The 113,211-nt window shown below is 65.0% G+C and carries 110 protein-coding genes (2 of these 110 only partly in view); 58 read left to right on the top strand and 52 right to left on the bottom strand.

The features are described 5' to 3' along the window. From HU230_RS34600 to HU230_RS34590, 3 genes are all read right to left on the bottom strand, one after another. Nucleotides 1–706 carry the 5' portion of a F0F1 ATP synthase subunit gamma gene (locus tag HU230_RS34600; protein WP_176534341.1) on the bottom strand. 173 nt of this gene lie to the left of the window's left edge, so 706 of the gene's 879 nt are visible here — the first part of the coding sequence; the start codon lies at nt 704–706; its stop codon lies beyond the left edge, outside the window. A 119-nt stretch (nt 707–825) separates the two neighbouring features. Then, entirely contained in the window at nt 826–2,355 is a 1,530-nt protein-coding gene (gene atpA / locus HU230_RS34595; RefSeq protein WP_092121635.1) for a F0F1 ATP synthase subunit alpha, read from the bottom strand. After that, nucleotides 2,355–2,915: a F0F1 ATP synthase subunit delta gene (locus HU230_RS34590; protein ID WP_176534342.1), complete on the bottom strand. Its 561-nt coding sequence runs from the start codon at nt 2,913–2,915 to the stop codon at nt 2,355–2,357. The genes atpA and HU230_RS34590 overlap by 1 nt, the downstream gene beginning before the upstream one ends. A 630-nt stretch (nt 2,916–3,545) precedes the next feature. On the opposite strand from HU230_RS34590, the gene HU230_RS34585 reads away from it, so the two are divergent. Next, a complete protein-coding gene (locus tag HU230_RS34585) occupies nt 3,546–4,037 on the top strand; it encodes a septal ring lytic transglycosylase RlpA family protein (RefSeq protein ID WP_176534343.1) in 492 nt (163 codons plus the stop codon). Between the two features lie 102 nt (nt 4,038–4,139). Here HU230_RS34585 and HU230_RS34580 read toward each other — a convergent pair whose 3' ends face one another. After that, complete coding sequence (locus HU230_RS34580) at nt 4,140–6,350, bottom strand: primosomal protein N' (protein WP_176534344.1); 2,211 nt, start codon at nt 6,348–6,350, stop codon at nt 4,140–4,142. Nucleotides 6,351–6,475: 125 nt separating this feature from the next. Here HU230_RS34580 and HU230_RS34575 point away from each other — a divergent pair, with 125 nt between their 5' ends. Beyond that, nucleotides 6,476–7,447 (top strand): tyrosine recombinase XerC, encoded by a 972-nt coding sequence (locus HU230_RS34575; RefSeq protein ID WP_176534345.1) that lies wholly within the window; start codon nt 6,476–6,478, stop codon nt 7,445–7,447. A 159-nt stretch (nt 7,448–7,606) separates the two neighbouring features. After that, nucleotides 7,607–8,197 carry a DUF4337 domain-containing protein gene (locus HU230_RS34570; RefSeq protein WP_176534346.1) on the top strand — a complete coding sequence of 197 codons (591 nt, stop codon included), beginning with the start codon at nt 7,607–7,609 and terminating at the stop codon, nt 8,195–8,197. Nucleotides 8,198–8,427: 230 nt separating this feature from the next. Here HU230_RS34570 and HU230_RS34565 read toward each other — a convergent pair whose 3' ends face one another. From HU230_RS34565 to HU230_RS34510, 12 genes are all read right to left on the bottom strand, one after another. Next, nucleotides 8,428–8,967, bottom strand: coding sequence for a hypothetical protein (locus tag HU230_RS34565; protein WP_176534347.1), 540 nt, complete (start codon nt 8,965–8,967; stop codon nt 8,428–8,430). A gap of 38 nt (nt 8,968–9,005) precedes the next feature. Further along, nucleotides 9,006–10,406, bottom strand: a complete 1,401-nt coding sequence (lpdA, locus tag HU230_RS34560; RefSeq protein WP_176534348.1) for a dihydrolipoyl dehydrogenase — start codon at nt 10,404–10,406, stop codon at nt 9,006–9,008. An 84-nt stretch (nt 10,407–10,490) separates the two neighbouring features. Continuing rightward, entirely contained in the window at nt 10,491–11,240 is a 750-nt protein-coding gene (locus tag HU230_RS34555) for an SDR family oxidoreductase (RefSeq protein WP_176534349.1), read from the bottom strand. A gap of 72 nt (nt 11,241–11,312) precedes the next feature. Next, nucleotides 11,313–12,560, bottom strand: a complete 1,248-nt coding sequence (gene odhB, locus HU230_RS34550) for a 2-oxoglutarate dehydrogenase complex dihydrolipoyllysine-residue succinyltransferase (protein WP_176534350.1) — start codon at nt 12,558–12,560, stop codon at nt 11,313–11,315. 173 nt (nt 12,561–12,733) lie between these two features. Beyond that, a complete protein-coding gene (locus HU230_RS34545) occupies nt 12,734–15,694 on the bottom strand; it encodes a 2-oxoglutarate dehydrogenase E1 component (protein ID WP_176534351.1) in 2,961 nt (986 codons plus the stop codon). Nucleotides 15,695–15,951: 257 nt separating this feature from the next. After that, entirely contained in the window at nt 15,952–16,833 is an 882-nt protein-coding gene (sucD, locus tag HU230_RS34540) for a succinate--CoA ligase subunit alpha (protein ID WP_092121610.1), read from the bottom strand. 37 nt (nt 16,834–16,870) lie between these two features. Beyond that, on the bottom strand, nt 16,871–17,347 hold the full coding sequence (locus tag HU230_RS34535; protein WP_176534352.1) for a DUF1579 family protein: 477 nt from the start codon (nt 17,345–17,347) through the stop codon (nt 16,871–16,873). Between the two features lie 2 nt (nt 17,348–17,349). Beyond that, nucleotides 17,350–18,546 (bottom strand): ADP-forming succinate--CoA ligase subunit beta, encoded by a 1,197-nt coding sequence (sucC, locus tag HU230_RS34530; RefSeq protein ID WP_176534353.1) that lies wholly within the window; start codon nt 18,544–18,546, stop codon nt 17,350–17,352. 160 nt (nt 18,547–18,706) lie between these two features. Further along, the gene (gene mdh / locus HU230_RS34525) at nt 18,707–19,675 is read right to left on the bottom strand and encodes a malate dehydrogenase (protein WP_092121604.1); all 969 of its coding nucleotides are present in this window, start codon (nt 19,673–19,675) and stop codon (nt 18,707–18,709) included. A gap of 221 nt (nt 19,676–19,896) precedes the next feature. After that, nucleotides 19,897–21,084, bottom strand: coding sequence for a cell division protein ZapE (gene zapE / locus HU230_RS34520; protein WP_176534354.1), 1,188 nt, complete (start codon nt 21,082–21,084; stop codon nt 19,897–19,899). A 141-nt stretch (nt 21,085–21,225) separates the two neighbouring features. Next, on the bottom strand, nt 21,226–21,762 hold the full coding sequence (gene thpR, locus HU230_RS34515) for an RNA 2',3'-cyclic phosphodiesterase (RefSeq protein ID WP_176534355.1): 537 nt from the start codon (nt 21,760–21,762) through the stop codon (nt 21,226–21,228). Nucleotides 21,763–21,928: 166 nt separating this feature from the next. Next, a complete protein-coding gene (locus tag HU230_RS34510) occupies nt 21,929–22,576 on the bottom strand; it encodes an arylesterase (protein WP_176535289.1) in 648 nt (215 codons plus the stop codon). 55 nt (nt 22,577–22,631) lie between these two features. Between HU230_RS34510 and HU230_RS34505 the strand changes: the two genes are divergently transcribed. The 4 genes from HU230_RS34505 to HU230_RS34490 all read left to right on the top strand — a co-directional run bounded on the left by HU230_RS34505 (nt 22,632) and on the right by HU230_RS34490 (nt 27,580). Continuing rightward, a complete protein-coding gene (locus HU230_RS34505) occupies nt 22,632–23,351 on the top strand; it encodes an ABC transporter ATP-binding protein (protein ID WP_176534356.1) in 720 nt (239 codons plus the stop codon). Further along, the gene (locus tag HU230_RS34500) at nt 23,348–25,918 is read left to right on the top strand and encodes an ABC transporter permease (RefSeq protein WP_176534357.1); all 2,571 of its coding nucleotides are present in this window, start codon (nt 23,348–23,350) and stop codon (nt 25,916–25,918) included. The genes HU230_RS34505 and HU230_RS34500 overlap by 4 nt, the downstream gene beginning before the upstream one ends. Before the next feature lie 234 nt (nt 25,919–26,152). After that, nucleotides 26,153–26,944, top strand: coding sequence for a Bax inhibitor-1/YccA family protein (locus HU230_RS34495; RefSeq protein WP_021078796.1), 792 nt, complete (start codon nt 26,153–26,155; stop codon nt 26,942–26,944). Nucleotides 26,945–27,034: 90 nt separating this feature from the next. Beyond that, nucleotides 27,035–27,580, top strand: coding sequence for a GNAT family N-acetyltransferase (locus HU230_RS34490; RefSeq protein ID WP_176534358.1), 546 nt, complete (start codon nt 27,035–27,037; stop codon nt 27,578–27,580). Nucleotides 27,581–27,699: 119 nt separating this feature from the next. On the opposite strand, the gene HU230_RS34485 is transcribed toward HU230_RS34490, so the two are convergent. The 3 genes from HU230_RS34485 to acnA form a co-directional block, all read right to left on the bottom strand. After that, nucleotides 27,700–28,071, bottom strand: a complete 372-nt coding sequence (locus tag HU230_RS34485) for a DUF2794 domain-containing protein (protein WP_176534359.1) — start codon at nt 28,069–28,071, stop codon at nt 27,700–27,702. Nucleotides 28,072–28,715: 644 nt separating this feature from the next. After that, nucleotides 28,716–29,477: a DUF1223 domain-containing protein gene (locus HU230_RS34480; RefSeq protein WP_176534360.1), complete on the bottom strand. Its 762-nt coding sequence runs from the start codon at nt 29,475–29,477 to the stop codon at nt 28,716–28,718. A gap of 224 nt (nt 29,478–29,701) precedes the next feature. Continuing rightward, nucleotides 29,702–32,422, bottom strand: a complete 2,721-nt coding sequence (gene acnA / locus HU230_RS34475) for an aconitate hydratase AcnA (protein ID WP_176534361.1) — start codon at nt 32,420–32,422, stop codon at nt 29,702–29,704. A gap of 240 nt (nt 32,423–32,662) precedes the next feature. Here acnA and ccmA point away from each other — a divergent pair, with 240 nt between their 5' ends. From ccmA to HU230_RS34445, 6 genes are all read left to right on the top strand, one after another. Continuing rightward, complete coding sequence (gene ccmA, locus HU230_RS34470) at nt 32,663–33,265, top strand: heme ABC exporter ATP-binding protein CcmA (protein ID WP_176534362.1); 603 nt, start codon at nt 32,663–32,665, stop codon at nt 33,263–33,265. Further along, nucleotides 33,262–33,930: a heme exporter protein CcmB gene (gene ccmB / locus HU230_RS34465; RefSeq protein WP_176534363.1), complete on the top strand. Its 669-nt coding sequence runs from the start codon at nt 33,262–33,264 to the stop codon at nt 33,928–33,930. The genes ccmA and ccmB overlap by 4 nt, the downstream gene beginning before the upstream one ends. Before the next feature lie 88 nt (nt 33,931–34,018). After that, the gene (locus HU230_RS34460; protein WP_176534364.1) at nt 34,019–34,810 is read left to right on the top strand and encodes a heme ABC transporter permease; all 792 of its coding nucleotides are present in this window, start codon (nt 34,019–34,021) and stop codon (nt 34,808–34,810) included. Nucleotides 34,811–34,814: 4 nt separating this feature from the next. After that, entirely contained in the window at nt 34,815–34,994 is a 180-nt protein-coding gene (gene ccmD / locus HU230_RS34455) for a heme exporter protein CcmD (protein WP_176534365.1), read from the top strand. After that, a complete protein-coding gene (locus HU230_RS34450) occupies nt 34,991–35,584 on the top strand; it encodes a DsbE family thiol:disulfide interchange protein (RefSeq protein WP_176534366.1) in 594 nt (197 codons plus the stop codon). Before ccmD ends, HU230_RS34450 begins: the two co-directional genes overlap by 4 nt. A gap of 158 nt (nt 35,585–35,742) precedes the next feature. Further along, on the top strand, nt 35,743–36,117 hold the full coding sequence (locus tag HU230_RS34445) for a ComEA family DNA-binding protein (protein ID WP_173639648.1): 375 nt from the start codon (nt 35,743–35,745) through the stop codon (nt 36,115–36,117). A 66-nt stretch (nt 36,118–36,183) separates the two neighbouring features. On the opposite strand, the gene HU230_RS34440 is transcribed toward HU230_RS34445, so the two are convergent. Continuing rightward, nucleotides 36,184–36,783: a septation protein A gene (locus HU230_RS34440; protein WP_176534367.1), complete on the bottom strand. Its 600-nt coding sequence runs from the start codon at nt 36,781–36,783 to the stop codon at nt 36,184–36,186. A 132-nt stretch (nt 36,784–36,915) separates the two neighbouring features. Next, nucleotides 36,916–37,860, bottom strand: a complete 945-nt coding sequence (gene ftsY, locus HU230_RS34435; protein ID WP_176534368.1) for a signal recognition particle-docking protein FtsY — start codon at nt 37,858–37,860, stop codon at nt 36,916–36,918. 49 nt (nt 37,861–37,909) lie between these two features. On the opposite strand from ftsY, the gene HU230_RS34430 reads away from it, so the two are divergent. Both HU230_RS34430 and HU230_RS34425 read left to right on the top strand, forming a co-directional pair. Continuing rightward, on the top strand, nt 37,910–38,611 hold the full coding sequence (locus tag HU230_RS34430; protein WP_176534369.1) for an RluA family pseudouridine synthase: 702 nt from the start codon (nt 37,910–37,912) through the stop codon (nt 38,609–38,611). Nucleotides 38,612–38,777: 166 nt separating this feature from the next. Continuing rightward, the gene (locus tag HU230_RS34425; RefSeq protein WP_176534370.1) at nt 38,778–39,917 is read left to right on the top strand and encodes a DUF2336 domain-containing protein; all 1,140 of its coding nucleotides are present in this window, start codon (nt 38,778–38,780) and stop codon (nt 39,915–39,917) included. Between the two features lie 439 nt (nt 39,918–40,356). On the opposite strand, the gene mtaB is transcribed toward HU230_RS34425, so the two are convergent. Further along, nucleotides 40,357–41,628 (bottom strand): tRNA (N(6)-L-threonylcarbamoyladenosine(37)-C(2))-methylthiotransferase MtaB, encoded by a 1,272-nt coding sequence (mtaB, locus tag HU230_RS34420; RefSeq protein WP_176534371.1) that lies wholly within the window; start codon nt 41,626–41,628, stop codon nt 40,357–40,359. 30 nt (nt 41,629–41,658) lie between these two features. Beyond that, nucleotides 41,659–42,534: a diaminopimelate epimerase gene (dapF, locus tag HU230_RS34415; RefSeq protein WP_176534372.1), complete on the bottom strand. Its 876-nt coding sequence runs from the start codon at nt 42,532–42,534 to the stop codon at nt 41,659–41,661. 186 nt (nt 42,535–42,720) lie between these two features. Here dapF and HU230_RS34410 point away from each other — a divergent pair, with 186 nt between their 5' ends. Next, nucleotides 42,721–43,431 (top strand): GyrI-like domain-containing protein, encoded by a 711-nt coding sequence (locus HU230_RS34410; RefSeq protein WP_173639655.1) that lies wholly within the window; start codon nt 42,721–42,723, stop codon nt 43,429–43,431. A gap of 5 nt (nt 43,432–43,436) precedes the next feature. Then, nucleotides 43,437–44,165, top strand: coding sequence for an SIMPL domain-containing protein (locus tag HU230_RS34405; RefSeq protein ID WP_176534373.1), 729 nt, complete (start codon nt 43,437–43,439; stop codon nt 44,163–44,165). Between the two features lie 39 nt (nt 44,166–44,204). Here the strand turns inward: HU230_RS34405 and HU230_RS34400 are convergent, their stop codons facing one another. After that, complete coding sequence (locus tag HU230_RS34400) at nt 44,205–45,185, bottom strand: MBL fold metallo-hydrolase (protein ID WP_420840909.1); 981 nt, start codon at nt 45,183–45,185, stop codon at nt 44,205–44,207. A 551-nt stretch (nt 45,186–45,736) separates the two neighbouring features. Here HU230_RS34400 and ffh point away from each other — a divergent pair. From ffh to rimM, 3 genes are all read left to right on the top strand, one after another. Further along, nucleotides 45,737–47,284: a signal recognition particle protein gene (gene ffh, locus HU230_RS34395; protein ID WP_176534375.1), complete on the top strand. Its 1,548-nt coding sequence runs from the start codon at nt 45,737–45,739 to the stop codon at nt 47,282–47,284. A gap of 85 nt (nt 47,285–47,369) precedes the next feature. Beyond that, entirely contained in the window at nt 47,370–47,702 is a 333-nt protein-coding gene (rpsP, locus tag HU230_RS34390; protein ID WP_029081296.1) for a 30S ribosomal protein S16, read from the top strand. Between the two features lie 17 nt (nt 47,703–47,719). Beyond that, nucleotides 47,720–48,241 (top strand): ribosome maturation factor RimM, encoded by a 522-nt coding sequence (rimM, locus tag HU230_RS34385; RefSeq protein ID WP_176534376.1) that lies wholly within the window; start codon nt 47,720–47,722, stop codon nt 48,239–48,241. Nucleotides 48,242–48,256: 15 nt separating this feature from the next. Here the strand turns inward: rimM and gcvA are convergent, their stop codons facing one another. Next, the gene (gene gcvA, locus HU230_RS34380) at nt 48,257–49,168 is read right to left on the bottom strand and encodes a transcriptional regulator GcvA (RefSeq protein ID WP_176534377.1); all 912 of its coding nucleotides are present in this window, start codon (nt 49,166–49,168) and stop codon (nt 48,257–48,259) included. Nucleotides 49,169–49,340: 172 nt separating this feature from the next. Between gcvA and HU230_RS34375 the strand changes: the two genes are divergently transcribed. From HU230_RS34375 to rplS, 4 genes are all read left to right on the top strand, one after another. Continuing rightward, nucleotides 49,341–50,546, top strand: a complete 1,206-nt coding sequence (locus HU230_RS34375) for an MFS transporter (RefSeq protein WP_176534378.1) — start codon at nt 49,341–49,343, stop codon at nt 50,544–50,546. A 113-nt stretch (nt 50,547–50,659) separates the two neighbouring features. Continuing rightward, entirely contained in the window at nt 50,660–51,742 is a 1,083-nt protein-coding gene (locus HU230_RS34370) for a quinone oxidoreductase family protein (protein ID WP_176534379.1), read from the top strand. A gap of 9 nt (nt 51,743–51,751) precedes the next feature. Next, the gene (trmD, locus tag HU230_RS34365; RefSeq protein ID WP_176534380.1) at nt 51,752–52,513 is read left to right on the top strand and encodes a tRNA (guanosine(37)-N1)-methyltransferase TrmD; all 762 of its coding nucleotides are present in this window, start codon (nt 51,752–51,754) and stop codon (nt 52,511–52,513) included. Between the two features lie 108 nt (nt 52,514–52,621). Next, the gene (rplS, locus tag HU230_RS34360; protein ID WP_050402537.1) at nt 52,622–53,002 is read left to right on the top strand and encodes a 50S ribosomal protein L19; all 381 of its coding nucleotides are present in this window, start codon (nt 52,622–52,624) and stop codon (nt 53,000–53,002) included. Between the two features lie 145 nt (nt 53,003–53,147). Here rplS and HU230_RS34355 read toward each other — a convergent pair whose 3' ends face one another. Beyond that, nucleotides 53,148–53,318 (bottom strand): hypothetical protein, encoded by a 171-nt coding sequence (locus tag HU230_RS34355; protein WP_176534381.1) that lies wholly within the window; start codon nt 53,316–53,318, stop codon nt 53,148–53,150. A 28-nt stretch (nt 53,319–53,346) separates the two neighbouring features. Here HU230_RS34355 and leuC point away from each other — a divergent pair, with 28 nt between their 5' ends. Further along, complete coding sequence (gene leuC / locus HU230_RS34350; protein ID WP_176534382.1) at nt 53,347–54,753, top strand: 3-isopropylmalate dehydratase large subunit; 1,407 nt, start codon at nt 53,347–53,349, stop codon at nt 54,751–54,753. Between the two features lie 107 nt (nt 54,754–54,860). Next, nucleotides 54,861–55,070: a hypothetical protein gene (locus tag HU230_RS34345; protein WP_092121493.1), complete on the top strand. Its 210-nt coding sequence runs from the start codon at nt 54,861–54,863 to the stop codon at nt 55,068–55,070. 46 nt (nt 55,071–55,116) lie between these two features. On the opposite strand, the gene HU230_RS34340 is transcribed toward HU230_RS34345, so the two are convergent. The 3 genes from HU230_RS34340 to HU230_RS34330 all read right to left on the bottom strand — a co-directional run bounded on the left by HU230_RS34340 (nt 55,117) and on the right by HU230_RS34330 (nt 56,539). Beyond that, on the bottom strand, nt 55,117–55,674 hold the full coding sequence (locus tag HU230_RS34340) for a hypothetical protein (protein ID WP_176534383.1): 558 nt from the start codon (nt 55,672–55,674) through the stop codon (nt 55,117–55,119). Between the two features lie 186 nt (nt 55,675–55,860). Continuing rightward, nucleotides 55,861–56,175, bottom strand: coding sequence for a hypothetical protein (locus HU230_RS34335; RefSeq protein WP_176528451.1), 315 nt, complete (start codon nt 56,173–56,175; stop codon nt 55,861–55,863). A 127-nt stretch (nt 56,176–56,302) separates the two neighbouring features. Then, nucleotides 56,303–56,539, bottom strand: a complete 237-nt coding sequence (locus HU230_RS34330; RefSeq protein WP_176534384.1) for a hypothetical protein — start codon at nt 56,537–56,539, stop codon at nt 56,303–56,305. A 251-nt stretch (nt 56,540–56,790) separates the two neighbouring features. Here HU230_RS34330 and HU230_RS34325 point away from each other — a divergent pair, with 251 nt between their 5' ends. Next, on the top strand, nt 56,791–57,018 hold the full coding sequence (locus tag HU230_RS34325; protein ID WP_176528452.1) for a hypothetical protein: 228 nt from the start codon (nt 56,791–56,793) through the stop codon (nt 57,016–57,018). Nucleotides 57,019–57,115: 97 nt separating this feature from the next. On the opposite strand, the gene HU230_RS34320 is transcribed toward HU230_RS34325, so the two are convergent. After that, nucleotides 57,116–57,442, bottom strand: coding sequence for a hypothetical protein (locus HU230_RS34320; RefSeq protein WP_176534385.1), 327 nt, complete (start codon nt 57,440–57,442; stop codon nt 57,116–57,118). Between the two features lie 114 nt (nt 57,443–57,556). Between HU230_RS34320 and HU230_RS34315 the strand changes: the two genes are divergently transcribed. The 5 genes from HU230_RS34315 (at nt 57,557) to HU230_RS34295 (ending at nt 60,494) form a co-directional block, all read left to right on the top strand. Next, nucleotides 57,557–57,955 (top strand): metallopeptidase family protein, encoded by a 399-nt coding sequence (locus HU230_RS34315; RefSeq protein WP_176534386.1) that lies wholly within the window; start codon nt 57,557–57,559, stop codon nt 57,953–57,955. Between the two features lie 187 nt (nt 57,956–58,142). After that, nucleotides 58,143–58,745, top strand: a complete 603-nt coding sequence (gene leuD / locus HU230_RS34310; RefSeq protein WP_176534387.1) for a 3-isopropylmalate dehydratase small subunit — start codon at nt 58,143–58,145, stop codon at nt 58,743–58,745. A gap of 85 nt (nt 58,746–58,830) precedes the next feature. Continuing rightward, a complete protein-coding gene (locus HU230_RS34305; protein ID WP_176534388.1) occupies nt 58,831–59,622 on the top strand; it encodes a glycosyltransferase family 32 protein in 792 nt (263 codons plus the stop codon). 76 nt (nt 59,623–59,698) lie between these two features. Then, nucleotides 59,699–60,124 carry a hypothetical protein gene (locus tag HU230_RS34300; RefSeq protein WP_176534389.1) on the top strand — a complete coding sequence of 142 codons (426 nt, stop codon included), beginning with the start codon at nt 59,699–59,701 and terminating at the stop codon, nt 60,122–60,124. A gap of 10 nt (nt 60,125–60,134) precedes the next feature. Then, a complete protein-coding gene (locus tag HU230_RS34295; protein WP_176534390.1) occupies nt 60,135–60,494 on the top strand; it encodes a c-type cytochrome in 360 nt (119 codons plus the stop codon). Nucleotides 60,495–60,619: 125 nt separating this feature from the next. Here the strand turns inward: HU230_RS34295 and HU230_RS34290 are convergent, their stop codons facing one another. After that, entirely contained in the window at nt 60,620–61,498 is an 879-nt protein-coding gene (locus tag HU230_RS34290; RefSeq protein ID WP_176534391.1) for an HpcH/HpaI aldolase/citrate lyase family protein, read from the bottom strand. Nucleotides 61,499–61,640: 142 nt separating this feature from the next. On the opposite strand from HU230_RS34290, the gene HU230_RS34285 reads away from it, so the two are divergent. Next, nucleotides 61,641–62,297 carry a carbonic anhydrase gene (locus tag HU230_RS34285; RefSeq protein WP_176534392.1) on the top strand — a complete coding sequence of 219 codons (657 nt, stop codon included), beginning with the start codon at nt 61,641–61,643 and terminating at the stop codon, nt 62,295–62,297. A 6-nt stretch (nt 62,298–62,303) separates the two neighbouring features. Here the strand turns inward: HU230_RS34285 and HU230_RS34280 are convergent, their stop codons facing one another. Continuing rightward, the gene (locus HU230_RS34280; protein WP_176534393.1) at nt 62,304–62,855 is read right to left on the bottom strand and encodes a TIGR00645 family protein; all 552 of its coding nucleotides are present in this window, start codon (nt 62,853–62,855) and stop codon (nt 62,304–62,306) included. 30 nt (nt 62,856–62,885) lie between these two features. Further along, on the bottom strand, nt 62,886–63,920 hold the full coding sequence (locus tag HU230_RS34275; protein WP_092121443.1) for an aspartate-semialdehyde dehydrogenase: 1,035 nt from the start codon (nt 63,918–63,920) through the stop codon (nt 62,886–62,888). A gap of 116 nt (nt 63,921–64,036) precedes the next feature. Between HU230_RS34275 and HU230_RS34270 the strand changes: the two genes are divergently transcribed. Together HU230_RS34270 and HU230_RS34265 are read left to right on the top strand one after the other, a co-directional pair. Continuing rightward, nucleotides 64,037–64,831: a hypothetical protein gene (locus HU230_RS34270; RefSeq protein WP_176535290.1), complete on the top strand. Its 795-nt coding sequence runs from the start codon at nt 64,037–64,039 to the stop codon at nt 64,829–64,831. A 178-nt stretch (nt 64,832–65,009) separates the two neighbouring features. Further along, complete coding sequence (locus HU230_RS34265; protein WP_176534394.1) at nt 65,010–65,417, top strand: hypothetical protein; 408 nt, start codon at nt 65,010–65,012, stop codon at nt 65,415–65,417. A gap of 108 nt (nt 65,418–65,525) precedes the next feature. Here HU230_RS34265 and leuB read toward each other — a convergent pair whose 3' ends face one another. Further along, nucleotides 65,526–66,638 (bottom strand): 3-isopropylmalate dehydrogenase, encoded by a 1,113-nt coding sequence (leuB, locus tag HU230_RS34260; protein WP_176534395.1) that lies wholly within the window; start codon nt 66,636–66,638, stop codon nt 65,526–65,528. A 244-nt stretch (nt 66,639–66,882) separates the two neighbouring features. Between leuB and HU230_RS34255 the strand changes: the two genes are divergently transcribed. Further along, a complete protein-coding gene (locus HU230_RS34255; RefSeq protein WP_176534396.1) occupies nt 66,883–67,746 on the top strand; it encodes an EamA family transporter in 864 nt (287 codons plus the stop codon). A gap of 89 nt (nt 67,747–67,835) precedes the next feature. Further along, nucleotides 67,836–69,014, top strand: coding sequence for a YbfB/YjiJ family MFS transporter (locus tag HU230_RS34250; RefSeq protein ID WP_176534397.1), 1,179 nt, complete (start codon nt 67,836–67,838; stop codon nt 69,012–69,014). An 89-nt stretch (nt 69,015–69,103) separates the two neighbouring features. On the opposite strand, the gene HU230_RS34245 is transcribed toward HU230_RS34250, so the two are convergent. The 3 genes from HU230_RS34245 to HU230_RS34235 form a co-directional block, all read right to left on the bottom strand. After that, a complete protein-coding gene (locus HU230_RS34245; protein WP_176534398.1) occupies nt 69,104–69,889 on the bottom strand; it encodes a molybdopterin-binding protein in 786 nt (261 codons plus the stop codon). Nucleotides 69,890–69,900: 11 nt separating this feature from the next. Then, nucleotides 69,901–70,533: a cytochrome b/b6 domain-containing protein gene (locus tag HU230_RS34240; RefSeq protein WP_176534399.1), complete on the bottom strand. Its 633-nt coding sequence runs from the start codon at nt 70,531–70,533 to the stop codon at nt 69,901–69,903. Nucleotides 70,534–70,713: 180 nt separating this feature from the next. Then, nucleotides 70,714–71,268: a fasciclin domain-containing protein gene (locus HU230_RS34235; protein WP_176534400.1), complete on the bottom strand. Its 555-nt coding sequence runs from the start codon at nt 71,266–71,268 to the stop codon at nt 70,714–70,716. A 327-nt stretch (nt 71,269–71,595) separates the two neighbouring features. On the opposite strand from HU230_RS34235, the gene HU230_RS34230 reads away from it, so the two are divergent. Then, nucleotides 71,596–72,996 (top strand): MFS transporter, encoded by a 1,401-nt coding sequence (locus tag HU230_RS34230; protein ID WP_176534401.1) that lies wholly within the window; start codon nt 71,596–71,598, stop codon nt 72,994–72,996. A gap of 113 nt (nt 72,997–73,109) precedes the next feature. After that, nucleotides 73,110–74,114 (top strand): IS30 family transposase, encoded by a 1,005-nt coding sequence (locus tag HU230_RS34225; RefSeq protein ID WP_176534402.1) that lies wholly within the window; start codon nt 73,110–73,112, stop codon nt 74,112–74,114. A gap of 145 nt (nt 74,115–74,259) precedes the next feature. On the opposite strand, the gene HU230_RS34220 is transcribed toward HU230_RS34225, so the two are convergent. Beyond that, the gene (locus tag HU230_RS34220; RefSeq protein WP_176534403.1) at nt 74,260–75,021 is read right to left on the bottom strand and encodes an SDR family oxidoreductase; all 762 of its coding nucleotides are present in this window, start codon (nt 75,019–75,021) and stop codon (nt 74,260–74,262) included. Nucleotides 75,022–75,108: 87 nt separating this feature from the next. Here HU230_RS34220 and HU230_RS34215 point away from each other — a divergent pair, with 87 nt between their 5' ends. Continuing rightward, nucleotides 75,109–76,638 carry a malonate--CoA ligase gene (locus tag HU230_RS34215; RefSeq protein WP_176534404.1) on the top strand — a complete coding sequence of 510 codons (1,530 nt, stop codon included), beginning with the start codon at nt 75,109–75,111 and terminating at the stop codon, nt 76,636–76,638. Nucleotides 76,639–76,664: 26 nt separating this feature from the next. Then, nucleotides 76,665–77,162: a hypothetical protein gene (locus tag HU230_RS34210; RefSeq protein ID WP_176534405.1), complete on the top strand. Its 498-nt coding sequence runs from the start codon at nt 76,665–76,667 to the stop codon at nt 77,160–77,162. Between the two features lie 7 nt (nt 77,163–77,169). Here the strand turns inward: HU230_RS34210 and HU230_RS34205 are convergent, their stop codons facing one another. Continuing rightward, nucleotides 77,170–78,030, bottom strand: a complete 861-nt coding sequence (locus HU230_RS34205) for a sulfite exporter TauE/SafE family protein (RefSeq protein ID WP_176534406.1) — start codon at nt 78,028–78,030, stop codon at nt 77,170–77,172. A 142-nt stretch (nt 78,031–78,172) separates the two neighbouring features. Here HU230_RS34205 and HU230_RS34200 point away from each other — a divergent pair, with 142 nt between their 5' ends. The 5 genes from HU230_RS34200 to HU230_RS34180 all read left to right on the top strand — a co-directional run bounded on the left by HU230_RS34200 (nt 78,173) and on the right by HU230_RS34180 (nt 82,756). Then, complete coding sequence (locus tag HU230_RS34200) at nt 78,173–79,090, top strand: LysR family transcriptional regulator (RefSeq protein WP_176534407.1); 918 nt, start codon at nt 78,173–78,175, stop codon at nt 79,088–79,090. Nucleotides 79,091–79,319: 229 nt separating this feature from the next. Then, nucleotides 79,320–79,718, top strand: coding sequence for a succinate dehydrogenase, cytochrome b556 subunit (gene sdhC, locus HU230_RS34195; protein ID WP_092121389.1), 399 nt, complete (start codon nt 79,320–79,322; stop codon nt 79,716–79,718). A gap of 14 nt (nt 79,719–79,732) precedes the next feature. Then, entirely contained in the window at nt 79,733–80,107 is a 375-nt protein-coding gene (gene sdhD, locus HU230_RS34190) for a succinate dehydrogenase, hydrophobic membrane anchor protein (RefSeq protein WP_176535291.1), read from the top strand. Between the two features lie 3 nt (nt 80,108–80,110). Beyond that, complete coding sequence (gene sdhA / locus HU230_RS34185) at nt 80,111–81,952, top strand: succinate dehydrogenase flavoprotein subunit (protein WP_173639962.1); 1,842 nt, start codon at nt 80,111–80,113, stop codon at nt 81,950–81,952. Between the two features lie 18 nt (nt 81,953–81,970). Next, nucleotides 81,971–82,756 carry a succinate dehydrogenase iron-sulfur subunit gene (locus HU230_RS34180; RefSeq protein ID WP_176534408.1) on the top strand — a complete coding sequence of 262 codons (786 nt, stop codon included), beginning with the start codon at nt 81,971–81,973 and terminating at the stop codon, nt 82,754–82,756. A 28-nt stretch (nt 82,757–82,784) separates the two neighbouring features. Here HU230_RS34180 and HU230_RS34175 read toward each other — a convergent pair whose 3' ends face one another. The 3 genes from HU230_RS34175 to HU230_RS34165 form a co-directional block, all read right to left on the bottom strand. Continuing rightward, nucleotides 82,785–85,535: a bifunctional acetate--CoA ligase family protein/GNAT family N-acetyltransferase gene (locus tag HU230_RS34175; protein ID WP_176534409.1), complete on the bottom strand. Its 2,751-nt coding sequence runs from the start codon at nt 85,533–85,535 to the stop codon at nt 82,785–82,787. A 113-nt stretch (nt 85,536–85,648) separates the two neighbouring features. Further along, a complete protein-coding gene (gene feoB, locus HU230_RS34170; RefSeq protein WP_176534410.1) occupies nt 85,649–87,523 on the bottom strand; it encodes a ferrous iron transporter B in 1,875 nt (624 codons plus the stop codon). Then, on the bottom strand, nt 87,520–87,807 hold the full coding sequence (locus HU230_RS34165) for a FeoA family protein (protein WP_176534411.1): 288 nt from the start codon (nt 87,805–87,807) through the stop codon (nt 87,520–87,522). Before HU230_RS34165 ends, feoB begins: the two co-directional genes overlap by 4 nt. Before the next feature lie 366 nt (nt 87,808–88,173). Here HU230_RS34165 and HU230_RS34160 point away from each other — a divergent pair, with 366 nt between their 5' ends. From HU230_RS34160 to HU230_RS34135, 6 genes are all read left to right on the top strand, one after another. Continuing rightward, nucleotides 88,174–90,318 (top strand): hybrid sensor histidine kinase/response regulator, encoded by a 2,145-nt coding sequence (locus tag HU230_RS34160; protein WP_176534412.1) that lies wholly within the window; start codon nt 88,174–88,176, stop codon nt 90,316–90,318. A gap of 236 nt (nt 90,319–90,554) precedes the next feature. Then, nucleotides 90,555–92,603 (top strand): ABC transporter ATP-binding protein/permease, encoded by a 2,049-nt coding sequence (locus HU230_RS34155; RefSeq protein WP_176534413.1) that lies wholly within the window; start codon nt 90,555–90,557, stop codon nt 92,601–92,603. Between the two features lie 30 nt (nt 92,604–92,633). Beyond that, on the top strand, nt 92,634–93,491 hold the full coding sequence (locus HU230_RS34150) for an FkbM family methyltransferase (protein WP_176534414.1): 858 nt from the start codon (nt 92,634–92,636) through the stop codon (nt 93,489–93,491). Nucleotides 93,492–93,687: 196 nt separating this feature from the next. Then, nucleotides 93,688–94,074, top strand: coding sequence for a VOC family protein (locus HU230_RS34145; RefSeq protein ID WP_176534415.1), 387 nt, complete (start codon nt 93,688–93,690; stop codon nt 94,072–94,074). Nucleotides 94,075–94,202: 128 nt separating this feature from the next. Beyond that, nucleotides 94,203–94,436 carry a hypothetical protein gene (locus tag HU230_RS34140; RefSeq protein WP_224924749.1) on the top strand — a complete coding sequence of 78 codons (234 nt, stop codon included), beginning with the start codon at nt 94,203–94,205 and terminating at the stop codon, nt 94,434–94,436. A 234-nt stretch (nt 94,437–94,670) separates the two neighbouring features. After that, nucleotides 94,671–97,001, top strand: coding sequence for an OmpA family protein (locus tag HU230_RS34135; protein WP_176534416.1), 2,331 nt, complete (start codon nt 94,671–94,673; stop codon nt 96,999–97,001). A gap of 266 nt (nt 97,002–97,267) precedes the next feature. Here HU230_RS34135 and HU230_RS34130 read toward each other — a convergent pair whose 3' ends face one another. Beyond that, a complete protein-coding gene (locus tag HU230_RS34130; RefSeq protein WP_176534417.1) occupies nt 97,268–97,633 on the bottom strand; it encodes a nuclear transport factor 2 family protein in 366 nt (121 codons plus the stop codon). Nucleotides 97,634–97,729: 96 nt separating this feature from the next. Here HU230_RS34130 and HU230_RS34125 point away from each other — a divergent pair, with 96 nt between their 5' ends. After that, nucleotides 97,730–98,317: a TetR/AcrR family transcriptional regulator gene (locus HU230_RS34125; protein WP_176534418.1), complete on the top strand. Its 588-nt coding sequence runs from the start codon at nt 97,730–97,732 to the stop codon at nt 98,315–98,317. A 190-nt stretch (nt 98,318–98,507) separates the two neighbouring features. Then, entirely contained in the window at nt 98,508–99,536 is a 1,029-nt protein-coding gene (locus HU230_RS34120) for an IS110 family RNA-guided transposase (protein ID WP_176534419.1), read from the top strand. 304 nt (nt 99,537–99,840) lie between these two features. Here HU230_RS34120 and argG read toward each other — a convergent pair whose 3' ends face one another. The 6 genes from argG to HU230_RS34090 all read right to left on the bottom strand — a co-directional run bounded on the left by argG (nt 99,841) and on the right by HU230_RS34090 (nt 105,493). Next, a complete protein-coding gene (argG, locus tag HU230_RS34115) occupies nt 99,841–101,178 on the bottom strand; it encodes an argininosuccinate synthase (protein WP_176534420.1) in 1,338 nt (445 codons plus the stop codon). Between the two features lie 78 nt (nt 101,179–101,256). Continuing rightward, entirely contained in the window at nt 101,257–102,039 is a 783-nt protein-coding gene (locus tag HU230_RS34110) for a phosphatase PAP2 family protein (RefSeq protein WP_176534421.1), read from the bottom strand. Nucleotides 102,040–102,078: 39 nt separating this feature from the next. Beyond that, nucleotides 102,079–102,564, bottom strand: coding sequence for a hypothetical protein (locus tag HU230_RS34105; protein WP_176534422.1), 486 nt, complete (start codon nt 102,562–102,564; stop codon nt 102,079–102,081). A gap of 4 nt (nt 102,565–102,568) precedes the next feature. Next, complete coding sequence (gene rlmN / locus HU230_RS34100) at nt 102,569–103,783, bottom strand: dual-specificity RNA methyltransferase RlmN (protein WP_176534423.1); 1,215 nt, start codon at nt 103,781–103,783, stop codon at nt 102,569–102,571. Between the two features lie 74 nt (nt 103,784–103,857). Then, nucleotides 103,858–104,415 (bottom strand): invasion associated locus B family protein, encoded by a 558-nt coding sequence (locus tag HU230_RS34095; protein WP_420840908.1) that lies wholly within the window; start codon nt 104,413–104,415, stop codon nt 103,858–103,860. A 238-nt stretch (nt 104,416–104,653) separates the two neighbouring features. Further along, the gene (locus tag HU230_RS34090; protein ID WP_176534425.1) at nt 104,654–105,493 is read right to left on the bottom strand and encodes an SDR family oxidoreductase; all 840 of its coding nucleotides are present in this window, start codon (nt 105,491–105,493) and stop codon (nt 104,654–104,656) included. Nucleotides 105,494–105,598: 105 nt separating this feature from the next. Between HU230_RS34090 and HU230_RS34085 the strand changes: the two genes are divergently transcribed. Then, nucleotides 105,599–106,579 (top strand): NADPH:quinone oxidoreductase family protein, encoded by a 981-nt coding sequence (locus tag HU230_RS34085; RefSeq protein WP_176534426.1) that lies wholly within the window; start codon nt 105,599–105,601, stop codon nt 106,577–106,579. A 289-nt stretch (nt 106,580–106,868) separates the two neighbouring features. Here HU230_RS34085 and HU230_RS34080 read toward each other — a convergent pair whose 3' ends face one another. Together HU230_RS34080 and HU230_RS34075 are read right to left on the bottom strand one after the other, a co-directional pair. Continuing rightward, nucleotides 106,869–107,258, bottom strand: coding sequence for a YkvA family protein (locus HU230_RS34080; RefSeq protein ID WP_176535292.1), 390 nt, complete (start codon nt 107,256–107,258; stop codon nt 106,869–106,871). Nucleotides 107,259–107,353: 95 nt separating this feature from the next. Beyond that, a complete protein-coding gene (locus HU230_RS34075) occupies nt 107,354–107,659 on the bottom strand; it encodes a 4a-hydroxytetrahydrobiopterin dehydratase (RefSeq protein ID WP_176534427.1) in 306 nt (101 codons plus the stop codon). Between the two features lie 212 nt (nt 107,660–107,871). Here HU230_RS34075 and HU230_RS34070 point away from each other — a divergent pair, with 212 nt between their 5' ends. The 3 genes from HU230_RS34070 (at nt 107,872) to HU230_RS34060 (ending at nt 112,259) form a co-directional block, all read left to right on the top strand. Then, nucleotides 107,872–109,278 carry a TAXI family TRAP transporter solute-binding subunit gene (locus HU230_RS34070; protein WP_224943875.1) on the top strand — a complete coding sequence of 469 codons (1,407 nt, stop codon included), beginning with the start codon at nt 107,872–107,874 and terminating at the stop codon, nt 109,276–109,278. A gap of 271 nt (nt 109,279–109,549) precedes the next feature. Continuing rightward, nucleotides 109,550–111,112, top strand: a complete 1,563-nt coding sequence (locus HU230_RS34065; RefSeq protein ID WP_176534428.1) for an alkaline phosphatase D family protein — start codon at nt 109,550–109,552, stop codon at nt 111,110–111,112. 148 nt (nt 111,113–111,260) lie between these two features. After that, entirely contained in the window at nt 111,261–112,259 is a 999-nt protein-coding gene (locus HU230_RS34060; protein WP_224943872.1) for an N-acetylmuramoyl-L-alanine amidase family protein, read from the top strand. Between the two features lie 25 nt (nt 112,260–112,284). Here HU230_RS34060 and HU230_RS34055 read toward each other — a convergent pair whose 3' ends face one another. Next, on the bottom strand, nt 112,285–113,211 hold the 3' portion of the coding sequence (locus HU230_RS34055) for a hypothetical protein (RefSeq protein ID WP_176534429.1). The gene runs 234 nt beyond the window's last position; the window shows 927 of its 1,161 coding nt (coding positions 235–1,161); its start codon lies beyond the right edge, outside the window; it ends in the stop codon at nt 112,285–112,287.

The following is a 113,211-nucleotide window of genomic DNA, read 5'->3' as shown; positions in this document are numbered from 1 at the left end:
CACGGAAGACCTGCACCGCAAGGTTGCGCGGCAGCAGGCTGCCGAGAATCTGGTCCTCTTCCGGCTCGTATTCGTACGAGGTCGCGGGAGCCACGCTGGCCGCGGGTGCAGCCACCTCGAGCGGGATGATCTGCTGCGCGGTCGGGATCTGCGCGATCACCGACTGGAAGCGCGAATAGAACAGCGTGCAGACATCGAATTCGCCGGCCTCGAACCGTGCCAACACTTTGTTGGCGATGTCCTCGGCGTTGACGAAGCCGATCTGCCGCACCGAACGCAGGTCGAGGTGCTCGACAATCCGCTTCTCGAACGTCCGCCGCAGCTGTTCGTAGCCCTTGCGGCCGACGCAGAAGAATTTGACTTCCTTGCCTTGCGCGAGCAGCGCGTTCGCCCGCTCGCGCGCCAGACGCACGATGGCGGAGTTGAAAGCGCCGGACAGGCCGCGCTCGCCGGTGCAGACCAGAAGCAGGTGCACCTGGTCATTGCCGGTGCCCGCCAGCAGCGCCGGCGCGCCGGGCGAGCCGTTGGCCGCGGCGGCGATGTTGGAAATCACCGCATCCATCTTGGTGGCATAGGGCCGCGCCGCCTCGGCGGCGTTCTGCGCGCGGCGCAGCTTCGAGGCTGCGACCATCTGCATGGCCTTGGTGATCTTCTGCGTCGCCTTGGTCGAGGCGATGCGGACCCGCATGTCTTTCAGTGACGCCATTCTTCGTCCACCCCGGCAATCCGACCGCAACGGTCAGATCGCAAGCCTCTCTGTTCCTATCGCCCGGCCAACGGCCGGGCGATGCCCTTGTGCGAAGGTCTTCTTACGCAAACGTCTTCTTACGCAAACGTCTTGGCGAAGCCCTCGACTACCGTCTTGAGCTTGGCGGCGGTGTCGTCGGACAGATCGCGGCTGGTGCGGATCGCGTCGAGGATCTCGACGTTCTTGCCGCGCAGCAGCGAGAGCAGGCCGTCCTCGAACGCCTTCACCTTGTTGAGCGGCAGCGGATCGAGGTAGCCATTGGTGCCGGCCCAGATCACGCAAACCTGCTCTTCCATCTTCAGCGGCGAGAACTGCGGCTGCTTCAGGAGTTCGGTCAGGCGCGAGCCGCGGTTGAGCAGGCGCTGGGTCGAGGCGTCGAGGTCGGAGCCGAACTGCGCGAACGCCGCCATTTCGCGGTACTGCGCGAGCTCGCCCTTGATCTTGCCGGCGACCTTCTTGGTTGCCTTGGTCTGCGCCGACGAACCGACGCGCGACACCGACAGACCGACGTTCACCGCGGGACGGATACCCTGGAAGAACAGGTCGGTTTCCAGGAAGATCTGGCCGTCGGTGATCGAGATCACGTTGGTCGGAATGTAGGCCGACACGTCGTTGGCCTGGGTTTCGATGACCGGCAGCGCCGTCAGCGAGCCCAAGCCATGCTCCTTGTTGAGCTTGGCGGCGCGCTCGAGCAGGCGGGAATGCAGGTAAAACACGTCGCCAGGATAGGCCTCGCGGCCCGGTGGGCGGCGCAGCAGCAGCGACATCTGGCGATAGGCGACGGCCTGCTTGGACAAGTCGTCATAGATGATCACGGCGTGCATGCCGTTGTCGCGGAAGTACTCGCCCATGGTGCAGGCGGTGAACGGCGCGATGTACTGCATCGGCGCCGGATCGGACGCGGTGGCCGCGACGATGATCGAGTATTCCAGCGCGCCCTGCTCTTCGAGCACCTTGACGAACTGCGCGACGGTGGAGCGCTTCTGGCCGATCGCGACGTAGACGCAATACAGCTTGAGGTTCTCGTCCGGCTGGGCGTTCAGCGGCTTCTGGTTCAGGATAGTATCGAGCGCGATCGCGGTCTTACCGGTCTGACGGTCACCGATGATCAGCTCGCGCTGGCCGCGACCGATCGGAATCAGCGCATCGATCGCCTTCAGGCCGGTGGCCATCGGCTCGTTCACCGACTTGCGCGGAATGATGCCGGGCGCCTTGACGTCGACGCGCTTGCGTTCGGTGGCCTGGATCGGGCCCTTGCCGTCGATCGGGTTGCCGAGCGCGTCGACGACGCGGCCGAGCAGGCCCTTGCCGATCGGCGCGTCCACGATCGCGCGGGTGCGCTTGACGGTCTGGCCTTCCTTGATCTCGCGGTCGGCGCCGAAAATCACGATACCGACGTTATCGGTTTCAAGGTTGAGCGCCATGCCGCGCGTGCCGTTCTCGAACTCGACCATTTCACCGGCCTGGACGTTGTCGAGCCCGTAGACGCGAGCGATACCGTCACCGACCGACAGCACCTGGCCAACTTCGGTGACTTCGGCTTCCTGGCCGAAATTCTTGATCTGGTCCTTGAGGATCGCAGAAATTTCTGCGGCGCGGATGTCCATCAGCCTGCCTCTTTCATCGCGTTCTTGATCGAATTGAGTTTGGTGCGAAGCGAACTATCCACCATGCGGCTGCCGAGCTTGACCACCAGGCCACCAATAATGGAGGGATCGACCTTCACGTTGAGCGCGACGTCCTTGCCCGTCACTGATTTCAGTGCGGCCTTCAGCCCGTCGAGATTCTTGTCACTGAGCTGCTCGGCGACGGTGACTTCCGCAGTCGCCTCGCCCTTGAACTTCGCCACCAGCGCGCGATAGGCGCGGATCACATCGGCCACGGCAAACAGCCGGCGATTGGCGGTGAGCACCTTGAGGAATTTCGCCGACGTGCCGGCGATACCGGCCTTGTCGAGCACCGCGGTCAGCGCCTTCAGCTGGGCGTCCGCGGCAAATACCGGGCTGCGGACGAGGCGCTTGAGATCGGCGCTCTCGTTGAGCATGGCTTCGAACTTGTCGAGATCGGCCCTGACTTGATCGACGGATTGATCGTCGCGCGCCAACTCGAACAGGGCCGTTGCGTAACGACCGGACACTCCCGAAACGGACGGATCTTCAGCAGCCACGAGCTCGCTCTTTTTTGCTGTCAAATTCGCAAGGGAAAAACCGTCGCCACCAAAGCAGCGCCTAGCGATCCAAGCCCTTGGAATTCAAGCGGGACTTCGATTTTCGACCGGCACAGGACATGCCGGGATCGTTAAAATCGCGGCTTTGCTAACATAGCAATCGCGCAGGTGCAACATGACGGCATCGTGCGAGCCGCCTTGTCGCATGCGGTTTTTGGCGACCGCAGCCGGCGCTCGAATGAGAAAAAATCGGCGCGCGGAAATTCAGCGCGCGGCCCCCGATTCGCACCGCGCGGATTTGTTCCATCGAAATCTGCATGGGGCCCATGGCCGAGTGCGCAGGGAACCCAAAACGGGCCGCCGTTTCATTTGGCGATTACTTACCGAAAACTTACCGCCGGCCCACTAATCAGTATTCGAAAGTATATTATTGATTAAAAATTCGTTAAAGGCCAAGGTTACGGAACCTCGATTGAATACCCCAAAGCGGTAACAAGATATTTCAGCCCGAGACAATCGGGAATTACTGCCCAATTCGTGCCTCATTGCGAAACCAAACGGCTTTGGTCAACGAAGGGACGGGGGTTCCACTTGCCGCGTTAGTGGCAATACTGTCTGAGGGTCTTATCAATGCTGAATATCAAGAAGGCGGCGGGCAATATAACCCGCTCGCGTACGGCGCTCGCGTTTGTCGCCGCAACTATCCTGGTCGGGGGCAGCGTGACGGAGGCGTCCGCGAAGTCCAGGCACCACCATCATCGCCACCACCATCATCACCAGGCCCGCGCTGAAGGTTCGTCCTGGCGCGACGCCAATGCATCGATCCAGCCCTCCGGCGGCCACACGTTCTCGGGGATGGCCTCCTTCTACGGCAATGAGTCGGGCAGCCGCACCGCTTCCGGCCAGCGCTTCAACCAGAACGCCATGACCGCCGCCCACCGCTCGCTGCCGTTCGGCACCAGGCTCCGCGTCACCCACGGGGGCCGCAGCGTCGTCGTCACCGTCAACGATCGTGGCCCGTTCATCCGCGGCCGCGTGCTCGACCTCTCGACCGGCGCAGCCCGCGCCATCGGCCTGACCGGTGCCGGCGTCGGCCGCGTCACCGCCGAGGTCGTCTCGTAAGCGCTTCAGTAAGCGTTGCGTTGCGTAACGGCCGCGAGGCCTGCCTCGCGCCAAAAGGCCTGCCGTCGCGAATGACGGCAGGCTTTTTCTTTACAGGCATCCCTACAAGAAACTCTGCGGATCGACGTCGACCTCGAGCTTCAGATTGCCCTTGGTCTTCGGACCGGCCTCGAGCCATTCGCGCAGATATTGCGACAGGTCGACATTGCGCAGCGACTTCACCAGCAGGCGGAAGCGGTAGCGGCCCTTGATGACGGCAAGCGGGGCCTCGGCGGGGCCGAGCACCTGGATCCGCTCGTCGAGCGGCGCCATCGCGGCGAGCTTGCGGGCAAATCCTTCTGCTGTCGGTCGGTCGCCGGCGGAGACGATCAGGCTCGCCAGCCGGCCGAACGGCGGATAGCCGGTGCGCTCGCGGATATCGATCTCGCTGGCGTAGAACGCCTCGCGATCGTTCGCGATCAAGGCCTTGATGACCGGATGTTCCGGCTGGTGGGTCTGCAGATAGCCGACGCCACGGCCCTGCTCGCGGCCGGCACGGCCGACCACCTGGTTCAGCAACTGGAACGTCCGCTCGGCGGCGCGCGGATCGCCGTTGCTCAAGCCGAGATCGGCATCGATGACCCCGACCAGATTGAGCCGCGGGAAGTTGTGCCCCTTGGCCACCAGCTGGGTGCCGATGATGATGTCGACGCGGCCCTCGGCGATCTCGTTGAGCTCGCTGCGCATGGTCTCGATCGAGGTGATGAGATCGCTCGAAAGCACCATGGTGCGGGCCTCGGGAAAAATGTGAGCGGCCTCCTCCTGCAGGCGCTCGACGCCGGGACCGACGGCGGCCAGCGATTCCTCGGCCGCACAATGCGGGCAGATGTTCGGACGCGGCATCGAGAAGCCGCAGTGATGGCAGACCAGCCGCTGCCGGAAGCGATGATCGACCAGCCATGCGTCGCAGATCGTGCAGGCGAAGCGGTGGCCGCAGGCACGGCAGAGCGTCAGCGGCGCATAGCCACGACGGTTGAGGAACAGCAGCGCCTGCTCGCGGCGCTCGATCGCATGGCGAATTTGCTCGGCCAGAACAGGCGAAATGAAGCGCCCGCGCGGCGGCGGTGCGCGGCGCATGTCGATCGCCTCGATGTGCGGCATGTGCTGGCCGCCGAACCGCGACGGCAACGCGACGCGCTGGTAGCGCCCCTTGCGCGCGTTGACTTCGCTCTCCACCGAGGGCGTCGCCGACGCCAGCAAGATCGGGATCCTGGCGATATGGGCGCGGACCACCGCCATGTCGCGCGCGTGATAATGTGCGCCCTCGTCCTGCTTGTAGGCCTGGTCATGCTCCTCATCGACGATGATGAGACCGAGATCGGCGTAAGGCAGGAACAGCGCGGAGCGGGCGCCGACCACGACCGGCGCCTTGCCCTCGGAGATCGCCGCCCAGTTTCGCGCCCGCGTGCGCGGCGTGAGCTCCGAATGCCATTCCAGCGGCCGCACACCGAAGCGCTGCGCGAAACGGTCGAGGAACTGGCCGGTCAGCGCGATTTCGGGCATCAGGATCAGGGTCTGCTTGCCGCGGCGGATATTCTCCGCGATCGCCTCGAAATAGACCTCGGTCTTGCCGGAACCGGTGACGCCGTCGAGCAGTGCGACGTGAAAGCTGCCGCTCGCCGCCAGCGTCCGCATCACATCGACCGCGCTGCGCTGCTCGCGCGAGAAATCCGGCTGCGCATACGAGGGATCGGGAATGGGTGGCGGTGCAGGCGGCGGCATCGCCTCGACCGTCAGCGTGCCCTCGTCGACCAGGCCGTCGACCACGCCCGAGCTGACGCCGGCCTCCCGCGCCGCCTCGGATTTGCCATGCAGCAAGCCATCCGACAGCACCTCGATCAGCCGCCGGCGCGCCGGTGTCAGGCGCCGTGGCGGCTCGCCCACGAGGCGCACCCCGAGCCGCGTCCGCTCCGGCCCAAGGTTCTCGCCCATCCGCAGCGTCATCCGCAGCACCATGCCGCGCGCCGACAAAGTGTAAGTGGAGACCCAGTCGACGAGCTGGCGCAACTCGGCCCTGAGCGGCGGAACATCAAGCTTCTCGCTGACGTCCTTGAGCCGGTTGTGCAGCCGCGGATCCGGCTTGGCATTCTCGGCCCACACCACCGCGACGACCTCGCGCGGCCCGAGCGGAACACAGATCACATCGCCGGGCGCAAGCTCCATGCCGCGCGGCACGCGGTAGGAATAGGTCTGGTTCAGCGCGACAGGCACCAGCACGTCGACGACGCGGGTCGTCGATGCGGGAGCTGGGCTGGGGCGTGTGGTGTGGTCCATTGAATCAGAGCTTTGAGCCGGGCTAGCACCGCTGCGCGGTCTTAGCGAACGGTAAACGAAGGCAGTGCGATATAATCAGGAGATTAGCAGCGCCAATAGCCCTTAAGGACGTGCCCGCTCAAGACATGGCCCGGACCGATCAGCCCATGCAACCGCTCGAGCTCGACTGCGCCGACGTGTCGGTCACGCAGGAGATGACGCGCTGGCTGTCGCATCTGCGCGCCGAGCGGCGGCTGTCGCCGAAGACGCTCGAGGCCTACGCCCGCGATGTGCGTCAATGCCTGGCCTTCCTGGCCGGGCACTGGGGCGCGCGCGTGACGCTTGCGGCATTTTCCGCGCTCGAGGCCAGCGATGTCCGCGCCTTCATGGCGATGCGCCGTGCCGAGGAGATCGGCGGCCGATCGCTGATGCGGGCGCTGGCGGGCCTGCGCTCGTTCGGACGTTTCCTGGAACGCGAAGGCAAGGGCAAGGTCGGTGCGCTCTCGGCGATCCGCGCCCCCAAGGTGGCGAAGAGCCTGCCGAAGCCGATCCATATGGAAGCGGCGAAACGCTTCGCCGATGCCGACGAGCGCGCCGGCGAAACCCGCGAGACCTGGATCCTGGTGCGTGACGCCGCCGTGATGGCGCTGCTCTATGGCTCCGGTCTGCGCATCTCCGAGGCGCTGGGGCTGAAGCGCCGCGACGTGCCGAAGCCGGGCGAAGGCGACGTGCTGGTCGTCACCGGCAAGGGCAACAAGACCCGCATGGTGCCGGTGCTGCACAACGTGCTGCAATTGATCGCGGACTATGCGGCGATCTGTCCGCATCAGCTCAGCCCGACCGGGCCGATGTTCGTCGGTGCGCGCGGCGGCCCGCTCAGCCCGCGCATCATCCAGCTTACCATGGAGCGGCTGCGCGGCGCGCTCGGCTTGCCCGACAGCGCAACGCCGCATGCGCTGCGGCACTCCTTCGCCACCCATCTGCTCAGCCGCGGCGGCGACCTGCGCGCGATCCAGGAATTGCTCGGCCACGCATCGCTGTCGACCACGCAGATCTACACCGGCATCGACAGCGAGCGCCTGCTGGAAGTCTATCGCTCCGCGCACCCGCGCGGCTGAGCGCCCGGACCTGAGTTCAAAATACGGCGCCGGGCCGGCACCGATGCGCCGTTTCATCTTGCGCCGTTCATATTCATACGGCTGCCACAAATCGCTCGGCACTTGCCTTGTGCGCCGCATTCAGCAATCGTGGCGCGGTCTCATCCGGATGGGGGAATCATGAGCGCACATGAAAGTATGGAGCAAGCGGAGCATGCCGAGCATGCGTCGGGCGAAAACAAGAAGATCGCCCTCCTGATCGCCGTGATCGCGCTCTGCCTGGCGCTGTCGGAAACGCTCGGCAAGGGAGCCCAGACCGAATCGATCAGCAAGAACGTCGAAGCCTCCAACCTCTGGGCCTTCTTCCAGGCCAAGAGCATCCGCCGCACCGCGGTGCAGACCGCGGCCGAACAGGGCAAGCTCAATCTTGCGACCACCGCCGACGAGGCGGCCAAGGCCGCGCTGCAGAAGCAGATCGACGACTGGCAGAAGACCGCGGCACGCTACCGCTCGGAGCCGGAGACCGGCGAGGGGTCAGAGCAACTCTCCGAACGCGCCAAGCACGCCGAGCATGAGCGCGACGAGGCCACCGCGAAATATCATCACTTCGAGCTTGCCTCTGCCGCCTTCCAGATCGCCATCGTGCTGGCGTCCGCGACCATCATCACCGGCATCGCCGCGTTGGCCTGGGTGTCCGGCCTGGTGACGCTCGCCGGCGTCGTGATGACCTTGTTCGGCCTGTTCCAGCCGCATCTGCTGCCCTTGCATTGAAGCGGCGGGGCTCCGCTTCATCTCCGTCACCCTGCCAGGGTCACGGAATTGGCCTGCTCAGCTTGCTCAGTGTCATCACCCGCATGCGGGTGATCCAGTATTCCAGAGGCGGTCGGGCTTGAGCCGACAGGCCGCGGCGTACTGGGTCGCCCGGTCGAGCCGGGCGACGACAACAGTGGAAGAGGACAAAGCTTCACATCCTGTCAGGATGACGGGAGCGACAGCGTTGCCTAGAGCACCTTGCTGGTCTGGTGAACGCTTTTTCGGAAGCGCGCGATCAGGCGCAGCGTGCGCGCGGTCCAGCCGTCACCGTCGCCACTGATCATCTCGAGGATACGCCGCTTGACCGGCTCGACCAGCTCTGTGGCCTTGGCGCGCAGCGCCATCACGAAATTATAGAGCGCCTCGAACCAGGGCATCTCCAGCAGTTTCGATCGCGTCACGTCGAACAGGAAAGCGGTGACGCCGACGCCGACGATCTTGGCGAACAGGATCAGCGAGACCGCGCTGAACCAGTATTGGTTCGCCAGGAGCCAGAGTCCGACCAGCTTGAGCGGAAACAGCGGGATCAGCGGCACGACGAAGACGATCAGCGTCATCGCCGGCGACAGCGAATCGACCCGGTCGGCAAGCCATTGCTTGAGCGCGCGCAGCGGGATCCACGCCACCACCCGGGCCACGATCGGCTCGACGTGATCCCATAGCCAAGCCTCGATCAGGAAGATGATCGCAAGCAGGACCCAGAACGGCTGAAGCAGGCGGCGCAACATCACTATGATCTCTACCCGGCTCGCGCCGGGATGTTCGATCACATATGGATGGCGCGCTTGCCCACCGCAAGCGCGGCTTCCTTGATCGCTTCGGAACGGGTCGGATGTGCGTGGCAGGTGCGCGCCAGATCCTCGGCCGAGCCGCCGAATTCCATCAGGACGCAGGCTTCGTGGATCATTTCGCCGGCTTCCCGGCCGACAATGTGCACGCCGAGCACCCGATCGGTCTTCGCATCTGCGAGAACCTTCACGAAACCGTCGGTGGTCTGGTTGACCTTGGAGCGGCCGTTCGCGGTGAACGGGAATTTGCCGACGGTATAAGCGAAGCCGGCTTGCTTGAGATCTTCCTCGGTCTTGCCGACCGACGACACCTCCGGCGTGGTATACACAACACCTGGAATGACGTCGTAGTTCACATGGCCGGCCTGGCCCGCGATGATCTCCGCGCAGGCAACGCCCTCGTCTTCCGCCTTGTGCGCCAGCATCGGCCCGGCCACGACATCGCCGATCGCGTAGATGCCCTTCACATTGGTCGAGAAGTGCGTGTCGATTTCGACGCGGCCACGATTGTCGAGCGCAACGCCGGCTTCCTTCAGCCCGAGGCCCTCGGTGTAGGGCACGCGGCCGATGCACACCAGCACCACGTCGGCTTCGATGGTTTCCGCAGCACCACCCGCGGCCGGCTCGACCTTGACCTGGAGCGTCTTGCCCGAGGTGTCGACCGCGGTGACCTTGGCGCCGAGCCTGAAGGCAAAGCCCTGCTTTTCCAGGATGCGCTGGAATTGCTTCGCCACCTCGCCATCCATGCCGGGCAGGATGCGGTCGAGGAATTCCACCACGGTGACCTTGGCACCGAGACGATGCCAAACCGAGCCGAGCTCGAGCCCGATCACGCCGGCGCCGACGATCAGCAGGCTTGACGGCACCTTCTCCAGCGACAGCGCGCCGGTCGACGACACGATGCGCTTCTCGTCGATGTCGATGCCCTTCAACCGCGCGATGTCGGAGCCGGTGGCGATCACGATATTCTTGGTCTCGACGGTCTCGGACTTGCCGTCGCCGGAGACCTCGACCTTGCCGGCACTGATGATCTTGCCGGTACCCTTGAGGACATCGATCTTGTTCTTCTTCATCAGGAACTCGACGCCCTTGACGTTGCCGTCGATGCCCTGCTGCTTGAAGTCCATCATCGCGGGCAGATCGAGCTTCGGGGCGGAGACGCTGACGCCCATCTTGGCGAAGGAGTGCGCGGCTTCCTCGAACATCTCGGAGGCGTGCAGCAGCGCCTTCGACGGCATGCAGCCGACATTGAGACAGGTGCCGCCCAGCGTCGCGTTCTTCTCGACGACGGCAACCTTCATGCCGAGCTGCGCCGCGCGGATCGCGCAGACGTAACCGCCGGGGCCAGTGCCGATGACGACGAGATCGTAAGAAGCCATGATTGAGGTCCTGTAGCTAAACTCTGTGACAGTTGGGCGGGCGCGGTCCGATCGGAAGGCCGCTTCCCGCTTCTTGATCGTGTTCTAGCGACCGCCCGACACGTCGAGGATCGCGCTGGTGACGTAGGAGGCTTCGTCCGAGATCAGCCAGACGATGGCGTTGGCGATCTCGTCCGCGGTGCCGACACGCTTCATCGGCACCATGTGGGCAAGCCGATGCGCGCGATCGGGCTCGCCGCCCGCGGCGTGGATGTCGGTGTCGATCAGGCCCGGCCGGATGCCGGCGACGCGGATGCCTTCACCCGCGACTTCGTAACCGAGGCCGACCGTGAAGGAATCGATCGCCCCCTTGGAGGCGGCATAGTCGACATAGGTGTTGGGCGCGCCGAGCCTTGCCGCGACCGAGGAGAGGTTGACGATGACGCCGCCCTGGCCGCCGTGCCTGGTCGACATGCGCTTCACCGCCTCGCGCGCGCACAGGATGCTGCCCGTGACGTTGACCGCCATCATCTGCTGGATGCGCTCGGCCGACATCTCGTCGACGCGCACACCGCTCTTGCCGACGATACCGGCATTGTTGACCAGCGCGCCGAGCGTGCCGAACCCATCGGCCGCCTTGAACAGCGCCAGGATATCCTGCTCGCTGCCGACGTCGCACTTCACCGCGATCGCCTTGCCGTTCTTGGCCTCGATCGCGGCGACGACCTCGTTGGCCGCAGCCTGGTTTGAGGCATACCCAACCACCACGCGATAACCGCGTGCAGCAGCAGCAAGCGCGGTGGCGCGGCCGATGCCGCGGCTGCCGCCGGTGATGACAACGACCTTGTCCGTCACATTGATCCCCAAACGTAAGCACCCAACGAAACGCGACGCCCGAACCGATCGGGCGCCGCGCGCGATACGACCTTAGAGATCCAGCACAAGCCGGGCCGGATCTTCCAGGCTCTCCTTGACACGCACCAGGAAGGTGACCGCTTCCTTGCCGTCGATGACGCGGTGATCGTAGGACAGCGCCAGATACATCATCGGGCGCACCTCGATCTTGCCGCCGACCACCATCGGCCGTTCCTGAATCTTGTGCATGCCGAGGATGCCGGACTGCGGCGCGTTGAGGATCGGCGTCGACATCAGCGAGCCGTAGATGCCGCCATTGGTGATGGTGAAGGTGCCGCCCTGCATCTCGTCGATCTTGAGCTGACCGTCGCGGGCGCGACGGCCGTAATCGGCGATCGACTTCTCGATCTCGGCGATCGACTTGTGGTCGCAGTCGCGCACCACCGGCACCACCAGGCCGCGGTCTGTGCCGACCGCAACGCCGATGTGGTAGTAGTTCTTGTAGATCAGGTCAGAGCCGTCGATCTCGGCGTTGACGGCCGGAATGTCCTTCAGCCCCTGCACCACCGCCTTGGTGAAGAAGCCCATGAAGCCGAGCTTCGAGCCGTGCTTCTTCTCGAACGTATCCTTGTAGAGCGCACGCAGCTTCATCACCTCGGTCATGTCGACCTCGTTGAACGTCGTCAGCATCGCGGCGGTGTTCTGCACGTCCTTGAGGCGGCGCGCGATGGTCTGGCGCAGCCGGGTCATCTTCACGCGCTCCTCGCGCGCGGCATCGTCCGCCGGCGACGGCGCACGGACCTGCACGGCGGCGGCCGGCTGGTTGACCGGGGTCGGCGCCGAGGCGGCCTTCTCGATCGCGGCCAGCATGTCGCCCTTGGTCACGCGGCCATCCTTGCCCGAGCCCGGAACGGTGGAGGCGTCGACGCCGCTTTCGGCGGACAGCCTGCGCACCGAGGGTGCCAGCGGCGCATCCGACGGCGGCGCCTTCTGCGCAGCGGCAGGAGCTGGTGTGGGAGCAGCGGCCGGCGCAGGCGCGGCGGCCTTGGCGGGGGCTGCGGCAGCCGCGGACTTGGCCGGGGCAGCGCCGTCATTGATCTGGCCGAGCAGCGCGCCGACGGCGACGGTCTCGCCATCCTTGGCGATGATCTCGCCGAGCGTGCCGGCGACCGGCGCGGGCACCTCGATGGTGACCTTGTCGGTCTCCAGTTCCACCAACGGCTCGTCCACCGCGACGGCCTCACCGGCCTTCTTGAACCAGCGGCCGATGGTGGCCTCGGTTACGGATTCGCCGAGCGTTGGAACGCGAATTTCAGTCATGATCTTTTCCTCGATAACCTTGCGGTCGAAAAATTGGTCCAGCCACCGTCCGCCAAAGCGGACGACCCGGTGCTCCGTGACGACAGCGGTGAGGCTGGATGACGCGGGATACCGGATGCCCCGCTCCAGTGCGCAATTGCGCACAAGGCGGGACATGGCTTCAGTGAAGGTCGTTAGTTCAGAGCGTCGTCGAGCAGCGCCTTGAGCTGCGCCAGATGTTTCGACATCAAACCGGTGGCGGTCGCCGCCGATGCCGGACGGCCGGCATAGCGCGGACGCTTGTTGGCTGCGTTGGTCTGGTTGAGCACCCATTCCAGATAGGGCTCGATGAAGTGCCAGGAGCCCATGTTGCGGGGCTCTTCCTGGCACCAGACCACCTCGGCGCCCTTGAAGCGGCCGAGCTCCTGCACCAGCGCCTTCAGCGGCACCGGATACAGCTGCTCGATGCGCATCAGATAGATGTCGTCAACGCCGCGCTTCTCGCGCTCCTCGTACAGGTCGTAGTAGACCTTGCCGGAGCACAGCACGACGCGACGGATCTTGTCGTCCGGCACCAGCTTGATCTTCTCGTCCGGCAGCATCTGCGCGTCATCGTACAGGATGCGATGGAATGTGGCGTTCTTGCCGAGCTCGTCGAGCCGCGACACGGCGCGCTTGTGACGCAGCAGCGACTTCGGCGTCATCAGGATCAGCGGCTTGCGGATTTCGCGATGCAGCTGGCGCCGCAGCACGTGGAAGTAGTTTGCCGGCGTGGTCGGATTGACCACCTGCATGTTGTCCTCGGCGCACATCTGCAAATAACGCTCGAGGCGTGCGGAGGAGTGCTCCGGTCCCTGCCCCTCATAGCCATGCGGCAGCAGGCAGACGAGGCCCGACATGCGCAGCCATTTGCGTTCGCCCGAGGAGATGAACTGATCGAACACCACCTGCGCACCATTGGCGAAGTCGCCGAACTGGGCTTCCCAGAGCGCCAGCGCATTCGGCTCGGCCAGCGAGTAGCCGTACTCGAAGCCGAGCACCGCCTCTTCCGACAGCAGCGAGTTGATGACCTCGTAATGGCCGGTATCTTCGCCACCGAGATGGTTGAACGGCGTGTAGCGGCTTTCGTCCTCCTGGTCGATCAGGACCGAATGGCGCTGCGAGAAGGTGCCGCGCTCGGAATCCTGGCCGGACAGGCGCACATGATGGCCCTCCTGCAGCAGCGTGCAGAACGCCAGCGCCTCGCCGGTCGCCCAGTCGATGCCGACACCGGTGTCGATCGCCTTGGCGCGATTGTCGAGGAAGCGCTGAATGGTGCGGTGGGCGCGGAAGCCGTCCGGCACCTTGGTGATCTTGCGGCCGATCTCCTTGAGCACGGCGACATCGACACCGGTGACGCCGCGGCGGGCGTCTTCTTCCTGATCGGCCGACTTGAAGCCGGCCCATTTGCCGTCGAGCCAGTCGGCCTTGTTCGGCTTGTAGCCCGAGCCGGCTTCGAGCTCGGCATCGAGCCGCGCGCGCCAGTCGGCCTTGGCCTTCTCGACCTCGCCCTCGGTCAATACGCCGTCGGCGACCAGCCGCTTGGCGTAGATCTCCAGCGTCGACGGGTGCGAGGCGATCTTCTTGTACATCACCGGCTGGGTGAACGCCGGCTCGTCGCCCTCGTTGTGGCCGTGGCGCCGGTAGCAGAACATGTCGATGACGACCGGCTTGTGGAATTTCTGCCGGAACTCGATCGCGACCTTGGCCGCGAACACCACGGCCTCCGGATCGTCGCCATTGACGTGGAAGATCGGCGCGTCGATCATCTTCGCGACGTCGGACGGATAGGGCGACGAGCGCGAGTAGCGCGGATAGGTGGTGAAGCCGATCTGGTTATTGACGATGAAGTGCAGCGAGCCGCCGGTGCGGTAACCCTTCAGGTCGGACAGGCTGAAGCATTCCGCCACCACGCCCTGGCCCGCGAATGCCGCGTCGCCGTGCATCAGCAGCGGCAGGACCGAGATGCGCATGTCCGGCGGATCGCCGTGCTGATCCTGCTTGGCGCGCACCTTGCCCATCACGACCGGATCGACGATCTCGAGATGCGACGGATTTGCGGTCAGCGACAGATGGATGTTGTTGCCGTCGAACTCGCGGTCCGATGACGCGCCGAGATGATACTTGACGTCGCCGGAGCCTTCGACCGAGTCCGGGTTGGCCGAACCACCCTTGAATTCATGGAACAGCGCGCGGTGCGGCTTGCCCATCACCTGGGTCAGCACGTTGAGGCGGCCGCGATGTGGCATGCCGACCACGATCTCCTTCACGCCGAGATTGCCGCCGCGCTTGATGATCTGTTCGAGCGCCGGGATCAGGGATTCGCCGCCGTCGAGGCCGAAGCGCTTGGTGCCGGTGAACTTGGTGTCGCAGAACTTCTCGAAGCCGTCAGCCTCGATCAGCTTGTTGAGGATCGCGCGGCGTCCCTCGGGCGTGAAGCTGATCTCCTTGTCCGGACCTTCGATGCGCTCCTGGATCCACGCCTTCTGCGCGGCATTGGAGATGTGCATGAACTCGACGCCGAGCGTCTGGCAGTAGGTGCGCTCGCAGATCTGGACGATCTCGCGCAGCGTGCCGTATTCGAGGCCGAGCACGTGGTCGAGGAAGATCTTGCGGTCGAAATCGGCCTCGGTGAAGCCGTAGGAGCGCGGATCGAGCTCCTCGCGGTCGCGCGGCGCCTCGATGCCGAGCGGATCGAGCTTGGCGTGGAAATGGCCGCGCATGCGATAGGCGCGGATCAGCATCAGCGCGCGAACCGAATCGCGGGTGGCCTGATGCACGTCGGCGTCGGACAGCTCGGCGCCCTTGGCCTGGGCCCTGGCGGCGAGCTTGGTGCCGACCGCCTTCTCGACCTGGGCCCAGTTGCCGTCGAGCGCCGAAGTCAGCTCGTCCCGCGGCGTCACCGGCCAGTTGGCCCGGCCCCACGAGGCACCCTCGGCGTTCTTCTGGACGTCGGCCGGGGCGTCCTTCAGGCTCTTGAAGAAATCCTGCCATTCTGCGTCGACCGACGATGGGTCCTGCTCGTAGCGCGCATAGAGATCGTCGATGTAGGTGGCGTTGGTGCCTTGCAGGAATGATGAGAGAGCAAAAGCAGCATTCGCGTCTTGGCGAGACATGGGGCAGTCCTGGTGATTTTTTTCGGTTCGCGCGTAGGAGACGGCGCTGGTGCCGGTCTGGAAGCGCGCCGGCTGGATCGATACCCTTTACCCTATCTAGGACAGATATTCCTGCCTAAAAGAACCAAGAAATGAACTTATTTTCATATTTTATTGATCGGCATTCTACTGGCAAAACGCAATAAAAGGGCGGGTTCTCCAATGAGAACCCGCCCAAAACCACGGCAAAGCTCGAAGGGAACTTGGCCTGACGGAGGTTACTTGAGCATCTCCGCGAGCGTGTGCCCGAGCCGCGCCGGGGACGGCGACACCTTGATGCCGGCGGCTTCCATCGCAGCGGTCTTGGAACCGGCATCGCCCTTGCCGCCGGAGATGATCGCGCCGGCATGACCCATGCGGCGGCCGGGAGGTGCGGTGACACCGGCGATGAAGCCGACCATCGGCTTCTTGCGGCCGCGCTTGGCCTCGTCCTTGAGGAACTGCGCGGCGTCTTCCTCGGCGGAGCCGCCGATTTCGCCGATCATGACGATCGACTTGGTCTTCTCGTCGGCCAGGAACATCTCCAGCACGTCGATGAACTCGGTGCCCTTGACCGGATCGCCGCCGATGCCGACCGCGGTGGTCTGGCCGAGGCCCTCCTGGGTGGTCTGGAACACCGCTTCATAAGTCAGGGTGCCGGAGCGGGAGACGATGCCGACCGAGCCGGGCTTGAAGATGTTGGCCGGCATGATGCCGATCTTGCATTCGCCGGCGGTCATCACACCGGGGCAGTTCGGCCCGATCAGCCGCGACTTCGAACCCGACAGCGAGCGCTTGACGCGCACCATGTCGAGCACCGGAATGCCCTCGGTGATGCAGACGATCAGCGGGATCTCCGCATCGATCGCCTCGCAGATCGCGTCCGCCGCACCCGGCGGCGGGACATAGACCACGCTGGCGTCGGCGCCGGTCTTGGCGCGCGCGTCCGCGACGGTGTCGAACACCGGCAGGTTGAGATGGGTCGAGCCGCCTTTGCCCGGCGCCACGCCGCCGACCATCTTGGTGCCGTAAGCGATCGCCGCTTCCGAATGGAACGTGCCGTTCTTGCCGGTGAAGCCCTGGCAGATGACCTTGGTGTTCTTGTCGATCAGAATGGACATGGTTCGAGATGCTTTCGCGAGACGGTCGGTGAAGGGTTTAGTGGATACGCCGGTACACGCCGGTGAGCACGTCGGCCCACCCTTCCGCGTCAGGCGAGAATTGGATCTTCATGTTGTAGGTGTTGTCGTCGACGACCTCGTAGACGTGACGGGCATTGCCGCGCAGCGAGCCGCGCACCAGGATCAGCGACTTGCCCGCCCAGCCGCCGGACGCCGGCGACGGCGGGTAGTAGCCGAGTGAATCGTGCCAGAACAATCGGTAGGCCCGATCCTCGCGGTCGTAGGTGAAGACGCCGTGGGTGGCGAAGCTCTCCTTGCCGTCACGGGTCTGCACGCAGTCCTGGATCAGGTAGAACCCGTTGAGCGCGATGCGCGCAACGACATGCGAGGTGGCCCGACCGCCTGCGGTCCAGCGCGACGGATAGACCATCTCGTCGCCGCTCCACTCGCCCGCGAAAACCGCGAGCTTGCGGTGTTCGTCCAGCGGGGTCGGAGCGTCGAGATGATCGACCATCGTTAGCCTCCCTTGACGGCTTTCACGATCTTCTGTGCGGCGTCATCGAGATTGTCGGCGGGCACGACGTTGAGGCCGCTGTCGCGGATGATCTTCTTGCCCTGCTCGACATTGGTGCCTTCGAGGCGCACCACGAGCGGCACCTTGAGGCCGACCTGCTTCACCGCGGCGACCACGCCCTCGGCAATCACGTCGCACTTCATGATGCCGCCGAAGATGTTGACCAGGATGCCCCTCACGTTCGGATCAGCGGTGATGATCTTGAAGGCAGCCGCAACCTTCTCCGCGCTGGCGCCGCCGCCGACGTCGAGGAAGTTCGCCGGCTCCATGCCGTAGAGCTTGATGATGTCCATCGTCGCCATGGCGAGGCCGGCGCCGTTGACCATGCACCCGATCGTGCCGTCGAGCGCGACATAGTTGAGGTCATATTTCGACGCCTCGATCTCCTTGGCGTCCTCCTCGGACTCGTCGCGCAGCGCGACCACGTCCGGGTGACGGTAGAGCGCGTTGCTGTCGAACGATACCTTGGCGTCGAGCACGCGAAGCTGGCCCTGCTTGGTGACGACGAGCGGATTGATCTCGAGCATCGCCATGTCCTTGGCGGCGAACGCTGCATAGAGCTGACCGGTCAGCTTCTCGGCCTGCTTGGCGAGATCGCCCTTCAGCTTCAGCGCCTCGGCAACCGTGCGGCCGTGGTGAGGCATGATGCCGGTGGCGGGATCGACCGAGAACGAGACGATCTTTTCCGGCGTCGAATGCGCGACGTCCTCGATGTTGACGCCGCCCTCGGTCGACACCACGAAAGAAATCTCGGAGGTCTCGCGATTGACCAGGATCGAGAGGTAGAACTCCTTGTCGATGTCGGAGCCTTCCTCGATGTAGAGGCGGTTGACCTGCTTGCCGTGCGGGCCGGTCTGCACCGTGACCAGCGTCGCGCCGAGCATCTGCTTGGCGAATTCGTCGACCTCGGCAACCGACTTGGCGATGCGGACACCGCCCTTGTCGCCGGCGGATGCCTCCTTGAACTTGCCCTTGCCGCGGCCGCCGGCATGGATCTGGCTCTTCACCACCCAGATCGGGCCGGGAAGCTGCTTGGCCGCCGCATCGGCATCTTCCGGCTTCAGCACCGGCACGCCGCGCGAGATCGGCACGCCGAATTCGTGCAGCAGAGCCTTGGCCTGGTATTCGTGGATATTCATGGAAAGACGCTCCCAAACCCTCGTGCGGCGAACCTCAAGTCAGCCTTGATGCTGGCATACCATATACCAAAGCTCGCGCAACTACAAAATCCGCCGGAATTTCATCACCTTGTACCCGACAGGCGATTGAAATCGCCTATCGGGCCATTGTCGATCGAGATTACTTGCCGAGCAGATCGGGCGCGATCTTCTTGCAGGCGTCGACGAGGCCCTGCACCGCGCCGACCGACTTGTCGAAGGCCTCACGGTCCTTGCCGGCGAGTTCGATCTCGACGATGCGCTCGACGCCCTTGGAGCCGATCACGGTCGGCACGCCGACATACATGTCCTTCACGCCGTACTCGCCGTTGAGATAGGCGGCGCAAGGCAGCACGCGCTTCTTGTCCCTCAGATAGCTCTCGGCCATCTGGATCGCGGACGCCGCCGGCGCGTAGAAGGCCGAGCCGGTCTTGAGCAGGTTGACGATCTCGGCGCCGCCATTGCGGGTGCGGTCGACGATCTCGTCGATACGGGCCTGCGAGGTCCAGCCCATCTTGACCAGGTCGGGCAGCGGAATGCCGGCAACGGTCGAGTAGCGGGTCAGCGGCACCATGGTGTCGCCGTGGCCACCGAGCACGAAGGCAGTGACGTCTTCGACCGAGACGTTGAACTCGTCGGCCAGGAAATAGCGGAAGCGCGCGGAGTCGAGCACGCCGGCCATGCCGACCACCTTCTTGTGCGGCAGGCCCGAGGCCTTCTGCAGCGCCCAGACCATCGCATCCAGCGGGTTGGTGATGCAGATGACGAAGGCGTCGGGCGCGTACTTCTTGATGCCGGCGCCGACCTGCTCCATGACCTTGAGGTTGATCGACAGCAGATCGTCGCGGCTCATGCCGGGCTTGCGCGGCACGCCCGCGGTGACGATGCAGACCTTGGCGCCGTCGAGCGCTTCATAGGAGTTGGCGCCGACCAGGTTGGAGTCGAAGCCGTCAACCGGCGACGACTGCGCGATGTCGAGCGCTTTGCCCTGCGGCACACCCTCGGCGATATCGAACAGCACGACGTCTCCGAGTTCCTTGAGGCCAACGAGGTGCGCCAGCGTTCCGCCGATCTGTCCGGAGCCAATCAGTGCAATCTTGTCGCGTGCCATGGGAAATCAGTCCTTTGAACTGGTGCAGGAGGGAGGGAAGTCGGTTGCAAGGGTGGTTATCCCTTTCGAATGATCCATTCAAGTCGCGGCCTGTCCGATTGGAGGCCTTGCCTGGAATTCGATCAGGCATGCCAGCAACATCCGCCGGGAGACACGAAAAGTTGCTCCGAACCGGACCGCGCGCAAGACCGAATTTCGAGCCTGAATTTCAAGACTGAGTTTCAGGTCTCGACCAGGCCGGTCGACGAGCCGCTGGCCGCGGAGTCCTTGCGGCCGTGCGGCAGCGCCAGATAGGATTCCGAGCTCATCTCGATCAGGCGCGAGGACGTGCGCTTGAACTCCATCGCCTCGATGCCGTCGGTCGCAAGGTACAGCGACACCGGATCGGCCTCGGCCGAGGCCATCAGCTTCACGGCATTGTCATAGAGCGTGTCGATCAGCGAGATGAAGCGCTTGGCGGCGTTGTGCTCGGCGTAATCCATCACCGGAATATGGTCGATCAGGATCGTGTGGTAGTCGTGCGCGAGCCTGAGGTAATCGGACGCGGCAAGCGGCTTCTCGCAGAGATCGGCGAAGCTGAAGCGCGCGACGCCATGCGACGAGCACGGCACAGTCAGCAAACGCTTTTTGATCTCGATAAGGCGCGCCTTGCACGGCGCGTTGCCAGTCATCTTGCGCCACGCCGCATTGAGCACATCGCGAGCCGCGTCATCCGCGGGCACGAGCCACATCTTCACGCCGACGAGCTTCTCGAGCCGGAAGTCGGTGCGTGCATCGAGCCGCAGCACATCCATGTGGTCGGAAATCTGCGCGATGAACGGCAGGAACAGCGCGCGATTGAGACCGCCCTTGTAGAGATCATCAGGCGCGACGTTCGAGGTCGCGACCACGACAGTGCCGAAATCAAACAGCTTTGCGAACAGCCGCCCGAGGATCATCGCATCCGCGATGTCGGTGACGTGGAATTCGTCGAAGCAGAGCAGCCAGGTCTCGTCGAAGATCGCCTGCGCGGTGAGCGCGATCACGTCGCCGTCCGCGATCTCGCCGCGCGCGATCTGCTGGCGGTAGCCATAGATGCGCTCATGCGCCTCGGCCATGAATTCGTGGAAATGGGCGCGGCGCTTGTGCTCGACCGGGCTCTGCTGGAAGAACAGGTCCATCAGCATGGTCTTGCCGCGGCCGACCTCACCATGGACATAGAGGCCGCGCGGCGGCGTGTCGTCCTTGTCGCCGCCGAACAGCCGTCCGAGCAGGCTCTGCTTGCGCTGCGGCTTGTAGCTCGCGAGCCGCTCCTCCAGCGCGCCGAACGCCTCGGCGGCTTGCGCCTGCGCCGGATCGGCCTCGATCGCGCCGGAGGCGACCAGGGACTTGTAGTGCTCGAGAAAGGAACTGGGCGAGGTGGACAGCATGAGCCCACCTTACGGCCCTAGTGCGCGGAAAATTGCAAGCCGTGAATTGCGCCAATGGGATATGCAAGTGCAAGCCCTTGCATACCACGGCCGACCGCACCGGCCGCTGCCTGACACCTCAAGCCGCGATCCTAAGAAACCTCACGCGCAGAGCGCGTAGGAATCCTCGACCACGTAGGGGCCGCCGCCTGTCGACGCGCGCGACGAGAACAGCACGAAGCGATCCGCCAAGAAGCTGCGGCTCGGGAAGTAGCCGCGCACCGACAGATAATCCGCGACGTCCTGGCTCGAAGCGTCATGCAAACGCGCGAGCGTGACATGGGGCGTGAATTTCCTGCCCTCGGGATCGAACCCCATCCGCTGCATCATCCGCTCGAGTTCGGCCTGCAGTTCGATCAGCGGCCGACTGGGCTCGACGGCGGCAACCACCGCGCGCGGCTTGCGTCCACCGAAGCTCGACAGGCCCTGCAGCTTGACCTCGAACGGTTTTCGATTTACCCGAAACAGCATCGTCGCGATCTCGTTGGCCCAGAGGCCATCGATGTCGCCGATGAAGCGCAGAGTGACGTGATAATTTTCGGGATCGATCCAGCGTGCGCCGGGAAGGCCGCCACGCAAGCTGGAGAGGGTTTGGCCGATATCGGCCGGAATTTCCAGACCAGTGAACAGACGCGGCATCGCAATAATCCTCGATGCTTGGCGCGGGTTTTGGGAGCCCGCCCCTGTAACAAGCCCGGCGACGAATCACCGATGCCTATTTGTACCCGAGATATGTGACTCTGCGAAGCATGACCCGTTAACAGCTCGTAAACCTACGGGCACAACTCGGCGCGCCGCCTGCATTTCAACTGCGTTGCCCTGATAATGCGCCGAGAAATGCCTCCACCGTGGGCAGCATGTTCTTCACGACGATGTCCACACCTTCCGCCGTCGGATGCATGCCGTCAGCCTGATTGAGCTTGGCATCGGCAGCAACGCCGTCAAGGAAGAACGGATAGAGCGGCACGCCCAGCGACTTCGAGAGATCCGGATAGATCGCGTTGAACTTCGCCGCATACTCGCTGCCATAGTTCGGTGGCGCGAGCATGCCGCACAAGAGCACGGCGATCTTGCGCGCCTGCAACTTTGTGATGATGTCGGACAGCGCGGCACGCGTGACCGCGGGATCGATGCCGCGCAGCGCATCATTGGCGCCGAGCTCGACGATCACGGCGTCAGTTCCGTCAGCCACCGACCAGTCGAGCCGCTCGCGCCCCCCTGAGGCGGTGTCGCCGGATACCCCGGCATTGGTCATATTGACCTTTACCCCCTTGGTTTCCAAGGCTTTTTGCAGCCGGACCGGGAATGCCGCCGCGGCCGGAAGGCCGTAACCGGCGCTCAGGGAATCGCCCAGAACCACCATCTTGATCGGTTTCGCCGGGCCATTCTCCGGTCCTGGCGTCTGCGCGCTTGCTGCCGTCATCAAGCCCATAAGCAACACGAGTATGTGCACGAAGATTCTCAACCGGCCCTCGACCGCAGCAGCGGAAGTGCCATATGACCGAACCATGGACAGTCTCATCGAATCCTCTTCACTGACCGACGTCGAGCCGGACACCATTGCCGTCAGGAACGTCAATCTCTCGCTCGGCACCGGCGCGGCACGGGTCCATATCCTCAAGGATATCAGCCTTCGTGTGGCAGCGGGTGAGGCCATCGGCCTGATCGGCCCGTCGGGTTCGGGCAAGTCGACCTTGCTGATGGTGATGGCGGGGCTTGAACGTCCTGACAGCGGAGAAGTGGTCGTCGACGGCACGTCGTTCAATGCCCTCGATGAAGATGCGCTGGCGCGCTTCCGCGGCCGCCAGGTCGGCATCGTCTTCCAGTCGTTCCATCTGATCCCGACCATGACGGCGCTGGAGAACGTCGCCGTGCCGCTCGAGCTCGCCGGTAATCCCGATGCCGCCGCGCGCGCCGCGCAGGAGCTGCAATCGGTCGGACTCGGCGAACGGCTGCACCACTATCCGACGCAGCTGTCCGGCGGCGAGCAGCAGCGCGTCGCGATCGCGCGTGCGCTCGCGCCCGATCCTGCGATCCTGGTCGCCGACGAGCCGACCGGAAATCTCGACGAGACGACGGGAAAGCAGATCATCGACCTGCTCTTCACCAAGCACACCGAGCGCGGCATGACGCTGGTGCTGGTGACGCACGACCTTTCGCTCGCACAGCGCTGCGACCGCGTCGTGCGGCTGCGCTCCGGCCGCATCGACGGACAATCCACCACATGAGCATTGCGTCCGAAGTCGCGGTGCAGGGCCGCGCGTCGTCGCTTGCCTTCCGTTACGCGCTGCGCGAATTGCGCGGCGGCCTGCGCGGCTTCTACGTGTTCATCGCCTGCATCGCGCTCGGCGTGATGGCGATTGCCGGCGTCGGCTCGGTCGCCGCGAGCCTCGGCGACGGCCTGTCGCGCGAGGGCCGCACGCTGCTCGGCGGCGACGTCGCATTCTCGCTGATCTCGCGCGAGGCCAAGCCCGACGAGGTCGCGTATCTGCGCACCCGCGGTGAGGTTTCGGTGGCAGCCACGCTGCGCGCGATGGCCCGCAGCGGCGACGGCAAGCTGGCGCTGGTCGAGCTCAAGGCGGTCGACGACAAATATCCGATGCTCGGCGAGCTGACGCTCGAGCCGAACATGCCGGTCGCCGATCTGCTCGCCGAACGCGACGGCGTCTATGGCGCGGCCGCCGATTCAACGCTGTTGGCGCGGCTCGACCTGAAGCTCGGCGACCGCGTCAGCATCGGCAGCGCGACCTACCAGATCCGCAGCGTGGTGGCGGCCGAGCCCGACAAGCTTGCCGGCGGCGTCGGCCTCGGCCCGCGCTTCCTGATCAGCGAAGCCAGCCTGCGCGCCACAGACCTCTTGCAGCCGGGCAGCCTGGTGCGCTGGATCTACCGGGTGAAGCTACCCGACGGCGCCAATGACGATCGCGCCACCACCGCCTTGATCGACGGCGCACGGGCTGCCGCGCCGGAGGCCGGCTGGGAAGTCCGCAGCCGCAACAACGCCTCGCCGCAGCTTGAACGCACCATCAACCGCTTCACCCAGTTCCTGACCCTGGTCGGCCTCGCCGCACTGCTGGTCGGCGGTGTCGGCGTCGCCAACGCGGTGAAGAGCCATATCGACCGGCGCCGCGACGTCATCGCCTCGTTCAAGGCGCTCGGCGCCACCGGCCGCGACGTCTTCACGATCTACTGCACGCAGGTGGTGGTGCTGGCCGGGATCGGTTCGGTGATCGGGCTGGTGCTCGGTGCCGCGCTGCCCTTCGTCATCGTCGGCCTGTTCGGCAAGCTGCTGCCGCTGCCGGTGGTGCCGGCCCTGCATCCCGACGAGCTCGCGCTCTCCTTCCTCTACGGCCAGCTCACCGCGCTGGCGTTCGGACTGTGGCCGCTCGGCCGGGTCCACGACGTGCCGGTCGCCGCGTTGTTCCGCGAGACCGTCGCCAGCGAATGGCACCGCCCGCGCTGGAGCTATCTCGCGCTGATGGCGGTGGTGGTCGCGCTCCTGATCGGGGTTGCGATCGGGCTTGCCTATGACAAGCGGGTCGCCGCGGTGTTCGTCGCCTCGTCGATCGCGGTGTTCCTGCTGCTGCGCGGGATCGCCGAGATCCTGATGGCGGTGGCGCGGCGGCTGCCGCGCAGCCGCATGACCATGCTGCGGCTGGCAATCGCCAACATCCACCGGCCGGGCGCGCTGACGCCATCGGTCGTGCTGTCGCTGGGCCTTGGCCTCGCGGTGCTCGTCACCATCACCCAGATCGACGGCAATCTGCGCCGGCAATTCCTGGCCGCATTGCCGGAGCGGGCGCCGTCGTTCTTTTTCATCGACATCCCCTCCACCGAAGCCGACCGCTTTGCCGCCTTCCTGGCGCAGATCGCTGCCGGCTCGACCGTCGAGGACGTGCCGATGCTGCGCGGGCGCATCGTCGCCGCCCGCGGCGTCAAGGCCGACCAGCTCAAGCCGTCAGTCGATTCGGAATGGGTGCTGCAAAGCGACCGCGGCCTGACCTACACCGGCGAAGTTCCCAAGGGCTCGAAGATCGTCGAGGGCGAATGGTGGGGACCGGACTACAGCGGACCTCCGCTGGTCTCGATGGAGAAGAAGATCGCCGACGGGCTGTCCTTGAAGATCGGCGACGAGATCGTGGTCAACGTGCTCGGCCGCGACGTGCCGGCCAAGATCGCCAATCTGCGCAACATCGACTGGCAGGGCCTCGGCATCAACTTCGTGTTGGTGTTCTCGCCGAATGCCTTCAAGGGCGCCCCGCATAGCCACGTCGCGACCCTGACGGAACCCCATGCCGGCACCACCGATGATGCGCGCATCATCAAGCAGGTCGCCGACGCGTTCCCGATGGTGACCAGCGTCCGCGTCCGCGAGGCGCTGGAGACGGTCGGCACCGTCGTCAGCAACCTGGTGCTGGCGATCCGCGGCGCCAGCGCCGTGACGCTGATCTCGGCGATCCTGGTGCTGGGCGGCGCGCTCGCCGCCGGGCACCGCCACCGCGTCTATGACGCCGTGATCCTCAAGACGCTCGGCGCCACGCGGGTGCGATTGCTCGGCGCCTACGCGCTGGAGTATCTGATGATCGGCTTTGCAACCGCAATATTCGGGGTGATCGCCGGTTCGGTCGCGGCCTGGCTGATCGTGACGCGGCTGATGACGCTGAGTTTCATCTGGCAGGCCGGCAGCGCCGCGCTGGTCGTCGTCGCCGCACTGGTCGTCACGGTCGGATTGGGGCTGGCCGGAACGCTGCTCGCGCTGAACCAGAAGCCGGCCTCGGTGTTGCGGAATTTGTGACAATTTGTAGCGGCGGCAGCGCCGTTTTGCCTATAAATGCTAGGCTAGAGCGACATTCGGCCGCGCGTGGAAGCTTGCGTCGGATGTGTTAATTTCCCACATACCACTCGGGTCGGATAGTCGGTTTGAATGACACGCAATTAATGTTCCGCAAACCGAGCCATCTGAGATAGATTTAGAACCGGCGCCGCAAATCCCTTGCGCTCCACCGGGACCAACCACGGGAATTCGACCATGTCGGACCTAGACCGCAACTACGCTTCTCCTTTCGGCCGGGCCGCCGGGCGCATTGACGCTGCGGCCGTCGACGCCGGTCTGCGCGCCTACATGCTGCGCATCTACAACTACATGAGCATCGGCCTGGCCATCACCGGCTTGGCCGCGCTCGGTGTCTACATGGGTGCGGTGACCACAGATCAGTCCGCCGCCGTCGCCAAGTTTGGCAACGCCTATCTGACGCAGTTCGGCTACGCGATGTTCGTGAGCCCGCTGAAGTGGCTGTTCATCCTCGCCCCTCTGGCGATGGTGTTCGTCATCTCGGCCGGCATCAACCGCCTGCAGCCCGCGACCGCCCAGTTGCTGTTCTGGGTGTTCTCGGCACTGATGGGCCTGTCGCTGTCGTCGATCTTTCTGGTGTACACGCACACCTCGATCGTGCGCGTGTTCTTCATCACCGCGGCGACGTTCGGTGCGCTGAGCCTCTACGGCTACACCACCAAGCGTGACATGAGCGGCATGGGCTCGTTCCTGTTCATGGGCTTGATCGGCATCATCATCGCGAGCCTGGTCAACCTGTTCCTGGCGAGTTCGGCGCTGCAGTTCATCGTGTCGGTGGTCGGCGTGCTGGTGTTCGCGGGCCTCACCGCCTGGGATACCCAGCGGCTGAAGAACGACTACATCTACGGCTACGCCTCGCAGGGTGGCGTGATGGCAGAGCGTGCGGCAATCACCGGTGCGCTGTCGCTCTACCTGAACTTCATCAACCTGTTCACGCTGCTGCTGCAGCTGCTCGGCCAACGCGACTAAGCGCCTCGAGCGAGACGATCGATCCAATCCAAGTCCCGGCCTTGCGGCCGGGGCTTTTCTTTTGCGCAGGGCAAAAATACTGTCGCGCCCATGTCCAATCCTGCGGGGTCCAATCCGGAAATCAGGCTAACCGTCGAGGCGGACCTGCCCTCGATCACGGCGATCTACGAGCACGCGGTACGCTTCGGCACCGCAACCTTCGAGCTGATCCCGCCCGACCTTGCCGAGATGACCCGCCGCTACAGCGCGCTGATCGATGGCGGCTTCCCTTATTTCGTCGCCGTGCTCGACGGCCACGTCGCCGGCTATGCCTATGCCGGTCCCTACCGGCCGCGGCCGGCCTATCGCTTCACGGTCGAGAACTCGGTCTATCTGGACCCTGCGGTCCATCGCCGCGGCATCGGCCTCCGGCTGATGGAGCGCCTGATCGCCGAATGCGACGGACGTGGCTTCCGGCAGATGATCGCGGTGATCGGGGACTCGGCCAACGCCGGCTCGATCGGGCTGCACCGCCGCTGCGGATTTCAGATGATCGGGACGCACCCGAATGTCGGCCTGAAGTTCGGCCGCTGGCTCGACACCGTGATGATGCAGCGCGCGCTCGGCGAGGGCGCGGCGACGGTGCCAGCGGACTGAGCTACAGTCCGTAGCCCGGATGCGGCGCAGCACAATCCGGGGTCGCCGAAACCGCAGATGAACTTGTGCCGGATTGCGCTTCGCTTCATCCGGGCTACGGTCTGCTGAATTTGCCGCGCCTATACCAGCGACAGCTTGCGATCGATCACGAACAGCACCCGTTCGAGTTCGTGGCCGCGGCGCAGGATCAGGCCGGTCGCCGAAATCACGCTGTACATGCCCTGCTTGCGCGCCAGCCGGGGATCCTTCTCGATCCGGTAGATCGGCATTTCGGATGCGCGCCGGAACACCGAGAACACGGCACGGTCCTTCAGGAAGTCGATCGCATAATCGCGCCACTCGCCATCGGCGACCATGCGGCCGTAGAGATTGAGAATGCGGTTGAGCTCAAGTCGATTGAATGTCACGCGGTTGGGCTGAAGGGTCGCGGCGGCGGGACGCGCCGCGGCACGATTCCCACTCGGATCACTATCCTCCGAGATCAAACTCATCGAGCGCCTCCTGTCATCCCGGTGACGATCGGGATCCGAAGGCCGGTGCCCCCACTTCGGGATCGTCACGAGAGTGACATGATTGCGCTAAGCGACGGAGCCTGCAAGGGGCCATTCACAGTGCAACCAGCCCTTAACCACGGTCAGGCGCGACGGATTGTCCGGAAAACCGAAGAGTCACGGGAACGTTAGAGGAATCATATTGCTGCCCCACTTCCGCCCATCGCCCGCCCCGCTGCCCTGCGAAAAGAAAATTCTGCGTTGGCCCGGTCCTTTCGGTTCCGGATTCCTCAGCCCCCAGCCCCCCGGGGCCGTCGGGATCGGGCCTGTTCGCAGGGGAGTCAAATCCCAACACACTGGGCCAACGAAAGTTGGTCCTTTTTGTTTTTGGGGCCCTGCTCGATGACGCGCGATCAAGACCCGCAAAGCCTCGGCGCTTCCCTCTCAGCAAATCAGTGGATGCACGCTTGCCGGCGCGCGGAGCCGCACGGCAACATGCGTGCGGCCCAACGACGCGACTGGCAGAATCCAGCGCCGCGCAGCGTTAGAGCGTTTTCGAGCGAAGTGGACACCGGTTCGCGCGAAGAAAACGCGTCAAACAAGAATCCAGAGCTTCGGTTCTGATCAATCAGAACCGAAAGGCTCTAGTGAAGCGAGGTGAATGCGGCGCCCAGCATCGGGCCCGGCTTGTCGCGATTGCCGTCCTGGACGTAGACGGCCGCAGCATCGACGCCATCGCGCGTGATGTTCTCGAGCGGCACGGTCCAGCTCCCGGACGAGCCGTTCCAGTCACCGACCTTCAGGAGATTGCGCACCACGTTGTGGTAGGTGATCTCGCGGCCGCGGTTCTCGCCGCGCGCGATCGAGATCGGTACCGACTTCGAGATCGAGCAGATCCAGACTTCGCCGCGCGACACCGCGGGCGATTTCGATGCGGCCACTGAAACGTTGATCTGCTTGCCGGTTAGCGTCATCGTCACCGGCACCGACATCACGCTGCCGCTCTTCTCGGTGTCCTTAATAGCGTCCTCGATGCTGGCGCGGTCGCTGCCGATCACATGGGCGGAGCCGTTGATCACGGCCTGCGGCGTGTAGACGTCGCGGTCGCCGCGCATATACGAATAGGCTTTCTGGCGCGCGCTGAAACGGGAATCGGCCAGCGTGTCCTTCCAGCCGAGATAGTCCCAATAGTCGATCGGCATGCTCAGCGCGATGACGTTGGGGTCCTTCGCGAGGTCTCCGATGATCTTGTCCGCGGGCGGACAGGACGAGCATCCCTGCGAGGTGAAGAGTTCGACGACAGCACGCGGATCGGCGTGAGCGGGGCGGATGATCGCAACGATCGCGCAGAAACCGAGGGCGCTGGACCATCGCGAGATAGAATTATAGGCCATCATCGCTGTCATACTGCGAACCAGTCGTGATGATTTCCATCCGTATTTGTACGGAGCATGAAGTTGTCCCTTGAACTTGCGTGCCCCAGAACGCGAGAAGGCGGCCTTGTCATAGGCCGCCTTCATTTTAGCCGCTACTCACTAAGCAGTGAGGCACCGATCACAAATCCGCGCAAGAGCATGGTCCGGAAAAGTGTGAAGCGGTTTTCCGGGCAGACCATGCTCAAACAAAGGGCCTAGGCCGCGAGCTTGCGCAGCACGTAATGCAGGATGCCGCCGTTGCGATAGTAGTCGAGCTCGTCCAGCGTATCGATGCGGCAGAGCAGCGGGACGTCCCGCTTGCCGCCGTCGGCGGAGACGATTTCGGCCGTCAGCGTCTGGCGCGGCTTCAAATCGCCCTGCAGCCCGCGGATCGTGACCTTCTCGTCGCCCTTGAGGCCGAGCGAGGACCACGACGTGCCGTCCTGGAAGGTGAGCGGAAGCACACCCATGCCGACCAGGTTGGAGCGATGGATGCGCTCGAAGCTCTGGCAGATCACCGCGCGCACGCCGAGCAAGCGGGTGCCCTTCGCGGCCCAGTCGCGCGACGAGCCGTTGCCATATTCGGCGCCGGCGAACACCACCAGCGGCACGTTCGCCTGCTGGTACTTCATCGCCGCGTCGTAGATCGACATCTGCGCGCCGTCGGGCCAGTGCTTGGTCAGACCGCCTTCCGGGATATTGCCGTCGGCGCCCTTGAGCATGAAGTTCTTGATGCGGATGTTGGCGAAGGTGCCGCGCATCATCACTTCATGGTTGCCGCGCCGCGTGCCGTACTGGTTGAAGTCGGCGGGGCGCACCTGGTGCTCGCTGAGGAACTTGCCGGCGGGCGAAGTCAGCTTGATCGAACCGGCCGGCGAGATGTGGTCGGTGGTGATCTTGTCGCCGAACATCGCGAGGATCCGCGCGTCGACCACGTCGACGATCGGCTCCGGCTGCTTCTTCATGCCTTCGAAATAGGGCGGGTTCTGCACATAGGTCGAGCTCATGTTCCAGCGATAGGTCTCGCTTTCCGTGGTCTTGATCTTGCGCCAGTTGGTGTCGCCCTTGAACACGTCGGCGTACTTCTTCTTGAAGATCGTCGCGGTGACGTACTTCTTCATGAAGGCGTTGATCTCCTTGGTGGTCGGCCAGATGTCCTTGAGGAACACCGGCTTGCCGTCCTTGCCGATGCCGATCGGCTCGACAGCGAGATCCTTGGTCACGGTGCCGGCGAGCGCATGCGCGACTACCAGCGGCGGCGAAGCGAGGTAGTTCGCCTGCACGTCCGGCGAGACGCGGCCTTCGAAGTTGCGGTTGCCCGAGAGCACGGCGGCAGCAACGATGCCGTTGTCGTTGATCGACTTCGAGATGTCTTCCGGCAGCGGACCGGAATTGCCGATGCAGGTCGTGCAGCCGAAGCCGACCAGGTTGAAGCCAACCTTGTCGAGATCGGCCTGCAGGCCGGAATTGGCGAGATATTCCGCCACCACCTGGCTGCCCGGCGCGAGCGAGGTCTTCACCCACGGCTTGGCCTTCAGGCCCTTGGCGGCCGCCTTGCGCGCCAACAGGCCGGCGCCGATCAGCACGCTCGGGTTCGAGGTGTTGGTGCAGGAGGTGATCGCGGCAATCACGACGTCGCCATGGCCGAGGTCGAAATTACGGCCCTCGACCGCGAAGCGCTTCTGCTCACCATCGGGCTTCTTGTACTCGTTGACCAGCGCGGTCGCGAAACCGGTCGAGACCGCCGGCAGCGCGATGCGGCCTTCGGGGCGCTTCGGTCCGGCCATCGACGGCACCACGTCGGCGAGGTCGAGCGTCAGCGTGGTGGTGAACACCGGATCGGCCGACTTGGCGGTGCGGAACAGGCCCTGCGCCTTGGCATAGGCCTGCACCAGCTTGACGCGATCGGCCTTGCGGCCCGAGGTCTTCAGGTAATCGATGGTCGCGGCGTCGACCGGGAAGAAGCCGCAGGTCGCGCCGTATTCGGGCGCCATGTTGCCGATGGTCGCCTTGTCCGCGACCGACAGGAAATCGAGACCCGGGCCGAAGAACTCGACGAACTTGCCGACCACGCCGAGCTTGCGCAGCATCTGGGTGACGGTCAGCACCAGGTCGGTCGCGGTGACGCCTTCCTTGAGCTGGCCCTTGAGCTTGAAGCCGACCACTTCCGGCAACAGCATCGACAGCGGCTGGCCGAGCATGCAGGCTTCCGCCTCGATGCCGCCGACGCCCCAGCCAAGCACGGCGAGGCCGTTGACCATCGTGGTGTGCGAGTCGGTGCCGACGAGCGAGTCCGGATAGGCGACCTCGAAGGTGCCGGTCTTCTTGCCGACCGTCATCTTCTCCTTCTTGGTCCACACCGTCTGCGCGAGGTATTCGAGATTGACCTGGTGGCAGATGCCGGTGCCGGGCGGCACCACTGAGAAGTTCGAGAACGCCTTCTGGCCCCACTTCAGGAACTCGTAGCGCTCCTGGTTCTGCTTGTATTCCTCGGTGACGTTCTTCGCGAACGCCTTGTTGTCACCGAAGAAGTTGACGATCACCGAGTGGTCGATGACGAGATCGACCGGCACCAGCGGGTTGATCTTCTCGGCGTCGCCGCCGAGGTTCTGCATCGCGTTGCGCATCGCCGCGAGATCGACCACGGCCGGAACGCCGGTGAAATCCTGCATCAGGACGCGCGCCGGGCGGAACGCGATTTCGTGCTCGAGCTGGCGCTTCTTCAGCCACTTCGACACCGCAACGATGTCTTCCTTCTTGACGGTGCGGCCGTCCTCGTTGCGCAGCAGGTTCTCGAGCAGAACCTTCATCGAATACGGCAGCTTCGAGATACCCTTCAGTCCGTTCTTCTCTGCCTGGGGCAGGCTGTAATAGACGTAGGACTTGCCGCCGACCTTCATGGTCTTGCGGCATTTGAAGCTGTCGAGCGAGGTCATGCGAGGAATCCCAATTTTCAGTTATACCCAGCAAGGGTAACTAAACACCGGCGATCGACACGGGCCAAGGGGATGGCCTGGATGGCTTGCGGCCGCCGATTGTGTGTGCTGCATCAAGTTCCGGGCTTATAGAACCTTTCTAGAAGCACCGCCACACCGACAAGCGTGCGACAGCGTTGCGCGACCCAAAAATTCTCACGCGGTAGCGAAAGATTTCAGAGGGCTGTGACAAGACGAACCATGCGGCTCTCGGGACGAAATCTGAAATGCGTGCGCGGCGGACGCGAGGTGTTCTCTAGCCTCGATCTGTCGGCGACGGCCGGTGAGGCGCTTGCCGTCACCGGGCCCAACGGCGCGGGCAAGACCTCGTTGCTGCGCGTCCTCGCCGGGCTCTTGGTTCCCGCCGAGGGCTCGATGGTGCTCGAAGGCGGCGACGCCGAGCTCAGCCTGCCCGAACAGGCCCACTATCTCGGCCACCGCGACGCGCTAAAGCCGGCGCTGAGCGTCGCGGAGAATCTTTCCTTCTGGCGGGAATTCCTCGGCGGCGAGACCCAGAACGCCGACCGCTGCCTAGCCGCCGTAGCGCTCGACCACGCCGCGCATCTGCCGGCCGCCTACCTCTCCGCCGGCCAGCGCCGCCGGCTGTCGATCGCGCGCCTGCTCTCGGTGCGGCGGCCGGTGTGGCTGCTGGACGAGCCGACATCGGCGCTCGATGCGGCCGGACAGGCGCTCTTCGTCGGCCTGATGCGCGACCATCTCGCGAGCGGCGGCCTGATCGTCGCCGCGACCCATCTGCCGCTCGGCATCGATGCGCGCGATTTGCGGATGGGAGGCACAGCATGAGCGCGCTGGCCGCATTGATCCGCCGCGACATCAAGATCGCGCTGCGCGTCGGCGGCGGGGCGTTGATCGGCGTGCTGTTCTTCCTCACCGTCACGGTGCTGATGCCGTTCGCGGTCGGGCCCGATCTGGCGCTGCTGTCGCGACTTGGCCCCGCCATCCTCTGGCTCGGCGCACTGCTCGCGAGCCTGCTCACCCTCGACCGGCTGTTCACGGCCGATCACGAGGACGGCTCGCTCGACCTGATCGTGATGAGCCGGACGCCGCTGGAACTCGCCTGCGCGGCCAAGGCGCTGGCGCATTGGATCGCCGCGGGACTGCCGCTGATCATCGCGACGCCCGGGCTCGGCCTGCTGCTCAATCTCGACGGCACGGCGACGCTTGCGGTTGCGGCGACCTTGCTGGCGGGAACCCCCGCGTTGACCTTCACCGGCATGATCGGCGCGGCCCTGGCGGTGACGCTGCATCGCGGCGGGCTGCTGCTGGCCGTGCTGGTGCTGCCGCTGTCGATCCCGGTGCTGATCTTCGGCGTTGCCGCCTCGCAGGCGGCGATATCGGGGTCCCTGCCCTTTGGAACACCGTTCTCGATCCTCTGCGCGCTGTCACTTGCCAGCCTCGTGATCGGCCCGTTTGCCGCCGCCGCGAGCCTGCGGCACGGGCTGGACTGAAATTGGCCGGCAATATGAGCCCGATCAAATCTCTCCGAGAGAAGTTCGGCCAATTGCCTGCGACACATCGGACGACTATCAGGGTGCCATGACGCTGACCGACCTCGCCAACCCGACCAAGTTCCTGGCGCTGACCGCGCGGATCCTGCCGTGGCTGGCGGGCGTGACCGCGACCCTGCTCGCGATCGGGCTCTACCAGTCGGCAATGGCGCCCGATGATTACCAGCAGGGCGCCACGGTCAAGATCATGTTCATCCACGTGCCGAATGCGTGGCTGTCGATGTTCGTCTGGGGCGTCATGAGCGCGGCCGCGCTCGGCACCCTGGTGTGGCGGCATCCGCTCGCCGACGTCGCCGCGAAAGCCGCAGCTCCGATCGGCGCCGCCTTCACGTTTCTCGCGCTGGTCACCGGCTCGCTGTGGGGCCGGCCGATGTGGGGCACCTATTGGGAGTGGGACGCGCGGCTGACCTCGGTCTTGATCCTGTTCCTGATGTATCTCGGCCTGATGACGCTGTGGCGCGCGGTGGAAGACCCTTCGCGCGCGGCGCGGGCGGCAGCGGTCCTGACCCTGGTCGGCGCCATCAACATCCCGATCATCAAGTTCTCGGTCGACTGGTGGAATACGTTGCATCAGCCGGCCTCGGTGCTCCGGATGGGCGGATCGACACTCGACAAGGCGTTCCTGTGGCCGCTGCTGGTGATGGCGATCGCGTTTTCGCTGCTCTTCATCACCTTGCACCTGGCTGCAATGCGCAACGAGATCCTGCGCCGGCGCGTGCGCAGCTTGCAGATGATGCAAGCGAACCGCGTCGCGTTTACGAGCGAAGTGGGCACCGGTTCGCGTGACGGAAACGCGTCACAAGAAATTGGAGCGGCGTGACACGATGTCGCTTGGTCCCTACGCCTCTTTCATCGTGACGTCCTATGCGCTGGCCGCGGCGGTCGTGCTGCTCTTGATCGTCTGGATCATTGCCGACTATCGCCGCCAGCAGGCGCACCTCAAGGAGATCGAGGCCAGCGGCATCACGCGCCGCTCCGGCCGCAGCGCGGCGGATATAAGATGAGTGATCAGGTGACCAACAACCCGCCGCAAGCCCGCCGCCTGCTGGTGGTGCTGCCGCTGATGGTTTTCCTCGGTCTTGCCGGACTTTTCCTGCTGCGGCTCTATGGCGGCGATCCCTCCAAAATTCCGTCAGCACTGATCGGCCGGCCGGCGCCGCAGACCGCGCTGCCCGCGCTCGACGGCCTCGTGAAGGATGGCGCGCCTGTCCCCGGTCTCGATCCCGCGGCCTTCAAGGGCAAGGTCTCAATCGTCAACGTCTGGGCGTCCTGGTGCGTGCCCTGCCATGACGAAGCGCCGCTGCTGACCGAGCTCGGCAAGGACAAGCGCTTCCAGATCATCGGCATCAACTACAAGGACTCGCCCGAGAACGCGCGGCGCTTCCTCGGCCGCTACGGCAATCCGTTCGGCATCGTCGGCGTCGACGGCAACGGCCGCGCCTCGATCGAGTGGGGCGTCTACGGCGTGCCCGAGACCTTCCTGGTCGGGCGCGAGGGCAAGATCGTCTACAAGCTGGTCGGCCCGGTGACGCCTGACAATGTCAACACCGTACTCAAGGCCGAGATCGAGAAGGCGCTGCGCGCGGACAAGTAATCGCGTCACCCACACGCGAAGCGCGAACAGATCGCGCGCAAACCTGCGACAAAATAATTCGACACGTTTATCTGCGGTTCATTTCGCGGCCACGGCAACGCCACGAACGCAACCCCAACTCAGCAGCGTTGACATCAACGTTCCTCAGGAGGGGACATATGCGCAAGACCACGCTCGCTTCACTTCTCGCCACCGCGCTCACACTCGGCATGATCACGGCATCGCCGTCGATGGCCCAGACTCCGCAGCCGGCTGCGCCCGCCGCGAAGTCGGAGAGCAAGATGGCTCCCGCCCCGAAAGCCGCCACCCCTGACTTGAAGACGACGGGAATGGCGAAAGACGACCTGCTCGACATCAACAGCGCCAGCCCCGACCAGCTCGACGCGCTGCCTGGTGTCGGCAAGGCCTATTCGGCCGCGATCATCAAGGGCCGCCCCTACAAGGGCAAGGATGAACTGGTGCAGAAGAACATCCTGCCGCAGGCGACCTACGACAAGATCAAGGACAAGATCGTCGCCAAGCAGAAGAGCTGAGCTCTGAAGAGTTGATCTCCGAAGCGTCGGACGCAGCGCGGCGCAATCGCCCGCGCTGCGTCCGGATTACTTTCTTAGATCGCCGGCTTCCGCCTCGCTGGTTTCCAGCGAGACCGGCTCCAGATGATAGCGCTTGGTCAGCGGCATCTGAGCGATGGCGAACACCATGGTCAGCGGCGTCACGCCGAACACCTTGAAGTTCACCCAGAAATCCGTGGTCTGCGTCCGCCAGACGATCTCGTTGAGAATAGCCATGCCGGCGAAGAACAGCGCCCAGCGCATGGTGAGGATGCGCCAGCCCTGCGGCGTCAGATTGAACATCTGGTCGAACATGACGGCGATGAAGGAGCGGCCGAACAGCAGTCCGCCGCCGAGCACGGCCGCGAACAGGCCGTAGATGATGGTCGGCTTGACCTTGATGAAGGTTTCGTCGTGCAGCACCAAGGTCAGGGTGCCGAACACCAGCACGACCGCGCCGGTCACCAGCGCCATGATCGGCACGTGCCTGGTCACCACATAGGATGCGATCATGGCAGCTACGATCGCGACCATGAACGCGCCTGTCGCGAAGAATAAATGGTATTTGGCGTTCGCGATGAAGAACACGAGCAGCGGCCCGAGCTCGGTCGCAAGCTTGAACAGCGGATGTGGCTGGGTCTTGTCCATCAATTCAGTCCATTGAACTCGTGTCTTGGCCATCCTTCGAGACGGCGCTCCGCGCCTCCTCAGGATGACGATCTTTCGTATCCCGCCGCCATCCTGAGGATGCGCGCACTAGCGCGCGTCTCGAAGGATGAATTATTCGATCCCGGCAATCGCCTTGGCAAAATCCTTCGCCGTGAAGGGCGCGAGGTCCTCGACGCCTTCGCCGACGCCGACGAAATGCACCGGCAGCTTGTGCTTCTCCGACAGCGCGACAAGGATGCCGCCGCGTGCAGTGCCGTCAAGCTTGGTCATCACGAGGCCGGTGACACCTGCCGTACGATGAAACGCCTCGACCTGCGACAGCGCATTTTGTCCCACCGTGGCGTCGAGCACGAGCAGCACCGCATGCGGCGCCGACGCATCGACCTTCTTGATGACGCGCACGACCTTTTCGAGCTCGTTCATCAGCTCGGACTTGTTCTGCAGCCGGCCGGCGGTGTCGATCAGCAGCACGTCGCGCGCCTGCTCCCTTGCCGCGGTCAGCGCGCTGAAGGCGAGGCTTGCCGAATCCGAGCCCTGGGCCCCGGCAATGACCGGCGACTTGGTGCGCTCGCCCCAGACCTTGAGCTGCTCGATCGCCGCGGCGCGGAAGGTGTCGCCTGCGGCCAGCATGACCTTGCGGTCCTCGGCGGAGAATTTCGCGGCCAGCTTGCCGATCGTCGTGGTCTTGCCGGAGCCGTTGACGCCGACCACGAGGATCACGAACGGCTTCAGCGTCGCATCGATCTCGAGCGGCTTTGCCACCGGCGCCAGCACCTTCTCGACCTCGGTCGCAACCACGTCCTTGACCTCGTCGGCCGAGATCGCCTTGTCGTAGCGGCCCTTGCCGACCGCCTCCGCAATCCGCACCGAGACCTCGGTACCGAGGTCGGCGCGCAGCAGCACGTCCTCGATATCATCGAGCATGGCTCGGTCGAGCTTGCGCTTGGTGACGAGATCGGCGACGGCCGTGCCGAGGGCGCCCGAGGTGCGCTTGAGGCCGCCTTTCAGCCGCTGCCACCAGCTCTGTTTTGGAGTTCCTGCAGTGGTATCGTTCATGGCGCGGACGTGTTAGCCGTTTCGGCCCATAAACGAAAGTCTCGACGAATTGATCGATGTTCCCCAATTGACCGCGGAAGAAATCTTAGGCCGGGTGCTCCACCGCGACGGGCTGATGCTGGTCATCGACAAGCCGGCGGGCCTGCCGGTGCATCGCGGCCCCAAGGGCGGCCCCAATCTGGAGGCCTCGTTCGACGCGTTGCGGTTCGGCCTGCCGCGGCCGCCGGTGCTGGCGCATCGGCTGGACAAGGACACCTCCGGCTGCCTCGTCCTGGGACGCCATCGCAAGGCGACCGCCTCGCTCGGGCTGTTGTTCAAGCACAGCAAGATCGCAAAGACCTATTGGACCGTGGTCGAGGGCGGCCCCACTGAGGACGAAGGCACCATCGACATGCCGCTAGGCCGGCTCAACGCCGAGCGCGGCTGGTGGCAGAAGCCGGATCCGGATGGCCAGAAGGCCATCAGCAACTGGAAGGTGCTGGGACGCGGCGACGGCCTTGCCTGGCTCGCGATGGAGCCGGTCACCGGCCGCACCCATCAGCTCCGGGTGCATTCGGCGGCGATGGGCTGGCCGATCGTCGGCGACAACATCTATGGGAATGGCCCGCGCTTCGGCGAGCCGACCCTGCATCTGCATTCCCGCGAAATCGGCATCCCGATCTCCCGGAACAAGGAGCCGGTGCATGTCGTCGCGCCGGCTCCGGCGCATATGCAGGAGCGGCTCAAGGCCTGCGGCTGGAACGGCGAATAGAGCGTTTTCCAGCGAACTGGATACCGGTTCGCGTAAAGAAACGCGTCAAAATGTAGAGCTTCCTCCGGGATTCTACTGATCATTATCCTTACGGAACGTTCAGGTCCGCCCGATAAAGCTGCAAGCCAGCTTAGAACAAGCAATCGGGACGGGCTCAGGACGAGCAATGCTGACTGCCGGGCAGGCAATTGTCGACGAGGTCGAGGCTGCGATACGCGCCGGCTCCGCCGAAAAATGCATAGCGACGGCGAAGCGCGTCACTGATCTCTTCCTCCACTCTGCCGGCAGCTTCAACAGCGAGCAGGTCGAACTGTTCGACAATGTGCTCGAACGGCTGGTCAAGACCATCGAGCTGCGCGCGCTCGCCGAGATCAGCGCCCGGATGGCGCTTGCTGAGATCAGCGAGCAGCTCGCCCCGGTCGCGCAGGCACCGCCCGCGATCGTTCGCCGCCTCGCCAAAAACGACGAGATCCGGATCGCGCGGCCGATGCTGCAGGAATCCTCGCGCCTCAGTGCCGAGGATCTGGTCGAGATCGCGCAGACCAAGAGCGAGCAGCACCTGCTCGCCGTCGCCGGCCGCTGGTGGCTGAAAGACGTCGTCACCGACGCGCTTCTGGCTCGTCGCTTTGCGAGCGTGAGCCACCGCCTCGTCACCAATCCCGGCGCCAAGGTATCGCCGGGCGGATTTGCCGTGATCCTCGCACAGGCCGAGCACGATCCGACCCTCGCAGTCGAGACCGGCATCCGCGCCGACCTGCCGGCGGAGCTCCGTCTTAAGCTCCTGCGCCAGGCAACGGAAGAGGTTCGCGGCCGTTTGCTGGAACGCGCCCCGCCGTATCTGTACGAGGAAATCCGGCACGCGATCGCCGCGGTCGCCGCCGGCGTCGAGCGCGACATGTCGCAGGTCCGGGATTTCACCGCAGCCAAGCGCCGCGTCGCGAAGCTGAAGGACAGCGGCGAGCTCGGCGAGGCCGCCCTGCTCGGCTTCGCCAGGCAGCGAAGATATGAAGAAACCGTCGTTGCGCTGGCGGATCTTGCGCAGTCGAACATCGAGGTGATCCGCTCCCTGATGCAAAGCCTGCGCAGTGAAGGCCTTTTGGTGCCGTGCCGGGCGGCAGGCCTGAGCTGGGCGACCACCGCCGCGGTGATGGAATGCCGCTATGCGACCGGCTCCATGGGCGCCGTTGAGCTCGCCCATGCGAAGAACCAGTTCACGAAAATGACCCGCGGCGACGCCGACCGCCTGTTGCGGTTCTGGCAGGTTCGCGCGTCGCAGCCGCCAAAGCCCGGCGGCCGCGCGCACTGAGTGCGTCATGCGCGATGGCGCGACGGATTCTGATTTCAACCTGTCAAACAGCTGGTTCGGTGTCATCACCCGCCTATGCGTATGCGGGTGATCCAGTATTTTGGAGACGTCGGTGCTCGAGCCGAGAGGCCACGGCTTACTCCCGATGTCGTCCCTGCGAAAGCAGGGACCCGTACTCCGCAGCGGATATTGTGAACGGGACTCGTCGTTCCGGCATCGCCCAACAACAACCATTCGTGGTTACGGGTCCCTGCTTTCGCAGGGACGACATCGTGGTTGTTGGCGCGGCGAGGAGTCAAACTTTCTATCCGCGCCTCGGAATCCATTCTTCCACGAGTTATGCGGCTCAATGGACTCCGGGTTCGGTGCTGCGCACCGCCCCGGAATGACGAGAAAATGGTGAGGCGCGTCGTCCCGAAGTAACGCGCTGGGCGTCGTCTCAACGGACGTCGCCGACCGATGCAGTGAGGCGCGCGCCGTCATGTCCGCTGATGGACATCGCACGCACCATACCCGGCACATCGTCATCGATCGCAACCGGCAGGAAATGCTCCGTGCGGCCCTGCCTGTCGCTCTCGATCAGCACCTCGCGCGTCGCGCCGACTTCCGCAGCAAGCCGCCGCACCAGCGCGGCTTCGCCGGCTGCGCGTAGCCGCTTGGCGCGCTCCCTGATCGTCCCGCCCTCGACCTGCGGCATCCGCGCCGCCGGCGTGCCCGGACGTCGCGAATAGGGAAACACATGCAGGAAGGTGAGATCGCATTCCGCGACCAGATCGAGCGAGCGCGCAAACATCTCCTCAGACTCGGTCGGGAAGCCCGCGATGATGTCGGCGCCGAGCGCGATGTCCGGCCGCAGCCGGCGGACCTGCGCGCAGAAATCGATCGCGTCCCGGCGTGAATGCCGGCGTTTCATCCGCTTCAGGATCAAGTCGTCGCCGGACTGCAACGACAGATGCAGATGCGGCATCAGCCGCGCGTCGTCGGCGATGACATCGAGCAGGTCGCGATCGGCCTCGATCGAATCGATCGAGGAGATGCGCAGCCGCTTCAGCTCGGGCACATGGCGCAGGATCTGCCGGGTCAACTGGCCGAGCTTCGGCGTACCCGGGAGATCGCCGCCATAGCTCGTGAGATCGACGCCGGTCAGCACGATCTCGGCATGGCCACGCTCGACCAGCGTGCGAACCTGATCGACCACCACGCCCATCGGCACCGAGCGCGAATTGCCGCGGCCGTAGGGGATGATGCAGAAGGTGCAGCGATGATCGCAGCCGTTCTGCACCTGCACGAACACCCGCGGCAGGCCGCGCTCGAAGCCGTCGAGCAGATGCGGCGCCATCTCCGTCACCGCCATGATGTCGGCGACCGCGACCTTCTCGCTTGCGCCGATGTCGAAAGCTGCGCGCGTCGCCTGCCAGGCGTCGCCGCGCATCTTCTCGTCATTGCCGACGACGCGATCGACCTCGGCCATCTCTGCAAACATGTCGGCTTGCGTCTGCGCCGCGCAGCCGGTGACGACGATGCGCGCCGCGGGGCGTTCGCGCTTCAACTTGCGGATCGACTGCCGGGCCTGCGCCACCGCCTCATTGGTGACGGCGCAGCTGTTGATGACGATGGTCTCAGTGAGCCCCGCCTGCTCGGCCTCGCGCCTGATCACCTCGGATTCGAATGCGTTGAGGCGGCAGCCAAAGGTGACGATTTCGACACTCATAACCGATCCCAAGACCGCCTTCATGCCCGGCTATGCGACGTTGGCGAACAGCGCCGGATCGAAGCGGCCCTCATATTCGAAATCGGCTGTGCCGGTCATCAGCACGTGGTCGTCGCGCTCGCGCCACTCGATGCCGAGCTTGCCGCCGGGCAGCGTAATCTCGACCATCCGGTTGGCGCGCTTCAGCCGCGCCGCCGCGACCGCGGTCGCGCAGGCCGCCGAGCCGCACGCCCTGGTGAGGCCGGCGCCGCGCTCCCAGGTGCGGATCGTGATGTGGTCGCGATCGACGATATGAGCGAGCGTGATGTTGGCGCGCTCCGGGAAGATCGGATGGTTTTCCAGGAGCGGCCCGAACCGTTCGAGGTCGTAGGCATTGACGTCATCGACCCAGAAGACCGCGTGCGGATTGCCCATCGAGACCACCGAGGGTGAATGCAGCACCGGATTGTCGATCGGCCCGACCTGCAGCTCGATGTAGCGGGTGTCGCGAAATTCCTCAGCCAGCGGAATGTCGTGCCAGCCAAACTTCGGCGCGCCCATGTCGACGGTGTAGAGATCGGGCGCCGGCCCCTGCCAGCAATTGAGCAGGCCGGCGCGGGTCTGGAACGTCGCGGATGTCTGGCCGGTCTTCTCGAAGATCCGCCGCACCACGCAGCGCATGCCGTTGCCGCAGGCCCCGGCCTCCGAGCCGTCATTGTTGTAGATCGAGATGAACGCTTCGGTGCCATCGAGCCGCGGCGGCTGCAGCACCATCAGCTGATCATAGGGCACGCCGCCGGCCGGCGATGCCACGGCGCGCGCCTCATCAGCCGAAACCTGTGCTTTGGAATCGCGCAGGTCGACGACGACGATCTCGTTGCCGATGCCGTTCATCTTGGCGAATGCGTGATTGGCGAGCGCGCTCATCGATTTTCCTAAATTCCGCCCGGTTATATGGCGAGTGGTGGCCAGATGGCCAGTCAGAATGGCCCTATGACACATCTGTCATGGGACGAATGCAGAACTCGCGTGTTAGGAATATCGCACCTCAGGGACCGCGCGCGCCGGGACAGATCGAGCGGCCGTTTGAGGAAGGGGATGGAGAAATACCGAATGAACCGTATCAACACGCTCCGCGCGGCCCTGGTCGCGCTGCTCCCTTTGGCCGCGATCACCCTGGCAAGCCCGGCGCCTGCCCAGTCGCCGTCAGCCTCGCCCGCTCCGGCGGCAAGCCCGAGCCCAACGCCCGCGCCTGCGCCATCGGCAACACCGGTGCCCCCGCCGGCCGAGACCAAGTCACCGGCCGACAGCCCGGCCGCATCGCAGACCCCGGCGCCGCCGCCGGCCGCCCCGGTGCAGACCGCCGACCCGTTCGGCGAGCCGTTCACGCTGGAACCGAAGAAGGTCGTGATGCTGAAGGGCACGGCCAACTGGGATTCGGCCTTCGACGCGCTGATCGAAGCGTTCAAGCAGCTCACCGCGCTGCTCGACAAGGACGGCGTCAAGGCAGCGGGCAATCCGATGATCGTCTACACCTCGACCGACGACACCGGCTTCACCTTCATCGCCGAAATCCCGGTCGACCAGGACGTCAAGAACCTCGGCAAGAACATGAGCATGGGCAATTCGCCCGACGGCAAGGCGCTGAAATTCGTCCATCGCGGGTCCTACGACAACATGGACAACACCTATGAGGCGATCACCAATCACCTCGACGACAAGAAGCTCGAAGCCAAGGACACCTTTATCGAGGAATACATCACCGATCCGCTGAAGACCGCCGAAGACAAGCTTGTGATCAACGTCTACGTACCCCTGAAGTGAGCCAGATGACCCGTCGCCTCCCCCTCGGCCTCCCCATCGCTGCCACCCTCATCGCAACCACGCTGCTGGCTGCGCCCGCACTCGCCGACAGCGACTTTCCGCCGGCGATCTCGGTCACCGGCGAGGCGACCGTATCGGCGGCGCCAGACGAGGCGCAGCTCGATGCCGGCGTCACCACCGATGCCAAGACCGCACGCGAAGCCGCCGAAGCCAACAATGTGACGATGGGCAAGGTGCTGGCCGCGCTGAAGGGCGCCGGCCTCGCGGAAAAGGATTATCAGACCTCGCGGCTGTCGCTGCAGCCGCAATTCGCCAACCGTACGCCGTCGTCGCCGAACGCCCCGCCCAGCATCGTCGGCTATCACGCGAGCAATCGCGTCACGATCAAGCTGCACGATGTGAGCAAGGTCGCTGGTGTCATCGATGTGCTGGTGGGCGCCGGCGCCAACGATATCGGCGGGCTCAATTTCTCGGTGTCGCAGGCCTCGAAGCTGCTCGATGACGCACGCGAAAGGGCGATTGCCGACGCCCGCCGCAAGGCGGAGATCTACGCCAAGGCCGCCGGCGTCACGCTCGGCGCGCCCTTGAACATCGCGGAAGTCGGCTCGGCGCCGGTCCCGATGTTCCGCGCCAAGATGGCGACGGCTGGATTCGCCGCCCCCACGCCGGTCGCCCAGGGCGAGGAAACGCTCACCATCAATGTGACCGTCTCCTGGGCGATCAAGGAGAAGTAGCAGTTATTGTCGTCCCTGCGAAAGCAGGGACGACAGCTTCTAAATCTCGAACACCTGACCCGGCTTCAACGTCGCAAATTTCTCGCGCGGCACCCTGGCCGCATCGAGCGCTTCGCCGAGCGCGATCGCCGGTGCGTCGATCGCCTCGTCGGTCAATTGGAATGTGCCGTGGTGATGCGCCAGCGCCTGGGTCGCGCCGCAATCAGCCAGCGCCTGCACCGCATCCTCCGGGTTCATGTGCTGGTCTTGCATGAACCAGCGCGGCTCGTAAGCGCCGATCGGCAGGATCGCGAGCCGCAACGGACCATGCGCCTCGGCCACGCGGCGGAAATGCCGGCCGTCGCCATAGCCGGAATCGCACACGATGTAGAGCTTGCCGGCCGGCGTCTCCAGCACGAAGCTCGCCCACAGCGCCTTGTTGCGATCGAACAGGCCGCGCGCCGACCAGTGCCGCGTCGGCACCAGCGTCACGGCAACGCCGCCTCCGAGCTCGACGCGCTGATGCCAGTCGAACGCCTCGGCTTTGATCGCGGCATCGGAGGCGTGCATCGTGACGTCGTTGCCGAGCGGCGTGATGACGCGCGGCGCAAACGCCGCAGTCAGCTTCGACAGCGTCGCGACATCGAGATGATCGTAATGGCCGTGCGACACCAGCACGACGTCGATCCTGGGCAACTTCTCGAAAGCAATGCCGGGATCGTTGTGCCGCTTGGGCCCTGCGAAGCCGAACGGCGAGGCCCGCATCGACCAGACGGGATCGACCAGGATGTTGAGGCCTGCGGTCTGGATCAGCCAGCTGGCATGGCCGACGAAGCAGAGCCGCACCTTGTCGCCGTCGACGCGCGGCGGCGGCGTATCGGCATAGGGGCTCGGCGCCCATTCCGGCCAGACCGCGCGCTGCCGCCTGCCCCCGAACTGCCAGCGCAACACCTCGCCAAGCGATTTCGGCGGCGCGCCGTCCGGATCGAAGAAGTGCAGGCCGTCGAAATGATCGGAAACGGGGCCGTCGTAGGTTTTCATCAGCGACATCCAGATCAAGGGCACGCCGAGCGCGGCAGCGGCTCCGGTCAAGGTTGCAAGAAGGCGGCGGCGAGTAATGATGGGCACGCGGGTTCCCAAACAGGAGGCAGGCTCCGCTTATATGGGCGACGGCGACGAATTCGGAACCAACATGGTAAATTGACGCAATTTCAATGCCTTAGGGTCTAAGCCGAGCGAATTGCGACGAAACTTTCCTTGACTTTCTTCCCCCGGCAGCGTTTAACGCCGCGACTTTCTCGGAAAGATCCGTCTTTTCGACCCGCCGACTGGCCCTGGAGGCCAGAGGCCAACGCCCGACAGCGCGATGCGCCCTCGGGCGCGGAAGTGTTTGGACCATCGTCTCGGGTACGCCGTCTTGGCACGGTGCCGAGGCAGACTATCTGGTCATCACCCGCGAAAGCGGGTGACCCAGTATTCCAGAGCAGCTCGGACTGAACCGGGAGGCCGCGGCGTACTGGATACCCCGCTTTCGCGGGGTATGACGAGGAGCGAGTGAAGCGCGCTCACGGGCGCAACGAAGGACAACGGCATTGTTCGACAATCTGTCGGAACGGCTTGGTGGCATTCTCGATCGTCTGACGGGGCGCGGTGCGCTGACCGAAAAGGACGTCGATGCCGCGATGCGCGAGGTGCGCCGCGCGCTGCTCGAAGCCGACGTCGCGCTCGAGGTCGTCCGCAGCTTCATCGACCGGGTCCGCGAGCAGGCGATCGGCGCCACCGTCGTCAAGTCGGTGACGCCGGGCCAGATGGTGGTGAAGATCGTCCATGACGAGCTCGTCGCCACGCTCGGTTCCGACGGCCAGACCATCGATATCAATTCCGTGCCGCCGGTGCCGATCATGATGGTCGGCCTGCAAGGCTCCGGCAAGACCACCACCACCGCAAAGCTCGCGCGGCGCATGGTCCAGCGCGACAAGCGCAAGGTGCTGATGGCCTCGCTCGACGTCTACCGCCCGGCGGCGATGGAGCAGCTCGCGGTGCTCGGCCGCGACCTCGACATCCCGACCCTGCCGATCGTCGCCGGCCAGATGCCGCCGCAGATCGCACGGCGCGCGCTCGAAGCCGGCAAGCTCGGCGGCTACGACGTGGTGCTGCTCGACACCGCCGGCCGCACCACGCTCGACGAAGACATGATGAAGGAGGCGGCCGAGATCAAAGCCGCCGCCAACCCGCATGAAGTGCTGCTGGTCGCGGACTCCCTCACCGGCCAGGATGCGGTCAACCTTGCACGCGCGTTCGATGAGCGCGTCGGCCTCACCGGCATCGTGCTGACAAGGGTGGACGGCGACGGCCGCGGTGGCGCGGCGCTGTCGATGCGCGCGGTCACCGGCAAGCCGATCAAGCTGCTCGGTACCGGCGAAAAGACCGACGCGCTGGAAGACTTCCATCCGAACCGCATCGCCGGCCGCATCCTCGGCATGGGCGACGTCGTCTCGCTGGTCGAGAAGGCTGCGGCGAACATCGACGCCGAGAAGGCCGCGCGCACCGCCGAACGGATGCGCAAGGGTCAGTTCGACCTCAACGACATGCGCGAACAGCTGCAGCAGATGGCGAATATGGGCGGCATCGGCGGCCTGATGGGCATGATGCCCGGCATCGCCAAGATGAAGAACCAGATCGCGGCGGCCGGTATCGACGACAAGATCATCAAGCGCCAGGTCGCGGTGATCGATTCGATGACGCGGCAGGAGCGCAAGAATCCGGACATCCTCAAGGCGAGCCGCAAGAAGCGCATCGCGGCAGGCGCCGGCCAGAGCGTCGAGCAGGTCAACAAGCTCCTGAAGATGCACCGGAACATGGCCGACATGATGAAGGCCATGGGAAGCGGCAAGCGCGGCCCGCTCGCCGGCATCGCGCAGGCGATGGGCTTTGGCGGCGGCATGAAGCCGCCCTCGGCCGAGGAGATGAAGGCGCTCGCCGAGAAGATGCAGGGCGGTGCCGGCGGCGGCCTGCCCAATTTGCCGAAGGATTTACCCGTTGGGCTGCGCGGCGGCCTGCCCAATGTGCCGGGCCTGACCGGCCTCAGCGGCAAGCCGACACTGCCGGGCCTCGGCGGCTTCCCGGGCAAGAAGAAATGAGGAATTCGTCGCGACGGCTCACATGCGGCCGGCGCGACGCGGAATGCCAATCAATCGAACACATCGACCTTTGAAGGAGAACTAAATGTCCGTTGTTATCCGCCTCGCTCGCGCAGGCACCAAGAAGCGTCCGGTCTATCACGTCGTCGTCGCCGACTCGCGCTTTCCTCGTGACGGCCGCTTCATCGAGCGTCTCGGCCACTTCAACCCGCTGCTGCCGAAGGACAACGAGGCGCGGCTGAAGCTCGACATGGACAAGGTCAAGGCCTGGCTCGCCAAGGGCGCGCAGCCGTCGGACCGCGTGACCCGCTTCCTCGACGCCGCCGGCGTCGTCAAGCGCACCGCGCGCAACAACCCGGAAAAGGCCGTGCCGCGCAAGGAGCGCAAGGCGCAGGCCGAAGCCGCCGCCAAGGCATAAGCTGAACGGCGACCACGGTGACTGCACCGGTCTGTGTCGCCCGTATCGGCGCTGCGCACGGTGTGCGCGGCGCCGTCAGGCTATGGACCTTCACCGAAGACCCGCTGGCCGTGAAGGACTACGGCCCGCTGATGACCAAGGACGGCACGCGCCAGTTCGAGGTCACGCATGCGCGCGAGGCCAAGGACCATCTGGTGGTGACGCTGAAGGGCGTCGCCAGCCGCGATGATGCCGAACGGCTCAATGGGCTCGAGCTCTACGTTCCGCGCGACCGGCTGCCGGAAACCGACGACGGCGAATACTATCACACCGATCTGATCGGCCTCGCCGCGGTGACGCCATCAGGTCAGCCGCTCGGCAAGGTGATCGCGATCCATAATTTCGGCGCCGGCGACATCATCGAGATCGCCCCGCCGCAAGGCGCGACCATGCTGCTGCCCTTCACCAACGCTGTGGTGCCATCAGTCGATCTCGACGGCGGCCGCGTCGTGATCGACCTGCCGCAGGAAATCGACGGCGACGATCCGTCGGCAGCCTGATCAAAACATTTTTCCTCAACCCGTCATCCGGCCCTGCTGCTCGAGCCAGTCGCAGAATACCGCGCTGTGCGGATCGTTGCTGCGGCCTGCCGGAAAATAGGCGAAATAGCTCCGCGCCGGCAGGCTAACGGCCGGGAACGGCGTCATCAGGCGCCCGGCCGCGAGATCGTCCGATATCAGCGCGGTCGGGCCCATCGCAACGCCGAGACCATCGAGCGCGGCCTGGATCGTCAGATAGAAATGATCGAAGGTCAGCGCGGCCGCCGGCTCAAGCGCGGACTGCCCGGCCTCGGTCAGCCAGTCGCGCCATAGCCGCGGCATCGACGTGACATGCAGCAGCGTATGCCTGGAGAGATCCGCAATCTCATGCAGCGGCAGTCGTTCGAGCAGCGACGGACTGCACACCGGCAATCTCCGCTCCGACACCAGGAAGCGCGACGAAAAGCCATGAAACGTGTCGGGACCACCGCGGATCACGACGTCGAATGATTCCGGCAACGCGTCCACCGGATCGTTCGATGTGCTCAAGCGCACCTCGATATCAGGATGCTCGGCGCGAAACCGGCTCATCCGCGGCAGCAGCCAGCGCAGGCTGAAGGTCGCGAGCGCATTGACGCGCAGCACCGCCACGGCGGCATCGCCGCGCCGCTCGCGATGCTGCTGCACGGCGGCGGAAATCCGGTCGAGCGCCGGCGCGAATTCCGCCAACAGCGCCGCGCCCGCCGGCGTCAGCACCACGCGCCGCACCGACCGCCGGAACAGCGCCGGCGCGCCCAGCCACTCCTCGAGCAGCCGGATCTGCTGACTGACGGCGCCATGGGTCACGCTGAGCTCGGCGGCGGCTTCCTTGAAGCTGCCGAGCCGTGCGGCGGCCTCGAAGGCGCGGACCGCATTGAGCGGCGGCAGGCTGCGGCGTGGGACGAACATGACCTCTCAATACCAGATTTTCTAACGCATAGCCCGACTAATACTGATTTGTGACAGCGACCGTTCGGGCACATATTACACAGCAAGCTACTTACATATCTCCTCTTTTCGAAGGCCCCCCTCCGATGCGCAACTGCTCCATCGTTAGATTTTCTTGCCCTGGATGGCAACGATGAGCGTATCCGCCGAAGCCGGCACGTCCTGTCCTGGTCATGCCCGGGCGACGCGAACGCTGTCCGTGACCGGGCTCAACCACGCCCTCCATGACGGTTACACCGACCTGATCTACGTGCTGCTGCCGGTCTGGCAGGCGGAGTTCGCGCTGAGCTATGGGCTGCTGGCGCTGCTGCGCGGGCTCTATGCCGGCGCCATGGCCGGCTTACAGATTCCGGTCGGACGCATTGCAGAGCGGATCGACGGCAAGATCATCCTGATCGCGGGCACGGCGCTGTCGGCGCTTGGCTATGTGTTCGCCGGATTCTCGGGCGGCGTCATCGGGCTTGGCCTGGCGCTCGCACTCTCAGGTGCGGGTTCGAGCACGCAGCACCCGATCGCATCGGCCGCAGTGTCGCGCGCCTATGGCGCGGCGGCGCGCGGCCCGCTCGGCATCTACAATTTCTCCGGCGACCTCGGCAAGGCCGCGATCCCGGCGCTGACCTCGATCCTGCTCGTGATCATGTCATGGCGGCACACGCTGCTCGTGGTCGCGTTTGCAGGCCTGCTTGTCGCGATCAGCATCGCGCTCTGGATGCCGTCGGTCGGCAAGGCCGCCGAGCACAAGGCCACCGCCGCATCGCGCCGTGACGGCGCCGGCGGCGGCTTTCCCTGGCTGCTCGCGATCGGAATTCTCGACACCGCGGTCAGGATGGGCTTTCTCACCTTCCTGCCGTTCCTGTTGCGCGACAAGGGCGCCTCGCTGCCGACCAACGGCCTCGCGCTGGCGCTGGTCTTCACCGGCGGCGCCGCCGGGAAATTCGCCTGCGGCTGGCTCGGCGCGCGCGTCGGCACGCTGCGCACCGTGCTCATCACCGAAGGCGGCACGGCGGCGCTGATCGTGGCCGTGCTGGCGTTGCCGCTGGCGCCGGCCATCGTGCTGCTGCCGCTGCTCGGCGTGATGCTCAACGGCACGTCCTCGGTGCTCTATGGCACGGTGCCCGAACTCACGCCGCCGCATCAGACCGAGCGCGCCTTCGCGCTGTTCTATACGGGGACGATCGGATCGGGCGCGATCGCGCCGATGCTCTACGGCTTGCTCGGTGACGCGCTCGGCCCGACGCTCGCGACCACGGCGACCGCGCTCACGGCGCTGGCGATCTGCCCGCTTGCGGGGGCGCTCGCGCGGCATCTCGCCAACGATACAACGGCGGCTGACGCATAACGCTCTCAGCGAAATCCGGGGCCACTCTCATTGCTTGCGTGATTCCCGGATTGCGCTTCATTGCGCTTGGCTCCATCCGGGCTACCTAAGCAATGGTGCCACGGAGGACAACAATGACAAGCACGCACAAGGCCTGGCGGCTGCACGCCCACAATGATCTCCGCTTCGAGGATGTCGCAACGCCCGGGCCCGCGCCCGATGGCGTCGTGGTCCGGGTCGAAGCCGGCATGGTGCTGTCCTATACCAACAAGCTGCTGTCGGGCGCGCTGCCCTACAGCCTGCCGCCGATGCCGTTCGTGCCGGGCACCAACGCGATCGCGCGCGTCGTCGCCACCGGCGAGAACGTCACGCACGTTCGGGAGGGCGACCGCGTGTTCCTCAGCCCGCATCTGCGCGGCGACGTGCCGGATCGCGATCCGCCGCAGATCCTGATCGGCCTCACCGCCACGGTGACGACGCCGGAGGCTCTCGCATTGCAGGCACGCTGGCGCGACGGCGTGTTTGCGGAGATCGCGCATTGGCCGGCCGCCTGCGTCACGCCACTTGCCAATCTCGACGACAAGCCGGCGACCGAGCTGATCGGGTTGGCAAAACTGATCGTGCCGTTCGGCGGATTGCAGCGCTCCGGCCTGCGCGGCGGACAGACCATCATCGTCAACGGCGCGACCGGCTATTTCGGTTCGGGCGGCGTGATGCTCGCGGTCGCGATGGGCGCCGGCCGCGTCGTTGCGGTCGGACGCAAGCAGGCCGCGCTCGAGCAATTGCGCGATGCATTCGGCCCGCGCGTCATTCCCGCTGTCGTGACCGGCGATGCCGCCGCCGATTTTTCGATCATTCGCCGCGCCGCCGGCGGCAGCGCCGATGTCGCGCTCGACCTGCTCGGCGCCGCCAAGAGCACCTCGACCACGCTGTCCTGCCTGCGCGCGCTTCGGCGTGGCGGCCGGATGGTGCTGATGGGCAGCGCCGAGGTGCCGCTCGAGCTGTCGTTCCGCGAGATGCTGGCCAACGACTGGGAGGTGGTCGGGCAATTCATGTACGATCGAACGGCGCCGGGCCAACTCGCCGGCCTTGCCGCCGAAGGCCTGCTCGATCTGCGCAAGATCAATGTTGCGACCTTCAAGCTCGCCGACTTCCGCCGTGTGGTGGATGCGGCCGCGATGATGCAGAGCCTCGACCTCACGGCCGTGGTGCCGTAACCAGAGGCCATGACATCGCAAGAGACCCCATCCCAAGCGACACCGTGGCGCGCCACCGTGCTGACCCTGTTCCCGGACATGTTTCCGGGACCGCTCGGCGTCAGCCTGGCCGGCAAGGCGCTGGCCACGGGTCTCTGGGCGCTGGAGGCGCGCGACATCAGGGCTTCGGCGACCGACAAGCACCGCAGCGTCGACGACACGCCGGCCGGCGGCGGCCCGGGCATGGTGCTGCGGGCCGATGTGCTGGCGGCGGCGATCGATGCTGCTGCCATCGCGCCCGACCGCCCGCGCCTGCTGATGAGTCCGCGGGGTCGGCCATTGACCCAGACCCACGTCGCGGAGCTCGCGGCCGGGCCCGGGCCCCTGATCGTCTGCGGCCGCTTCGAGGGCATCGACCAGCGGGTGATCGAGGCGCGCCGGCTCGAGGAGGTCTCGATCGGCGATTATGTGCTGTCCGGCGGCGAAATCGCCGCGATGGCGCTGATCGACGCCTGCGTTCGCCTGTTGCCGGGGGTGATGGGGAAGCTGGCCTCGGGAACCGAGGAGAGCTTCTCCGAAGGACTACTGGAATACCCCCAATACACCCGTCCGCAGGAGTTCGAGGGCCGCCAGATCCCGGAAATCCTGATTTCCGGCGATCACGCCAAGGTGGCGGCCTGGCGGCTGGCCCAATCCGAGGCCCTGACGGCGGCCCGGCGGCCCGATCTCTTGGCCCGGAAGGCCGGCCAAAAAGCCGCTCCGAGTGGGACAAAAAACACGACAGACGGGTGACAAACCCTGCGCTTTGCCTTATAGGCACGGCCTAATCCGCACACGCGCAGGATAGATGGACGTTTGCGCAGCCCGCACAGGCTGGGCGCGCCGCCGATGGAGATTTCGATGAACCTGATTCAGCAGCTCGAAAAAGAGCAGTTCGACAAGCTCGCCGCCACCAAGACCATCCCGGAGTTCGGACCCGGCGATACCGTCATCGTCAACGTGAAGGTGGTCGAAGGCGAACGCACCCGCGTGCAGGCCTATGAAGGCGTCTGCATCGGCCGTTCCGGCCATGGCCTCAACGAGAGCTTCACCGTGCGCAAGATCTCCTACGGCGAAGGCGTCGAGCGCGTTTTCCCGGTGATGTCGCCGATGATCGACTCGATCAAGGTCGTGCGTCGCGGCAAGGTGCGTCGCGCCAAGCTCTATTACCTGCGCAACCTGCGCGGCAAGTCGGCCCGCATCGTCGAGAAGCAGGACCGCCAGACCGCCGTTGGCGAGTAACGTTTCCCTTCAGGGGATGTGACCAAAAGCGCGGGGCCTGCCCCGCGCTTTTTCGTTGCGGCATACCTATCTGATGGACAGGCCCGCGCATCGATCGATTGTCGCGGGCGCAAGCGCTGTGTTAGAAATTTAGAATGGTTCCGGATCAAGCATGCCAGCCCTGCCAGCGCGTCGTGATCGACGATCGCTCGCGGCTGCCCGGCCGCTTCTTCGGACGCTTTGCGACGTCGGCAACATCAGAGCTTACGCGCGCAGCGTAATGCTGCCTGGACGCTGTCGCCTGCTCGCGCGCCGAGACGCGCTTAACGCCATTCACTACTGAATTTCTTCTGGAGCTGAAGCTCATGTCCAAACCGACCACGCTGTACGACAAGATCTGGAACGACCATCTGGTCCACGAGGCCGAGGACGGCACCTGCCTGCTCTATATCGATCGCCACCTGGTGCACGAGGTGACCTCGCCGCAGGCGTTCGAAGGCCTGCGCGCCGCGGGCCGCAAGGTGCACGCGCCCGAGAAGACGCTCGCCGTCGTCGACCACAACATCCCGACCACCGACCGCTCGAAGCCGAACCCCGATCCGGAAAGCATCGAGCAGATGCGGGTGATGGCGGAGAACGCCAAGGAATTCGGCATCGAATATTACAACGAGTTCGACAAGCGTCAGGGCATCGTCCACGTCATCGGCCCGGAGCAGGGCTTTACGCTGCCCGGCACCACCATCGTCTGCGGTGACAGCCACACCTCGACGCATGGCGCGTTCGGCGCGCTCGCGCACGGCATCGGCACCTCCGAGGTCGAGCACGTGCTGGCGACGCAGACGCTGATCCAGAAGAAGGCCAAGAACATGCGCGCGATCGTCGACGGCAAGTTGCCGGACGGCGTGACCGGCAAGGACATCATCCTGGCGATCATCGGCGAGATCGGCACCGCCGGCGGCACCGGCTATGTGCTGGAATATGCCGGCGAGGCGATCCGTGCGCTTTCGATGGAAGGCCGCATGACGGTCTGCAACATGTCGATCGAAGGCGGCGCGCGCGCCGGCCTGGTTGCGCCCGACCAGAAGGCGTTCGACTTCCTGCGCGACCGCCCGAAGGCGCCGAAGGGCGCGGCCTGGGATGCCGCGATGCGCTACTGGGAGACGCTGCGCTCCGACGAGGGCGCGCATTTCGACCACGAGCTCCGGCTCGACGCCGCAAAGCTGCCGCCGATCGTCACCTGGGGCACGAGCCCTGAGGACGTCATCTCGGTGACCGGCTTCGTGCCCGATCCCGACAAGATCGCGGATGAGGCGAAGCGGCTCTCCAAGCATCGTGCGCTGAAATATATGGGCCTAACCGCCGGCACCAAGATCACCGACATCAAGCTCGACCGCGTCTTCATCGGCTCCTGCACCAACGGCCGCATCGAAGACCTGCGTGCCGCCGCGAAGATCGCCGAGGGCAAGACCGTCAACGCCAACGTCAATGCGATGATCGTGCCGGGCTCGGGCATCGTGAAGGAGCAGGCGGAAGCCGAAGGCCTCGACAAGATCTTCCTCAAAGCCGGCTTCGAGTGGCGCGAGCCGGGCTGCTCGATGTGCCTGGCGATGAACCCGGACAAGCTGAAGCCGGAAGAGCGCTGCGCCTCGACCTCGAACCGCAACTTCGAGGGCCGCCAGGGCTTCAAGGGCCGCACCCATCTGGTGTCGCCCGCGATGGCCGCGGCCGCCGCGATCGCCGGTCACTTCGTCGACGTCCGCGACTGGCGGTAAGGTAAGCGCGGTTTTCGCCTCAAGCTCGAGCCGTTTCGGAAACGGCTCGTTAACGGGGCGCACGCACACTGGCTCCTTGCGAACACAAGCTTCGTGGGGAGCCGGACGTGGCCGACAAGAGCGAATTCGTCGACATGATCAGTGAGGCGACGCGGCAGAAGCGACGCCGCGCCGCGCCACGTATCATCGATCCGCTTCCCGAGGTGAAGGAAACCTCGCGCCTCAGCCACTGGCCGCCGGAGCGCTGGACGCAATGGCGGATGGAAAACCTGACGCCGTGGAAGATAAAGTCCTGGAAGCTTAAGAACTGGGACTAGGCTGAAAAAGACGGGCGCCGTGAGGCGCCCGCTGTCGTTTCAGCCCTTACCAATAGACCCCGTACGGCCGCCAGTAATGGCGGTGATGCCAATACGGCCGGCAGATCCGGCGCGGTCCGTAATAGGTCCAGACCACCCGGCAGCGGTGGTGATGGTGGTAGGCCGGGTAATAGTAGGACGATCCGTAGAAGTAGCGCCGGCGATGGAAGTGCCGGCGGTAGCCGTAGCGGTAACCGCCGCCATAGAAGCGGCGGTACCCGCCGTAGTGGCGATGGAAGCCGCCATAGCGATAGCCGCCGTGGAACACCGGCGCGGCGCGGAAACCGCCGCCATGGAAGCCACGAAAACCGCCGCCATGAAATCCGCCACCGCGGAAGCCACCGCCATGAAAACCTCCGCCGCCGTGGCCGTGGCCGCCGCCACCGCCATGCCGAACCTGGGTCGTCATGGCATCGGCCGCGGACTTTGCCGCAGGTACGGTGACTGGGCTCGCCAACGACAGCGCTTCGGCGCGTTGCTGCGAGGCGATCGACAGTGCGAAGACCGCAGCCGCCGCAACACCGAGACGGCGCAGCAGTCCACGCCGCAAAGAGCTCTCCCTCATCTCGGAACCTCCCTGACAACAGCGCTGAGAACCGCGCTGCATGGCAGCCGGCCTCATTGCGTTCATTGCAGTCGCTCCCGGCAGGACGCTAGAAAGCCCTGAGTGAATGCGCCATGAACGCGCGAAACCGTGCGACGAAAAGTCCGAGCGGGAATGTCGACGACGCGCGCAGCGCGGCCGGCTACATCACCAGAACGGGCCGAACCCGAACCCAAAGGTGAACGGTGCCGGCACCGCGTATGGATACGGCCGATAGTAGTAAGGCCGCCCGTAATAATAGGAGCCGTACGGCCGGTAATAGGAATAGGGCTGGTAGTACGGCCGGTAATGGGGCCGGTAGCCGTGGTGATAGTGGTGACGATGGTAATGGCGATGATGGCGCTGCGCGCTGAAGTCGGTCGCCTTGCCCGCCTCCTTCTGTTGTGCCGCGGCGGTTGCCGATGCCGGCGCCGTCAATGCGAATGCACAAGCGACCGCGGCAACACCGATCCATTTCATCATGATCAACTCCTGCAGATTGCGATTGATATCATCTCGGGCGCGCGAATCTGCCGGTTTGATGGCTGGAAACGACAACAGGCCCGCTGCTCACGGGCCTGTGTCTCAACTGCGCTGATACGCCGCGCGATCAGCGGCGCCAGTGGCGACGATGGCCCCAGCCACGGTGATGTCCGCGACCCCAGCCACGGTGCCAGCCATGACCATGACCATAGCGTACCTGCGTGGTCGTCTGGTTCGCGTTGTCCTGAACCGTTGCGGCGGTGCCCGGCGTCGCAAGCGACATCGCGTTCGCGCGCTCGGCCGGCGCCGCCAAAACCAGCACGGCACCGACGGCCGCAAGCCCCAGAACTTTCATCACCTTCATGCGTCTTCTCCTTGATCCCTTGATGCACGTCTTGCAACGACGACTCGGGTTCGAATCGCCCCCCGTTGCCGCGACGCAGATCGCAAGCAGAATGCGGACGACGTGAATGGGATGTGAATGACTGCGCCACGATTGTGAATGCCGCTGGCGCACGCAGGTTCCGACACGGCGCGCGATTTTTCGCGATGATGAGCAAAACCCGGCATAGACTATGGTCGCATCTTGCGTGTCCTCTGTTGCAGGAGATTGCCGTGACACAGACAGGCACACACCGGCGGTTGCTTCGTACTGCAATTGCAACATTCAGCGGTTCAATCATGAACGCCGATGTCGCACTCGCCTCGCAAGGACTGCGCGGCGGCACGGGAACGGCGAGCCATCTCACACAAATGCCGATGGCGGTCGCGGTCTATGGAACGACGGTATTGATCGCCGCCGCGGCACTGATCGGCGCGGCGCGCCGACGTTTGCGCAACTAGAGTTTCGAGCGAAGCGGATAGCGGCTCGCGTCAAGAGAACGCGTCAGAATGATCATCTGGAGTTTCGGTTCTGATTCAATCAGAACCGGCAAATGCTCTAGCCCGGCCGCCAGAAGCAGTTCATGCGCGGCGTGATCACGGTGCCGCTCGGCCGGTGCTCCTGCACATACGTCGCGGTGCAATCGCGCACGGCGTTCGGACCGGGATTGTAACGCGGGATGACATCCGGTTCCCAATGATCGGGCCGCGACCGGTAGATCGGCACCCGCTTCAGCCGGCGGCGCTCGACGACCCGCTCGCGCACGACCGGCGCCGTCTCACCGATGCGCGCTTCGGCCGCCGCGCTCTGTGCCTGCGCCTCTCCGGCCGGAAGCGAAAGCCCGACTGCTACCGCCAACAGCGTTGCCGCCACGATCCGTTTCATCACGCCACCCAAGCCCCATTCTTGAGCCTCAATCCTGGGCCGCACGGTCCCCCATTGCACCGCCAAGGTCAACTGCGCTGGCGCCGGCTGAGCCACTCGCGCTAAAGGAGTGTCATGTGGACCACAGCCAAAGCCCCCTCGCTCGCCGAGATGGAGGCCATGGCGCACGAGATCTTCGAGCGCCTGCCTCCGACGTTCCGGGCCCTCTGCGAGGGCCTGATCATCCGTGTCGACGACTTCCCGACCAACGAGGTGCTCGACGAGATGGACGCCGAGAGCGAGTTCGACCTGCTCGGCCTGTTTCACGGCATCGGCCTGCCGCAGCAGAGCCATGGCGATGTGGCCCGGCTGCCCAACCTGGTCTGGCTCTACCGGCGGCCGATCCTGGATTACTGGGCGGAGCACGACGAGACCCTCGGCCACATCGTCCGCCACGTGCTGATCCACGAGATTGGGCACCATTTCGGCCTCTCCGACGCCGATATGGAGGCGATTGAGGCCGATGCGGGGTAAAGCGTTTTCGAGCGAAGTGGACCCCGGTTCGCGTGAAGAAAACGCGTCAAAACAAGGAAGCTGGAGCCCCCGTTGCCGATCCAATCGGAACGAGGGCTCCAGCTTTGCAGAAATGGCCCTTTTACCGCTGTCACATTCGCGATAAACATCCGGCCCCTATCCCTATTTTTGCCCGGGAAGAGCACCGATGGACAAGTTCACCACGCTGGAAGGCGTCGCGGCACCGCTGAAGATCATCAACGTCGACACCGACATGATCATTCCGAAGCAGTACCTCAAGACCATCAAGCGCACCGGCCTTGGCAAGGGGCTTTTCTCCGAGCAGCGCTACAAGGATGACGGCAGCGCGAACCCCGATTTCGTCCTCAACCAGTCCGCCTATCGCAATGCGAAGGTGCTGGTCGCAGGCGACAATTTCGGCTGCGGCTCGAGCCGCGAGCACGCGCCGTGGGCGCTGCTCGACTTCGGCATCCGCTGCGTGATCTCGACCTCGTTCGGCGACATCTTCTACAACAACTGCTTCAAGAACGGCATCCTGCCGATCCGCGTGACGCAGGAGGACCTCGACAAGCTGTTCGACGATGCCGAGCGCGGCGCCAATGCGACGCTGACCATCGATCTCCCCAACCAGGAGATCCGCGGTCCCGACGGCGGCACGGTGAAGTTTGAGATCGATCCGTTCCGCAAGCACTGCCTGATCAACGGCCTCGACGACATCGGCCTGACGATGGAGAAGAAATCGTCGATCGACACCTACGAGGCCAAGCTCAAGGAGCGCGCCTGGGCATGAGGCTCGGCGTATCATCGCGCCCCGGCACCTTCAGGCGCCGGGGTTTTTCTTTGCCTCTTCGCAGACCAGCTGATAGCTGACGCGCATGCTGCCTGACATCGTCACCTTCTGGCACGGCTCAATGGACGCGCTGCGCCGGACCTGCCTGCGCTCGCAGGTGGCGGCCGGGCACAAGGTGACCATCTACAGTTTCGATCCGATTCCCGGCCTGCCCGACGGCGTCGGCAATGCCGAGGCCGAAGCGGTGCTGCCGCATGCGTTTGCCGAGAAGCTGCGTCCGGCCGAGCGCGACGGTTCGTGGCGCGACTGGACCATCCTGCAATTCAGCGACTTCTTCCGGATTCGGCTGATGACACAGCGCGCCGGGCTCTGGCTCGACGCCGATGTGCTGCTGCTGAAGCCGGTCGTGATCGATCCGGCAAAGCCCTATTTCGCCTGGGAACGGCCGCGGCAGCTCGGCAATTCCGTGCTGTACCTGCCGCCTGACGATCCGATCGTCCGCGCCTTCGAGGCGCTGATGAAACAGGACGAGCTCACCCCGGACTGGCTGGCGCTGCGTCACCGCCTGACCTTTGCGATGCGCCGGCTGCGCGGCAAATCGAACCGCCTTGCCGATATCAGAGTCGCGATCTACGGCCCGGCGGCACTGACCGCGCTCGCGCGCCGCGAAGGCGAGTTGCAGTACGCACTGCCGAAGCGCTCGTTCTACGCGGTGCATGCCGAGCCAAGACTGTTCTTCGAGCCGTCGGATTTTTCGCGCTACCTTGATGATCCCGAAATCATCGGCCTGCACATCTCGCCAAAGGGACGCGGCAAGGAGGCGCCGATCCCCGGCAGCCTCTATGCTTGGGCGACGGAGAGGTTTGGGCGAACTTGAGCCGATTTGATCTGCCGCAAGGTCAGGCTGCGTAGAAGGTCTCATATGGGACGGCCACTCTATGTTGGAGGCACCCATGACCACCGAAGCTCGGATGTACCCTGTCGTCGAGTATCTGATCGATGTGTTCGGCGACTGGCTGAAGCACCGGCGGGAGCTTGGCGAGCTGCGCGAACTGGACGATGCGAGTTTCAAGCAGATCGCAAGCGACCTGCGGGTCAGCCCTGACGACCTCACGGCGTTGGTGCGCAAAGGGCCGCACAGCGCCGACGAATTGCCCAAGCTGCTCATGGCACTCGGAATCGATCAAGAGAAGCTGGCACGCACCGAGTACTTGGTGCTGCGCGACATGGAGCGGGTCTGCAGCTTGTGCAATCATAAGCGACAGTGCGACCATGATCTCGCCGCCGGCACGTCCAGCGCTCACTATCATCAATACTGCCTGAACGCCGCGACGATCGATGCGCTGGGTGAGGCTGCAGGTCGCAAGCCGGCATCGTGATGGTGCGTCGATGCTGAATCAGCACCTCGTCTGGCGCCGTGCATTGCCGATCGTCGTGATCGCGATGGCTGCGCTCTTTCTGCTACGCCTGCATCAGGCCAATGGCGCGGGGCAGCCTTCGGAGAGCATTACCGCCGGGCACCGGCTGGCAGAGGCCTGGTGCATGGAATGCCACGTCGTCGGCCCGATTGCCACGGGCGTGAAGAAAGTGCCGCCGGACTTCATCGCCATCGCCAACCGGCCCTCCACCACCACGCTTTGGCTGAAGGTGTTCCTGAAGACGAGCCACCCGACAATGCCGAACATCATTGTCGGGCCGAGCGAGGCCGATGATCTCGCGAATTACATTATGAGCCTGAAGCGCGACTAAAGCGCGATGAGATCAGGTTGAATCGTCATCGCGCTTCAGCTTCTTGTCTACGCATGATCTCTTCGGAAAACCGCTTCGCAGTTGTCCGGATCATGCTTTAGCGTGCATGTCACGACCGATGATCGTCAATGCCCCATCGCGGCGATCGCATCCGCGATCGCGATGGTGCGCTTCGCCATCTCGACATGCAAGCGCTCCACCATGCGGCCGTCGAGTTGGATCGCGCCGCGCGCGGCGTTCTCCGGCTGTTCGAAGGCGGCGATGATCCTGCGGGCCTCGGCAACCTCGGCCTCGGGCGGCGTGAAGATCGCGTTGCAGGCGTCGATGTGGCTCGGATGGATCAGCGTCTTGCCGTCGAAGCCGAGATCGCGGCCCTGCGCGCATTCTTCCGCGAAGCCGTCGATATTGTTGATGTCGCCATAGGGGCCGTCGAGGATCTCCAGCCCGTGCGCGCGGGTCGCCAGGATGCAATGCGTGATCATCGGGATCATCGCCGCGCGGCCCGGCTTCATCCGGATCCGGGTTTCGCGCGCGATGTCGTTCGGCCCGAACACGAAGCCGGCGAGCCGGACCTCGGGGTCCTTCGATGCCGCGGCAAGCTTGTCGGCGTCGAGCACGGCGCTTGCGGTCTCGATCATCGCCCAGACCCGGATCGAGGCAGGGGCATTGATGTCGCTGAGGCGATCGGCGACCGCGTTGAGATCGTCCACGGTGGAAATCTTCGGAACCAGGATCCCGTCCGGCTGCACCTTGCCGGCCATGCCGATGTCGTCGACCCACCAGGGGCTATCGAGCGCGTTGATGCGGATCAGGACCTCGCGCTTGCCAAAGCCCCTGGCGGCGACCGCCTTGGCGATCTGCTCGCGGGCTGTGGCCTTGGCGTCGGGAGCAACGGAATCCTCCAGGTCGAGGATGATGCCGTCAGCCGGCAAGGTCCGGGCCTTCTCCAGCGCCCGTGCATTCGATCCCGGCATGAACAACAGGCTGCGGCGCGGACGGGTCATCGGCATTCTCCTGGGGGCTCGGGCTCCGCCACTGTCCATTGCTTGGGCATCGGGTGGAACCATCTTTCAAGGCTGCCGTATCATCTCAGGATGCACGCCGAAAGTCTTGTTCCCGTCACCGGCATGTGGTTAGCCAGAGGCCATGAAATTCTTTCCGAAGCAGTTGATCGATGGCTACCGGACCTTCGCGACCCAGCGGTTGCCGACCGAACAGTCGCGATACCGGGACCTGTCCGAGCGCGGCCAGTTCCCCGAGACCATGGTGATTGGCTGTTGCGATTCCCGCGTTTCGCCGGAAGTGATCTTCGATGCCGGCCCCGGCGAGTTGTTCGTGGTCCGCAACATCGCCAATTTGGTTCCGGTCTATCAGCCCGACAGCAACGCGCACGGCGTCTCGGCCGCGCTGGAATATGCAGTGACCGTGCTGAAGGTGAAGAACATCGTGGTGCTGGGCCATGCCCAGTGCGGCGGCATCCGCGCCTTCGTCGACAAGATCAAGCCGCTCACGCCGGGCGACTTCATCGGCAAATGGATGCAGATGTTCATCAAGCCGGGCGAGGTGGTCGAGCAGCGCGACCATGAGAGCATGCAGGACTTCGTCACCCGCATCGAGAAGGCCGCGGTGTTCCGCTCGCTGGAGAACCTGATGACCTTCCCGTTCGTGCGTGAGCGCGTCGAGAGCGGCGAGATGCAACTGCACGGCGCCTATTTCGGTGTCGCCGAGGGCTCGCTGTTCGTGCTCGACCGGGTCGCGAAGGAGTTCATCAGCGTCGCCGATGCCCTGAAGGCCGGCGCGTAGCTACCGCTAGCCATCACCGTGATCGCCGCCCAGGCGATCCGAGAGCGCGAGCAACAGCGCTGAGATCACGAACACCAGGTGCACGGCGACGAGCCAGGTCATCCGCGTGGCGTCGAAGGCGGCATCGATGTTCAGGAACGCTTCCAGCACGTGGATCGCGGAGATCGCGACGATCGACGCCAGCAGCTTCTGCTTCAGCCCGGCAAAATCGATCTTGGTGATCCAGATCGGCCAGTTCGGATTGCCCGACGTGTCGATGCGCGAGACGAAGTTCTCGTAGCCCGAAAAGACCACGATCAGAATGAGGTTGGCGACCAGCGTGACGTCGATCAGCGCCAGCGCATCGAGGATGACTTCCGTCGATTTGTAGCCGGACGCATGCAGGACGAATTCCCAGAGCATGCGCGCGAATTTCAGCAGCAGCACGGCAAGCGCCACCACCAGGCCGACATAGAACGGCGCCATCAGCCAGCGGCTGTTGAACAGCACATATTCGAAGCCGCGCATGATGCGCGGCGTCGGGGGGCTCGATGGGGTGGGAGCCAGCTGTTCCGACATAGTTACGCCACCCTGCGTTGGTCCCCGCCTTTAGGCCGCTTTCTTCTTCGCGGTGATCAGCTTGCGGTTGATCAGGACTTCCGCGATCTGGATCGCGTTCAGCGCCGCACCCTTGCGCAGATTGTCCGACACGCACCAGAACGACAGGCCGTTCTCCACCGTCGCATCCTCGCGGATGCGGCTGATATAGGTCGCGTCCTCGCCGGCCGCCTCATACGGCGTGACGTAGCCGCCGGGCTCGTGCTTGTCGATCACGAGGCAGCCCGGCGCGTTGCGCAGGATATTGCGCGCCTCGTCCGCCGTGATCGGGTTGGCGAACTCGACGTTCACGGCCTCGGAGTGACTGACGAAGACCGGCACGCGCACGCAGGTCGCGGTCAGCTTGATCTTGGGATCAAGGATCTTCTTGGTCTCCGCCATCATCTTCCACTCTTCCTTAGTGTAGCCGTCTTCCATAAAGACGTCGATCTGCGGAATGATGTTGAAGGCGATGCGCTTCGGAAACTTCTTATTGATCAGCTCGTCATTGGTGTAGACGGCCTTGGTCTGCGAGAACAGCTCGTCCATCGCATCCTTGCCGGCGCCCGACACCGATTGATAGGTCGCGACCACGACGCGCGTGATCGTCGCCTTGTCGTGCAGCGGCTTCAACGCCACGACGAGCTGCGCGGTCGAGCAGTTCGGGTTGGCGATGATGTTCTTCTTGGTGAAGCCGGCGGCCGCATCCGCGTTCACCTCCGGCACGATGAGCGGCACGTCGGGGTCCATGCGCCAGGCCGAGGAATTGTCGATCACGACCGCGCCGGCGGCACCGATCCTGGGCGACCATTCCTTGGAAACCGAACCGCCGGCCGACATCAGGCAGATGTCGACATCGGAGAAGTCATAGTGCTCGAGCGCCTTTACCTTGAGCGTGCGGTCTCCATAGGAGACCTCGACGCCGACGCTGCGGCGCGAAGCCAGCACGACGACCTCGTCGGCGGGGAATTTGCGCTCGTCGAGAATGTTGAGCATTTCGCGCCCGACATTGCCGGTCGCTCCGACCACCGCGACTTTGTAACCCATCGTTCACTCTCCGACGAAAAATGCCCGTTCCCCCGCAAGCTGCGGAAAGGGAAGAGGCAGCGCTTCTATGCGAGAAACCCCGTCAAGACAACGTTGCGCAGCTTTTGAGCATTTTGATGCGTTTATTTCGGGCCGATCCGGCCTCGCCCCATCATACGAGAAATCCGTCTGACCTGACGAGTTTCGTCGATGAGGTGTACGCCACGCTCTCCCGGCTGTTCGTCTATGTCGCCGTGCTCGCGCTGTTCGTCGTGCTCGGCACCGATCTATGGAGACAACTGCCGGAAGCAACCGCGATGGCAGCACCTCCTGCTGCAGGCTGGAGCGTAGCCGGCCGCTCGGCGCCGGCTTTCGCTATCAGCAAGATCGATCTTCGAGATAAAACAGATACTTACGAAATCCTCCGGCATCCCGAGGGCGGCCGCAAGGACGTCTTCCGCTGGGCCGACGCCAATGGCGCGCCGGCGGCCGAGCTGGAAATCTACCGCCCCGGCGGCGAGGCGATGGGACCCGCAATCATTGAGACTGCCGGGCGGCTCGACCCCGGCGGCGTCCGCGAGCTCGAGGCCGCCGGCATCGTGGACAGCAAGTTCGGCGGCGTCACCCTGCTGCGCCCGGCGCGACAGGACGGCAGCCGCGCCTGCCTGGGGTTCCTCAAACAGGCTGACGCGCCCGACCTGCGGATGTCCGGCTGGACTTGCCAGGGCGCCAGCCTGCCGGCCCAGCGCGCCGCGATCGTTTGCATGCTGAACCGGCTGACCCTTCTGGCGGCGGGCAACGACCCGCGGCTCGCCGCACTGTTCGCGCATGCCGAGCTGCGGCGCACCGACTGCGTTACCTCCGGCCCGCCCGCTCTGTCGGCCGACTGGGTGATGGGCAGCGAGAACCCGCTTCTGCGCGGCGCGCTTTAGTGGCGAGACCGTGGCAAGGCACTGGTTTTCATGAAACTTTTGCGCTTGGACACGCATTATCTCTGATGGTGTGGCGCAATTGACCTAGTGACGCCCCACCCTCCATGGCTACAATGTGTTCCGAGTGATTTTGGCTGATGCGCCAGCCCCCGATGGGGGCCGTAATGACGAGGATGCGATGACCTTGAAATTCCCTGCCGCGAACAAGCTCGTGGTGTTGCTTGCCGCGGCTGCCGTCACCGCAACCGCGTTTGGCATAACCGCGGCCAGCGCGCAGCAGACCCCGAGCAAGCGCAAGCAGCAAGAGCAGTATGACCGCGACGGCCGCCGCTACTACGGCGCGCAGGGTCCGAACCGGGTCTATCAGCAGGGGCCGCGCACCCGCGTTTACGTCACCACGCGCTCGTGGCTCGACGCCGGCACCGAAGTGCTGCCCGGCGACCGCAAGTTCAACGACTACGCCTATCCGCCGGATGTCGGCTATCCGTCGTTCGCACGCGAGAACAACAACCGCCCGATCGACCGCCAGCCGCTCAGCCCGCCGGCCGACCTCGGCGGCTATCCGCGGAGCTTCCCGCTGTACTGAGAATTTCGGCGAACAGCCGATTCGAAAATGCCCGGCTTCGGCGGGGCATTTTTGTTTTGCTGTCATTCCGGGGCGATGCGGCGCATGCCCCGGCGCGACGATGCAGCCTTACGCGTGCAGCTGCTGCAATTCCTTCAGGATCGCCTCGCCCATCTGCGCCGTGCTGACCGGCGTGGTGCCCTGTGACTTGATGTCGGCGGTGCGCAAGCCGCCGGCGAGCACGGCCGCGATCGCGGCATCGACCTTGTCGGCGAGATCGCCCATGCCGAAGGAATAGCGCAGCGCCATGCCGAACGAGGCGATCATCGCGATCGGATTGGCGAGGCCCTTGCCGGCGATGTCGGGCGCCGAGCCGTGCACCGGCTCATACAATGCCTTGCGCTCCTTGGTCTTGGCGTCCTCCTTGCCGAGCGAAGCCGACGGCAGCAGGCCGAGCGACCCCGTGAGCATCGCCGCGATGTCGGACAGCATGTCGCCGAACAGATTGTCGGTCACGATGACGTCGAACTGCTTCGGCGTCTTGACGAGGTTCATGCCGCCGGAATCGGCGAGCTGGTGCTCCAGCGTGACGTCCTTGTATTCGCGCGCATGGACCTGGGTCATGACCTCGTTCCAGAGCACGCCCGACTTCATGACGTTGCGCTTTTCCATCGAAGTCACCTTGTTCTTGCGCTTGCGCGCCAGATCGAAGGCGACGCGGCCGATGCGCTCGATCTCGAAGGTGTCGTAGACCTGGGTGTCGATCGCGCGCTTCTGGCCGTTTCCGAGATCGGTGATGGTCTTCGGCTCGCCGAAATAGACGCCGCCGGTGAGTTCGCGCACGATCATGATGTCGAGGCCCTCGACCACCTCGCGCTTGAGGCTCGAGGCGTCCGCGAGCGCCGGGTAGCACACCGCGGGACGCAGATTGGCGAACAGGCCGAGGTCCTTGCGCAGCCGCAGCAGGCCGGCCTCCGGGCGCACCTCGTAGGGCACGCTGTCCCACTTCGGACCACCGACCGCGCCGAAGATCACGGCATCGGCCGCATTGGCCTTGGCCATGTCGCCCTCGGAGATCGACACCTTGTGCGCGTCATAGGCCGAGCCGCCGACCAGGCCCTGCTCGGTCTCGAACTTCGCGATGCTCTGCGCATTCAGCCAGTCGATCACGCGCTGGACTTCGGCCATCACTTCGGGGCCGATGCCGTCGCCGGGGAGAAGCAGCAGTTTATGGGTCGCCATGGTCGTTACCTCTAGGTAGCTGTTTGTCGTCATTGCCGGGCTTGACCCGGCAATCCATCCCGCTTCGAAGAAGCCCTTACAAGGTAGATGGATGCCCGGGTCGAGCCCGGGCATGACGAGCGGAGGAAAATCCGGCCGGAGTGCTAAAACGCCCCGGGCAGATTGGCAAGGCGCCTCGGACGGGGCCAAAATGACCCGCAAAGAGCCAGCCGCGCCCCCAAAAGAAGCCAACAAGACGGACCTCATGACCGCAGCCATTATCTACGCCTTCGCCTCGGCCATTTTCCTCGGCGCCGGCGTCGTGCTGGCGCAGCTTGGCCTGCGCACGGTCGAGCCGCTGTCGGGCGCCGCGATCAGCGTGCCGTCCTTCACCCTGCTGTTCCTGGTGCTGTCGCCGCTGATCCTGCATGGCGAGCCGGTGGTCTGGCGCGGCCTGCCGATCTTCATCGCGATCGGCCTGTTCTTCCCGGCCTCGCTGACGCTCCTGACCTTCGCATCGAACCAGGCGCTTGGGCCGGTGATCACCTCGACATTGGGCAATCTGGCGCCGCTGTTTGCGGTCACCGCCGCCGTGGTGCTGCTGCATGAGCCGCTCGCGCCGCAACAACTGATCGGGCTCGTGGTCGCGGTGGCTGGCGCCGCGATCATTACCGTGACCCGGCCCCGCGACCTCGGTCATTGGCGGAGCTGGGCGCTGCTGCTGCCGCTCGCAAGCGCGCTGGTGCGCGGCATCGTGCCGCCGATTGCCAAGCTCGGGCTGGCGATCTGGCCGAGCCCGCTGTGGGCCTGCCTGGTCGGCTATGTCATGTCCTCGCTGGTGGTGCTGACCGTGCAGCGGATCCGCAAGGGCAGCTTCATGGTGCAGGCGCCGCGCGAGGGCCGGTTCTGGTTTGCAATGACCGGGATCAGCAACGGGCTCAGCGCGCTCAGCCTGTTCGCCGCGGTCCGCAATGGCCCCATCACATTGGTGGCGCCGCTCGCCGCGATCTACCCGCTGGTGACCGTGGCGATGAGCGCGATGATGCTCAAGCATGTCGAGATCACCGCGCGGATCGTCGCCGGAACCCTGCTGACCGTGATCGGCGTCGCGCTGGTCCTGATCGCCTGATTGCCCGATACGCAAGACAGTGTTGCTGCCTGTGGCGCTGGGCAGGACCGGTGCGGCCTGCCACAATGCCGGCGTTGCCGGAGTGAATTGTGAGAGCCCCCGCCCCGTCCTACCCGCATCCCGCGCGGCTGATCCTTATTTTGTCGCTCGCACCGACGGTCGGTCTCGGCATCGGCCGTTTCGCCTATTCGCTGGTGCTGCCCGACATGCGCGACTCGCTGGCCTGGTCCTATTCGGCCGCCGGCTTCATGAACACGATCAACGCCGCCGGCTACCTGTTCGGCGCGTTGTTCGCCTCGCGCCTGATCCAGCGCTTCGGGCTGGCCACCTCGGTGCGCTGGTCGACGGTGGCCTGTGCGCTGTCGCTGGCGCTGTGCGCGATCTCGGGCAATTTCGCCGTGCTGAGTTTCGCCCGCCTGCTGGTCGGCTTCGCCGCCGCGATCGGCTTCGTCGGCGGCGGCGCGCTGGCGGCAACCATCGCGCAGTCGCGGCCGGAGCGCGCCAACTTCCTGCTCAGCCTGTTCTACGCCGGGCCGGGCGTCGGCATCCTGGCATCCGGCCTGATCGCGCCCTTCGTGCTGCAGGGTTTTGGCGCCGGCTCATGGTGGATCGTGTGGTGGGCGATGACGCTGCTCTCCGCGATCATGACCGTGCCGCTGATGCTTGCGCCATTCCACGCCAATACTGCCGCGGGCGGCATCGTGCGGACCAAGTTCGCGATCACGCCGGTCCTGATCTACCTCGCCGCCTATTTCCTGTTCGGCGCCGGTTACATCGCCTACATGACCTTCATGATCGCCTATGTCCGCGACGGTGGCGGCGGCGCGGGTGCACAGAGCGCGTTCTGGAGCCTGATCGGCGTCAGCGCGTTCGTCACGCCATGGGTCTGGCGGCGGGTGCTGGCGCTCGACTGCGGCGGGCTCGCGACCACCATCATCCTCGGCGTCAACGCGCTCGGCGCGGCTCTACCGATCTTCGGGCATTCGCCGCTGCTGCTCGCGATCTCGGCGCTGGTGTTCGGCGTCGCGTTCTTCGCCGTCGTGGGGTCAACCACCGCCTTCGTGCGCCTCAACTACCCGCCGGAAGCGTGGCCGACCGCGATTGCGGCGATGACCATCGCCTTCGGCATCGGCCAGACGCTCGGCCCGATCGTGGTCGGCGCCATCACCGACGCCGTCGGCAGCCTGTCATTTGCGCTGAACGTCTCGGCCGCGATGCTCGCGCTCGGCGCGGTACTGTCGGCGTTTCAGAGGAAGGTAACTCCCTGAGTCATTCCGGGGCGATGCGTTAGCATCGAACCCGGAATCTCGAGATTCCGGGTCTGGTCCTTCAGACCATCCCAGAATGACGCTTCGCGTCAGCTCCCGCTGAACGAGTTGTAGCCCTGGTCTTCCCAGTAACCGCCCTTGTAGTCGTTGGTGACTTCCATCGAGAGCACGTATTTCGGGTTCTTGAAGCCGAGCTTGGTCGGCACCCGGATCTTCATCGGGAAGCCGTAGGCGCGCGGCAGGATCTCGTCGCCGAATTTGAAGGTCATCTGGGTCTGCGGATGCAGCGCCGTGCGCATGTCGAGCGGCGAATTATAGCCGTCCTTGTCGGCGCACTGGAACCAGACATATTTGGCGCGCGTGTCGGCGCCGACCAGCTTCAGGAAATCGCGCAGCGGCGTGCCGGTCCAGCTGCCGATCGCGCTCCAGCCTTCGACGCAGATGTGACGCGTCACCTGCTTGACCTGCGGCAGCTTGTACAATTCATCGAGCGTCCACGATTTCTTGTTCTCGACCAGCCCGCGCACCTCGAGCTTCCAGTCCGCGCCTGCAATCTCCGGCGCATCGTCGAGATCGTAATAGGCGTTGAACGGGAACGGCTTGGTGATCATGCTCTCGGGGAAGGTCGGCGCCAGCGCATCCGGATTGAACATCCAGGCCTGCACCGCGTCGTTGAACTTCGAGACCTTCTTCAGCAATTCCTCCGCCGACGACGAATCGACCACGTCGCAGCCGGTCAGCAGCGTCAGCGCACCGAGGCTGGTTCCGGCCGTGATGAAGCGGCGGCGCGTCAGCTCCGGCATCGTCTTCACCGCATCGCGCACGAGCAGCTTCTTGTCGACACCGGGGATCAGGAGCTTGCGAAGACGGCCCATAACACTCTCCCTCAGCGCCCGATGATCATGGCGCGCAGGCTCTTCGGCACCAGCAGCGCGAGCGCGACATGGATCACCAGGAAGGCGACGATCAGCGCCATGCAGGTGAAGTGGACATAGCGGGCGATGTCGTAGCCGCCGAATAGCGATACCAGCCAATGCAACTGCACCGGCTTCCACATCGACAGGCCGGACAGCACGATCACCACGCCGACGGTGATGATGCCGGTATAGAGCAGCTTCTGCACCGAATTGTACTTGCTGAGATCGTCATGCGACAGCTTGAAGGTCAGCGCCGCCTTGGTATCGGCAATCACGCCGCCGGGGGTGATCGGCAGCAGCTTCTTGCGGAAGCGGCCGGTGGCGAAACCGAGCGCCAGATAGATCAGGCCGTTGACCATCAACAGCCACATCGCGGCGAAGTGCCAGAGCAGCGCACCGCCGAGCCAGCCGCCCAGCGTGATGTTCCGCGAGAAGGTGAAGCCAAACAGCGGCGAGGCGTTGTAGATCTGCCAGCCGGACATGATCATCAGGATCATCGCGAATGCGTTGATCCAGTGCACCATCCGCACCCAGACCGGCTGGATCACCTTCGCGGGCGCCGCGGTCTCTGCCTGGTGGTCGCTGACGGCAAGGCTCGTCATGGAATGTCTCTGCTCGTGGTCGTTACCGGCTTATACGCCCGGAACCGGCGTTCCGTTACCGGGGCGTGCATCATCAGTTCGATATACGCCACTTCATATGGTCACAAAAATGCGAGCCGGGGCGAGGCTCCGGCTCGCGGTCTCGTAAGGCGTTCAGGGACTAAATCGGCCCGCCGGGTGTTAAGTCGCCGGCATCAGCACGGTGTCGACCACGTGGATGACGCCGTTCGACTGGTTGACGTTGGAGATCGTCACCATCGAGGTGCCGCCCTTGGCATCGACGATCCAGACCTTGCCGTCCTGCTTCTTCACGGTCAGTTCCTCGCCCTCGGCGGTCTTCAGTTTCTTGCCGTCGGTGAGGTCGGAGGCCTCGAGCTTGCCGGGCACCACATGGTAGGTGAGGATCTTGGTCAGCGTCGCCTTGTTCTCTGGCTTCACGAGATTGTCGACGGTTCCGGCCGGCAGCTTGCCGAACGCGGCGTTGGTCGGCGCGAACACCGTGAACGGGCCCTTGCCTTCCAGCGTGCTGACCAGGCCGGCGGCCTTCACCGCGGCGACGAGGGTGGTGTGGTCCTTCGAATTGACGGCGTTCTGGACGATGTTCTTGGACGGGAACATCGCGGCGCCACCGACCATCACGGTCTTTTCCTCGGCGCGGACTGGCGCCACGACGGTGGCAGTGATCGCAAGCGCGCTGAAGGCGGCGGCGGCAAGATAGGCAATACGCTTCGACATGGTTCGTCTCCCGATGGGTAATCCGGCCGGCTCGGTCTCCGCCGGCGATGAAGGGGCAACAACGGCGCGTGTTGATTGGTGTGCGTCGTCGTTGGCCTGAGCTACGGGGGGTTTTCCGGGCGGTTTCCGGAAATAACTCTTTGTGATTCTTGAAACCGGTTGGCGCGCGCTTCGTACATGTGGCGCTTCACGCAGCCGTCGCGCATTCCATTTAACGGAATGGACAGGTGCGCTGCCGCGAGCAATTTGCTTGCCGCCCCTGCCTGATTGGTTCAGCCTGAGATTGCGGCGCAGCTTCACAACGGGCGGTAGTGGGGAGAAGCAATCATGAGCAGCATCACGGCTGACGGCCGCGCCGCGCCTGCGGCGAACGATGCCAGCAGCGACATCGGCCCGCTCGAGCAAAAGCACCTGCAATACGCCAACTACCGCGCCGTCGCCGGCAGCACCGAGCTGACGAAAACCCATTGGCACATCGCCACCGCCAATGCGCTCGGCTGGGGCTTTGACGGCATGGACGGCGTGATCTTCGCGCTGATCTCGCCGATGGTGATCAAGGAATTCCAGCTGAGCCTGCCGGAATATCGCTCCGGCATGCAGATCGCGCTGTTCGTCGGCATCGCCGGCCTCTATTTCTGGCCCTGGCTCGCCGATCGCTACGGCCGCCGCACGCTGCTCGCGGTCAACATCGCGCTGTTCTCGCTTCTGATGCCGGTCGCGGCGCTGTCGCCGACCTTCACGGTCTTCGTGATCGCGCGTTCGCTGCTGTTCTTTGCGCTCAACGGCGAATGGTCGCTCGGCTCGATGCTGGTGGCGGAAACCTGGCCGGCCCGGCTGCGCGGGCGCGTCATCAGCATCACGCGCTCGGCCTGGTGCCTCGGCGCCACGCTCGCCGGCGCGATCACCGGGCTGGTTGCTGCCAATTACGGCTGGCGCATCGCCGTGATGGTGCCCGGCGTGATCGCGCTGCTCGCGATCTATATCCGCTCCACCTGTCCGGAATCGCCCTATTGGGTGCGCGCGCAGGATCGCAAGCGGCGCATCTCGGAGACGCTGGCGCGCGGCGGCACGGTCAAGGACGACGACAGCGCCTGGTTCGGCAAGGCCCAGTCGGTCGGCATCCGCCAGGTGTTCATGCCCGACGTGCTGCCTTCAACATTGGTCGCGCTGTTCGTGGCCTGCGCCAGCACCTGCATCTATGGCACGGTCGGCGCCTGGATGCCGCTTTACCTCTCGACCGAGAAGCATTGGTCCACCGCGGAATACAGCCTGTTCTACGTGTTCTATGGCCTGTGCGGCTTCCTTGGCCTGTGCCTGGTCGGCTGGCTGATCGACAAGATCGGCCGCCGCCGCACCTTCATCGTGACCCTGATCGAGGGCGCGATCTTCATGACGCTCTGGGTCTATTCCGAGGACCGCGCCCTGCTGTGGGCGTTCGGGCTCGCCTGGTGTCTCGGCTTCCTCGGCTTCTGGGGCCCGAGCACGACGCTGACGGCGGAGATCTTCCCGACCCGGATCCGCGGCGCCGCCAACGGCGTGGTCTGGGCGATCGCCTATTTCGTCGGCTTCGTGCTGTTTCCCTTCGTCTCGATCGCGCTCCAGCAGCGCACCGGCTCGTTCGCGCTGGCGTTCCTCTGCATCCCCGTGCTGATGATCGCGATGGCGATCGGCGTGTACCTGTTCGTGCCGGAGCATTCCGGCAAGGAGCTGAACGAGATCAGTGAGTGACGTGGATCGCAGATGGGCCTGTCCCGGATTACGCTTCGCTGCATCCGGGCTGCGCACATCAACCTCCCTTGGGTTCACGACACAAGTGCAACACCTGCTAGGGTGTTGTGGCGATGGGACAATGTTATGGCCAGCTCAGCCTTGAAGAGCGCGTTGAGATTTACCGCCTGCATGTAGGCGGTAAATCTCAAAACGATATTGCGTCTGCGCTTGACCGCGCGACGTCGACGATAAGTCGGGAGCTGAAGCGCAACTCGCGGCCTACCAAGGTCTGGAAGGGCGGTTACGAACCTGTCCGGGCTCAACAATTAGCCGAACGTCGGCGACGGCAGGATGGCCGCTTCAAGCTGGCGCGCCAGCCGGCCCTGCGGGACTGCGTCGGCAAAAGCCTTGCGATGGGACATTCGCCGGAGCAGATCGCTGGTCGACTGGCGCGAGAACATGGTCGCGTCATGATCAGCCACGAGTCAATCTATCGTTTCATCTATCATTGTACGGCCCAGAAGGATTACTGGCACCGCCTGCTGCCGCGCCATAAACTCAGGCGAGGGCGCCGGCGACGCCCAGGCGGCAGCCCTGCCAGCTTCATTAAACAACGGCGCTCGATCGATGAACGACCCTCCGAGGTCGAAGGCCGCGGGACGCCGGGTCATTGGGAAGCCGACTTCATGCTGTTCGCGCGATATGGCCAAGGATTGCTGGTTCTCCACGAGCGACAAACTCGCTTCAGCATCGTGCTGCACCCACGCGATCGGAAAGCTGTCCTCACCGCTCGGACCATCGCCCGTCAACTCGGCAAGCTTCCACAGGCGATCCGTAAAACCATCAGCTTCGACAACGGAACCGAGTTCGCCGAGCATCACAGGCTTCACAACGCCCTCGGCGTCCAAACCTTCTTCTGCGATCCCCATAGTCCCTGGCAAAAAGGCGGCGTGGAAAACTCCATCGGGCGCTTACGACGCTCTCTGCCACGCAAAACTGACCTCAGGTTCATCACGGCAGCCGCCCTCAGGCGCCTCGCTCAGCGCCTCAACGATACCCCACGCAAATGCCTCGACTTCAAGACCCCCGCCGAGGCATTCTCCAAACTCAAATCAATCGTTGCACTTCAAACGTGACTCCATCTCCCCTTGAAAAGGGAGGTCGCTTTGCTCCCAAGAGCAAAGCGGGTGGGGATCTGCTCTCTCCGCAGACAGTATCGCCTGCGGCTGATCCCCATCCCGACCTTCCCCCTTGCAGGGGGAAGGAGAAGACCCGGCGCGCCTAATCCCTGTTCGTCGGCGTCTGAATAAATCCGCGATTGTGCGTCGGGCTGATCAGGATCTCGTTCATGCAGACCCGCGCCGGCATGCTGGCGACGAAGGCGATGGTGCGGCCGCAGTCCTCGGGTTGCAGCATCCTGGCCTGCTCGGCTTCGCTCGGCACCACCGGCCGCTGCTTCAGGATCGGCGTCGCCACCTCGCCGGGCGACAGGCAGCAGGCGCGCAGCCCGTTAATGCATTCGTCCATGTTGAAGGAATGGGTCAGCGCCAGCACCGCGTGCTTGGTCGTGGTGTAGGCCGGGCCGGGCATCTTCGAGACGTGGCGGCCGGCCCAGGACGCGACATTGATGATGCAGCCGTCCTGCTGCTTGCGCATCGTCGGCAGCACCGCACGCATGCAATAAAGCACGCCGTTGAGGTTGACCTCGACCAGCTTGTCCCAGCCTTCCAGCTCCATGTCGGCCCAGCTGCGCTTCGGCACGTTGATGCCGGCGCTGTTGACCAGAAGGTCGATGCGGCCGTGCTTGGCGACGATCGCCTCGGCGGCCTTGTTGACGTCGGCCTTGTTGCTGACATCGAGCGGGATCGCCTCGGCCTTGCCGCCCTTCTTCGTGATGTTGGCCACCACGCGGTCGAGCTCTTCCTTGCGGCGGCCGGAGACCACCACCGTCCAGCCGTCCGCAGCCAGGAATTCCGCCCCGGATTCGCCGATTCCGGTGCCGCCGCCGGTGACCCAGGCCACGCGTTTCCCATTATTTGTCATGCAAACTGTCTCCGTTGCTTTCCGAAGGGCGTTTTTGCTAATCCAACCGGACCTTTACCGGCGCTTTCGCCCCTCAGGGGATGTTGCATGAACACGACCACCAACGCCAACCTGTTTTCCCGCCTGTTCGACGGCCTCGACGACCCCAATCGGCTGGCGATCGAGCAGCTCGACGGCAGCCGCATCTCCTATGGCGACCTGATCGCGCGCGCGGGCCAGATGGCGAACGTGCTGGTGGAACGCGGGGTCAAGCCGGGCGACCGCGTCGCGGCGCAGACCGAGAAATCGGTTTCGGCCCTGGTGCTCTATCTCGCCACCGTGCGCGCCGGCGGCGTCTATCTGCCGCTCAACACCGCCTATACGCTGAACGAGCTCGAATACTTCATCACCGATGCCGAGCCGGCGCTGGTGGTCTGCGATCCTTCCAAGCTGGAGGGCATCAAGGCGATCGCCGCCAAGGTAGGCGCCAAGGTCGAGACGCTCGACCCGACCGGCAAGGGCTCGCTGACCGAGGCGGCCGACAAGGTGCCGAAGGAATTCGTCACCGTACCGCGCGGCAATGACGACCTCGCCGCGATCCTCTACACGTCGGGCACCACCGGCCGCTCCAAGGGCGCGATGCTCTCGCACGACAATCTGGCGTCGAATTCGTATTCGCTGGTCGACTACTGGCGCTTCACCGACAAGGACGTGCTGATCCACGCGCTGCCGATCTATCACACCCACGGCCTGTTCGTGGCGAGCAACGTGACGCTGTTCTCGCGCGCCTCGATGATCTTCCTGCCGAAGTTCGATCCGGACGCGATCTTGAAGCTGATGGCCCGCGCCACTGTGATGATGGGCGTGCCGACCTTCTATACCCGCCTGTTGCAGAACCCCGGCCTGAACAAGGACGCCACCAAGCACATGCGGCTGTTCATCTCGGGCTCCGCGCCGCTGCTCGCCGACACCCATCGCGAATGGTCTGATCGCACCGGACATGCCGTGCTCGAGCGCTACGGCATGACCGAAACCAACATGAACACTTCCAACCCCTATGACGGCGACCGCGTGCCCGGCGCCGTCGGCTTCGCGCTGCCCGGCGTCTCGGTGCGGGTCACGGATCCCGAGACCGGCAAGGAGCTTCCGCGCGAGACGATCGGCATGATCGAGGTCAAGGGCCCGAACGTGTTCCAGGGCTACTGGCGGATGCCGGAGAAGACCAAGGCCGAATTCCGCGGCGACGGCTTCTTCATCACCGGCGACCTCGGCAAGATCGACGGCAAGGGCTATGTCCACATCCTCGGCCGCGGCAAGGATCTCGTGATTTCCGGCGGCTTCAACGTCTACCCGAAGGAGATCGAGAGCGAGATCGATGCCATGCCCGGCGTGATCGAGTCAGCCGTGATCGGCGTGCCGCATGCAGATTTCGGCGAAGGCGTCACCGCCGTTCTGGTCTGCAGTAAGGGCGCCGATATCAGCGAGGCCTCAGTGCTGAAGGCGCTCGACGGGCGGCTCGCCAAATTCAAGATGCCCAAGCGCGTCTTCGTGGTCGACGAATTGCCGCGCAATGCGATGGGCAAGGTGCAGAAGAACGTTCTGCGGGATACCTATAAGAATATCTATTCGAAGGCTTGAGGAAAGAGGGATTTCGCGAGGGAACGATGAACCGCGAGTATGCCGAGAGGATTTGTCTACAAATCTTCGACGCTTTGGACGCAATGTACGAGGCTGAAATGGCCATCGCTGGGCTCGGCAAGCAGGAACGGACCCGATTCCATCATTCGGTTCAAGAGGTCATTGCGGACCTCGAGGACAAGCTTCTCCTTCCGATTTGCGAACAATATCCGGACTTGCTGCCACCCACCGAGGAGCGGAAGCCAAGCATACTCTTCAGCGAACTGGCATGGAGCGAGGTGAAGCTTCCGTCTTCAGTGACCGAAGATCAGCTCGACGAGGTCATCTTGTCGCTTCTGAGGCCGCGGTGGCGGAAGGTCGTGTGGTTCGTGACCATTGCAGAAGAACGCTACAAGGAGCTCGGCTGGGCGATCAGTCATGAAGCGACCGCGGCGCGCTTGAAGGTGCTCTCCGATATGGATCGTATCGAAGGGGTCGGCGACATGCGGTACTGGGGCAACAGCGAGGTCCGGTTGAAGGACTAAGCTGCGGCTAATGTCCGCCGAGAAGGCTGATCACAAATCGGCCGCCGACGATGAAGAGATAAGCCCCGAACGCCATCTCCAGCGCCCGCTTCGACAGCGCGTGCGCGACCCTTACGCCCAGCGGCGCCGTGACGAGCGTGGTCGGCATCACCAACAGCGCGCCGATCAGCGAGACGTAACCGAGCGCGAACGGCAGTTGCAGCGCGGCGACGTCGGGAAAGCGCGCGGCGGCGGGCCAGCCGGCATAAACGTAACCCAGCGCGCCGGGGATCGAGATCAGCACCGCGAGCGCGGACGACGTCGCGACCGCCTGATGGATCGGCCGGCCGTAGAAGGTCATCAAGAGATTGGCGAACAGGCCGCCGCCGATGCCCATCAGCGTCGACAGCAAGCCGACGAAGAAGCCGTAGATGCGCATCAGAAAGCCCTTCGGCACGTCGTCGCCGAACTTCCAGGTCTCGCGCGCCAATAGCAGCCGTGCCGCCGCCGACCACGCCACCACAACGAACACGATCTTGAACAGCCGCTCCGGCGCGAACCGCGCCGTGACGCTGCCCGCGGCGACGCCGATCACGATCGGCAGCCACCAGCGCTTCAGGATCTCCATGTCGACCGCGCCGCGGCGATAATGGGCGCGAAACGAACTCAGCGAGGTCGGGATGATGATCGCGAGCGAGGTGCCGATGCAGAGCGGCATCCGCACTTCGAGCGGCACGCCGGCGAGACGAAAGCATTCGTAGAACACCGGCACCAGGATCGCGCCGCCGCCGATGCCGAACAGCCCGGCGAGAAAGCCGGACAACGCGCCGACCGCAATCAGCAGCAGTGCGAGTTCGAGCAATTCCTTGGGATCGAGGCCGGCCATCATGTCCTTCGCGCAGTGGTTGGCGCCCGCACGCAGGCATTAGCGCCGTCTTGAGACTGTTCGCGGACAGCAATAGCCCCTTTTGAGATTCGGGAGTATCTATGCTCGTGAACAGGCTCTCTTGCGAAATGCGGAAGGATCGAGCTTGGACCAGCTTGCGGCGATGGCGGCCTTTGTCCGCGCAGTCGAGACCGGCAGCTTGTCGGCGGCGGCGCGGTCGCTGCCGAGCTCGCTAACCTCGGTCAGCCGCCAGATCAGCGCGCTCGAGGAGCATTTCGGCACCCGCCTGCTGCGCACCACGCGCCGGCTCGCGCTGACCGATGACGGCCGAATTCTCTACGAGCCCGCGAAATCGATTCTCGGCGAGGTCAGGGAAATCGAGGCGGCGCTGGCGCGCGACCCGCATCAGCCGTCGGGCCGGATTCGGCTGAGTTCGCCGAGCCTGATCGGGCGGCTCGTGATCGCACCGTTGCTGGTCGAGTTTCTGCGCCGCTATCCGGCTGTTGCCGTCGACCTGCTGTTGATCGACCGCGCCGTCGATATGGTCGAGGAGGATATCCATCTCGCGGTCCGCATCGGCCGGTTGCGCGATTCGCAGCTCGTTGCACGCAAGCTCACCGATCTGCAGATGATTGTGTGCGCATCACCTGACTATCTCGCACGGCGCGGTGAGCCGCGGACGCCGGACGATCTTGCCGAGCATGACTGCCTGGTGTTTTCCGATTCGCCAGGGAGTGCGGAGTGGCGCTTTGCCGACGGCACGAAGACGGGTCGCAAATTCCGCATATCCGGTCGGCTCTGGATGAATAGCCTCGAGGCACTGGTCAGCGCGGCGCGCGAGGGCGCGGGCATCGTCTGCGCGCCATCGTGGCAGGTGCAGTCCGATCTCGCGAGCGACCGCCTGCAACGCCTGCTGATCGATCATGAGCCGGCCCCGACGCCGCTGCATCTGATGCTTCAGCCGTCACGCCTCGCATCGCCTAAGATCAGGGCATTCGTCGATTATCTGGTGGAACAATGGGGTAAAATCGATGCCGTCCGGGCCCCATCCGTGCACAGTTAAACGCGCCGGTCGATCCACGGATTTACAGATTCAGTTCTTGGTTCACTCGACCTTGCATCTGGTATACCACACTGCGGAGCAATCAGAATTCGGCAACTCTAACAATGAACTTCGGTTCGACCGAAGGCTATTTGGCCGTTGCGCGGGCTGATCCGACTCCGTAAATAGAACTCCTCTACCGCGTTCCCCGATGGGCCGGCCGCGGTCCCTCACAACATAAAGCCCGCCGATGACCGCCAGGATCGAACGACCGCTTTCACCCCATTTGCAGACCTACCGGTGGACGCTGACGATGGCGCTGTCCATCGTCCACCGCGCCACAGGTGTGGCGCTCTATTTCGGCACCCTGCTGCTCGCCTGGTGGCTGATCGCAGCCGCCTCCGGTCCGACCGCCTACGCCAACGTCCAGGCCTTCACCGGCAGCGCGATCGGCAAGCTGATCGTGTTCGGCTACACGTGGGCGCTGATGCACCATCTGTGCAGCGGCATCCGGCATTTCGTCTGGGACCTCGGCTACGGCTTCAAGGCCAATGAGCGCGAAGCCCTGACCTGGGGCGCGCTGGTCGCCGGCATCGTGCTGACCGTGCTGGTCTGGATCATTGCCTACGCGGTTGGAGGTGGACGATGAGCGGCCCCTCTTCGATGCGCACGCCGCTGGAGCGCGTCCGCGGCCTCGGCTCCGCCCATACCGGCACGGGCGATTTCTGGCGTCAGCGCCTCACAGCGGTTGCGATGACGCTCCTGATCGTTCCCGTGATCGTCGTGGTGATCATGCTGATCGGCCGCAATCATGCCGGCGCGGCACAGATCCTCGGCTCGATCCCGATCGCCATCATCCTGCTGCTCTTCATCGTCGCCAGCACCTGGCACATGAAGATCGGCATGCAGGTCGTGTTCGAGGACTACATCCATAACGAGAAGCTGAAGATCGCCTGCGTGATGGCGAACAACTTCTTCTGCGTCGCGGTCGCATTGGCCTCGATCTACGCAATCCTCAAATTGTCGTCGGGAGTATAACCCATGGCCGGTGAAGGAAACGGCAAGGCCACCAACGGCAGTGGCCCGGCTACCAATGGCAAGGCCTACCCGATCCAGGACCACACCTACGACGTCGTCGTGGTCGGCGCCGGCGGCGCGGGCCTGCGCGCCGTGGTCGGCTGCTCGGAAGCGGGCCTGCGCACCGCCTGCATCACCAAGGTGTTCCCGACCCGCTCGCACACCGTTGCGGCGCAGGGCGGCATCTCGGCCTCGCTCGGCAACATGCATCCCGATGACTGGCGCTGGCACATGTACGACACCGTGAAGGGGTCGGACTGGCTCGGCGACCAGGACGCGATCGAATACATGGTGCGCAACGCGCCCGACGCGGTCTACGAGCTCGAGCATTGGGGCGTTCCGTTCTCGCGCACCGAGGACGGCAAGATCTATCAGCGCCCGTTCGGCGGCATGACCCTGGACTACGGCAAGGGCCAGGCGCAGCGTACCTGCGCCGCCGCAGATCGCACCGGCCACGCCATGCTGCACACGATGTATGGCCAGTCGCTGCGCCACGCGGCCGAGTTCTTCATCGAATTCTTCGCCATCGACCTGATCATGGATGACCAGGGCGTCTGCCGCGGCGTGATCGCGCTCAAGCTCGACGACGGCACGCTGCATCGCTTCCGCGCCCAGACCACGATCCTGGCGACCGGCGGCTATGGCCGCGCCTATGCCTCCTGCACCTCGGCACACACCTGCACCGGCGACGGCGGCGGCATGGTGCTGCGCGCCGGGCTGCCGCTGCAGGACATGGAGTTCGTCCAGTTCCATCCGACCGGCATCTACGGCTCGGGCTGTCTCGTCACGGAAGGCGCCCGCGGCGAAGGCGGCTATCTCGTCAACTCCGAGGGCGAGCGCTTCATGGAGCGCTACGCGCCATCGGCCAAGGACCTCGCCTCGCGCGACGTCGTCTCGCGTGCGATGACGATCGAAATCCGCGAAGGCCGCGGCGTCGGCAAGAAGAAGGATCACATCTTCCTGCACCTTGATCACCTCGATCCAAAGGTGCTGCATGAGCGGCTGCCGGGCATCTCCGAATCGGCGAAGATTTTCGCCAATGTCGACGTCACCCGCGAGCCGATCCCGATCGTGCCGACCGTGCACTACAACATGGGCGGCATTGCCACCAACTATCACGCCGAGGTGCTGACCAAGCGCAACGGCGACGACAATTCGGTGGTGCCGGGCCTGATGGCGATCGGCGAAGCCGCCTGCGTCTCGGTGCATGGCGCCAACCGCCTCGGCTCCAACTCGCTGATCGACCTCGTGGTGTTCGGGCGCGCCGCGGCGCTGCGCCTTGCCGACAAGCTGACGGCGAACGCCAAGCAGCCGGAGCTGCCGAAGGATTCGGCCGACCGCGCACTCGGCCGGCTCGATCACTTCCGCCACGCCTCCGGCGGCACGCCGACCGCGAAGCTACGCGACAGCATGCAGCATGTGATGCAGAACAATTGCGCGGTGTTCCGCACCGGCGACGTGCTGCAGGAAGGCCAGAACCTGATCCACAAGGTCTATGGCGGCGTCGGCGACATTTCGGTCTCCGACCGCTCGCTGGTGTGGAATTCCGACCTGATCGAGACGCTGGAATTCGACAATCTGATCGTGCAGGCGGTCGTGACGATGGATTCGGCGGCCAACCGCACCGAAAGCCGCGGCGCGCATGCGCGCGAAGACTTCTCGGCCCGCGACGACAAGAACTGGATGAAGCACACGCTGACCTGGATCGATCCGGCCGGCAAGACCGCGATCGATTATCGTCCCGTCCACGACTACACGATGACCAATGATGTGCAGTACATCCCGCCGAAGGCGCGGGTCTACTGAGAACGAAGGCGAGCAAGCATGGTTGAATTCGCACTTCCGAAGAATTCGAAGATTTCCGGCGGCAAGACCTGGCCGAAGCCGGCCGGTGCCACCGAGACGCGCGAATTCCGGGTGTATCGCTGGAACCCGGACGACGGCAAGAATCCGAGCGTCGACACCTACTACGTCGACACCCATGATTGCGGTCCGATGGTGCTGGACGGCCTGATCTGGATCAAGAACCACATCGATCCGACGCTGACCTTCCGCCGCTCCTGCCGCGAAGGCGTCTGCGGCTCCTGCGCGATGAACATCGACGGCCAGAACACGCTGGCCTGCACCAAGTCGATGCACGACGTGAGCGCCGGCGGCGCAGTGAAGGTCAACCCGCTGCCGCACCAGCCGGTGGTCAAGGACCTCGTGCCCGACCTCACCAATTTCTACGCCCAATATGCCTCGATCGAGCCGTGGCTGAAGACCACGACGCCGACGCCGCAGAAGGAGTGGAGGCAGAGCCACGAGGACCGCGAGAAGCTCGATGGTCTCTACGAGTGCATCCTGTGCGCCTGTTGCTCGACCTCATGTCCGAGCTACTGGTGGAACAGCGAGCGCTTCCTCGGTCCCGCCGCGCTGCTGCAGGCGACGCGCTGGGTCACCGATTCCCGCGATGAAGCGACCGGCGAGCGGCTCGACAATCTCGAGGATCCGTTCCGCCTCTATCGCTGCCACACCATCATGAACTGCGCCAAGGCGTGCCCGAAGGGCCTCAATCCCTCGGAAGCGATCGCCGAGCTCAAGTTCAAGATGGTCGAACGCCAGATCTGATCCGACGCAGCCGCGGCTGGCGCTGTGATCAGCGGCCAGCCGCCGCGGGTCGGATCAGGATATCGGCGCCGACCGCATCGATCGTGGATCGATCGAGGTCGAGCACGACATCGACGATGCTGTGATCCTCCGGATCCATCGTGACGGTGAAGCCGAGATCGCGGCACATCCCGATCATCGTGGTGTTCTCGGTCAGCACCTGGCCGCACAGACGCTTCAATCCCTCCGACCGCGCATAGTGGATCAGGAGCTGCATCAGCGCCCAGCCAAGCCCTTTGCCCTTGAGATCGGACTGCAGCAGGATCGCGTATTCGGCGTTCTGGTACAGCGAGTCCGAGTGCAGCCGGACCGCCCCCATCATCTCGCCGGTGCCCGAATCGAGCGCCACAAAGGCCATCGCGCGCGCATAGTCGAGCTGGGTGAGGCGCGCGATGAAGGCGTGCGAGAATTCCTTCATCGCGTGGAAGAAGCGCAGCCTGAGGTCTTCGGCGGTGACGCGCTTGAAGAACTCGGCGACCATCGGCTCGTCCTCCGGCCGCATCGGGCGCACCGTGACGCGCGCGCCGTCGCGTAGCGCAAGCTCGCCCTCCCATTGCGACGGATAGGGCCTGACCGCCAGTCTGGTTTGACCGGCGAACAGCCGCGCCGGCTTGCGGATCGCCACCCGCGCATCGAGCGCGAGCACACCGGTCTCGTCCGCCAGCATCGGATTGATATCGAGCTCGGCGACCTCAGGAATGTCGGCCGCCATCTGCGCCAGCTTGACCAGGGTGAGCGGCACCAATTCGGCCGGGACGGCCGGCACATCGCCATAGCCGCCGAGCAGCCGCGAGACGCGCGTCCGCCCGACCAGCTCATGGGCGAGATTCATGTCGAGCGGCGGCAGCGCCACCGCCTTGTCGTTGATCACCTCGACCGCAGGGCCGCCGCGGCCGAATACGATCACCGGGCCGAAGGTCGGATCGTCGGCGATGCCGAGGATCAGTTCGCGCGCCGCACGCCGCACGATCATCGGCTGGATCGTCACACCTTGCAGCGTCGCATCCGGCCGCGCGCTTCGGGCGCGTTCAAGCACCGTCCTTGCCGCTTCGACGACGCTGTCCTTGGTGCGCAGGTCGAGGATCACGCCGCCGACTTCGGACGCGTGCCTGATGTCGCGCGAGAACACCCGGACCACGATCGCGTGCCCCCCGGCGAGGAACGGCAGCGCCTTCTCGGCGGCGTCCTCGGCGCTGTCAGCGACGACCGTCGTCACGATCGGAATGCGATAGGCCTCGAACAGGGCGACGATCTCGGCGGGATCGAGCCAGGCGCGCCCTTCCGACAACGCCTTCACAACCACATGCCGCGCCGCGGCCGTCTCCGGCGTGAACACCGATGCGACGCCCGGCGGGGTCGCGGCGAGCGCCGTGGAGGCCTCGCGATAGCGCACCAGATACATGAAGGCGCGGACTGCGTCGTCCTCGGTCGGGAAGTATGGAATGCGGGCCGCCTCGAAGATCGCGCCGGTGCGCTCGTCGGCGCCGACCCATGCTGCAAGCACCAATGCGGCGACCGCACTTCGTTTGGTCCTGCGGTCACGCACGCACTGCGCCACCGCCTCGGCAATGCCCTCCGCCGGCGCCGCCGCGGTTTCCACGTTCGCGACCAGGACCGCATCGTTGTTCGCGTCATCGAGCAGCGCGTTGAGCGCGACCACGTAACGGGCGGCATCGGCATCGCCTGCGATGTCGACGGGATTGGCTGACGACCAGCCCTGCGGCAGCAACTCGTCGAGCCGCGCGATGGTCTGCGGCGTCAGCGTCGCGGGAATGCCGCCGAGCTCGGCCAGCCGATCGGTCGCGAGGATGCCGAGCCCACCGCCATTGGTCAGGATCGCAAGCCGGTTGCCGCGCGGCACGAAGCCGCGGCCGAGCAGCTCGGCGCAGTCAAACAGCTGGCGAAGATCGTAGACGCGCAGCATGCCGGCGCGGCGGAAGGCGGCGTCATAAACCGCATCGGAGCCGGCCAGCGCCCCGGTGTGGGTCGCGGCGGCCTTTGCCCCCTCCGCCATCCGCCCCGACTTGACGACGACGACCGGCTTCATGCGCGCTGCGGCGCGCGCCGCCGACATGAACTTGCGCGCATCCTTGACCGCTTCGAGGTAGATCAGGATCGCGCTGGTATGATCGTCGAGCGCGAAATAATCCAAGAGGTCGGCGACGTCGACGTCGAGCTGGTCGCCGATCGAGGCGGTGCCCGAGAAGCCGAGCCGCCGCTCAGCCGCCCACTCGATCATCGCCGACGCGACCGCGCCGGACTGCGAGATCAGCGCGACATGGCCATCCGACGGCTGATGGGAGGCGAAGCTCGCATTGAGTTTCGCGCGCGGCACCATGACGCCGAGGCAATTCGGCCCGACCAGGCGCATGCCGTGCCGCCGCGCCGTCTGCTCCACGATCTCCGCGCGCGAGCCTGTGCCATGGCCGAGACCGGCCGACAGGATCGCGGCGCCGGCAACGCCGGCGTGACCTGCCTCCGCCACGATCTCAGGGATCGCAGCCGCCGGTGCGCTGATGACGACGAGGTCCGGAACGAACGGGAGTGACTTCAGGTCCGGAACAGTGGACTGGCCATCAACGTCCGCATAGTACCGGTTGACGATGCCCAGTCTGCCGGCGAAGCCGCTCGCCTTGAGGTTTCGGAGCACCGCCGCGCCGAGCGACGACGGCCGCGGGCTGCCGCCGACAATAGCGATGCTTCGAGGCGAAAATACCCGCTCCAGGCCGAACGTCGACATTGCGTGGTCTCGCAGGAAACCCGTGGATGCGCGGGAGGCGCCCCCGAACGAACTCTACTTCGTCGCCCGCCCGGTTGCACCCATTGCCGCCGCGACAGAACGCGACGGCCCGGCTAATGCAGCCCCAGCGCCTGCGCCAAATTGAAGGTCAGGAAGCTCGCGACATAGGCCAGCGCGAGCATGTACAGGAACGTCACCACCATCCACTTCGCGCCGCCGGTCTCGCGGCGGATCACCGCGAGCGTCGAGGCGCATTGCGGGGCGAAGATGTACCAGACCAGCATCGACAGCGCGGTCGCCAGCGACCATTTCTGCGCCAGCACCTGGCCGATCTGCTCGGCGGCCTCCTTGCCGCCCTCGATCGAATAGACGGTGCCGAGCGCCGCGACCGCGACCTCGCGTGCCGCCATGCCCGGGATCAGCGCCACCGCGATCTGCCAGTTGAAGCCGATCGGCCGCAGCAGCGGCTCGAGCGCGTGGCCGATCATCGCCGCAAAGCTGTAGTTGATCGCCGGCCCCTCGGCGCCGGCCGGCGCGGTCGGGAACGAGGCCAGGAACCAGATCAGCACCATCATCGAGAGGATCGTGGTGCCGGCGCGATACAGGAACATCTTCGCGCGATTGAGCACGCCGATCGCGATGCTGCGCAGCCGCGGCACCTTGTAGTCGGGCAATTCCAGCATGAACGGCGCCGGCGCATGGTCGCGCCACAGGAAGAACTTTGCGATCGCCGAGACCGTCAGCGCGCTGGTGATGCCGGCGGCATAGAGACCGAACATCACGAGCCCCTGCAGATTGACGAAGCCCCACAGCGAGGTCGCCGGAACGAAGGCCGAGATGATCAGCGTATAGACCGGAATCCGCGCCGAGCAGGTCATCAGCGGCGCGATCAGGATCGTGGTCAGGCGGTCGCGGCGATTGTCGATCACCCGCGTCGCCATGATGCCGGGGATGGCGCAGGCAAAACTCGACAGCAGCGGAATGAAGGCGCGGCCGTGCAGCCCGGCGCCGCCCATGATGCGGTCCATCAGGAATGCGGCGCGCGCCATGTAGCCGAAATCTTCCAGCAGCAGGATGAACAGGAAGATGATGATGATCTGCGGCAGGAACACGATGACGCTGCCGACGCCCGAGATCAGGCCGTTCTGCAGGAAGCTCTGCAACAGGCTCCAGCTTTCCGGCAGCAAATCGTGGATCAGCTGCCCAAGCGCGGAGAAGCCGTCCGACAGCAATTCCATCGCCGGCTGCGCCCAGGTGAACACCGCCTGGAACATCACGAACAGGATCACGGCCAGGATCACGAGACCCCAGACCGGATGCAGCACGACGGAATCGATCCGGTTGGTCAGCGTGTCGGGCTTGGTCGGCAGCGTTACGGCTGCCGCGATGATGCGGTCCGCCTCGCGCTGCGCCGCCTTGAGGTCGGCAATCGTCGGCGTCGCCCACTCGCTGGCCGCCGCCTCATGCGACCGCGCCAGGAATTCGTCGGTCCGCTTCAAGAGCTCGTCGACACCGCCCTTGCGGACCGCGACCGAGGTCACGATCGGCAGGCCGAGTTCCTGCGACATGCGATCGAGATCGATCGTGACGCCGCGGCGCCTCGCGATATCGATCATGTTGAGCACCAGCATCATCGGCCGGCCGACGCGCTTCAGTTCGAGCACCAGCCGCAAGGTCAGCCGCAGATTGGTGGCGTCCGCGACGCAGAGCACGAGATCGGGCACCGCCTCGCCGTTGAAGCGGCCGAGCACGATATCGCGGGTGATTTCCTCGTCCGGGCTGCGGCCGCGCAGCGAATAGGTGCCGGGCAGATCGAGCACCGTCACGCTACGGCCCTCCGGCGTGACGAAGCCGCCGGATTTGCGTTCGACGGTGACGCCGGGATAATTGGCGACCTTCTGGCTACTGCCGGTCAACCGGTTGAACAGCGACGTCTTGCCGGTGTTCGGCGCGCCGACCAGCGCCAGGCGCAGGGATGCAGTTGTCATTGGACGATCACGGCCATGGCTTCGCTCCGGCGCAGCGCGATCGTGATGTTGTCGACGCGCACCGCGATCGGATCCCGCCGGATCGTACCTTCATGCAGGATTTCCACGCGCGCGCCCTCGACAAATCCCATCTCCACCAGGCGCTGCTCGAGCTCCTGCGGAGAGAGCGATGAACCCGTCACGAGCGCATCGAGCCTGATGATTTTTCCGACAAAACCGCGATCCGCATGTCCGAGCCGGATGTCCCGTAAGTTATCCTGGGAGGAGTTTGGATCGCCTGTCATGCGGCCTGTGTTTCAGCAGGTAGTCACAGGGTCAAGCATTTGCCCGCGGGTGGTTTTAGAACTCCTAAAAACAGCGCCCGCGATCGTCATCCCGGCCGATTTTCCGCTTGACTGCCGCGCCCTCGCTAACGAGGTCGTGATCCCTCCGGGCGGCATCCGCCCGGCAGACCCGATTGGGTCGGCCGCGCGGTCGGCATTGCCCCTCCGCGGCGGGCCCGCGCGCGGACCGGCTGCCGGCCGATCGCTCTGGACGCCCTTTCGCTGCCTGCGGGCGGCGGATCGCCATCCGCACGGCCATCCCGGGCGGGGTTTCGCTTCCTCCGGCGCGACGGTTTGCGTTAAGGTCCGCAAGAAGCCGGAGCGCCCGTGCCGACCGCACACCGCAATTCGCTGAGACTGCTGCAATGGATGATGGCCGCCTCGCTGGCCCTTCCGCTGGCGCTGTTCTTGTTTGCTTCCGCGATGTCCCGGATCTCGACCAGCGAGGCCGCCGACCAGGAAATCCAACGCACGCTTGACGTCGCCCATGAGCACGCGCTCAAGGTGTTCGAGACCATCGACCGCAGCCTGGCCGAGATCACCGAGGTCATCCGCGGCATGAGCGATGCCGATATCGCCGCGCGCGAGAAGAGCCTGCACGAGCGGCTGCGCCGGGTCGCCGACACGCTCCCCCAGGTGAAATCGATCTGGGTGTTCGATGCCAACGGCCATGCGCTGGTCAACAGCCTGGTGCAACCGGCCCCCGACATCGATTTCTCGGATCGGGATTACTTCCGCATCCACATGGAGCGCGACATCGGTACCTATATCGGCGAGGTGCTGACGCCGCGCGCACCCTATCAGGGGTCGCGGTTCTTCAGCGTCGGCCGCCGCCGCAACAACGAGGACGGCAGCTTTGGCGGCGTGATCCAGGCCTCCGTGCTTCCGGAATATTTCGAGAATTTCTACGCCAAGATCGGGCGCGAGCCCGGCAGCTTCCTGGCGCTGATCCGGACCGATGGCTCGATCCTGGCGCATTTCCCTGTCATCGACCACGACGCCAGGTTCGAGCCGAGCGGGCCGCTGGGGCGACAGGTCGTCGCCAATCCCGAGACCGGCGGCATGACGATCCGTTCCCCAGCTGACGGTATCGAACGGCGCATGCGCTATCAGCGGCTGGCCGAATACCCGATCTATGTCAGCGCCGGGCTCGAAACCTCGGCGATCCAGGCGCGCTGGATCTCGACCATGGCGCAGCACCTGATCTTCGGCATACCGGCCACCGCGCTGCTGTTCGGCCTGCTCGCGCTCGCCTTCCGGCGAACCCAGCGCCTGCAGGAGGAGGCCGACCGGCGCATCGAGGCCGAGGACGCGTTGCGGCATGGCCAGCGGCTGGAGGCACTCGGGCAACTCACCGGCGGCGTCGCGCATGACTTCAACAATCTGCTCACCGTGATCCGCGCGTCGGTCGACATGTTGCGGCGGCCGGACCTCCCGGAGCCGCGGCGGCAGCGCTACATCGATGCGATCTCCAACACCGTGAACCGTGCCGCCAAGCTGACCAACCAGCTGCTTGCATTCGCGCGCCGGCAAACCCTGAAGCCCGAGGTGTTCGACGTCTGCCAGAATGTCCGCACCCTGAGCGAGATGATCACCACCCTGATCGGCTCGCGGATCGAGATCACGGCGCAGGTGCCGGACGAGACCTGCCTCGTCAACGCCGATGCGGGCCAGTTCGAGACCGCCATCATCAATATGGCGGTGAATGCGCGCGACGCGATGGACGGCGTCGGCCGGCTCACGATCGCGGTCCGCGCCGTGAACAAGTTGCCGTCCGAGGCAATCACGCCGCCGAGCCCGCACGGCCATGTCGCGGTGTCGGTGGCCGATACCGGCGTCGGAATTCCGCCGGAGCTGTTCGGCCGCATCTTCGAGCCGTTCTACACCACCAAGGAGGTCGGACACGGCACCGGCCTTGGCCTGTCGCAGGTGTTCGGCTTCGCCAAGCAATCCGGCGGCGAGGTCACCGTGACCAGCGAAGTCGGCAAGGGCTCGACGTTCACGCTGTATCTCCCGCGTGTCGTCGGCAGACACAACGTACAATCGCCGCTCACGGAGGATGCACCTTCGGTCGATCCGACCAGTGCGTCGGTCCTCATCGTTGAGGACAATGCCGAGGTCGGAAAGTTCGCCGCCGACACGCTGACCCAGCTCGGCTGCACCTGCGTGCTGGTCGAGAACGCCACCCACGCGCTGGAGGAACTGGCCGTCGACCCCGGCAGGTTCGACCTGGTGTTCACCGATGTCGTGATGCCCGGCATGAGCGGCATCGAGCTTGCGGAGGAGATCCGCCGGCAGCGGCTCGATCTGCCGATCGTGCTTGCCTCCGGCTACAGCCAGGTGCTCTCGCAGCAGGGCAGCGGCGGCTTCGAGCTGCTGCAGAAGCCTTATTCGACCGAGCAGCTGGCGCGGGTGCTGCACAAGGCCACCCGCTCGCGCCGGCTGAAGCGGGACCAGGCGCCGGCGTCGTGACGATGGTCGGCAGGTTTTCGATTCCGTTGCCTCGCCACCGGTGTCGTCACCCGCGCATGCGGGTGATCCGGTATTCCAGAGACGCCGAGTCCAATCTGATAGGCCGCCGCGTACTGGGTCGCCCGGTCAAGCCGGGCGATGACCGCGTGGAGGAGGAGCGGCTTCGCATCCTCGCGACATGATTTGATCGCGGGCACGGCGAGGAACCGTTTGATTTGCCTTGGCGTTGTCGTGGCATGAGCAAAGCTGCGGCAACATCCGAAGCTTCGAGCAAGCAATCTTCCGCCAAGGCATCTTCGCCTCGGGCGGCGGGCGCGAAGCAAGCCGGCCTCGAAGATACCGACGCCGCGCAGACCGAAGACGACAAGTCGGAATTTGTCGAGGTCACCGCGGAAGACGGCGACCATGTCGAACCGCCGCCACCGGAAATTCTCGAGCCCGATCCCGAATTGTCGCCCGAAGAGGCCGAACAGGCGCGCAAGGACTATTTGCTGACGCGGTTCTGGATCACCGCGCACGGCTACTGGGGACGCAACGGCGACCGGCTGGCGTGGCTGTTCACGATCGGCCTGCTGCTGTTGATTGTGGCCAATGTCGCCGTCCAGTACGGCATCAATGTCTGGAATCGCGCGATCTTCGATGCGATCGAAAAGCGGGATTCGGTCGGTGTCTTTCACCTGACTGCCATCTTCTTTCCGCTCGCGATCGGCAGCGTGCTGCTCGGCGTCGCCCAGGTATTCGGTCGCATGGGCATCCAGCGGCGCTGGCGCGCCTGGCTGACCAACGCCGTCGTCTCGCGCTGGCTGGCGAGCGGCCGCTACTACCAGCTCAACCTCGTCGACGGTGACCACAAGAACCCGGAATACCGCATCGCCGAGGACCTGCGGATCGCGACCGACTCGCCGGTCGACTTCATCGCCGGCGTGACGTCGGCGCTGCTCTCCGCCGTCACATTCATCGTCGTGCTCTGGACGATCGGCGGCGCCCTGACGCTGACGCTCGGCGGCTCGTCGATCAGCATCCCGGGCTTTCTGGTCATTGCCGCGATCATCTATGCCGCGATCGCGTCCGGCTCGATCATGGCGATCGGCCGTCGCTTCGCGCAGATTTCCGAGGACAAGAACCAGGCGGAGGCGGAATTCCGCTATGTCCTGACCCGCGTACGCGAGAACGGCGAAAGCATCGCACTGCTCGGCGGCGAGACCGAGGAGCGCGACGGCATCGACAGGACATTCTCGAATGTGCTGCGGCAATGGGCGCGGCTCGCCGGACAGCACATGCGCACGACGCTGGTGTCGCAGGGATCGAATCTCATTGCGCCGGTGGTGCCCTTGCTGCTGAGCGCACCAAAATTTCTCGAGGGCAGCATGACGCTCGGCCAGGTGATGCAGGCAGCCTCCGCCTTCACCATCGTGCAGACCGCGTTCGGCTGGCTGGTCGACAATTATCCGAGGCTCGCCGACTGGAACGCATGCGCACGCCGCATCGCGTCGCTGATGATGTCGCTCGACGGGCTCGAACGCGCCGAGACCGGCGACGGCTTCGGCCGCATCAAGCGCGGCGAGACCAGCGGTGAAGCCATGCTGAGCCTCAACGACCTATCCGTCACGCTCGACGACGGTACCGCCGTGGTCGGCGAAACCGAGGTCGTGATCGAGCCGGGGGAACGGTTGCTGGTCGCCGGCGAATCCGGGACCGGCAAGAGCACGCTGGTCCGCGCCATTGCCGGCTTGTGGCCCTGGGGCGGAGGCAGTGTCAGCCTGCATGCGGACCGCCGCCTGTTCATGCTCCCGCAAAAGCCCTACGTACCCTCGGGCACGCTGCGGCGCGCGGCGGCCTATCCCGGCGCGGCAGAGGACTGGAGCCTCGAGCAGATCGGCGACGCCTTGCATAAGGTCGGCCTCGACCATCTCAAGGAGAAGATCGAGGAGGACGCGCCGTGGGACCAGACGCTGTCCGGCGGCGAAAAGCAGCGGCTCGCCTTTGCCCGCCTGCTGCTGCACAGCCCCGACATCGTCGTGCTCGACGAGGCGACTTCCGCGCTCGACGAAAAGAGCCAGGACAGGATGATGGAGATGGTGACGACGGAATTGCCGAAGGCGACCATCGTCAGCGTCGCCCATCGCGTCGAGCTCGAAGCATTCCATAGCCGCAAGATCGTGCTGGAACGCCGCAAGGGCGGCGCCAGGCTGGTCAGCGACGTCGACCTGATCCCGCGCAGGGGCAAGCGAAGGCTGCTCGGAGGCTTCCTGCGGCAACGGCGAGCCGCAGCCAAAGCGGCATAACGGGCGTTGGCGCTCCCGTCAAAACCGGTTATGCATGCCGCGCTTTTGATGAGGCAATGCGTGATCCCGAGCAACGACATTTCGCCGGCCCCGTTCGGCGCCCTGGCGCCCAATGCGGCGCAGGCTGCCATCATCCGGCTTGCGCATGGCAGCGGATTGAAGCGCGGCGCGTTCCGGCCTTGGCTGTCGCGGCTGGTCAATCTGTTCGGCTCGGGGCCGATCGACGTGACCTATCAGGGTGCATCGTTCCGCTTCTATCATCAGGCGAGCGCGACCGAGCGCGGCGCGCTGTTCAATCCCGATTACAATCTGGAAGAACTCGCCTTCCTGCGCCGGCATGTCGGCACCGGCGGCACCTTCGTCGATCTCGGCGCCAATGTCGGCACCTATGCGCTGGCGCTGGCGCGCGATGTCGGGCCCAATGGCAAGGTGATCGCGATCGAGCCGCATCCGATGACGCATCCGCGGCTCAAATTCAACACGCAGGCCTCCGGCTATCCGCAGGTGCGGCTGGTTGCGGCCGCCGCAGGTCCGACCGACGGCGAGCTGATGATCGAGACCGATGGCGACAATCTCGGCGCCAGCCACATCGTCACCGGCACGCCCACGGGCAAGGCGTTCAAGGTGCCATCGCTGCGGCTGCAACGCATCCTCGAGGAGGCCGGCGCGACCAGCGTCGATGCGCTGAAGATCGACGTCGAGGGTTTCGAGGACCGCGTGCTCACCGGCTTCTTCCGCGACGCGCCTGAGCAGCTATGGCCCCGCGCGGTCGTGATCGAGCATCTGTCAAAGGACGAATGGACCGACGACTGCATTGCGGACATGCACACGCGCGGTTACGTCGATCAGGGCCGGACGCGGAGCAACACGCTGCTTGTGCGGGAATGAGATGTAACCACGTCAGAGATATGCTCCCTCTCCCGCTTGGGGGGTTGGGGTGGGGTGTCGCCGCGATGGGGCTAGTCATCATGCGGAGAGAGCCCCCACCCGGATTGCATCTTCGATGCGACCCGACCTCCCCGCGCAAGCGGGAGAGGTGCAACGAGTCTGAGGATGTAGTGTCGCACACACAGGGAAACTCGCGATGATCGACCATATCGGCTTTTCGGTCTCCAACTACGAACGCGCGAAGACGTTCTACCAGACGGCGCTGGCGCCGCTCGGTTATGGCCTGATCATGGAAGTGCCTGCTGAAGTCACTGGGCACGCGCCTGCGGCGGGCTTCGGCGCCGACGGCAAGCCGGATTTCTGGATCGGCGGCGAGGGCGCGATGAACAAGCCGGTGCATATCGCGATCACAGCCAAGGACCGCGCCGCCGTCGACGCCTTCTACAAGGCCGCGATGGCCGCCGGCGGCCGCGACAACGGCGCGCCCGGCATTCGCGCGCATTATCATCCGAACTATTACGGCGCGTTCGTGCTCGATCCCGACGGCCACAACATCGAGGCGGTCTGCCACACGCCCGGATGAGGTGCTTCAAGGAACGGCGCGGCGCGCGATCCGTTATCGCTTCGAATTGCGATGGAGCGATCAATGCGCGCGACGCGACCTGACATCGGTGGACCTGACATCGGCAACTGCGGCACGGTCTCGACGTAATGCCGATCGAGCCTCCCGAGATTCCCCCGACGACGCCGGGCACGCCGAGTGAACCGCCGCCCGGAATTCCGCCCGGCAATCCGCAGCCGGAGGTTCCACCGCCGGTGCGCGAACCTGGCGAGCCGCCGCGACCGGACGAGCTGCCCGGCAAGACACCCGACGAATCACCGGTGCGCGGACCGCCCGGACCAACCGGCCCGCCGCCTGCGACAGATCGCCCCGCCGTCCCCTGATTCGCCGTCGCGCCCTGGTTCCAGATCGATTGCGAGTGTGTCCGAGCGTTTCTTCTGAACACCCGGTGAACAAGCGCGGATGCAACCCGTTATAATGTCGAAATAAACTTCGCCGATGATTCGGCGCTCGCCACAATCCGGCCTAACGGCTGGCAATTCATCGTCCTGCCGAATTGTTCGGCTCTGACTTCCTTATCCTTCCTGCCCAGACTTTCCGCCGGGGACTCCAAGACCATGACAAAGCTTCGTCTCGTGCTGCTTGCCACGACTGCGCTGACGGTGATGCAATTCGCCACCTCAGCGTCGCACGCACAAACTTCGCCGCTGGTCGTTGCACAGGCGCAGCCAAAGGAAGAGCTCGGACCTGACGGAAAGCCGAAGCCACGGCCCGCGCCGGGCGCACCTGCGCATCCGGCACCGCCCGCCGCTGCACCGCCCGCCGCCGCACCGCATCCGCAAGCGCCGCCTCCGGCAGCCGCGCCGCATCCGGCTCCTCCGCCGGCCGCGGCGCCCGCGCGTCCGACCCCGCCACCTCCGCCCCCTGCCGCCGCTCCGCCGCATCCGACGCCCCCGGCTCCGCCCGCCGCCGCGCCGCCGCGCCCCGCTGCGCCTCCGCCGCCCGCGGCCGCCCCAGCACACCCCGCTCCGCCGGCCGCTCCCGCACGGCCCGAACCGCCCGCCGCGCGCCCGGCTCCGCCTCCGCCGGCAGCCGCGCCCGTGCGGCCCGAGCCACCCGCCGCGAAGCCGGCACCATCGCCAGCACCTGCACGGCCGGAGCCGCCCGCGGCTGCACCCGCGAAGCCGACCCCGCCACCGCCGGCGGCAGCGCCCGCACATCCCACGCCGACCCCACCGCCGCCCGCTGCAGCACCGCAGCGGCCGGGCACGCCACCGCCCGGCGCAGGACCCGCGCACACGCCGCCGACCCCAGCACCGGGTGCCACTCCCGCAGCACCGGCTGCCGCGCCGGCAGCGCGCCCAGGCACGCCGGCTGCAACGCCGACGCCGGCAGCTCCGGGAGCTGCAACACCGGCGCCGGCCGAGCGCCGGCCTGGTGATCGTCCGGGTGGCGAACGTCCTGGCGGTGCCAAGCAACCGCCGGGCACGCCGCCCGGCGCGACGTCGCCGGCAACGCCTACGCCATCGACAACGACAACGCCTCCCGCAGCAGGCGGACAGCCGCCCGCAAAGCCTGGCACGCCCGGCACCCCACCCGCCGCCACGCCGCCCGGCGCGACGCCGACACCACCGGCGCCGGGTCAACAGGGACGTCCTGCCACACCGCCCGGAGCACCGGCGACCCCAGGCGCCGCAATGGGCGCCCCCGGCGCGACACCGGCTCCGGGTCAGCCGGGACGCCCGGGCACTCCGCCAGCTGCTGGTGCTGCGCCCGGCGTATCACCAGCCCAAGGAGCCGCCATGGGCGCCCCATCGGCACGTCCGGCCGGCCCCTCGGCGCCGGGTGTCGTCCCCGGCTCGGCGGCCGCAACGCCCCCGCCCGACAAGGCGCAATACGCCCCGCCGACGGTCTCGTCCGCGTTCCGGGCCGTGCCAACGGTCACGGCGCCGCTTCCGCCGCCTCCGCGACGTGACAACATCTCGCCGCTCGCGATCGGTGCCGCCGTCGGTGCGGGCGTAGTGGCCGGTGCGATCATCGGCGGGACCATCGCCGACCTGCACAACCAGCGGCAGGAGGTCGTCGAAGGCGGCCGCACCATCTACACCGAGCCGGATCGCATCATCATCCGCGATCCGGGCGGTCAGGCCTATGTGCGCGGCGACGACGTCTATCGCTTCCGCTATGGCGCGCGTGACATCCGCACCGAGACGATCGGCGGCGAGACCCGCACCGTCGTGGTTCGTCCCGACGGCAGCGAGATCATCACGGTAGTCGGTCCTGATGGCCAGATGCTGCGCCGGATCCGAAGGGACCCGGGCGGGCGTGAGCTCGTCATCATCGACAACAGCTATCGCGATCCGGGCGCGGTCGGCGGCTTCTATGTCGACCTGCCTCCGCCGGTGGTCCGCATCCCCTATGATCGCTACATCGTCGAGTCCGACAGCGCGGCGCCGGACGTGATCTACGACACCATGGAGGCGCCGCCGGTGGACCGGATCGCCCGACGCTATACGCTCGACGAGATCCGCTACAGCCCGAACGTCCGCATGCTGATGCCGTCGATCGACGTCAACAGCATCAACTTCGACTCCGGCTCCTGGCAGATTCCGCCGGATCAGGCGGCGAAGCTGCAGGCGATCGCCGACGGCCTCAACCGGGCTATCCAGCGCAATCCGCGCGAGGTGTTCCTGATCGAAGGCCACACCGATGCGACCGGCAACGACACCGACAATCTGTCGCTGTCCGACCGCCGTGCGCAGTCCGCCGCCGAGCTGCTGACGCAGCAATTCGGCGTGCCGGCGGAAAACCTGACCTCGCAGGGTTACGGCTCGCAATACCTGAAGGAGCAGACCGACGGACCGAGCCGCATCAACCGGCGCGTCACCGTCCGCCGCATCACCCCGCTGCTCAACGGCGGCACCGCCTCCGCAGCGCCGCCGCGCTGAGCCGGCGCGACACCACGATACGAAATGGCCGGGAGCGATCCCGGCCATTTTTGTTTGTGGCGCGACGCGAGGCCTCTTGCTTCACCTCGCCCCGCTTGCGGGGAGAGGTCGGAACGCATCGCCAGATGCGTTCCGGGTGAGGGGGAGTCTCCGCAAGTCTAATTATCACCGTGCCCGCGGAGAGAGCCCCTCACCCCACCCCTCTCCCCGTGAAGAACGGGGCGAGGGAGCGCCGCGCCGATGTGGACGCGGACTGCTTTGTCCGATCACCGTGCCATCTGCTGCGGATCGTAGAAGAAGCGCTCCTCGACCAGCTCCTCGCCGCGCCAAGTCTGCCAGGCGACCTCCTCCATGCTGCGGACCTTGCCGTCCTTGCCGGTGAATTCGAACCGCCAGCAAATCGCCGAATGATCGCCGTCGAGCAGCAGCGGCCCGAGCCGCGTGGTCTTCACGCCGGAGACTGCCGCCAGCACGGCCGCTTCGCGCGCCGCCAGCGCCTCGCGGCCGACGCGCCATTCGCCGTCGTTTTCCTGGGTGCGGGCATCGGCCGAATAGAAGTTCCTGATTGCGCCGACATGATCGTTGGATTCGACCGTGTCGGCGAAGGCTTGCAACGTCTTGAGCGAGGGCATGGGCACTCTCCATTTACCGACTTATAGTCGGCATTTATCAACCGGGAGTCGGTAAGTCAACTGGCATCGCTCCGGAACCTGAGCTACAGATGCGCCATGGCAACCCAGGCCGAACGGCGCGAGAAGACCAGAGCCGCGATCGTCAAGGCGGCGCGGCGCATTTTTGGCGAGCGCGGCTTTGCCGCGGCGACGATGGACGACATCGCCAGTGGCGCGCGCGTCGCCAAGGGCGCGGTCTATCATCACTTCGCGACCAAGGAGGCGGTGTTCGAGGCGGTGTTCGAGCAGGTCTCGATGGACCTCGTCGCCGATCTCGACCGCATCTCGCGCGCCGAGAACGATCCGCTCGCGGCGATGGCGGCCGGAACGCAGGGCTATTTCGCGGCGTGTTCAAAAGGCCCGACCGGCCAGATCATTCTGCGCGACGGCCCGGCCGCGCTCGGCTGGGAACGCTGGCGCGAGATCGACGCCAAGCATTTCGGCGGCAAGTTTCCGCGCGCGCTGACGGCGGCGATGGATGCCGGCGTGATCGCCAAGCAGCCGGTCGAGCCGCTGGCGCGGCTGCTGCTCGGCGCGGTGACAGAGGCTGCGGTTGCGGTCTCCGCGGGGCCCGACATCGCCAAGACCGGCACCGATTACGCGCGCGCGTTTCGATCGCTGCTCGATGCGCTCAGGGTGAAGTAGGCCAACATCTCTCCCCACGTCGTCCCGGCGAAGGCCGGGACCCCATAACCACGGGGAGTGGTTGTTTGTGCGAGCTGGGGCTCCAGCGTTGTGCAACAATTAACGGTCGTGGTTGATGGTGTGGACGGCCCCCTACGGCATCAGTGTGCCAGAATGAGGTTGTTGTAAATCTCAGACAAGGAGACCGTCCGTGAGAGAGATTATCCGTACTGGGATGGATACGTCGAAGCATATTTTTGTGCTGCATGGAGTTGACGCGGCGGAACAGCCGGTGTTGCGCAAGAAGCTGTCGCGCAAGCAGGTGCTTGAGTTTTTTGCCAAGCTTCCGCCGACCGTGATCGGGATGGAGGCCTGCGGGGCGGCTCATTACTGGGGGCGCGAGCTTGGCAAGCTTGGCCATGAGGTGAAGCTGATAGCGCCGCAGTTGGTGAAGCCTTATGTGCTGCGGAACAAGAACGACGGGCGAGATGCGGATGGGGTGTGCGAAGCGATGGGCCGACCGCGGATGCGGTTTGTGCCGGTGAAGAGCGCCGAACAGCAGGCCGCGCTGATGCTTGCAGGTGTCCGCGATGGGCTGATCGGCCGCCGTACCCAGCTCAGCAATGCGATCCGCGGCTACGCGGCGGAGTTTGGCCTGATCGCGCCGAAGGGGTTGGACAAGATCGAGCCGCTGTTGGCCCGGATCACGCAGGACGAGAGCGTTCCCGCTATGGCGCGCGAGCTGTTCGCCATGCAGGGCCGTGACTATGCGCAGTTGCAGGGTGAGCTGAAGGCGGTCGAGGCCAGGCTGCTGGCCTGGCACCAGGCCAACGCCACAAGCCGTCGTCTGGCCCAGATCCCCTCGGTCGGTCCGATCATCGCGACCTCGCTTGTGATGAAGACGCCGGACCCGCACGCCTTCCGCTCCGGCCGCTTGTTCGCGGCCTGGCTCGGCCTGACGCCCAAGGACCATTCCACCGCCGGCAAAACCAGGCTCGGCAAGATCACCCGCGCTGGCGACGAGACCCTGCGTCGCCTGCTCGTGGCCGGGGCGACCGCGGTGATCCGGCAGGCAAGGCTCGGGCGCGGCCACCCCTCGCGCTGGCTCGTGGCGTTGCTCAGGCGCAAGCCGCCGAAGCTTGCGGCCGTGGCGCTCGCCAACAAGGTGGCCCGCATCGCCTGGAAGCTGATGGCGACCGGCGAGAGCTATGATGCCGCACGCATGAACGCTGTCACCTAACAGGTCGGCCGGCCGGACGTAGCGCTCGCCGGACGAACCGGAGCTGCAAGAGCAGATGGAATGATCGATCGATCCAGAACGCGAGACAAGCCGCGGGACCCATTGGCCTTCACAAGGTCGCCAGGTTGTTTGGCACTCGCGTCGCGGAAACCATCTTGGCCCAGCGATCAACACGATCGCATCAAACAGGCCGGACATATGGATGACAGCGATCCGACCAATCCCAGAAAGCTCTTGTGCCACGGGGGCCGTCCACATATGGGTCCCGGGTCAAGCCCGGGACGACACCGAGTTTTTGGTTACCTCAATCCTTGTCGTTCTCGAGCCGGAAGATCTGCGAGCCTTCGCCGCTCGAGAGCAGGCCGGTCTTGTTGTACAGGCCGAGCTTGGCGCGGGTGTCTGATATGTCCAAGTTGCGCATCGTCAGCTGGCCGATGCGGTCGGCCGGCGTGAAGGCGGCGTCCTCGACCTTCTCCATGCTGAGACGCTCGGGCGCATAGGTCAGGTTCGGGCTCTCGGTATTCGATATCGAGTAGTCGTTGCCGCGGCGTAGCTCGAGCGTCACCTCGCCGGTGATGGCGCGCGCCACCCAGCGCTGCGCGGTCTCGCGCAGCATCAGGGCCTGCGAATCGAACCAGCGGCCCTGATACAGCAGCCGGCCGAGCCGCATGCCGCTGATGCGGTATTGCTCGATGGTATCCTCGTTGTGGATGCCGGTAACGAGACGCTCATAGGCGATGTGCAGCAGCGCCATGCCGGGCGCCTCGTAGATGCCGCGGCTCTTGGCCTCGATGATCCGGTTCTCGATCTGGTCGCTCATGCCGAGCCCGTGGCGGCCGCCGATCGCGTTGGCCTCCAGGAACAGTGCGACCGGATCGGCGAACGTCTTGCCGTTGAGCGCGACCGGCTGGCCCTCCTCGAAGCGTACCACGACCTTCTCGGGCTTGACGTCGCAATCGGCGCGCCAGAACGGCACGCCCATGATCGGATTGACGATGGTGATGCCGCTCGCAAGGCTCTCGAGATCCTTGGCCTCATGGGTCGCGCCGAGCAAATTGCTGTCGGTCGAATAGGCCTTCTCCGCGCTCATCTTGTAGGCAAAGCCCTGCGCGGTCATGAACGCCGACATCTCGGCGCGGCCGCCGAGCTCGTCGATGAACTGCTGGTCGAGCCAGGGCTTGTAGATGCGCAGGCTCGGATTGGTCAGCAGGCCGTAGCGGTAGAAGCGCTCAATGTCGTTGCCCTTGAAGGTGGAGCCGTCGCCCCAGACGTTGACACCGTCCTCCTGCATCGCCGCGACCAGCATCGTGCCGGTCACCGCGCGTCCGAGCGGCGTGGTGTTGAAATAGGTGATGCCGCCGGTCGAGATGTGGAACGCGCCGGACTGGATCGCGGCGATGCCCTCATGCACCAGCTGGGTGCGGCAATCGACCAGGCGGGCCTTCTCGGCGCCGAAATCCATCGCCTTGCGCGGGATCGCGTCGTAGTCGGCCTCGTCGGGCTGGCCGAGATTGGCCGTGTAGGCAAAGACCTTGGCGCCCTTCAGCTTCATCCAGAGCAGCGCCGCCGAGGTGTCCAGCCCGCCCGAGAACGCGATGCCGACTTTCTCGCCGGTGGGCAGGCTTTTCAGAATCGTACTCATGGGACGGTCCAATCGGTCGAAGTCAGGATGATTACGCTGCGCGAATATCAAATTTCCGGAGCCTGGGCACGCCTTTAATCAGGCTTCCGGCTGGCTCGGCTCCGCCCGGCCGCCCCGGCGCCAGCGCTGCATCAGCCGGTAGCCGGGCATTGCCAGCCGCGTCAGCGCGGCATCGACCTGGGCATCGGTCAGCCGGGTCGCGGCCCAGCGATAGATCAGCGCATAGAACAGCCAGACGGTGAAGAACGACACCAGACCGGCGATCGCCACATCGGTGAAGAAGTGCCCGCCAAAGGCCATGCGAAGCCCGCTGGTGACGATGCCGAACACAGTCGCCCCTGCAAAGGCCAGCGGCCGCCAGGCGGGCGGCGTCAGCGCCGCCGGCGCATAGGTCCAGAACGCGGTGGCGCCCTCGCCGGAAAAGAACGAGCAGTTGCGCGGGCAGCCGCCGCGCGGGTCCCACCACGGCTTGAATGGCAAATCGCCGCCGAACTGCGTCACGAACACCGGCCGCGGCCGACCCCAATAGTTCTTGAAGGTGAGGTTGGTGAGAACGCCGGCCGAGAGCAGCATCGTGGTGAGCAGAAACACCGCGGCGCGGCCGGACATCAGCATCGGCCGTTCGGGGCGGATGAATTTCCAGACGATGGTCACGATCGCCGGCAGCACCAGCGCCCAGGCGACCCACATCGCCGCATCGCGCGCGAACGACGCCACCGCGTCGAGCTTCAGCGGGAAGGTTTTCTGCGCGGCGTCGTAGAACATGGCCGCGAGCTTCAGGTCGAGCTCGGGATAGACCCCGAACAGGATGCCGATGATGAGCGCGAGCGCCAACGCGATAAAGAGTCCGGTCCGGTTCATGGCGCGCGGTTTAGCCGAGGCGACGGTGCATGGGAAGCATCACGGCTGCGGCGATTGCGACGGCAAGGGCGGGGGCGGCGGCAGGGCACGCGGCGGCTCGCGCCAGGCGCCGGCGGTGCGGCCGGCGATCAGCCAGTAGACCAGGCCGGCGACGATGCCGGCGCCGGTCATGATCTCCATGTGCCGGCGCACGATGCCGTGGAATTGCATCATGTCGGGATCGAACGGAACCAGGCCGAGATAGCAGGCCGCGCCGACGATCGCACCACCGACCGCGTAGGCCAGCACGCTCCGGATGAAGAAGGCCTCGGTGATCAACACCACGATCAGCGCGGGCAGCAGCGCAAAGCCGGAAATGAAGATGAAGCCGAAGCCGAGCACGACGTTGACGGCACTCTGGTCGATCTGCCCGCCGAAATTGCTGATCTCGGGATACAGCACCGCGACGACCACGATGACCCCGGCCACGAAGCAGGCCATCAGGAAGCCGAAGGCGACGACGAACAGGCGGCCGATCAGGGCCATCAAACTAGTCCGTCATCGCCATCGCGCGCAGCGCCTGGCGCTCGCGGGCGGAGAGCTTTTCGGTCTCCGACTTGAGCTGGCCGCAAGCGGCGAGGATGTCGCGGCCGCGCGGCGTGCGCACCGGCGAGGAATAGCCGGCGTTGAAGATGTATTCGGAGAATTTTTCGATCTGCTCCCAGTCCGAGCATTCGTAGGCGGTGCCCGGCCACGGATTGAACGGGATCAGGTTGATCTTGGCCGGAATGCCCTTGAGCAGCTTCACCAGCAGCTTGGCGTCGTCGAGCGAATCGTTGACGCCCTTGAGCATCACATATTCGAAGGTGATACGCCGCGCGTTCGAGGCGCCGGGATAATCGCGGCAGGCCTGCAGCAATTCCTTGATCGGATATTTGCGGTTCAGCGGCACCAGCTCGTTGCGCAGCTCGTCGCGCACCGCATGCAGCGAGATCGCGAGCATCACGCCGATCTCGTCACCGGTACGCTGGATGTTCGGCACCACGCCCGAGGTCGACAGCGTAATGCGGCGGCGGGAAATGCCGATGCCTTCATTGTCGCCGACGATCAGCAGCGCATCGCGCACCGCGTCGAAATTGTAGAGCGGCTCGCCCATCCCCATCATCACGATGTTGGTGACGCGCCGCGTGCCGTCCTCGCGATCGGCCCAGTCGTTCAGCCGGTCGCGCGCCACCATCACCTGGCCGACGATCTCGCCGGCGGTGAGGTTGCGCACCAGCCGTTGCGTGCCGGTGTGGCAGAACGAGCAGTTCAGCGTGCAGCCGACCTGCGAGGAAACGCACAGCGTGCCGCGATCGGTCTCGGGAATGTAGACGCACTCGACCTCGTGCGGCCGCTCGACCTTGTCGCCGCTCGGCAGCCGCAGCAGCCATTTGCGCGTGCCGTCGTTGGAGATCTGCTCGGCAACCACTTCGGGACGGTCGACGGTAAAATGCTTCTCGAGCTCGGCGCGCATGTCTTTCGAGACGTTGGTCATCTCGGCAAAGCTCTTGGCGCCGCGGAAATACATCCAGTTCCAGAGCTGCTGGGTGCGCATCTTGCGCTGCGCAGTCTGCACGCCGATCTCGCCCAGGCGATCGGCGATCTCGGCGCGCGACAGCCCGATCAGCGACGGCTTGGCCGGCGGCACATAGGTCTCGAGCGGAACCTTTTCGACCAGCGCGCTGGCGCCGGACGCGGCATTGGTGGTCACGGTGTCGGTCATGAAACCTCAAATAGGCCTTCCAGCCGGTGCTGGAAAGCCGCCAAATACCTCTATTTTGTCCTTCAGAGCCGATCTTAGCGCCGGCAGTCCTGCCCCAGCCGGTCGAGCGCCTGCGCCAGGCCCTTCAGCGAGAAGCTGTCGATCGTCTCGGTGCCCTTCGCCGAGACGGCTTTTACCGTCAGATCGGCCGATTTGCGCATGGCTTCCACCATCCGCTCCTCCTCGGCTGCATTCTTGATCCAGAGGCCGTCGCCCTGGGTGTACATCGCATAGGTCCCGCCGCCGACCTGGAGCGTCGATTCCGAGCCCGGCTTCACGGTGTAGCCGATCATGATCGAGACTTCGTTGACGACCTTCTCGGCCGGACGGGTCGAGATGAAGGCATAGGCCGGATCGCGCGGCCGGTTCGGCGGGTTGGTCTTCGACGACGACGGCTTGGCGAGCGCAAAGCACACCTTCTTGCCGTTGGGCGCTGCGGTGTAGGCGCCCCAGGTGCCGAATTGGCCGATCAGCGTCGGCTCCGCGCCGCCGGCTGCAGCTGCCGCGGCCGAAGTCGCCGGCTTGGCCGCTTCCTTCGCCGTATCTTTCTTGGGTGCAGCCTGCGCCGGCGCGAGGGAGACGATCCCGCACACGACACAAACAGCCAGTGATGTCAGAATTTGCCGCACGGCCAACTAGTTCCCCCATCATTGTGACTGGAAGATGGCTCGGCGATTCCCCTCCGCCGGCTCGGATGGATAACCGGGAAACGCTTTTTTGGGAAGGCAGTTGGCCCGGACCCTCGCGCCGGCCCAGCCTCGCGCGCGTCCATTGATTCTCGATTCATGCTTAGCGCTTGTTGTCGCGCATCTGCCCTTGATCAGCGCTTGATCAACCCTTGGCGCGCGCCGCACGCTGGCTCTCCCATTGCGCATCGGTCCATTGCAGCAGGTCCTCGGCGCCGGAACTGCGCAAATGCGCGCCGCCGTCCTGCACCACCATCTCGCCGTTGATGTAACCGGCCTGATCGGAAATCAGGAAGCTCGCGAGATTGGCGAGCTCGGAATGCTCGCCGGCGCGACCGAGCGGATTGCGCTGCGACCAGGTCTCGCCGCGCGCTTCGGGACGCAACTGCCCGGTCGCACCCGGCGTCGGAAACGCGCCGGGCGCGATCGCCACGGTGCGGATGCCTTTCGGGCCCCATTCGACGGCAAGGCTCTTGGTCATCGCCAGCACCGCGGTCTTGGCCATCGACGACGGCACCGTGAAGGCGCGGCCCGTGATGGTCGAGGTCGAGAGGATCGAGAGCACCACGCCCTTGTGCTTGCCGTCGATCCAGCGGCGGCCGGCAGCGAGCGTGCAGTACATCGTGCCATGCAGCGTCGGCGCGAGGATCGCGTCCGCGGCACGGAATGACAAATGTTCGCTCTGCGCAATAAAGGTTGCGGCAGCATTATTGACGAGAACGTCGATCGGCGCGTCCTGCCAGACCTGATCCATCATCGCCTCGACCGCGGCGCCGTCGCGGATATCGCAGCGCGCGGTCGACACCTTGGCGCCGAGCTCGCTGCGGAATTTGCCCGCGGTTTCCTCCAGCAGCCCCTCGCGCCGTCCGCAGATGATCAGTTCGGCACCGAGTTCGGCAAAGCGGGCGCCCATCGCTGCGCCAAGACCGGAGCCGCCGCCGGTGATCAGGATGCGCTTTTTCGCTAGCAGGCCCTTTTCAAACATAGTTTGATCCCTCCGCACTGTATTGTCGCTCCGCCGCAAATCCGGCATGAAGCTTGTAGTCCAAGATCTTGCAGCTCTTTCTGCGTCCGAAACTCAGGTGTGTCCATGAAAGCCATCCTCTGCTCGCAATACTGTCAACCCGACGATCTCGTGCTGGCTGACGTGCCCGATCCGGTGGCCGGTCCGGGCGAAGCCGTGATCGCGATCAAGGCGGCGGCGCTGAATTTCTTCGACATCCTGATGATCCAGGGCAAGTACCAGATCAAGCCGCCGTTCCCGTTCTCGCCGGCCGCCGAAGTCGCGGGCGTGATCGAGAGCGTCGGCGCGGCCGTCACTGATCTGAAGGTCGGCGACCGCGTCGTCGCTTCATGCGGCCACAACGGCGCGCGCGACAAGATCGCGCTGCCGGCGAATACGATCGTAAAGATTCCCGACAATCTCGATTACGACCGCGCCGCCGGCATCATCATCATCTACGGCACCGCGCTGCATGCACTCGAAGATCGCGCGAGCCCGAAGCCGGGCGAGACGCTCGCGGTGCTGGGCGCCGCCGGCGGCACCGGCCTTGCCGCGTGCGAACTCGGCAAGTTGATGGGCCTGAAGGTGATCGCCTGCGCATCGTCGGACGAGAAGCTCGCCTTCGCCAAGCAGCACGGCGCCGAGCTGACGCTGAACTACGCCAAGGAAGATCTGAAGGAGGGCCTGCGCAAGCTGACGAACGGCAAGGGCGCCGACATCGTGTTCGATCCGGTCGGCGGCTCCTATGCCGAGGCCGCGCTGCGCTCGACCGCATGGGAAGGCCGCTTCCTGGTGATCGGCTTTGCCGCCGGCGACATTCCGAAGATTCCGCTCAACCTCGCGCTGCTGAAGGGCTGCGACATCCGCGGCGTGTTCTGGGGCGCATGGGCGCGGCTGAACCCGGAGAAGAACCGCAAGAACCTCGAGAAGCTCGTGCAGTGGACCGCGGAAGGCAAGATCTCCTCGCATGTCGACCGCACCTTCCCGCTGTCGCAGACCGCGGAAGCCTTGAAGGTGCTCGCTGGCCGCAAGGCGATGGGCAAGGTGATCCTGCATCCGGGCAGTTGAGCTGAGATCGCGTAGCTCGGATGGAGCGCAGCGAAATCCGGGACCGCTCGATCGATTGGTGAGTAAGACCCCGGATTACGCTGCGCCTCATCCGGGCTACAGTCTGAGAACAGACGACCGCGCTCCTTGCCATCACCGTCACCCTGAGGAGCGCGCTCTTGCGCGCGTCTCGAAGGGTCGACGGCCACCGGCGGGGCAGTGCGTCCTTCGAGGCGCGCTCCGCCCGCACCTCCAGCGACAACGGCTTAGCCGTTGCGCGGGGGATGACGGATCGAGAGCCTCCTTCCCGCTACGCTTGCGACGCTCCCTCTTCCGGCACTCCGCGCTTCAGCGCGGCGCGCGCGGCATCGCGGTGCTCCGGGGTGATGTGGCTTGCCACCATGCGGATCGCAGTTGCGAGCACGGCGGCATCGTCGGTGAAGCCGAGCACCGGCAGCATGTCCGGGATGAAATCGAACGGCAGGATGAAATAGGCGATCGCGCCGAGCAGCGCCGCCTGGACATGGCGCGGCGTCTGCCGGTCGAAGGCACAGTAATAGGCGGCCAGCAGATCCTCGGCGAAAGGCAGCCGCGCCACCACTTTCTTGAACTTGATCCAGAAGCGGCGGCGCACGCTTTCCGGGTCCTGCGCCAGCCGGTCGGCAGGCCCGAATCCCACGCCGGTGTCGGTCGATGGCATCGCCAGGTTCCCTTTGGCGCCGCGCGACGGATCGGCGGCGGACAATGCGAATCTGGGGATGTCGGCCAACCCGCGCAAGGTTGCGCGCAGCCGGGTCAGTTGACCCCGAACTGCCTCGCGATCGCGTTCATGGCCTTGGCGAGGTCGATGTCGCGCTTGGTCACCCCGCCGACATCGTGGGTCGCCAGCACGACCTCGACCGTTTTGTAGACGTTCTTCCATTCGGGGTGATGGTCGCTCTTCTCGGCGACCAAAGCGGCGCGCGCCATGAAGCCGAAGGCCTCGTTGAAGTCCTTGAACACGAAGGTCTTTGCGATCGCCTCGCGTCCGGCCAGCTCCGACCAGCCGGCCAGTTCCCAAAGCGCGGCCTTCTTTGCTTCCGCTGACAGCCTTTCGACCATGGCAACCCTCCCGTTTGACGCCGACCTTAGCCTAACAACCGGCCTCCGGGGTGGGATCCATGCCGAAAATAAGGCCGAAAGAGCGGCCTATTGCCGCTGGTAACCATGACGGAGATGTAACATCTGTGGCTCCAGGAATTTGCTACAAATGCACAATGCATGCGCGTTGCTAGTTTTGCGAGATTGAGCCCCGACGATTGTTTGCGAGATCGATGACCGACGGCCCCGCCAGCATATCGCCCAAGCCGCTGCGCTCGGCAAAGCGACGGCTGATGTTCGTCTTGATCGCGGGCGCGCTCGCCATCGTCGGCGCGATGGCCGCCGGGTATTATTTCGCGGTGCGTCCGGTGACGCTGCGGATCGCGGTCGGCCCCGCAAGCAGCGATGACCTCAAGGTCGTGCAGGCGCTGGCGCAGGCCTTCAACAACCAGCAGCACACCCAGGTCAAGCTGCGCCCGGTGCAGACCGACGGCGCCACCGCGAGCGCGCAGACGCTGGCCGACGGCAAGGCCGACCTCGCCATCATCCGCGGCGATCTCGAGGTACCGAAGAATGCGCAGGCGGTCGCGACCTTGCGCAAGAACGTCGTGGTGATGTGGGTGCCGCCCGCAGCCAAGGGCAAGAGCCGCAAGGCCGCAAAGATCACCAAGATCGCGCAGCTTGCCGGCCGCAAGATCGGCGTCGTCGGCCGCACGCCGGCCAACGTCAATCTGCTGAAGCTGATCCTGCAGCAATACGGCGTCGACCCGATGAAGGTCGAGATCGTGCAATTCCCGGCCAATGAAGCAGTCGAGGCCATCAAGAATCTGAAGGCCGATGCCTATCTCGCCGTCGGTCCGGCCAACAGCAAGCTCACGATCGATGCGATCACGGCGTCGACCAAAGACGGCGGCGAGCCCACCTTCCTGCCGATCGATGCGTCCGAAGCGATTGCGCAGAACCATCCGGCCTATGAGGCCGCGGAAATTCCCGCGGGCTCGCTCGGCTCGGCCGACCGGCCCGAGGATGAGGTGAAGACGATCAGCTTCTCGCACCATATCGTCGCGCGAAAGGGCCTGTCGGACGCGACGGTCGCGGCATTCACCCGGCAATTGTTCGCGATCCGGCAGTCGCTCAAGAACGATTTCCCGCTCGCCGCCAAGATCGAGACGCCCGACACCGACAAGGATGCCACCATCCCGGTGCATCCCGGCGCGGCGGCCTTCGTCGACGGCGAGGAAAAGACCTTCCTCGACCGCTACAGCGATTACATCTGGTGGAGCCTGATGGCGTTCTCGGCGATGGGCTCGGCCGGTGCATGGTTCGCCGGCTATCTCAAGCAGGACGAGCGCAACACCAACACTTCGCAGCGCGAACGCCTGCTGGAGATGCTGAAGGCCGCGCGGCAGAGCGATTCGACCGATGAGCTCGACCAACTGCAGGCGGAAGCCGACGACATCCTGCGCCACACGCTCGACTGTTTCGAGCATGGCGCCATCGAGGAAGGCACGCTGACCGCGTTCAACATCGCGCTCGAGCAGTTCCACAACGCGGTGGCCGACCGCAAGGCGCTGCTGCTCAGCATGCCGCAGAATTTGCAACGGACTGCGAGCCAGTTCAGGGCGGCGGGCACGGCGTAGGGCTTACCCTCCCATCTCTCCACGAGCTCACCTTCGCCTCTCCCGCTTGCGGGGGAGGCCGCATTGCATCGTCAGATGCAATGCGGGTGGGGGCTCTCTCCGCGATACGACTCGTGGAGAGAGCCCCCACCCCACCCTCCCCCGCAAGCGGGAGAGGGAGCCTTACAGACGTGCTCACCTCACGCGGCCTCCCTGTAATCTCTCCGTCATAGAATTTTTCTAGGTCTGTGCTGGCCCGCGGCGCATTGTCGCTGTGACCTGAGGAGGTTCCATGACGATCCGGTTCTCGCGAAAACTGACCCGCCGACGTTTTCTCTCGACGGCTGCTGCGGCCGGCGCCGGCGTGATTGCGATGCCTTATCTGTCGCGCGCGGCCGATCGCCCCGTGATCACCCATGGCGTGCAGTCCGGCGATGTCGGCGTCGACGGCGGCGTGGTGTGGGCGCGCGCGGACCGCCCCTCGCAGATGATGGTCGAGGTCGCGACATCAGATTCGTTCAAGGATGCCCGCGCGCTGCCGCCGATCACGGCGTTGCCGGAGAGCGACTTCACCGCAAAGATGCTGCTGGAGAACCTGCCCTCGGGCCAGGACATCTTCTATCGCGTCCGCTTCCGCGATCTCGCCCATATCGACATTGTCGGCGAGCCCGTGGTCGGCCGCTTCCGCACCGCGCCGAGCGACCGCCGCGACGTCTCCTTCGTGTGGGGCGGCGACGTCGCCGGCCAGGGCTGGGGCATCAACCCCGACGACGGCGGCATGATCACCTTCGCCGCGATGAAGAAGCACGCCCCGGATTTCTTCCTGCATTCCGGCGACACCATCTATGCCGACGGCGTCATCACCGCCGAGCAGAAGCAGCCCGACGGCAAGATCTGGAAGAACATCACGATTCCGGAGAAGGCCAAGGTCGCCGAGACGCTCGACGAATACCGCGCCGCGCACAAATACAATTTCCTCGACGGCAATCTGCGCGCCTTCAATGCCGAGGTGCCGATCTTCGTGCAGTGGGACGACCACGAGGTGACCAACAACTGGTCGCTCTCCAAGCAGTTGCCGGCGGCCTACAAGGAGCGCGACATCAACGTGCTCGCCGCGCGTGCGGCGAAAGCCTTCCACGAGATGTATCCGATGCGCGAGAGCGTCGTAGAGCCGGGCCGCGTCTATCGCACGCTGAGCTACGGCCCGCATCTCGACGTGTTCATGCTCGACGAGCGCAGCTATCGCGGCCCGAACGGGGCGAACCTGCAGGAGACCTACGGCCCCGACGCCTATTTCATCGGGCCGGATCAGATGGCCTGGCTGAAGCGCGCGCTGCTCAACTCGCGCGCCACCTGGAAGGTGATCGCCTCCGACATGCCGCTGTCGCTGATCGTCTATGACGACGCCGCCAACAAGAAGGGCTCGGAAGCCTTCGCGCAGGGCGACGGCCCGGCGCGCGGCCGCGAACTCGAGATCGCCGACATCCTGCGCTTCATCAAGACCGCAGGCATCGCCAATACAGTGTGGCTGACCGCCGACGTGCACTATGCGGCTGCGCACTACTACAACCCGAACAAGGCCCAGTTCCAGGAGTTCGATCCGTTCTGGGAATTCGTCTCCGGCCCGCTGCATGCCGGCACATTCGGTCCGAACGAGCTCGACAACACGTTTGGTCCCGAGGTGAAGTTCGTCAAGGCACCGGGCGAAGCCAACCAGAACCTGCCGCCGTCGGCCGGCATGCAGTTCTTCGGCCACGTCAAGATCGACGGCAAGAGCGGGCAGATGACGGTGAGCCTGCGCGACCGCGTCGACGCGGAGCTATGGGCGATCACGCTCGATCCGAAGCCGGCGTAATCAGGTCGCAGCCGCCACGGAACCCGACGTCCTGTCCTGCAGCCCTTGCCTCAAAGCAGGGGCTGCACGATTGACGGGGGATGGACGTCACCGGCCTCTTCCGGTACCTCTATCAGAGCCGTTATGCTGGGGCCCGGAGGGGCGGAGCATGAGGCGCTGCGAGTTGATTCGCGTGCTCGGTGGCACTGTCGTGGGGCTTCGGCCGCACCGCTTGCTTGTCGTCGCGATCGCCGTGTTCGCGCTGCTGCCGATCGAGGTCAGCGATGCCGGCTGGCTGCCTGATTTCTTCAAGAACCCGTCCAGGCACGCCAAAGCGCCCAAGCGCGTGAAATCGGCAAGGCCGACCAGATTGGCAAGGCACCGCGCGCCATCAAAGCAACGCGCCACGCGGCTTGCCGCCCTCGGGCCGGTCGCCCTGCCGCCTCCCGCTTCCAAGCCGGCCGCAGCAAAATGCGATCCCTCGACATTGCGGATCGTGCTCGATGTCGGACATACCGCTGAATCGGAAGGCGCGATCAGCGCGCGCAATGTCGCCGAGTTCACCTTCAACCTGCGCCTTGCGCGGCTGATCGAGGAAAAGCTGAAGGCCGACGGCTTTGCCGAAACCAGGCTGCTGCTGACCGAAGGCAAAGCGAGGCCCAGCCTGTTCAAGCGGGTCGCCGCCGCCAACAATCTGCACGCGGATCTCCTGCTGTCGGTCCATCATGATTCCGTACCCAACAAGATGCTCGAGGACTGGGAATTCGAGGGACAGAAGCGCCATTTCAGCGATCGCTTCAGCGGCTACTCGGTGTTCGTCTCCCGCAACAATCCGGACTTCAGAACTAGCCTGCTGTTCGCCGAGCTGGTCGCCAGGGAAATGAAGGCAGAGGGGCTGCAATATGCCGAGCAATACAGCCAGCCCATCATGGGCCACGACCAGCATCCCCTGCTGAACAAGGACACCGGCGTCTACAGCTACGATAAGCTCATCGTGCTGCGAAGGACCGCGATGCCCGCCGTCCTGCTGGAAGCTGGATCGATCATCAACCGGGACGAAGAACTCAAGATGGACTCGCCCGAGCGCCGCAACGCGATCAGCAGCGGCGTCGCTTCTGCCGTCAAGGAATTCTGCGAGCCGCGATGGGCTCTCCTCGGTCCGCTCTGACCGCCGAGCGATCGGCACTTCCGGCTCAGCCCGGTTTGCCGGCCTTGATCTCCGCGAATTTGGCCAGCGCCTGTTCGAATTTGGGGCTGAAGAGCCACATCGCATCGAGGATTTCGCGGAAGCTCGCGGATGTCCTTGCCCGGTCGGCGCGACCGAAAGCGAAGACGCTGTTGTTTCGCAGATATCCCATGATCCTGGGCTCGGAAATTCTGTAATTGACGAGGTCGCCTGATTTCAGCGCGGACCTGGTCGGGCTGGGAATGATCTGGATGAGCTCGAAGAGCTTCATTTGATCGATCGGATTGGGCAGCGCCTTTGCGATCGCCGGGACCTGCGGGAAAATATCCGCGTGCTCGTTCATGAGCGCATCGCGCACCGCGGTCCAGTGATTGAACCGGTGATCGAGATTGCCGACACGCGCTTCTTCCATGTCATCGCGACGGCTCAGCGCAGGATCGAGGGCCGCGATCGATTGCTTGATGGCGGCCCACTTCTTTCGACCGTTGCGATCTTCGGACGGGCCGGTCTGCAGGCTGCCCTTGTAGGTGTTCGACCGCGCATTTCCGGCATTTTGCTTGCCGCTTGTCTCGGCAAAGAACAGGCCGAGACTGATCCGGCCGGCGACCGCAGCGTCAGCGGCATCCAGACCCCTGACGCGCGCGATCACCGTCGCCAGCTCGACCACGTCCCTGAATGGCGTCTCGGAGCTTTGCGCGTTCGCGGGCGGCGCCTCCATCAGGTCGAAGAGCTTCCTGTACTCATCGAGCAGCGGCTCATTGTCGGCGTCGAAATAGGCCGGGGGGATTCCGAATCGGTTGGGTCTTCCGATTCTGGACGGAAGCGCATCGGTGAGATCCTTGTAGGCGCTCATCATCTCGACACGGGCAAGGTAGAGGGCCTGGCCCGGCAAGTCGGGCAGCGACTGACGGGAATCGATCTGCGCGCGCCGCTG

Origin of the sequence: Bradyrhizobium quebecense (assembly GCF_013373795.3) — a bacterium.
In the GTDB taxonomy this organism is placed as follows: domain Bacteria; phylum Pseudomonadota; class Alphaproteobacteria; order Rhizobiales; family Xanthobacteraceae; genus Bradyrhizobium; species Bradyrhizobium quebecense.
This window is presented reverse-complemented; position numbering and strand designations above follow the sequence as displayed.

Bases quoted from the DNA above. Each gene is read 5' to 3' on its own strand.
- atpA (WP_092121635.1), bottom strand. From the start codon at position 2,355: ATGGACATCCGCGCCGCAGAAATTTCTGCGATCCTCAAGGACCAGATC.
- HU230_RS34585 (WP_176534343.1), top strand. From the start codon at position 3,546: ATGCTGAATATCAAGAAGGCGGCGGGCAATATAACCCGCTCGCGTACG.
- HU230_RS34580 (WP_176534344.1), bottom strand. From the start codon at position 6,350: ATGGACCACACCACACGCCCCAGCCCAGCTCCCGCATCGACGACCCGC.
- HU230_RS34575 (WP_176534345.1), top strand. From the start codon at position 6,476: ATGGCCCGGACCGATCAGCCCATGCAACCGCTCGAGCTCGACTGCGCC.
- HU230_RS34570 (WP_176534346.1), top strand. From the start codon at position 7,607: ATGAGCGCACATGAAAGTATGGAGCAAGCGGAGCATGCCGAGCATGCG.
- HU230_RS34565 (WP_176534347.1), bottom strand. From the start codon at position 8,967: ATGTTGCGCCGCCTGCTTCAGCCGTTCTGGGTCCTGCTTGCGATCATC.
- lpdA (WP_176534348.1), bottom strand. From the start codon at position 10,406: ATGGCTTCTTACGATCTCGTCGTCATCGGCACTGGCCCCGGCGGTTAC.
- odhB (WP_176534350.1), bottom strand. From the start codon at position 12,560: ATGACTGAAATTCGCGTTCCAACGCTCGGCGAATCCGTAACCGAGGCC.
- HU230_RS34545 (WP_176534351.1), bottom strand. From the start codon at position 15,694: ATGTCTCGCCAAGACGCGAATGCTGCTTTTGCTCTCTCATCATTCCTG.
- sucD (WP_092121610.1), bottom strand. From the start codon at position 16,833: ATGTCCATTCTGATCGACAAGAACACCAAGGTCATCTGCCAGGGCTTC.
- HU230_RS34535 (WP_176534352.1), bottom strand. From the start codon at position 17,347: ATGGTCGATCATCTCGACGCTCCGACCCCGCTGGACGAACACCGCAAG.
- sucC (WP_176534353.1), bottom strand. From the start codon at position 18,546: ATGAATATCCACGAATACCAGGCCAAGGCTCTGCTGCACGAATTCGGC.
- mdh (WP_092121604.1), bottom strand. From the start codon at position 19,675: ATGGCACGCGACAAGATTGCACTGATTGGCTCCGGACAGATCGGCGGA.
- zapE (WP_176534354.1), bottom strand. From the start codon at position 21,084: ATGCTGTCCACCTCGCCCAGTTCCTTTCTCGAGCACTACAAGTCCCTG.
- thpR (WP_176534355.1), bottom strand. From the start codon at position 21,762: ATGCCGCGTCTGTTCACTGGTCTGGAAATTCCGGCCGATATCGGCCAA.
- HU230_RS34505 (WP_176534356.1), top strand. From the start codon at position 22,632: ATGGACAGTCTCATCGAATCCTCTTCACTGACCGACGTCGAGCCGGAC.
- HU230_RS34500 (WP_176534357.1), top strand. From the start codon at position 23,348: ATGAGCATTGCGTCCGAAGTCGCGGTGCAGGGCCGCGCGTCGTCGCTT.
- HU230_RS34495 (WP_021078796.1), top strand. From the start codon at position 26,153: ATGTCGGACCTAGACCGCAACTACGCTTCTCCTTTCGGCCGGGCCGCC.
- HU230_RS34490 (WP_176534358.1), top strand. From the start codon at position 27,035: ATGTCCAATCCTGCGGGGTCCAATCCGGAAATCAGGCTAACCGTCGAG.
- HU230_RS34485 (WP_176534359.1), bottom strand. From the start codon at position 28,071: ATGAGTTTGATCTCGGAGGATAGTGATCCGAGTGGGAATCGTGCCGCG.
- HU230_RS34480 (WP_176534360.1), bottom strand. From the start codon at position 29,477: ATGACAGCGATGATGGCCTATAATTCTATCTCGCGATGGTCCAGCGCC.
- acnA (WP_176534361.1), bottom strand. From the start codon at position 32,422: ATGACCTCGCTCGACAGCTTCAAATGCCGCAAGACCATGAAGGTCGGC.
- ccmA (WP_176534362.1), top strand. From the start codon at position 32,663: ATGCGGCTCTCGGGACGAAATCTGAAATGCGTGCGCGGCGGACGCGAG.
- ccmB (WP_176534363.1), top strand. From the start codon at position 33,262: ATGAGCGCGCTGGCCGCATTGATCCGCCGCGACATCAAGATCGCGCTG.
- HU230_RS34460 (WP_176534364.1), top strand. From the start codon at position 34,019: ATGACGCTGACCGACCTCGCCAACCCGACCAAGTTCCTGGCGCTGACC.
- ccmD (WP_176534365.1), top strand. From the start codon at position 34,815: ATGTCGCTTGGTCCCTACGCCTCTTTCATCGTGACGTCCTATGCGCTG.
- HU230_RS34450 (WP_176534366.1), top strand. From the start codon at position 34,991: ATGAGTGATCAGGTGACCAACAACCCGCCGCAAGCCCGCCGCCTGCTG.
- HU230_RS34445 (WP_173639648.1), top strand. From the start codon at position 35,743: ATGCGCAAGACCACGCTCGCTTCACTTCTCGCCACCGCGCTCACACTC.
- HU230_RS34440 (WP_176534367.1), bottom strand. From the start codon at position 36,783: ATGGACAAGACCCAGCCACATCCGCTGTTCAAGCTTGCGACCGAGCTC.
- ftsY (WP_176534368.1), bottom strand. From the start codon at position 37,860: ATGAACGATACCACTGCAGGAACTCCAAAACAGAGCTGGTGGCAGCGG.
- HU230_RS34425 (WP_176534370.1), top strand. From the start codon at position 38,778: ATGCTGACTGCCGGGCAGGCAATTGTCGACGAGGTCGAGGCTGCGATA.
- mtaB (WP_176534371.1), bottom strand. From the start codon at position 41,628: ATGAGTGTCGAAATCGTCACCTTTGGCTGCCGCCTCAACGCATTCGAA.
- dapF (WP_176534372.1), bottom strand. From the start codon at position 42,534: ATGAGCGCGCTCGCCAATCACGCATTCGCCAAGATGAACGGCATCGGC.
- HU230_RS34410 (WP_173639655.1), top strand. From the start codon at position 42,721: ATGAACCGTATCAACACGCTCCGCGCGGCCCTGGTCGCGCTGCTCCCT.
- HU230_RS34405 (WP_176534373.1), top strand. From the start codon at position 43,437: ATGACCCGTCGCCTCCCCCTCGGCCTCCCCATCGCTGCCACCCTCATC.
- HU230_RS34400 (WP_420840909.1), bottom strand. From the start codon at position 45,185: ATGAAAACCTACGACGGCCCCGTTTCCGATCATTTCGACGGCCTGCAC.
- rpsP (WP_029081296.1), top strand. From the start codon at position 47,370: ATGTCCGTTGTTATCCGCCTCGCTCGCGCAGGCACCAAGAAGCGTCCG.
- gcvA (WP_176534377.1), bottom strand. From the start codon at position 49,168: ATGTTCGTCCCACGCCGCAGCCTGCCGCCGCTCAATGCGGTCCGCGCC.
- HU230_RS34375 (WP_176534378.1), top strand. From the start codon at position 49,341: ATGAGCGTATCCGCCGAAGCCGGCACGTCCTGTCCTGGTCATGCCCGG.
- HU230_RS34370 (WP_176534379.1), top strand. From the start codon at position 50,660: ATGACAAGCACGCACAAGGCCTGGCGGCTGCACGCCCACAATGATCTC.
- trmD (WP_176534380.1), top strand. From the start codon at position 51,752: ATGACATCGCAAGAGACCCCATCCCAAGCGACACCGTGGCGCGCCACC.
- rplS (WP_050402537.1), top strand. From the start codon at position 52,622: ATGAACCTGATTCAGCAGCTCGAAAAAGAGCAGTTCGACAAGCTCGCC.
- leuC (WP_176534382.1), top strand. From the start codon at position 53,347: ATGTCCAAACCGACCACGCTGTACGACAAGATCTGGAACGACCATCTG.
- HU230_RS34340 (WP_176534383.1), bottom strand. From the start codon at position 55,674: ATGAGGGAGAGCTCTTTGCGGCGTGGACTGCTGCGCCGTCTCGGTGTT.
- HU230_RS34335 (WP_176528451.1), bottom strand. From the start codon at position 56,175: ATGATGAAATGGATCGGTGTTGCCGCGGTCGCTTGTGCATTCGCATTG.
- HU230_RS34330 (WP_176534384.1), bottom strand. From the start codon at position 56,539: ATGAAGGTGATGAAAGTTCTGGGGCTTGCGGCCGTCGGTGCCGTGCTG.
- HU230_RS34320 (WP_176534385.1), bottom strand. From the start codon at position 57,442: ATGAAACGGATCGTGGCGGCAACGCTGTTGGCGGTAGCAGTCGGGCTT.
- HU230_RS34315 (WP_176534386.1), top strand. From the start codon at position 57,557: ATGTGGACCACAGCCAAAGCCCCCTCGCTCGCCGAGATGGAGGCCATG.
- leuD (WP_176534387.1), top strand. From the start codon at position 58,143: ATGGACAAGTTCACCACGCTGGAAGGCGTCGCGGCACCGCTGAAGATC.
- HU230_RS34305 (WP_176534388.1), top strand. From the start codon at position 58,831: ATGCTGCCTGACATCGTCACCTTCTGGCACGGCTCAATGGACGCGCTG.
- HU230_RS34300 (WP_176534389.1), top strand. From the start codon at position 59,699: ATGACCACCGAAGCTCGGATGTACCCTGTCGTCGAGTATCTGATCGAT.
- HU230_RS34295 (WP_176534390.1), top strand. From the start codon at position 60,135: ATGCTGAATCAGCACCTCGTCTGGCGCCGTGCATTGCCGATCGTCGTG.
- HU230_RS34290 (WP_176534391.1), bottom strand. From the start codon at position 61,498: ATGACCCGTCCGCGCCGCAGCCTGTTGTTCATGCCGGGATCGAATGCA.
- HU230_RS34285 (WP_176534392.1), top strand. From the start codon at position 61,641: ATGAAATTCTTTCCGAAGCAGTTGATCGATGGCTACCGGACCTTCGCG.
- HU230_RS34280 (WP_176534393.1), bottom strand. From the start codon at position 62,855: ATGTCGGAACAGCTGGCTCCCACCCCATCGAGCCCCCCGACGCCGCGC.
- HU230_RS34275 (WP_092121443.1), bottom strand. From the start codon at position 63,920: ATGGGTTACAAAGTCGCGGTGGTCGGAGCGACCGGCAATGTCGGGCGC.
- HU230_RS34270 (WP_176535290.1), top strand. From the start codon at position 64,037: ATGCGTTTATTTCGGGCCGATCCGGCCTCGCCCCATCATACGAGAAAT.
- HU230_RS34265 (WP_176534394.1), top strand. From the start codon at position 65,010: ATGACCTTGAAATTCCCTGCCGCGAACAAGCTCGTGGTGTTGCTTGCC.
- leuB (WP_176534395.1), bottom strand. From the start codon at position 66,638: ATGGCGACCCATAAACTGCTGCTTCTCCCCGGCGACGGCATCGGCCCC.
- HU230_RS34255 (WP_176534396.1), top strand. From the start codon at position 66,883: ATGACCGCAGCCATTATCTACGCCTTCGCCTCGGCCATTTTCCTCGGC.
- HU230_RS34245 (WP_176534398.1), bottom strand. From the start codon at position 69,889: ATGGGCCGTCTTCGCAAGCTCCTGATCCCCGGTGTCGACAAGAAGCTG.
- HU230_RS34240 (WP_176534399.1), bottom strand. From the start codon at position 70,533: ATGACGAGCCTTGCCGTCAGCGACCACCAGGCAGAGACCGCGGCGCCC.
- HU230_RS34235 (WP_176534400.1), bottom strand. From the start codon at position 71,268: ATGTCGAAGCGTATTGCCTATCTTGCCGCCGCCGCCTTCAGCGCGCTT.
- HU230_RS34230 (WP_176534401.1), top strand. From the start codon at position 71,596: ATGAGCAGCATCACGGCTGACGGCCGCGCCGCGCCTGCGGCGAACGAT.
- HU230_RS34225 (WP_176534402.1), top strand. From the start codon at position 73,110: ATGGGACAATGTTATGGCCAGCTCAGCCTTGAAGAGCGCGTTGAGATT.
- HU230_RS34220 (WP_176534403.1), bottom strand. From the start codon at position 75,021: ATGACAAATAATGGGAAACGCGTGGCCTGGGTCACCGGCGGCGGCACC.
- HU230_RS34215 (WP_176534404.1), top strand. From the start codon at position 75,109: ATGAACACGACCACCAACGCCAACCTGTTTTCCCGCCTGTTCGACGGC.
- HU230_RS34210 (WP_176534405.1), top strand. From the start codon at position 76,665: ATGAACCGCGAGTATGCCGAGAGGATTTGTCTACAAATCTTCGACGCT.
- HU230_RS34205 (WP_176534406.1), bottom strand. From the start codon at position 78,030: ATGATGGCCGGCCTCGATCCCAAGGAATTGCTCGAACTCGCACTGCTG.
- sdhC (WP_092121389.1), top strand. From the start codon at position 79,320: ATGACCGCCAGGATCGAACGACCGCTTTCACCCCATTTGCAGACCTAC.
- sdhD (WP_176535291.1), top strand. From the start codon at position 79,733: ATGCGCACGCCGCTGGAGCGCGTCCGCGGCCTCGGCTCCGCCCATACC.
- sdhA (WP_173639962.1), top strand. From the start codon at position 80,111: ATGGCCGGTGAAGGAAACGGCAAGGCCACCAACGGCAGTGGCCCGGCT.
- HU230_RS34180 (WP_176534408.1), top strand. From the start codon at position 81,971: ATGGTTGAATTCGCACTTCCGAAGAATTCGAAGATTTCCGGCGGCAAG.
- HU230_RS34175 (WP_176534409.1), bottom strand. From the start codon at position 85,535: ATGTCGACGTTCGGCCTGGAGCGGGTATTTTCGCCTCGAAGCATCGCT.
- feoB (WP_176534410.1), bottom strand. From the start codon at position 87,523: ATGACAACTGCATCCCTGCGCCTGGCGCTGGTCGGCGCGCCGAACACC.
- HU230_RS34165 (WP_176534411.1), bottom strand. From the start codon at position 87,807: ATGACAGGCGATCCAAACTCCTCCCAGGATAACTTACGGGACATCCGG.
- HU230_RS34155 (WP_176534413.1), top strand. From the start codon at position 90,555: ATGAGCAAAGCTGCGGCAACATCCGAAGCTTCGAGCAAGCAATCTTCC.
- HU230_RS34150 (WP_176534414.1), top strand. From the start codon at position 92,634: ATGCATGCCGCGCTTTTGATGAGGCAATGCGTGATCCCGAGCAACGAC.
- HU230_RS34145 (WP_176534415.1), top strand. From the start codon at position 93,688: ATGATCGACCATATCGGCTTTTCGGTCTCCAACTACGAACGCGCGAAG.
- HU230_RS34140 (WP_224924749.1), top strand. From the start codon at position 94,203: ATGCCGATCGAGCCTCCCGAGATTCCCCCGACGACGCCGGGCACGCCG.
- HU230_RS34135 (WP_176534416.1), top strand. From the start codon at position 94,671: ATGACAAAGCTTCGTCTCGTGCTGCTTGCCACGACTGCGCTGACGGTG.
- HU230_RS34130 (WP_176534417.1), bottom strand. From the start codon at position 97,633: ATGCCCTCGCTCAAGACGTTGCAAGCCTTCGCCGACACGGTCGAATCC.
- HU230_RS34125 (WP_176534418.1), top strand. From the start codon at position 97,730: ATGGCAACCCAGGCCGAACGGCGCGAGAAGACCAGAGCCGCGATCGTC.
- argG (WP_176534420.1), bottom strand. From the start codon at position 101,178: ATGAGTACGATTCTGAAAAGCCTGCCCACCGGCGAGAAAGTCGGCATC.
- HU230_RS34110 (WP_176534421.1), bottom strand. From the start codon at position 102,039: ATGAACCGGACCGGACTCTTTATCGCGTTGGCGCTCGCGCTCATCATC.
- HU230_RS34105 (WP_176534422.1), bottom strand. From the start codon at position 102,564: ATGGCCCTGATCGGCCGCCTGTTCGTCGTCGCCTTCGGCTTCCTGATG.
- rlmN (WP_176534423.1), bottom strand. From the start codon at position 103,783: ATGACCGACACCGTGACCACCAATGCCGCGTCCGGCGCCAGCGCGCTG.
- HU230_RS34090 (WP_176534425.1), bottom strand. From the start codon at position 105,493: ATGTTTGAAAAGGGCCTGCTAGCGAAAAAGCGCATCCTGATCACCGGC.
- HU230_RS34085 (WP_176534426.1), top strand. From the start codon at position 105,599: ATGAAAGCCATCCTCTGCTCGCAATACTGTCAACCCGACGATCTCGTG.
- HU230_RS34080 (WP_176535292.1), bottom strand. From the start codon at position 107,258: ATGCCATCGACCGACACCGGCGTGGGATTCGGGCCTGCCGACCGGCTG.
- HU230_RS34075 (WP_176534427.1), bottom strand. From the start codon at position 107,659: ATGGTCGAAAGGCTGTCAGCGGAAGCAAAGAAGGCCGCGCTTTGGGAA.
- HU230_RS34070 (WP_224943875.1), top strand. From the start codon at position 107,872: ATGACCGACGGCCCCGCCAGCATATCGCCCAAGCCGCTGCGCTCGGCA.
- HU230_RS34065 (WP_176534428.1), top strand. From the start codon at position 109,550: ATGACGATCCGGTTCTCGCGAAAACTGACCCGCCGACGTTTTCTCTCG.
- HU230_RS34060 (WP_224943872.1), top strand. From the start codon at position 111,261: ATGAGGCGCTGCGAGTTGATTCGCGTGCTCGGTGGCACTGTCGTGGGG.